Raw genomic sequence first — 115,343 nt, forward strand, 5'->3', positions numbered from 1 at the left:
CAGACATCGAGATCCTCTCGCCGAGCAACCGCTTGCACGGCATCCGCGAGATCTTCGATGTGTGTTCGCTGCCGATGATTTTCGACGGCGACACCGGCGGCAAGGCCGAGCACTTCGCGATCCACGTGAAGATGCTCGACCGGGCCGGGGTCTCGGCGGTGGTGATCGAGGACAAGTGCGGGCTGAAGAAAAACTCGCTGTTCGGCAACGCGGTGAGCCAGCTGCAGGACTCCATCGAGGAGTTCTGCGAGAAGATTCGCGTGGGCTGCAGCAGCCGCAGCCACGAGGACCTGCTGATCATCGCCCGTTGTGAAAGCCTGATCCTCGACAAGGGCATGGACGACGCCCTCGAACGCTGCCTGGCCTATGTCGCGGCCGGCGCCGACGGGATCATGATCCACAGCCGCAAGAAGGACGGCCTGGAGATCCTCGAGTTCGCCCGGCTGTTCCGTCGCCACTGCCCGCGGGTGCCGCTGATCTGCGTGCCCACCAGCTATGCGCACCTGGGTTTCGACGAACTGGAGGGGGCCGGTTTCAACGCGGTGATCTACGCCAACCACATGCTGCGCAGTGCCTATATGGCCATGCGTGATGTGGCGGTGGGGATTCTTGAGCACGGCCGGACTCTGGAGGTGGAGCCTCGGTGCCTGGGCATCGATGAAATCCTCGACCTGGTGCCGGGTACCCGTTAGGCGCTGGCGGCCGGCCCCCGCAGCCGGGGGCTGGGTGCGAGCCTGTTTTATCCGGGGCCAAACCAAGATGTGTATTGGTCTGGATTCAGAATGTTCCTACATACGCTGCTGGAGCCTCTGTCTAGACTCGTTCCCTGTTCGCCCGGCCTGCTACCTCAGGCAACACGCTGAATGACGGTGGCTGGTCAGGGCGGGCTGCAACTCTGCTGTACCTGCCTGCCCGGTCCACGTTTCGCCTACTGCCCTGGCTGACCGGGTTGGTTCTACAGCCTGCAACATTCATTCATTGCCCCACTCGCCGCCCTCCCCGAACACCCCCTCGTCCAACCGCCCGATGCCTGGCCGGAAGGCGCCTGGACGCTCCTGGGCAAAGCTCGCCAGGCGCTCAGGGCTGACTCTGCCCGCGGGCCAGGCTCGGTGTCTCGTCCCAGGCGCCGCCCAGGGCCCGGTACAGGTTGACCTCGGCAATCAGCTGCGCCAGGTGATCGTTGATCAGCCCCTGCTGGGCACTGAACAGCGAGCGCTGGGCGTCGAGGAACACCAGGTTGCTGTCGACGCCGATGCGATAGCGATGCTCCGCCAGGTCGTAGTAGTTTTGGGTCGCCTGCACCAGGTTGCGTTGGGCCGTCAGTTGCTGCTGGTAGGTCTGGCGCGCGGCCAGGCCGTCGGCCACTTCCTGGAAGGCGGTCTGGATGGCCTTCTCGTACTGGGCGACGCCGATGTCCTTCTGCAGCCGGGCATAGTCCAGGCTGGCCCGCAGGTTGCCGGCGTTGAAGATCGGCAGGTTGATCTGTGGCTGGAACAACCAGCCGCCGGAACCGCCCTTGAACAGCCCCGAGAGTTCCTTGCTGGAACTGCCGGCGTTGGCGGTCAGGCTGACGCTGGGGAAGAACGCTGCCCGCGCTGCGCCGATGTTGGCGTTGGCAGCCTGCAACTGGTACTCGGCCTGGAGAATGTCCGGGCGTCGCTGCAGCAGGCTCGATGGCAGCCCGGCGGGCACCTGGGCCAGCATGCCGTCGGCCAGCCCACGCCTCGGCATGTCCGCCGGCAGCGGGGCGCCCACCAGCAGGGTCAGGTTGTTCAGGTCCTGGGCCACCTGGCGCTGGTAGCGGGCCAGGCTGGCGCGAGCGCTGTCGACGCTGGTCCGGGCCTGGGCCACGTCCAGGGCCGAGACCTTGCCGGCGTTGCCGTTGCGTGTGGTCAGGCGCAGGCTCTGCTCGTCCGCCGCCAGGGTCTTGCGGGTCAGCTCCAGCAATTCCAGGTCGGCGCACCAGGTCAGGTAGGCGCTGGCGACGTTGGCCACCAGGCTCAACTGCGCGCTGCGCCGGGCCTGTTCGCTGGACAGGTAGGTCATCAGCGCCTGTTCGCTGAGGCTGCGGATGCGGCCGAAGAAATCCAGTTCGTAGGCGCTGATGCCCAGGTTCGCCGAGTAGCTGGAGCTGATCTGCGCCTTGCCCCCGGTCATTCGCTCGGGCAGGCGCTGGCGTTTTTCCAGGCCGCTGGCCGACACCGCGGGGAACAGGTCGGCCCGCTGGATGCGGTACTGGGCCTGGTAGGCCGCCACGTTCAGCGCGGCCACCCGCAGGTCGCGGTTGTTCTCCAGGGCATCGCGGATCAGCTGTTGCAGCAGCGGGTCCTGGAACAGGCTGTGCCAGTTGGCCCCTGGCGCCCCGCTGGCTGGCGCATAGGCCTCGCCCTCGGGGTAGTGGGCAGCCACCGGTGGCGGCGGGCGCTGGTAGTCCGGGATCAGCGAGCAGCCACCGAGGGCCAGGGCCAGGATCGCCAGGGGGAGGGGGGAGTTACGCATTGATCAGCCTCGTGACAAGGACATCCTGATGGCGGACGGCAGGGGGACGGGAGCAGGTTTCAGGCGCCGACCATCCACTTGGCCAGTCCGTGGCGGCCACTGACCCCGAGCTTGGCGGCGGCACGCTTGAGGTAGGTTTCAACCGAGCTGTTCTTGACGCTCAGGCGCTGGGCCATTTCCGGTACGGTGCCGCCGGTCAGCAGCCCCAGGCAGACTTCCTTTTCCCGGGCCGAAAGGTTGATGTCCCCCAGCGACAGGCGCTCGTCGAATTCCCGTTGCAGCGGCGTCCGCTGCAGGGCATCGAAGGGCCGGGTGCTCCAGCTGCGCAGGTTCTTCAGCACCTGTTGGCGATGGAACTGGGCATGCCGCTCCAGCAGGGGCAGCAGGGTTGCCGAGAGGCTCTTGAGAAACGACAGTTCGGCCAGGGAATAGACCCCCTGGGACGGCTCGCGGTAGAGGCCGATGACACAGCGCCGGTTGGCCTTGCGCGAGACCAGATGGCACTGGTGCGGGGGATTGCGCGAATGGCCGCCCTGGGCATTCATTTGAATCAGCAGCGAGTCGTCCATTTCCAGCATCTTGTGCAGCAGCGGGTCGTGGCGTCGCGGCGGCTCGGGCAGTGGCAGGTCGTCCTGCAACCCGGCGCGGCCCAGCAGGGAAATCTCCAACGGGCTGGTCTGGCGCTCGTCGAGGGTCCATTCACTGAGCACCAGCTGGGTTGCCGGCACCAGCTTGTCCACCAGCTGGAGCATGTTGCTGGCGAATTGCGGGTGCCCGGTGCTGGAGATCAATTGCCCCATCTCGAAGTAGAAATGCGGGGTTTCCATGTTCGCAATACTGCTGGTCAGACTCATATCCTTATCATCCTTGATCGAGACAAATCGCTGATCGAAGCGCGGTGGCCAGGGTGCACCGCAGCAGATTCTTCATGAACCTGAGCCGGTTCCCGGAAGGTAATTTAAGCCTATGCATTTGCCTGGCGTCTGTAGGGGAAAACCGGGACAGCATGCCTCGGCCTGCCGGTGTCGAGGGCTCTGGATCAAGGGGTTGCGAGGGGCTTGTCGAGCCCGTAGGCGTTCGGCGCGAGGCCTGCGCAAGTCGCTGAAATAGCGAAGGGATCAGCCGCTGCCGAAGGCGCTTTTGCAGCCAGGAGCGTCGTTGACGGATAGCCAATCTCCTACAGCCATTTCAGCTGATCCGCAGCGTCCCGGGCGTGGCCCCGGCAGCAGGCGACAGATTGCCTTGCAACGGGCCAGGCCAGGGCCGGTGGCGGCCCGAATTGTCCGGGTTTCGGGTGACATACAGGCCGTGGGGCCGATGCTTAAATCCGCGAACGCCGGTGCCCGGGCCATCACATGAGAAGGATCTTATGACGCTTTTTTCTGCCGTTGTCGTGGGCGACCTCGCCGCACAAACCAGCCCCCTCCCACGCTCGCCTGTCGCACGCTGCGCGGCTCGGGGGCGCCCATGAACCTGGGTCCGATGCAGGGCCCGGGCCGGCCGCTGACCGCCGGGCAACGGGATATCTGGCTCGACCAACTGAGCCGTGGCGATTCGCCGCTGTACAACATCGGCGGCTATGCGGTCCTCCGGGGGCCCTTCCGGCCCGAGCTGATGCAGCGCACGGTGGAACTGCTGGTGGACAAGCACGACGTGCTGCGCACGGTACTGTCCCTGGAGGGCTGCGACGACGGCCTGCCGTTGCAGCACTTCGACCGGCACTGGCCGGTGCAGCTGGTGTTCCATGACCTGTCGGGCCACACCGATCCACTGGCCGCGGCGCAGGCACAGATCGGCCGGCAGATGCAGCAGGCGTTCAAGCTCAACGGCGAGCGCCTGTGCCGCTTCTCGCTGTTTCGCCTGAGCCCCGAGCATCACCTGATGGAAGTCGAGGCCCACCACCTGATTCTCGACGGCTGGGGGTTTGCCCAACTGTCCCAGTCCCTGGGAGGGATCTACAGTGCCCTGGTGCAAGGGCAGGAGCCCCAGGTGTCGGCGCCGTCCTTCATCGACTTCATCGAGGACGACGCGCGCTATCACCAGTCCAGCCGCTACGCCCGTGACCGCGACTACTGGCTGGACAAATACCGCACCTTGCCGGAGCCATTGCTGCGTGCGCGCCACCCTGCCTCCGCGGACGGCCCCACCCCGGGAGCGACCCTGGTGCAGCCCTTTCCGGCGGTCCTGCACGAGCGCATGAAAGCCCTGGGCAAGCAGGCCGGGGCCTCGGCCTTCCATGTGCTGCTGGCGGCGCTGCACGTGTACTTCACCGGCACCGGGCAGCGTGACGAATGGGTGGTCGGCATGCCGGTGCTCAACCGGCCCAACGCGGCCTTCAAGGTGACCCTGGGCTCCTTCACCCAGGTCAGCGCGGTGCGCATGGACTTTGGCCGCGAGCTGAGGTTCGAGGCCCTGGTGGGCGCGGTGCGCGACGTGCTGAAACAGGATTTTCGCCACCAGCGCTTTCCCCTGAGCGAGCTCAACCGTTCCCTCGGCCTGTTGCGCGAGGACCGCGCGCAGCTGTTCGAGCTGTCGCTGTCCTATGAGCTGGAAGACCTCGACTACCGCTATGGCGAGGCGGACGCCTCGTCGGTGAAAGTCTCCAACCGCCACGAGCCGACGCCCCTGGCGATTCACCTGCGCAGCAACAGTTTCGATGACACCGCATGGATGCACTACGTCTACGACAGCGCCTATTTCCAGGCCGAGGAAGTCGAGGCCCTGGCGGCGCGGCTGATCCATGTGCTGGAGCAGGGGCTGGAGGATGTCGACTTGCCGGTCCGGCAATTTTCCCTGCTGACCGCTGCCGAATGCGCGCAGCTGGAGCAATGGAACGCCACGCAGCGACCGCCGGCCGCCGAGCAGCGGATTCACCGGCGGGTCGAGGAATGGGCCCGGCGCACGCCCGAGGCGATTGCCCTGCTGGCCCAGGGGCAGTCCCTGAGTTACGCGCAGCTCGATCAGCGGGCCAATGCCCTGGCGTTGCACCTGCAGGGGCTGGGGGTGCGCCCGGATGACCGGGTGGCGATCGTTGCCCGGCGCAGCCTGGAAACCCTGGTGGGGTTGCTGGCGATTCTCAAGGCCGGCGGCGCCTACGTGCCCCTGGACCCGGCCCATCCTGCGGAGCGCCTGGCCTATCTGCTGACCGACAGTGCCCCCGTGGCGGTGCTGACCCAGCACGCCCTGCGCGAGCAATTGCCGGCCTTGAGCGTGCCGTTGGTCGAGCTGGACAGCCGCCAGTGGCTGCCGGGCTCGCGGGTTGCGCCACAGGTGCCGGGGCTGAGTCCGGAACACCTGGCCTACGTGATCTACACCTCAGGTTCCACCGGCCTGCCCAAGGGCGTGATGGTCGAGCACCGGAGCCTGTCCAGCCTGGTGGACTGGCACTGCCAGGCCTTCGACCTACAGCCTGCCAGCCAAGTCTCGTGCCTGGCCGGGTTCGGTTTTGACGCCATGGCCTGGGAGGTCTGGCCGACCTTGTGCGCCGGTGCCACCCTGCACCTGGCGCCGGTCAGCGACGGCCTCGAAGACCTGCAAGCCTTGCTCGCCTGGTGGCGCCAGCAGCCCCTCGACGTGAGCTTCCTGCCGACCCCGGTGGCCGAGTACGCCTTCAGCCAGGCCCTGGGCCATCCGACCCTGCGCACCCTGCTGATCGGCGGCGACCGCCTGCGGCAGATGCCCCAGGGGCAGGGCTTTGCCGTGGTCAACAACTATGGCCCTACCGAGGCCACGGTGGTCGCCACCTCCGGGGGCATCGAGGCCGGTCAGGCCTTGCATATCGGCCGGCCCATCGCCAATACCCAGGTCCATCTGCTGGATGAGCAGCAACGCCCGGTGCCCATCGGCATCGTCGGCGAACTCTATGTCGGTGGCGCTGGCGTCGCCCGTGGCTACCTCAACCGCGATCAGCTGACGGCCGAGCGTTTTCTGCAGGACCCGTTCAGCGCTCGGCCCGGGGCGCGTCTGTACCGCACCGGCGACCTGGCCCGCTGGCTGGCGGACGGCACCCTGGAATACCTGGGACGCAATGACGACCAGGTGAAGATCCGTGGCCAGCGCATCGAGCTGGGGGAAATCGAAACCCGCCTGGGCGCCCACCCGGCATTGCGCGAGGCGGTGGTCCAGGCCCGCGACGGCCAACTGGTGGCCTGGTTCAGCGCCCGCGAGGAGGTGTCGATCAGCGCGCTGCGGGACTATCTGCGCCAGCATTTGCCGGACTACATGGTGCCCATGGCCTATGTGCAGCTCGACACACTGCCCCTGACCAGCAATGGCAAGCTGGACCGTCAGGCCCTGCCGGCCCCGGGGGCGCAGGCGTTGATCAGCCGTGAATACGAGGCCCCCCGGGGCACCGTGGAAACCACCCTGGCGCAACTCTGGTGCGAGCTGCTGCAGGTGGAGCGGGTAGGGCGCCAGGACCACTTCTTCGAACTGGGCGGCCACTCGCTGCTGGCCCTGCAACTGATCCAGCGCATGGCTCAGGCCGGCATGCAGGCTGACGTGCGAGTGCTGTTCGGCCAGCCGACCCTGGCCAGTCTCGCGGCGGCGGTGCACGCTCAGCCGGCGCTGGAGATCCCGGCCAATCGGGTGCCCCCCGGCTGCCAGCGGATCACCCCGTCGATGCTGGCGCTGGTGGAGCTGGATCAGGACAGCATCGACCGGGTGGTGGCCGGCATCCCCGGAGGCGCCGCCAATGTGCAGGAAATCTACCCCCTGGCGCCGCTGCAGGCAGGGTTGCTCTACCACCACATGACCTACACCGCGCGCGATCCCTATCAGCAGCACGCAACGTTCGCCTTTGCCCATCGGGCAGAGCTTGAGGCCTTCGCCGAGGCCCTGCAGGCGGTGATTGCCCGGCACGACATCCTGCGCACCAGCCTGGTCTGGGAAGTGCTCGAGCAGCCGGTGCAGGTGGTCTGGCGCGAGGCTCGGCTGACGGTGGAGGAGCGGGTGCCGGATCCCGCTGGCGGGGCCGTGCTGGAGCAGTTGTGCCGGCATTACGATCCGCGCCACAACCCGCTGGACATCCGCCAGGCACCGATGCTGGCCCTGGCCTGGGCCGAGGACCGGGCGAACCAGCGCTGGCTCGCTCTGCTGCGTTTCCATCACCTGGTCAACGACGCCACCTCCACCGCCGTGCTGATGGCGGAAATCGCCGCCCACATGGGCGGTCGGCAAGGGCGGCTGGCGCCGGCCTTTGCCTACCGCGATTACGTGGCGCGCACAGGGCTGGGGCTGGAATCCCACGCGGCGTTTTTCCGTGAGGGCCTGTCCCGGGTGGACGAGCCGACCCTGGCCTTCGAACTGCAGGAGCGCCCGGGGCAGGCCCTGGATCTGCAGGAGGCCCGAATCCTGCTGGACTCGGCTCTCGGCGAGCGGCTGCGGGCCCGGGTGCGCCAGTTTGGGGTCAGTGCCGCGAGCCTGTTTCACCTGGCCTGGGCCCTGGTGCTGGGGCGTGCCAGCGGTCGCGAGGACGTGCTGTTCGGCACCGTGTTGCTGGGCCGCTTGCAGGCCGGTGTGGGCGCCGACCAGGCCCTGGGGATGTTCATCAACACCTTGCCGCTGCGCCTGGAACTGGAGGGGCAGAGCGTCGCCGCCGGCCTGCTGCAGACCCAGGAGCGCCTCAGCGCACTGCTGGCCCACGAGCAGGCGCCCCTGTCCCTGGCCCAGCGTTGCAGCGGGGTGGCGGCGCCGACGCCGCTGTTCAACGCCTTGCTCAACTACCGCCATGGGCTGGGCGCCGACGGGCAACAGCTGTTGCCGGGCCAGCCGGGCGTGACCCTGCTCAGCAGCGAAGAAGTGGTCAGCTATCCGCTGATGCTGGCGGTGGATGACCTGGACACGGGCTTTCGCCTGGGCGCCCGGGCGCCGCAGCAGGTCGGCGCGCAGCGCCTGCTGGACCACCTGACGAGCGCTGTCGAGGCGTTGCTGCAGGCCCTGGAACAGGCGCCGCAGACCCCGCTCCAGCGCCTGTCGATCCTGCCGGCGGCGGAGTACCGGGAGCTGGTGCTGGAGCTCAATGCCACTGCGTCCGACTACCCCCTGGAGCAAACCCTGCACGGGCTGTTCGAAGCCCAGGTGCGGCGCACGCCCCAGGCCATCGCCTTGCAGGCCGGCGAGCTGCGACTGAGCTACGAGCACCTCAATCAGCGGGCCAATCAACTGGCTCACCACCTGCGTGAGCTGGGCGTGGGGCCGGACGTGCGCGTCGGTGTGTACATCGAGCGCAGCCCGGAGCTGGTGATCGGCCTGCTGGGGATTCTCAAGGCCGGTGGCGCCTACGTGCCCCTGGATCCGCAGTACCCCCTGGAGCGCCTGCGTTACCTGCTGCAGGACAGCCAGCCACAGGCGGTGCTGGTGCATCAGCCGACCCGGGAGCTGCTGACGACGCTGGCGCTGCCCTTGATCGACCTCGACCGCAGCCACTGGCAACAGCAGCCGCTGGACAATCCGCGGGTGCCGGGGCTGGACGTCTCGCACCTGGCCTATGTGATCTACACCTCCGGCTCCACCGGCACACCCAAGGGGGTGATGGTGGAGCACCGCGGTCTGGGCAACCTGATGCACTGGGGCTCGCAGTTGTGCCCGGACGCCGCCGGCGGCACTTTGCTGCAAAAGGCGCCGTTCAGTTTCGACGGTTCAGTCTGGGAGCTGTTCTGGCCCCTGGTCAGCGGCCTGCGCCTGCTCCTGGCGCGCCCTGATGGCCACCGCGATCCGGCCTACCTGGCGCAACTGGTGCAAGAGCAGCAGGTGACCCTGATCAAGTTCGTGCCCGCCATGCTCCTGCAGTTCCTGCAGCTGGAAGAAGCCGGCCAGTGCCACAGCCTGACCGACGTGCTGTGCGGCGGTGGCGAGTTGACCGAAGCCATCGCCCGGCTGTTCCAGAAGCGCCTGCCCGGGGCTCGCCTGCACAACGTCTACGGCCCCACCGAAGCCACGGTGGACAGCAGCGCCTGGACCCTGGAACCCGGGGCGCCGGTGCCTGCGGTGCAGTTGCCCATCGGCCGGGCCATCAGCAACACCCGGCTGTATGTGCTCGACGCCCACGACCAGCCGGTGCCCCGGGGCGTCAGCGGGCAGTTGCACATTGGCGGGGTCGGGGTCGCCCGGGGCTATCTGGGCCTGCCGCAGTTGCAGGCCGAGCGCTTTATCGCCAGCCCCTTCGTCGCCGGTGACCGCTTGTACCGCACCGGCGACCGGGTGCGCTGCAACGCCGACGGCGACCTGGAATTCCTCGGCCGCAACGACTTCCAGGTCAAGCTGCGCGGCCTGCGCCTGGAACTGGGGGAGATCGAGGCGCGGCTGGCCAGCCATCCGGCCCTGCGCGAGGTGGCGGTGCTGATGCGCGACGAGCGCCTGGTGGCTTATTTCAGCCTGCGCGACGGCGTGCCGGCGCCGGGCATCCAAGCGCTGCGGGCCCATGTACTGGAGCGCCTGCCGGAGTACATGGTGCCGGCGGCCTATGTGCAGCTGGCGGCCTTGCCCCTGAGCGGCAATGGCAAGCTGGACCGCAAGGCGCTGCCGGAACCCGGGGCGGACGCGGTGCTGAGCCGGGCGTTCGAGGCCCCCCAGGGCGAACTGGAAACCACCCTGGCACGGCTCTGGGCCGAAGTGCTGCAGGTCGAGCGGGTAGGGCGCCACGACCACTTCTTCGAGCTGGGCGGGCATTCGCTGCTGGCAGTCAGCCTGGTGGCGCGGATGCGTCAGGAGGGCCTGTACGCCGATGCACGACTGCTGTTCAGCCAGCCGACCCTGGCGGCGCTGGCAGCCAACACCCTGGGTCAGTTGCAGCGCCTGGAAATCCCCGCCACCACTATCCCTCAGCTCAAGCGCCAACGGCGCCTTTAAGCGCCTGCCGAGCCCCACCCGATGCGCCGGCCCCAGGGCCGGCGCGCGGCGTGGTGCAACCCCGGGACAGGGCCGGGACCCTGTCCCGGCTTCCCATGTCAGACACCCCCGTGCGGATGTTTTAGCGTTTCCAGGCTGCCGGGGAGCCCCTGGCGGGTGCGCTGTCCCCGGCGTTCTCGCAGCAGGGGGGCGATGTTCGGCTACAGGTTTCGCGTAAGGCCAGGTTGCATCTGAAACAAGGACGTTCTCTTCAACCGTTACCGAATTCTCAGGCAGGTTACTCATGCAGTTCAGCGAATTGATGGCAGTTCTTTCGACCCTCGCGATCCGTCTTCAACGGGAGGCGCAGGACCTGATCGTCCAGGGGGATGACGAGGCGCTGGATGACGCCCTCTGGGACCGCCTGATCGAGCACAAGGCGCAGCTTCTGGCGCTGGTGACGGAGCAGGGCGGCGCCTGGCTGAGCCCGGCGTTCCGGATCACCCCGGAGATGCTGCCCCTCGTGCAGCTGGACCCGCCGGCCATCGAGCGCATCGTCGCTGGGGTGCCGGGCGGCGCCGCCAACGTGCAGGACATCTACCCCCTAGCGCCGCTGCAGGAGGGCATGCTCTATCACTACCTGTCTGCGCCCGAGGGCGATCCCTACGTGCTGCAGGCGCGCTTCGCGTTTGCCAGCGATGAACACCTGCAGGTCTTTGCCGAGGCCCTGCAATGGGTGGTCGAGCGCCATGACATCCTGCGCACGGCGATTGCCTGGGAAAGCCTCGACGAACCGCTGCAGGTGGTCTGGCGCCACGCTGCGCTGGTGTGTGAAGCGGTGACGCTGGCGCCTGGTGGCGGCGACGTCCTGAGCCAGTTGCAGGCGCGCTACGATGCCCGGCACTGGCGCCTGGATCTGCGCCAGGCACCACTGCTGCGCCTGGTGCATGCCGCGGACCCGGAGAATCGGCGCCAGGTGGCGCTGCTGCTGTTCCACCACATCGCCCTGGACCACTCGGCCCTGGACGTGGTGCGCCAGGAAATCCAGGCCTTCCTGCTGGGGCACCGGGCACAGCTGCCGGCACCCGTGGCCTTTCGCAATCACCTCGCCCAGGCCCGCCTGGGCCAGAGCGCGGCGCAGCACGAAGCCTTTTTTCGCGAGATGCTTGGCGACATCGACGAGCCGACCCTGCCCTGTGGCCTGGGGGACGTGCAGGGCACGGGCGGGCAGATCGAAGAACACCGGGTGACCCTGGACCGCTCCCTGAGCCAGCGCCTGCGCAGCCAGGCCCGGCAACTGGGGGTGAGCACCGCGAGCCTGATGCACCTGGCCCTGGCCCGGGTCCTGGGGCAGTTGTCGGGGCGCGAGGCGGTGGTCTTCGGCACCGTGCTGCTGGGGCGCATGGAGGCTGGCGAAGGCGGCGAGCGGGCCCTGGGCATGTTCATCAACACCTTGCCCTTGCGGGTGGATGTGGGCGCCCAGGGCGTGCGTGCTGGGGTCCTGGCCACGCACCAGCGGCTGACCGCGCTGCTGGCCCATGAGCACGCGTCCCTGGCCCTGGCCCAGCGCTGCAGCGGGGTCAGCGCGCCGACCCCGTTGTTCAGCGCCATGCTCAACTACCGTCACAGCCACGCCGGGGACGGCGCCGAGGTCCAGGAACTGGTTCCGGGCATCCAGGTGCTGGGGGCCGAGGAGCGCACCAACTACCCGCTGACGATCAACATCGACGACCTGGGCGAGGACCTGCGTATTACTGCCCTGGCGGACCTGCGCCTGGGCGCCGAGCGCATCGGCGGTTACCTGCTGACCGCCCTGGAGAGCCTGGCCCTGGCCCTGCAGGCCACGCCCGAGGCGCCTCTGCACAGCCTGGAAATACTCCCGGCCAGCGAGCGGCGCTACCTGCTGCAAGGGCTGAACACGCCCCTGGGGCATTACCCGGAACCCCTGCTGATCCATCAGCAGGTAGAGGCCCAGGCCCGGGTCCAGCCCGAGGCCCCGGCGCTGATCCACCTGCAGCAACGCATGAGCTACGGCGAACTCAACCAGCGTGCCAACCAGGTGGCCCATCGCTTGCTGGCGCTGGGGGTGCGCCCGGACCAGCGAGTGGCGATCTGCGTCGAACGTGGCCCGGAAATGATCATTGGCCTGCTGGGGATCCTCAAGGCCGGCGGCGCCTACGTGCCCATCGACCCGGCCTACCCCCGGGAACGCATCGCCTACACCCTGCAGGACAGTGCCCCGGTGGCGTTGCTGGTACAGGCCCAGACCCAGGCCCTGGTGGCCGAGTTGCAAGTGCCGCTGCTGGACCTCGACAGCCCGACCCTGGCCTACGAGTCCCGGGACAACCCCGAGGTGCCGGGGCTGACCCCGGCGCACCTGGCCTATGTGATCTACACCTCCGGTTCCACCGGCCTGCCCAAAGGGGTGATGGTGGAGCACCGCAACGTCACCCGGCTGTTTGCCGCCACCCGCGACTGGTTCGATTTCAACTGGCGCGATGTGTGGGCGCTGTTCCATTCCTTTGCCTTCGATTTCTCGGTGTGGGAGATCTGGGGCGCGCTGGTTCATGGCGGGCAACTGCTGGTGGTGCCCCAGGCCCTCAGCCGTTCGCCAGAGGCCTGCTACGCGCTGCTCTGCGAAGCCTCGGTGAGCATCCTCAACCAGACCCCTAGCGCCTTCCGCTCGTTGATCGCGGCCCAGGGCCAGAGCTCGCTCAAGCACTCCCTGCGCCAGGTGATCTTTGGTGGCGAAGCCCTGGAGCCGGGAATGCTCAAGCCCTGGTACGCCCGGGTGGAGAATGTCGGCACCCAGCTGGTGAACATGTACGGCATCACCGAAACCACGGTGCACGTGACCTATCGCCCGCTGCAGGCAGCGGATGCCCAACTGGTGGGCAGCAGCCCCATCGGCCGGCGCATTCCCGACCTGCAGCTGTACGTCCTCGATGCCCGGCGCGAGCCGGTGCCCACTGGCGTGGTGGGCGAGCTGTATGTTGGCGGGGCCGGGGTCGCCCGCGGCTACCTCAACCGCGATCAGCTCACCGCCGAGCGCTTCATTGTCGACCCCTTCAGTGCCCAGCCGGGCGCACGCTTGTACAAGACCGGCGACCTGGCCCGCTGGCGCGGCGATGGCAGCCTGGAGTACCTGGGGCGCAATGACGACCAGGTGAAGATCCGCGGTTTCCGCATCGAGCTGGGGGAGATCGAAGCCCGCCTGGCGGACTGCGACGGGGTGCGCGAGGCGGTGGTGATCGCCCGGGAAGACAGCCCGGGGGACAAGCGCCTGGTGGCCTATGTGATTGCCCGGCCAGACGCGACGCCAAGCGCCGCGCACCTGCGCGAGCAACTGCAGCGGACCCTCGCCGACTACATGCTGCCCAGCGCTTTCGTGCGGCTGCAGGCCTGGCCTCTGACCACCAACGGCAAGCTCGACCGCAAGGCCCTGCCGGCCCCGGACGGCGAGTCGCTGGCCCGGCGTGAATACCAGGCGCCCGAGGGTGAGGTGGAGCAGGCCATCGCGCGGATCTGGCAGGAGCTGTTGCACCTGCCGCAGGTGGGCCGCCAGGACAATTTCTTCGAGCTGGGCGGGCATTCGCTGCTGGCGGTCAAGCTGATGGAACGCATGCGCCAGGTGAACCTGTGCGCCGACGTGCGGGTGCTGTTCGGCCAGCCGACCCTGGCCGCCCTGGCAGGGGCGGTGGGTAGCCAGCGCGAGGTGCAGGTGCCGGCCAACCGCATCGAGCCGACGTGCCAGCACATCACCCCGCAGTTGCTGCCCCTGGCGGACCTCGACCAGCCGGGAATCGACCGGGTCCTGGCACAGGTGCCCGGCGGGGTCGCCAACGTCCAGGACATCTATGCCCTGGCGCCCCTGCAGGCGGGGATCCTCTATCACCACCTGAGCAGCGCCGAGGGCGATCCCTACGGGCTCCAGGTGCAGTTCGAATTCGACGGCGAAGACGCCCTGCAGACCTTCACCCTGGCGTTGCAGCAGGTGATCCAGCGCCACGACATCCTGCGCACCAGCGTGGTCTGGGAAGGCCTCGACGAACCGGTGCAGGTGGTCTGGCGTCGGGCCTCGCTGGCGGTGGAAGTGCTGGCGCCGGAGCCGGCCGCGGGCTCGACCCTGGAGCAGTTGCAGGCGCACTTCGATCCCCGGCGCTATCGCCTGGACCTGACCCGGGCGCCCCTGCTGCGCCTGGCCTGTGCCCAGGAGCCGGGGCAGCAACGCTGGTTCGCCAGCCTGTTGTTCCATCACCTGGCCCTGGATCACACCTCCCTGGAAGTGCTGGTGGAGGAAATCAGCAGCGTGCTGCAGGGCCGCGCCGGGCAATTGCCGGCGCCGGCGCCGTACCGCAACTATGTGGCCCAGGCCCGCCTGGGGCTTAGCGAAGCGGACCATCAGGGGTTCTTTCGCGAGATGCTCGGGGACATCGACGAGCCGACCCTGGCGTTCGGTCTGCAGGACGTCAACCGCGACGGCAGTGGCATTCGCGAATCCCAGCGGCACCTGCCACCGGCCTTGTGCCGGCGCCTGCGGGTGCAGGCGCGGCGGCTCGGGGTCAGCGTCGCCAGCCTGATGCACCTGGCCTGGGGCCGGGTGCTCGGGCAATTGTCCGGCCGTGACGAGGTGGTGTTCGGCACCGTGCTGCTGGGCCGCCTGCAGGGCGGTGCCGGGGCCGATCGGGCCCTGGGCATGTTCATCAACACCCTGCCGCTGCGGGTCAGCCTTGGTGCCCAGGGCGTGGCAGCAGCGCTGCGCAGCACCCATGCGCGGCTCTCGCAGTTGCTTGGGCATGAGCACGCGTCCCTGGCCCTGGCCCAGCGTTGCAGCGCTGTGCCGGCGTCGCTGCCGCTGTTCAACAGCCTGCTCAACTACCGCCACAGCGCCGCTGCCAATGGCCAGGGAGCCGCGGCCTGGGAGGGCATTCGCGTGCTCGATTCCGAGGAGCGCAGCAACTACCCGCTGGCCCTGAACATCGACGATGACGCCGAAGGCTTGCGCCTCACCGTGCAAGCCGTGGCGCAGGTGGAGGGGGCGCGGGTCTGCGCTTACCTGGAGTGCACCCTGGAACACCTGGCCCAGGCCCTCGAACAGGCACCGACCCAGGCTCTGGAGCAGATCCCGGTGCTGCCGGACGCCGAGCGTCGGCAACTGCTGCAGGCCTTCAACGCCACCGACCGCGATTACCCCCGTGAGCAGACCCTGCACCAGCAGTTCGAGGCCCTGGCCCTGGCCCATCCGCAGCGGGTGGCAGTGGTGGAGGGCGATGGGCAACTGAGCTACGGCGAACTCAACCGCCGGGCCAACCAGTTGGCCCACCACCTGCTGGAACTGGGGGTGCAACCCGGCGACGCGGTGGCGATCCTGTTGCCGCGCTCCCAGGACCTGCTGGTGAGCCAGCTGGCCATCAGCAAGTGCGCCGCGGCCTATGTGCCCCTGGACATCAACGCCCCGGCCCAGCGCCAGGGCTTCATGGTGCACGACAGCCAGAGCGTGGCCTGGCTGACCCGCAGCGACCAGGTACTGGAGTGCCCGGCGCGGCGCGTCGACCTGGACCGCGTGCGCCTGGACCTGTTGCCCGAGCACAACCCGGCCCTGGCCCAGTCCGCCGAGACCCCGGTGTACGTCATGTACACCTCCGGCTCCACCGGCCAGCCCAAGGGCGTGCAGGTGCCGCACCGGGCCGTGAGCCGGCTGGTGATCAACAACGGCTACGCCGATTTCAATCCCCAGGACCGGGTGGCCTTCGCCTCCAATCCAGCCTTCGATGCCAGCACCATGGACGTCTGGGGCGCCTTGCTCAACGGGGGGCGAGTGGTGGTGATCGATCACCACACCCTGCTCGAACCGGCGCGCTTCGGCCACGCGCTGAGTGCCTCGGGGGCCACCGTGCTGTTCGTCACCACGGCCTTGTTCAACCAGTACGTGCAGCTGATTCCCCAGGCCCTCAAGGGCTTGCGGATCCTCCTCTGCGGTGGTGAACGGGCCGACCCGGCGGCCTTCCGCCGGTTGCTGGCCGAGGCGCCGCAACTGCGCCTGGTGCATTGCTACGGCCCCACCGAAACCACCACCTACGCCACCACCCACGACGTCCACTCCCTGCCCGCGGACGCCGAGCACGTGCCCATTGGCCGGCCGATTTCCAACACCCGGGTGTATGTCCTGGATGCCCGGCAGCAGTTGCTGCCCATCGGCGCCCAGGGCGAGATCGTCATCGGTGGCGACGGCGTGGCCCTGGGCTATCTCAACCGCCCTGAACTGAACGCCGAGAAGTTCATCCGCGACCCCTTCAGCGAGCGCCCCGGTGCCTTGCTGTATCGCACTGGGGACATTGGCCGCTGGCTGCAGAGCGGGCTGCTGGAATGCCTGGGGCGCAACGACGACCAGGTGAAGATCCGCGGCCTGCGCATCGAGCTGGGAGAAATCGAGGCCCGCCTGACGGCCTGCCCCGGAGTCAAGGACGGCGTGGTCCTGGCCCGCGAGGATGAACCGGGGGACAAGCGCCTGGTGGCCTATTACACGGTGCCGGCCGGCACCCCTGCGCCGTCCGGCGAAGCCTTGCGCGAGCACCTGCAACAGCAGTTGCCGGACTACATGGTGCCCCTGGCCTATGTGCGCCTCGACGCGCTGCCCCTGACCAACAACGGCAAGCTCGACCGCAAGGCCTTGCCGGCACCGGACCCTTCGGCCCTGCTCAGTCGCGCCTTCGTGGCCCCCGAGGGCGAAGTGGAGACGGCCCTGGCGCGGATCTGGAGCGAGTTGCTGAAGGTCGAGCAGGTCGGCCGCCACGATCATTTCTTCGAACTCGGCGGGCACTCGCTGTTGGCAGTGAGCCTGATCGAACGCATGCGCCAGATCGGCCTCAACGCCGATGTGCGGGTGCTGTTCAGCCAGCCGACCCTGGCGGCCCTGGCAGGCGCCGTGGGCAGCGGCCGCGAGGTGCAGGTGCCGGGCAACCGCATCACCGTCGATTGCCCGCGCATCACCCCCGACCTGCTGCCCCTGGTGACCCTGGACCAGGCGGCCATCGACCGGGTGGTCGCCAGCGTGCCCGGCGGCGTCGCCAATGTGCAGGACATCTACCCCCTGGCGCCGCTGCAGGAGGGCATCGTCTACCACCACCTGAGCGCCGAACAGGGCGACCCCTACCTGCTGCAGTCACGCCTGGCGTTCGACAGCCTGGAGCGCCTGCAACGCTTTGCCGGGGCCTTGCAACAGGTGATCCAGCGCCATGACATCTTGCGCACCGCGGTGCTCTGGGAGGGCTTGCCGCAGCCGCTGCAAGTGGTCTGGCGCGAGGCTCGGCTGCAGGTCCTGGAGCAGTTCCTGGACCCGGCGCAGGGCGATCTGCTGGAGCAACTGCACCAGCGCTTCGACGCCCGGCATTGGCGCCTGGACCTGGCCCAGGCGCCGCTGATCCGCATGGTCTACGCCCAGGACCCGGCGCAGCAGCGGGTGGTGGCGATCCTGCTGTTCCACCACCTGGCCCTGGACCATACCGCGATGGAGGTGGTGGGCGAGGAAATGCGCGCGCTGCTGTTCGACCAGCCCGAGCGCCTCGGCACCCCGGTGCCTTACCGCAACTACGTGGCTCAGGCGCTGCTGGGGGCCGGGCAGGCGGAGCATGAGGCCTTCTTCCGCGAGATGCTCGGTGACATCGACGAGCCGACCCTGCCGTTCGCCGTGGCGGATGTGCAGGGCGATGGCCGCGACATCGAAGAGGCCCATGTGCCCCTGCCGGACCCGCTGAGCCGGCGCCTGCGCGAGCAGGCCCGGCAGCTGGGAGTCAGCGCTGCGGCGCTGATGCACCTGGCCTGGGGGCTGGTGCTGGGCCAGGTGTCCAACCGCCAGCAGGTGGTGTTCGGCACCGTGCTCATGGGGCGCATGCAGGGCGGCGAGGGTGCCGACCGTGCCCTGGGGGTGTTCATCAACACCCTGCCGGTGCGGGTGGATGTGCAGGGCGGGGTGCGGGCCGGGGTCAAGGCCACCCATGCCCGGCTCAGCGCCTTGCTCGGCCACGAACACGCGTCCCTGGCCCTGGCCCAGCGCTGCAGCGCCGTGGCGGCCGGCGCGCCGCTGTTCAGCGCCTTGCTCAACTACCGCCACAGCGCCGCGGATGCCGGAGCCCAGGAGGGCCTGGATATCTGGCAGGGGGTGCAGCTGCTGGGGGGCGAAGAGCGCAGCAACTACCCCCTGAGCCTGAGCGTCGATGACCTGGGCCAAGGCTTCGGCCTGTCGTTGCTGGCCCTGGCCTCGATCGGCGCCCGGCGCCTGGGCGACTACATGCTCGGCACCCTGGAACAATTGGCCGATGCCCTGGAACAGCACCCGGACCTGCCCCTGGCACAGCTGTCGGTATTGCCGGTGGCGGAGCGCGAGCAACTGCTGGAGGGCTTCAATGCCCAGGGCGCCGACTACCCCCGCGGGCAAACCTTGCATGGCCTGTTCGAAGCCCGGGTGCAGCAAGCGCCCGAGGCCCTGGCCGTGGTCCAGGGGCCGTTGCAGCTGAGTTATCGCGAGCTCAACCGGCGGGCCAATCAACTGGCCCGGCACCTGCTGGCGCTCGGGGTGCGCCCTGACGACCGCGTGGCGCTGTGCCTGCCGCGTGGCCCGCAACTGCTGCTGGGGATGCTGGCGATCCTCAAGGCCGGGGCCGGCTACGTGCCCATCGACCCGGGCCAGCCACTGGAGCGCATCGCCTACCTGCTGCAGGACAGCGCACCCCGGGCGGTGCTGGTGCAGGGCGCTACCTGCGAGTTGCCGGGGAACCACGGGGGCGTGCAGATCGATCTCGACGGCTGCGACTGGCAGATGAGCGGGCCGGACAATCCGCAGGTGGCCGGTTTGACCCCGGCGCACCTGGCCTATGTGATCTACACCTCCGGCTCCACCGGGCTGCCCAAGGGCGTGATGGTGGAGCACCAGAGCCTGGAGAATCTGATTCACTGGCACTGCGCAAGCTTTGGCGTGGGCCCCGGCAGCCAGGTCTCCAGCCTTGCCGGCCTGGGGTTTGACGCCATGGCCTGGGAAGTCTGGCCGGCCCTGTGCAGCGGCGCGACCTTGCACCTGCCGCCGAGCGAGGTCGGCAGCCAGGACCTCGACGCACTGCTGGACTGGTGGCGGGCCCAGCCCCTGGACGTGAGCTTCCTGCCGACCCCGGTGGCCGAATACGCCTTCAGCCAGGCGCTCGGGCACCCGAGCCTGCGCACCCTGCTGGTGGGCGGTGATCGCCTGCGCCAGTTCCCCCGGGACCCGGGGTTCGCGGTGATCAACAACTACGGCCCCACCGAAGCCACGGTGGTCGCCACCTCCGGACGGATGAGCGCCGGTGGTGTGCTGCACATCGGCCGGCCCATGGCCAATGCCCGGGTCTACCTGCTGGACGAGGCGCAGCGCCCGGTGCCCCTGGGGGTGTGCGGCGAGCTGTACGTGGCGGGTGCCGGGGTGGCCCGGGGTTATCTCAACCGTCCCGAACTGAGCGCCGAGCGTTTCCTCAATGACCCGTTTCGCGCCGAGCCCGAGGCGCGCATGTACCGCACCGGCGACCTGGGCCGCTACCTGGCGGACGGCAGCATCGAGTACCTGGGGCGCAACGATGATCAGGTGAAGATTCGCGGCATGCGCATCGAGCCCGGGGAAATCGAGGCGGCGCTGCTGACCCATGGGGCCCTCAAGGAGGCCCTGGTGCTGGTGGCGCAAGGGCGCCTGCTGGCCTATTTCACCCTGCACGCCCGCGGCCAGGGGCCGGCGCCCGAGGACCTGCGCGACCATCTGCTGGGCCGCTTGCCGGACGCCATGCTGCCGGTGGCCTATGTGCAACTGGATGCCTTGCCCCTGACCGCCAACGGCAAGCTCGACCGCAAGGCCCTGCCACAGCCGGAGCAGGGCGCCTGGCTGAGCCGGGAATACCAGGCCCCCGAGGGCGAGGTGGAAATTGCCCTGGCGCAGATCTGGAGCGAGTTGCTGCAGGTCGAGCGGGTCGGCCGCCACGATCACTTCTTCGAACTGGGCGGGCATTCGCTGCTGGCGGTGAGCCTGATCGAGCGCATGCGCCAGATGGGCCTGAGTACCGATGTGCGGGCGCTGTTCAGCCAGCCGACCCTGGCCGCCCTGGCGGCTGCCGTGGGCAGCGGCCGCGAAGTGCCGGTGCCGGCCAACCTCATCGCCGCCGATTGCCTGAGCATCACCCCGCAGTTGTTGCCATTGATCGAGCTGGACCAGGCGGCCATCGAGCGTATCGTCGCCACGGTGCCCGGCGGGGTCGGCAACGTGCAGGACATCTACCCCCTGGCGCCGTTGCAGGAAGGCATTCTCTACCACCACCTGAGTGCACGCCAAGGCGACCCCTACCTGCTGCAATCGCAGCTGGCGTTCGACAGTCGGCAGCGCCTGGAGGATTTCGCCGCAGCCCTGCAACGGGTTGTCGAACGCCACGACATCCTGCGCACGGCGGTGCTCTGGGAGGGCTTGAAACAGCCGGTGCAAGTGGTCTGGCGCCAGGCCCGGGTCGAGCTGGAGGAGGTCAGTGTCAGCGCTGGCGATGCGCTGCAGCAGTTGCTCCAGCGCTGCGATCCGCGGCATTCGCGACTGGACCTGAGCCGTGCGCCGCTGATGCGCCTGGTGCATGCCCAGGACCCGGCCCGGCAGCGGACCGTGGCGATCCTGCTGTTCCATCACATGGTCCTGGACCACACCGCCCTGGACGTGGTGCGCGAGGAAATCCAGGCCTGCCTGCTGGGGCAGGAACCGGTGGGCAAGGCGATCCCCTACCGCAACTACGTGGCCCAGGCGCGCCTGGGGGTCAGCCGCGAGGAGCACGAGGCGTTCTTTGGCGACATGCTCGGCGACATCGACGAGCCGACCCTGGCGTTCGGCCTGCAGGACGTGCAGGGCGACGGTGACGCCATCGAGGAGTTCCAGCAGTCCCTGGAGGCCGGGCTGAGCACGCGCCTGCGCGCCCAGGCGCGGTTGCTCGGGGTCAGCGCCGCGAGCCTGTTCCACCTGGCCTGGGCCCGGGTCCTGAGTGTCACTTCGGGCCAGGAGCACGTGGTGTTCGGCACCGTGCTGCTGGGGCGCCTGCAAGCCGGGCAGGGCGCCGACCGGGCCCTGGGCATGTTCATCAACACCCTGCCGTTGCGGGTCGATTTCGACGACCGTGGCACTCGCGCTGCGGTCAAGGCCACCCACGCCCGGCTCAGCGCCTTGCTGGGGCATGAACATGCCTCCCTGGCCCTGGCCCAGCGTTGCAGCGCAGTCGCCGCGCCGTTGCCGCTGTTCAGCGCCATGCTCAACTACCGCCATGGTTCCGACGCGGCCCCGAGCGAGGCGGTGCAACGGGCCTGGCAGGGCATCCAGACCCTGCACAGCGAGGAGCGCACCAACTACCCCCTGAGCCTCAACGTCGATGACCTCGGGCAAGGCTTCCGGCTCACCGCGATGACCCTGGCGCGGATCGGCGCGCAGCGTATCTGCGGCTACATGGAACAGGCCCTGACAGCCCTGGTGGACAACCTCGAACAGGCGCCGCAACGGCCACTGCGCCAGGTGCCGATCCTGCCGCAGCAGGAGCGCCGGCAACTGCTGGAAGGCTTCAACGCCACGGCCCGCGACTACCCTCTGGAACAGACCCTGCACGGGCTGTTCGAGGCCCAGGTGCGGCGCAGCCCCGACGCCCCGGCGGTGCAGGCTGGCGAGCAGTCGCTGAGCTACCGCGAACTCAACCAGCAGGCCAATCAACTGGCCGGGCACCTGCGGCAACTGGGCGTCGGCCCGGACGCCCGGGTGGCAATCTGCGTCGAGCGCGGGCTGGGCATGGTCATCGGCTTGCTGGCGATCCTCAAGGCCGGTGGCGCCTATGTGCCGATCGACCCGGCTTACCCGCCCGAGCGCATCGCCTACATGCTGCAGGACAGTGCGCCCCTGGCGGTGCTCGTCGAAGGTTCGACCCGTGAACTGCTGGGTGAGTTGAGCGTGCCCCGGGTGGACCTCGACCAGCCACGCTGGCGCGGGCAGCCGGTGGCCAACCCGGAGCTTGGCGGCCTGAGCCCGAGCCACCTGGCCTACGTGATCTACACCTCCGGTTCCACCGGCCAGCCCAAGGGGGCGATGAACGAGCACCGGGCGGTGGTCAACCGCCTGCTGTGGATGCAGGAGCAATACAGTCTGGGCGCCGACGACGCGGTGCTGCAGAAGACCCCGTTCAGCTTCGACGTGTCGGTCTGGGAATTCTTCTGGCCGCTGTTCACCGGGGCACGCCTGGTGATGGCCCGTCCCCACGGCCACAAGGACCCCGCCTACCTGCGCCAGGTGATCCGCGAGCAGGGCATCAGCACCTTGCACTTCGTGCCGTCGATGCTCGACGTGTTCCTGGCCCATGGCGACAGTGTGGACAGCCTCGGCCTGCGCCAGGTGATGTGCAGCGGCGAGGCCCTGCCGGGCAGCCTGGTGCGCCGCTTCAAGGCGCAGTTGCCAGAGGTCGGACTGTACAACCTGTACGGTCCTACCGAGGCGGCAGTGGACGTCACCGCCTGGGACTGCGCCGGCCCGCTGGCGCAGACTCCGGACCACACGCCGATCGGCAAGCCGATCGCCAACACCCGGATGTACCTGCTGGATGCCCAGTTGCAGCCGGTGCCCCTGGGGGTGGTGGGCGAACTGTACATCGGCGGGGTGCAGGTGGCCCGGGGCTACCTGAATCGCCCGCAACTCAGCGCCGAGCGCTTCCTCGATGACCCGTTCAGCGCTGAACCCGGGGCGCGGATGTACCGCACCGGCGACCTGGGCCGCTATCAGGCCGACGGCACCCTCGACTACCTGGGGCGCAACGACGACCAGGTGAAGATCCGCGGCCTGCGCATCGAGCTGGGGGAAATCCAGGCCCGCCTGAGCCAGCTGGAGGAGGTCAAGGAAGCGCTGGTCCTGGCCCGTGAAGACGTGCCGGGCGACCAGCGCCTGGTGGCCTACTACACCACCGCCGAGGCGGCCCGGCCACTGCCGGTGGAACAGCTGCGGGCCCGGTTGCTGAAGCAGTTGCCGGACTACATGGTGCCGGCGCAGTTCGTGCACCTGCAGGCCTGGCCCCTGAGCCCCAACGGCAAGCTGGCGCGCAAGGAGCTGCCGGCGCCGGGGCTGGAGGCGGTTCAGGTGCGCGAGTACCAGGCGCCCATCGGCGACACCGAGATCCTCCTGGCCCGGCTCTGGGCCGAACTGCTCAAGGTCGAGCGGGTGGGGCGCGATGATCATTTCTTTGAGCTGGGCGGCCACTCGCTGCTGGCGGTCAGCCTGATCAGCCGGATGCGTGATGAAGGCCTGGAAGCCGATGTCAGGGCGTTGTTCGAACACCCGACCCTGGCGGACTACGCGGCAATTACCGAACGAATGGAGATCGTCCTGTGAGCGTGATCGAACTGTTGGCGACACTGAAGGAAAAGGACGTCCAGCTGGTGCTCAAGGGTGACCAACTGGTGGTCCAGGGCAACAAGCAGGCCCTGAGCGAGCCGGCCTTGCTGGCGCGGCTGCGCGAGTACAAGCCGGAGCTGATCGAACTGATCAGGGCCGGGCAGTACCGGCCGGCCAAGGCCGGTCAGGTGGCCGTGCCGGCCAATGGCATCAGCCTTCACACCACCCGCATCACCCCGGACCTGCTGCCCCTGGCCCAGCTCGACCAGGAGGCCATCGAGCGCATCGTCGCCACGGTGCCGGGCGGGGTCGCCAACGTGCAGGACATCTACCCCCTGGCGCCGTTGCAGGAGGGGATTCTCTATCACCACGTGAGTGCCGTGCAGGGTGATCCCTATGTCATGCAGGCGCAGTTCGCCTTCGCCAGCCTGGCGCGCCTGGAGGCCTTCGCCGAAGCCTTGCGCGGGGTCATCGCGCGTCACGACATCCTGCGCACCGCGGTGCTCTGGGATGGCCTGGAACAACCGATGCAGGTGGTCTGGCGCGAGGCTGGGCTGACCCTGCAGGAGGTCGAGAGCGACCCTGCGGGCGGTGATGTCCTGGCCCAGTTGCACGGGCGTTTCGACGCCCGGCACTACCGCCTGGACATCAGCCAGGCGCCGATGCTGCGCCTGGTCCATGCCCGGGACGAGGCCGGCGGGCGCATCGTCGCCATCCTGCTGTTCCATCACATGGCCCTGGACCACAGCGCCCTGGATGTGGTGCGCCATGAGATGCAGGCCTTCCTCAGCGGCAAGGCCGAACTCCTGGGGCCGGCCCTGCCGTTTCGCAACTACGTGGCCCAGGCCCGGCTGGGCATCAGCGAAGAGGAGCACGAAGCCTTCTTCCGCCAGATGCTCGGGGACATCGACGAGCCGACCCTGCCGTTCGGCCTGCAGGACGTGCAAGGCGATGGCCGTGCCATCGAAGAGCGCAGCCTGGCCCTGCCGGCGCTGTTGAGCCAGCGCCTGCGAACCCAGGCGCGGCAGGCCGGGGTCAGTGCCGCGAGCCTGTTCCACCTGGCCTGGGGCCGGGTGCTGGGGACCCTGGCCGGCAAGCACAAGGTGGTGTTCGGCACCGTGCTGATGGGGCGCCTGCAAGGCGCCGAGGCCACCGAGCGGGCCCTGGGGATTTTCATCAACACCTTGCCGTTTCGCCAGGACCTGGACGGGCAGGGCCTGAGCGACGCGCTCAAGGCCACCCACGGGCGCCTGACCACCTTGCTCCGCCACGAACACGCGGCCCTGGCCCTGGCCCAGCGTTGCAGCGGAGTCAGCGCGCCGACCCCGCTGTTCAGCGCCTTGCTCAACTACCGCCACAGCGCCGCGGGTGCCAGCGCCGAGGCCCAGGCCGCCTGGGCCGGGATCAGCACCCTGCACTCCGAGGAGCGCACCAACTACCCCCTGACCCTGAGCGTCGACGACCTCGGCGAAGGCTTCAGCCTGACCTTGCTGGCCAGCACCCAGGTCGACCCGCAACGCATCCTCGGCTACCTGCTGTGCACCCTGGAGAACCTTGCCCAGGCGCTGGAGCACAGTCCGCAACGGGCCCTGGACCAGTTGTCGATCCTGCCGTCGGCCGAGCGTGAGCTGGTGCTGCAAGGCTTCAACCGCAGCACCGTCGACTACCCCCAGGGCCAGACCGTCCACGGGCGCATCGAGGCCCAGGCGGCGCGTGACCCGGACGCGCTGGCGGCCTGTTGCCAGGGTCGGAGCCTGAGTTATGGCGAACTCGATCGCCAGGCCAACCTGCTGGCCCGCCAGTTGCACGGGCTGGGGATCGGCCCCGACGACCGGGTGGCAATCGTCGCCCGGCGCAGTCTGGAAACCCTGGTGGGCCTGCTGGCGATCCTCAAGGCCGGGGCCTGCTACGTGCCCATCGATCCGGCCCATCCCACCGAGCGCCTGAACTACCTGCTGCAGGACAGCGCGCCCCGGGCCGTGCTGACCCAGGCCGAGCTGCTGGGCCGCCTGCCCCCCCTGGCAGTGCCGCTGATCGAACTCGATTCGCGCCTGTGGCAAGGCCCGGCCAGTGCCCCCCTGCAGGTGCCCGGGCTGACCCCCGCGCACCTGGCCTACGTGATCTACACCTCCGGCTCCACCGGCCTGCCCAAGGGGGTGATGGTGGAGCACCAGAGCCTGTGCAACCTGGTGGACTGGCACGCCCGGGTCTTCGAACTGCGCCCCGGCAGCCAGACCTCCAGCCTCGCCGGTTTCGGTTTCGATGCCATGGCCTGGGAAGTCTGGCCGGCGCTGTGCGTGGGCGCCACCCTGCACCTGGCGCCGGCCCACGACGGCAGCGAGGACGTGGACGCTTTGCTCGCCTGGTGGCGCGCCCAGCCCCTGGACGTGAGCTTCCTGCCGACGCCGGTGGCCGAGTACGCCTTCAGCCAGGCACTCGGACACCCGAGCCTGCGCAGCCTGCTGATCGGTGGCGACCGCCTGCGCCAGTTCAGCCACGACCCGGGGTTTGCCCTGATCAACAACTACGGCCCCACCGAGGCCACGGTGGTCGCCACCTCCGGCCCGATCGAGGCCGGGCAGGGGCTGGACATCGGCCGGCCGATGGACAATGCACGCATCTACCTGCTGGACGAGCGCCAGCAGCCAGTGCCGATTGGCGTGGCCGGTGAACTCTATGTGGGCGGCGCCGGGGTGGCCCGGGGTTACCTCAACCGTCCCGAGCTGACCGCCGAACGCTTTCTCGACGACCCGTTCAGCCCCCAGCCTGCGGCGCGCATGTACCGCACCGGCGACCTGGCCCGCTGGCTGGCGGACGGGCGCATCGAGTACCTGGGGCGCAACGACGACCAGGTGAAGATCCGTGGCGTGCGCATCGAACTGGGGGAAATCGAGACTCGCCTCAATCAGTATCCGGGGGTCCAGGAAGCAGTACTCCTGGCCCGTGAAGACCAGCCCGGCAACCCGCGGCTGGTGGCCTATTTCACCGTGCAGGACAGTGCCGGCGAAGTGCTGCCCGGCGAATTGCGCGCCCACCTGCTGGCGCAACTGCCGGACTACATGGTGCCGGTGGCCTACGTGAAGCTCGACGCCTTGCCCCTGACCGCCAACGGCAAGCTCGACCGCAAGGCCTTGCCGGCGCCGGATCAGGCCGCGCTGTTCAGCCGTGAATACCAGGCCCCTGCCGGCCCCACGGAAATCGCCCTGGCGGCCATCTGGGCCGAAGTCCTGCACCTGCAGCGGGTGGGCCGGCATGACCACTTCTTCGAGCTGGGCGGCCACTCGTTGCTGGCCATGCGCATGGTGTCCCAGGTGCGCCAGCGCCTGGGGCTGGAGCTGGCCCTGGGCGAGCTGTTCGCCAATGCCGAATTGAGCGCCGTGGCCGCGGTGCTCGACCGCGCCGGGCGCAGCCAGTTGCCGGAGATCTTCCCGGCGACCCAGGACCAGGACCTGCCGCTGTCCTTTGCCCAGCAGCGCCTGTGGTTCCTGGCACAGATGGACGGCGCCGCCAGCGCCTACAACATTCCCGTGGGCCTGGGCCTGCGCGGCCAGCTGGATCGCCAGGCGCTGCAGCAGGCCCTGTCGACCATCGTTGCCCGGCACGCCACCCTGCGCAGCCGCTTCGTCTGCCTCGACGAGCAACCCCAGGTGCTGGTGGGCCCGGTGGACGCCGCCCTGGAACTGGTGTTCGAGGACCTGCGCGAAGCGCCCCTGACCCTGGCCGAGCGGGTGCGCCAGGAAGCTGCCATGCCTTTCGATCTGGAGCAGGGGCCGGTGATCCGCGGGCGCCTGCTGGCCCTGGCGGACGATCACCACGTGCTGCTGCTGACCCTGCACCACATCGTCACCGACGGCTGGTCCATGGGCGTGCTGACCCGTGAACTGGTGGCCCTGTACGAGGCCTTCAGCCAGGGCCGGCCGGACCCGCTGCCACCGCTGCCGGTGCAGTACAGCGACTTTGCCCTGTGGCAGCGGCGCTGGCTCAGCGGCGAGGTGCTGCAGCAGCAGGGCGACTACTGGCGCCAGACCCTGGCCGATGCCCCGACCCTGCTGATGCTGCCCACTGACCGGCCGCGGCCGTTGCAGCAGGATTATCGCGGGGGCAGTGTGCCGATCCTGCTCGATCCGCAACTGAGCACCCAGCTCAAGGCCCTGGGCCAGCGCCATGGCTGCACCTTGTACATGACCCTGCTGGCGGGCTGGGGCTTGCTGCTGGGGCGGCTGTCGGCCCAGAGCGACCTGGTGATCGGCACGCCGGTGGCCAACCGCATGCGCGCCGAGGTCGAGGGCCTGATCGGCCTGTTCGTCAACACCCTGGCCCTGCGCCTGGAGGTGAGCGGCGAACAGAGCGTGGCCGAACTGCTGGCCCAGGTCCGCGCCCGCAGCCTGGCGGCCCAGGCCCACCAGGACCTGCCGTTCGAGCAGGTGGTGGAAATCGTCCGGCCCCAGCGCAGCCTGTCCCACAGCCCGTTGTTCCAGGCGGTGCTGACCTGGGTCGACAACTTCGCCCAGGACCTGGTGCTGGGCGAGCTGAAGCTCGAAGGCGTGGCCGGCGCCAGCCAGGTGGCCAAGTTCGACCTGACCCTGAGCCTGGGGGAGAGCCAGGGGCAGATCCTCGGTTCCCTGGACTACGCCACGGCGCTGTTCGATGCCGAGACCGTGCAGCGCTATGCCGGCTATCTGGTGCAGGTGCTGCGGGCGATGGTGGCGGACGACCGGCAAGCCCTGGCCCAGGTGCCGTTGCTGGAACAGGCCGGGCGCCGGCAATTGCTAGAGGATTTCAACGCCAGCAGCGCCGACTACCCACGGGGCCGGACCCTGCACCAGCGTTTTCAAGCCTGGGTTGCCGAGCAGCCCGAGGCCATCGCGGTGCAGGCCGGCGAGCAGCAGCTGAGCTACGCCGAGCTCAATGGCCGGGCCAATCAACTGGCCCATCACCTGCGCCAACTCGGGGTTGGCCCGGACGTGCGGGTGGCGATCTGTGTCGAGCGCGGCCTGGAGATGCTGGTCGGCCTGCTGGCGATTCTCAAGGCCGGCGGCGCCTATGTACCCATCGACCCCAGCCACCCGCAGGAGCGTATTGCCTACCTGCTGCAGGACAGTGCGCCGCTGGTGCTGCTGGTGCAGGGCGCGACCCGGGCCCTGGTCGGTGCCCCGGCACTGCCGGTGCTCGACCTCGACCGGCCGGACTGGGGCTCGCAGCCTTTGAGCAACCCCCAGGTGCCGGGGCTGAACACTCGCCACCTGGCCTATGTGATCTACACCTCCGGCTCCACCGGCGAGCCCAAGGGCGTGATGGTGGAGCACGACAGCCTGGAAAACCTGCTGGACTGGCATTGCCAGGCGTTCGACCTGGGGCCGGGCCGGCACACCTCCAGCGTCGCCGGCTTCGGCTTCGACGCCATGGCCTGGGAACTCTGGCCAGCCCTCTGCGGCGGCGCGACCTTGCACCTGGCGCCGGCCAGCATCGGCCACCAGGACATCGACCAACTGCTGCACTGGTGGCGTGCCCAGCCGCTGGATGTGAGTTTCCTGCCGACCCCGGTGGCCGAATACGCCTTCAGCCAGGACCTCGGCCATCCGCGCCTGCGCAGCCTGCTGGTGGGCGGTGACCGCCTGCGCCAGTTCAGCCGCGAGCAGGGTTATGCCCTGGTCAACAACTACGGCCCCACCGAGGCCACGGTGGTCGCCACCTCCGGCCTGATCGAAGCCGGCGGCAGCCTGGACATCGGTCGGCCGATCGCCAACGCGCGCATCTACCTGCTGGATGAACAGCAGCGGCCGGTGCCCATCGGTGTGCCGGGCGAGCTTTACGTGGGCGGTGCCGGGGTGGCCCGGGGTTACCTCAATCGCCCTGAACTGACCGCCGAGCGCTTCCTTGACGACCCGTTCAGTCCCCAGCCTGCGGCGCGCATGTACCGCACCGGCGACCTGGCCCGCTGGCGTGCCGACGGGCGCATCGAGTACCTGGGGCGCAACGACGACCAGGTGAAGATCCGCGGTGTGCGCATCGAACTGGGGGAGATCGAGACCTGCCTCAACCAGCTCCCGGGGATCCAGGAGGCGGTGCTGCTGGCCCGGGAAGACCAGCCGGGGCAGACCCGCCTGGTGGCCTATTTCACCGCGTCCGGCAACCGGGCGCCGACCCCGGGTGAACTGCGCGCGCAACTGCTCGGGCAATTGCCCGAGTACATGGTGCCGGCGGCCTATGTGCGCCTGGATGCCTTGCCCCTGACCGCCAACGGCAAGCTGGATCGCCGGGCGCTGCCGCTGCCGCCCCTGGATGCGCTGCTGTCCCGGGACTATGTGGCGCCCCAGGGCGCCAGCGAGCAGGCCCTGGCCGAGATCTGGAGCGAGTTGCTGCAGGTGCCGCGGGTCGGGCGTCACGATCACTTCTTCGAGCTGGGCGGCCACTCGCTGCTGGCCATGCGCATGCTGTCCCAGGTGCGCCAGCGCCTGGGCCGGGAGCTGGCCCTGGGCGAGCTGTTCGCCAATGCCGAGCTGAGCGCGGTGGCCGAGGCCCTGGCCCGGTCCGCGCACAGCAGCCTGCCGGACCTGTTGCCGGCCCCGCGGGACCAGCCGTTGCCGCTGTCCTTCGCCCAGCAGCGGCTGTGGTTCCTGGCGCAGATGGAGGGCGCCAACACCGCCTACAACATTCCCATCGGCCTGCGCTTGCGCGGGCAACTGGACGGTGAGGCGCTGCAGCGGGCCCTGGAGCGCATCGTCGCGCGCCACGAAACCCTGCGCAGTCGCTTCGCCCAGTACGCGGATGAAGCCGAGGTGCTGATCGCGCCGCTGGAAGCCGGGCTGGACCTGCAAGTGGAAAACCTGCGGGGCCATCCCCAGGCCCAGGAGGCCTTGCAGGCCCTGGTCCAAGGCGAGGCCTCGGCGCCGTTCGACCTGGAACGCGGGCCGTTGATCCGCGGGCGCCTGATCCGCTTGGCGGACGAGCACCATGTACTGTTGCTGACCCTGCACCACATCGTCAGCGACGGCTGGTCCATGGGCGTGCTGACCCGCGAGCTGGTGGCGCTGTACGCCGCCTTCAGCCGTGGCCTGCCCGACCCGTTGCCGCCGCTGGCGGTGCAGTACAGCGATTTCGCCCACTGGCAGCGGCAATGGCTCAGCGGCGCGGTGCTGGAGCAGCAGGCGCAGTACTGGCGTCAGGCCCTGGACGGGGCCCCGGCCTTACTCATGTTGCCCACCGACCGGCCGCGGCCGGCCCAGCAGGACTATGCCGGCAGCAGCGTCGAGGTGCGCCTGGACAGCCAGCTGACCGCCGGCCTGCGGGCCTTGAGCCAGCGCCACGGTACGACCTTGTACATGACCCTGATGGGCGCCTGGGCGCTGTTGCTCGGGCGCTTGTCGGGCCAGGCCGAGGTGGTGATCGGCACCCCGGTGGCCAACCGCATGCGCGCCGAGGTCGAAGGGTTGATCGGCCTGTTCGTCAACACCCTGGCCCTGCGCCTGGACCTGGGGGCCGCGCCCCGGGTGGAGGCCTTGCTGGCCCAGGTCAAGGCCCGCACCCTGGAGGCCCAGGCCCATCAGCACCTGCCGTTCGAGCAGGTGGTGGAAATCCTTCGGCCGCTGCGCAGCCTGTCCCACAGCCCGCTGTTCCAGACCCTGCTGACCTGGCAGAACGGCGACGGCCCGCAACTTGTGCTGGGGGACCTGCAACTGGAGGGCATCCACGAGGCCAGCCACTTCGCCAAGTTCGACCTGTCCCTGAGCCTGGGGGAGGTCCAGGACCACATCGAAGGCACCCTGGAATACGCCACGGCGCTGTTCGACGAGGCGACCATGCAGCGTTATGTCGGTTACCTACAGCGGGTGCTGCAGGCCATGGTGGCGGACGACCAGCAGTTGCTGGAAGCGCTGCCGCTGATCGATGCCCAGGAGCGCCAGCAACTGCTGGAAGGCTTCAACGCCACGGCCCGCGCCTACCCCCTGGAACAGACCCTGCAAGGGCTGTTCGAGGCGCAGGTGCAACGCAGCCCCGAGGCCCTGGCGGTGCAGGCCGGCGAGCAGTCGCTGAGCTACCGCGAGCTCAACCAGCAGGCCAACCAGCTGGCCGGGCACCTGCTGCAACTGGGCGTGGGCCCGGATGCGCGGGTGGCGATCTGCGTCGAGCGCGGGCTGGGCATGGTGGTCGGCCTGCTGGCGATCCTCAAGGCCGGCGGCGCCTATGTGCCGATCGACCCGGCCTATCCCCGTGAGCGCATCGCCTACATGCTGCAGGACAGCGCGCCCCTGGCGGTGCTCGCCGAAGGCTCGACCCGCGAATTGCTGGGTGAGTTGAACCTGCCCCTGGTGGACCTCGACCAGCCGCTGTGGCAGCGCCAGCCACGGGTCAACCCGCGGGTGAGCGGGTTGACCCCGGGGCACCTGGCTTACGTGATCTACACCTCCGGTTCCACCGGCCAGCCCAAGGGGGCGATGAACGAGCACCGGGCGGTGGTCAACCGCCTGCTGTGGATGCAGGAGCAGTACCGCCTGACGGCGGACGATGCGGTGTTGCAGAAGACCCCGTTCAGTTTCGACGTGTCGGTCTGGGAGTTCTTCTGGCCGTTGTTCACTGGCGCACGGCTGGTGATGGCGCGCCCCGAGGGGCACAAGGACCCGGCCTACCTGCGGCAACTGATCCGCGAGCAGGGCATCACTACCTTGCACTTCGTGCCCTCGATGCTCGACGTGTTCCTGGCCTATGGCGATACCCAGGACTGCAGTGGCCTGCGCCAGGTGATGTGCAGCGGCGAGGCCCTGCCGGGCAGCCTGGTGCGGCGCTTCAAACAGCAGTTGCCGGCCACCGCGCTGCACAACCTGTACGGCCCCACCGAGGCGGCGGTGGACGTCACCGCCTGGGATTGCGCCGGCCCGCTGGCGCAGACCCCGGACAACACGCCGATCGGCAAGCCGATCGCCAACACCCGGATGTACCTGCTGGACCCGCAGCGCCAGCCGGTGCCACGGGGCGTGGTGGGCGAGCTGTACATCGGCGGGGTGCAAGTGGCGCGGGGCTACCTGAATCGCCCGCAACTCAGCGCCGAGCGGTTCCTCGATGACCCGTTCAGTGCTGAACCCGGGGCGCGGATGTACCGCACCGGCGACCTGGGCCGCTACCTGGCGGACGGCAATATCGAGTACCTGGGGCGCAACGATGATCAAGTCAAGATCCGTGGCCTGCGCATCGAACTGGGGGAAATCCAGGCCCGCCTGACCCAGCAGCCAGGGGTCAAGGAAGCGGTGGTCCTGGCCCGCGAAGACGTGCCCGGCGACCAGCGCCTGGTGGCCTACTACACCACCGCCGAGGGGCAGTCGGCGTTGCCGCTGGAGCCGTTGCGTCGAGCGTTGCTGGAGCAGTTGCCGGAGTACATGGTGCCGGCGCTGTTCGTGCACCTGGAAGCGTTGCCCCTGAGCCCCAACGGCAAGCTGGCGCGCAAGGAACTGCCGGCGCCGGGGCTGGAGGCGGTTCAGGTGCGCGAGTACCAGGCGCCCATCGGCGACACCGAGATCCTCCTGGCCCGGCTCTGGGCCGAGCTGCTCAAGGTCGAGCGGGTGGGGCGCCACGACCACTTCTTCGAACTGGGCGGCCACTCGCTGCTGGCGGTGAGCCTGATCGGGCGCATGCGCCGCGCCGGGCTGTCGGCGGATGTGCGGGTGCTGTTCGGCCAGCCGACCCTGGCGGCCCTGGCCGCCGCCGTGGGCCGGGGCCGGGAAGTGCAGGTGCCGGCCAACCTGATCTACCGCGATTGTCCGCGCATCACCCCGCAGTTGCTGCCGTTGCTGACCCTGGACCAGGCCGCCATCGACCGAGTGGTGGCCACGGTTCCCGGTGGCACCGCCAACGTCCAGGACATCTACCCGCTGGCGCCATTGCAGGCCGGCATTCTCTATCACCACCTGGCTGCCGGCCAGGGCGATCCCTATGTGCTGCAGGCGCAGTTCGCCTTCGACCGGGTCGAGCGCCTGCAAACCTTTGCCCGGGCCTTGCAGGGGGTGATCGAGCGCAATGACATCCTGCGCAGCGCGGTGCTCTGGGAAGGGCTCGAAGAGCCGCTGCAAGTGGTCTGGCGCCAGGCGCCGCTGAGTAGCGAGGAGATCGTTCTGGAGCCTGGCCAGGGCGCGGTGCTGGAGCAGTTGCAGGCGCGTTTCGACAGCCGTCGCTATCGCCTGGACATCGCCCAGGCGCCGCTGCTGCGCCTGGTGTATGCCCAGGACCCAGCCAACCGGCGGGTGGTGGCGCTGTTGCTGTTCCATCACCTGGTGATGGACCACGTGGCCCTGGAAGTACTGCAGCACGAACTGCAAGCCTTCCTGCTCGGCCAGCAGGCGCGGCTGGGCGAAGCGGTGCCGTATCGCAACTACGTGGCCCAGGCTCGCCTGGGCATCGGTGAAGAGGAACATGCGGCGTTCTTCCGTGAAATGCTCGGTGATATCGACCAGCCGACCCTGCCCCTGGGCCTGCAGGAAGTGCAGGGCACCCAGGCCGTGGTCAACGAGGCGCGCCAGGCCGTGGACCGCCTGCTGGGCCGGCGCCTGCGGTTGCAGGCGCGGCAGTTGGGGGTCAGCGCTGCGAGCCTGATGCACCTGGCCTGGGCTCGGGTCCTGGGCAGCCTGTCGGCGCAGCAGCGGGTGGTGTTCGGCACCGTGCTGCTGGGAAGGATGCAGGGCGGCGAGGGCGCCGAACGGGCCCTGGGGGTGTTCATCAACACCTTGCCGCTGCGGGTGGACCTGGGGGAGATAACGGTGCGCGAGGCGCTGCTGGCCACCCATGAACGCCTGGCGCAATTGCTCGGCCATGAACAGGCGCCCCTGGCCCTGGTGCAGCGTTGCAGCGCCGTGGAGCCGGGCACGCCGCTGTTCAGCAGCCTGCTCAACTACCGCCACAGCGCAGCCGCGGCGGCAGGAGCCTCGGACAGTGCCTGGGAAGGTGTGCAACTGCTCAATGCCCAGGAGCGCAGCAACTACCCGCTGACCCTGAGCATCGACGACCTGGGGGACGGCTTCATGCTCACGGCGGTGGCGGCCGGGATCGATGCCCGGCGGCTGTGCGACTACCTGCAGTGCACCCTGGAGAACCTGCTGCAGGCCCTGGAGCAGGACCCGCAACAGGCCATTGGCACGGTGGCGGTACTGCCGCCGGCCGAACGCCGGCAGGTGCTGGAGGGCTTCAACGCGACGCTGCGCGACTACCCGCGCCGGCAGACCCTGCACCAGCGTTTCGAGGAGCAGGTGCTGGCCCATCCGCACGCCGTGGCGGCGGTCCATGGCGCAGAGCAATTGAGCTACCTGCAGCTCAATGCCCGGGCCAACCAGTTGGCCCACCACCTGCTGGGGCTGGGCGTGCAACCTGGGGACCATGTGGCCTTGCTGTTGCCGCGCTGCCTGGACCTGCTGGTGAGCCAGTTGGCCGTCAGCAAGTGCGCCGCGGCCTATGTGCCCCTGGATATCAAGGCCCCGCCAGAGCGCCTGCGCTTTTTGCTCGAGGACAGTCAGGCGACGATGATTCTGGGGCACAGTGGCGAGGCGCTGGCCAGCGCTACGCCGCAGGTCGACCTGGACCGGCTGCGCTTCGATCGCCTGCCCGGTCACAACCCGAGCCTTGTGCAGTCGTCCGAGACGGTGGCCTACCTCATGTACACCTCGGGCTCCACCGGCACGCCCAAGGGGGTGCTGGTGCCCCATCGGGCCATTACCCGGTTGGTGATCAACAACGGCTATGCCGACTTCAACCCCGAGGACCGGGTGGCGTTCGCCTCCAACCCGGCCTTCGACGCCAGCACCATGGACGTCTGGGGGCCACTGCTCAATGGCGGGCGGGTTGTGGTGGTGGACCCAGCAACCCTGCTCGACCCGGCAGCCTTCGGCCAGTTGCTGGCGAGCTCCGGGGCCACGCTGCTGTTCCTCACCACCAGCCTGTTCAACCAGTACGTGCAGTTGATTCCCCAGGCCTTCAAGGGCCTGCGGATGCTCCTGTGCGGCGGCGAGCGGGCCGACCCCACGGCGTTCCGGCGGATGCGGGCCGAGGCGCCGCAGCTGCGCCTGGTCAATGGCTACGGGCCAACCGAAACCACCACCTTCGCCGTGACCCACGAGCCCGGCGAACTGCCTGCCGATGCCGACAGCGTGCCCATCGGCCGGCCATTGTCCAACACCCGGGTGTACGTTCTGGACGCCCTGGGCCAGCCCGTGCCCATCGGTGTGGTGGGGGAGCTGTACATCGGTGGCCAGGGCGTGGCGCTGGGCTACTTCAACCGTCCCGAACTCAGCGCCGAGAAGTTTCTCGCCGACCCCTTCAGCCCCGAGCCCGCGGCCTTGATGTACCGCACCGGCGATCTGGGCCGCTGGCTGGAGAACGGCCTGCTGGAGTGCATCGGACGCAATGACGAGCAAGTGAAGATCCGCGGCTTTCGCATCGAACCGGGGGAAATCGAAGTGCACCTGGCCAGCTTCCCCGGCCTGCGCGACGGAGTGCTGCAGGTACGTGAAGACACCCCCGGGGACAAGCGCCTGGTGGCCTACTACACCTTGCAGCAACAGGTAGCGGAGCCGGCCCTTGAGGACTTGCGCACGCACCTGCAGGAGCGCTTGCCGGAGTACATGGTGCCCCTGGCCTATGTCCGCCTCGACGCCTTGCCCCTGACCAACAACGGCAAGCTGGACCGCAAGGCCCTGCCGGCACCGACGGCGCAGGCCCAGGTCAGCGTGGCCGACGAGGCTGCGCAAACGCCTTTGGAACAGAGCCTGGCGCCACTCTGGGCCGAGGTCCTGAAACTGCCCGAGGTGGGCCGCCACACTCATTTCTTCGAGCAGGGCGGGCATTCGCTGCTGGCGATCCAACTGGTCAACCGGCTGCAACAGACCGGGTTCGACGTGACCCTGGCGGAGCTGTTCCAGCACCCCAGTGTGGCGGCCATGGCTCGTCTGTTGAGTGAGCGTGCGGCCGCGCCGGAACGCCCGGAGCAATGGATTGCGGTACGCAGCGGCGGCGCCGGGCCGGCGTTGTTCCTGGTGCACGAGTTCACCGGCCTGGATGTGTATTTCCCGGCGCTGGGGCAGCACCTGGCAGGCGACTTCCCGATCTACGGCCTGCCGGGCGTGGCGGTCGGGCAGCCGCAGTTGCGCACCCTGGAATGCCTGGCCACACGCTTGCTCCAGGTGATGCGCGAGCTGCAGCCACAAGGGCCGTACCGCCTGGCCGGCTGGTCCTTCGGTGGCGTGCTGGCCTACGAGATCGCCCAGCAATTGCTGGGGCTGGATGAGCAGGTGGAGTTCCTTGGCCTGATCGACAGCTACGTGCCACGCCTGACCGACCAGGGCAAGGCGCGCTGGTCCGGGGAGCATGCCCTCCAGCAGCACCTGCTGTTGCAGTGCCAGGCGTTCTGGAGTGCCCAGGGCGCCGCCGGCGTTGAGCGCCTGGCGGCCCTGGAACAGCTGCAGCAGGACCTCGACCACCTGGACTTCCACGGCCTGCTGCAACGCTGCCGTGAACAGGGCCTTTTGTTCGAGCAACTGGCGAGCGCAGCCCCCGATCAGCTCTGGCATTACCTGGACCGCGAGGTGGCCCACGGGCATGCCCTGGCCCATTACTGCCTGCATCCGCTCGAGATGCCGGTGCATCTGTTCTGCGCCGCGCAGCGGCCTACCGAGCTGTCCCGGCGCAGCCCGACCCTGGGTTGGGGCGAGGTGCTGCCGGGGCACAACCTGCACTGCATCAGCGTGCCCGGGGACCACCTGAGCATGATGAAGGCGCCCCATATCCAGGCGTTGGGCGAGGCCATGAGCCAGGCCCTGGAGCACGCTCGCAGCGCCTGCGCGGTGCGTGCGCCGCGGCATCAGCCGTTGCTGCGGATCCAGACCGGGCGCAGCGGGCAGACCCCGATCTTCTGCGTGCCCGGGGCCGGTGACAGCATCACCGGCTTCATCGGCCTGACCGAGGCCCTGGGGGCCGAGTGGCCGATCCTCGGGCTGCAGGCCCGGGGCCTGGACGGCAGCGGCGTGCCCCACGGCCAGGTCGAGGTCGCCGCCCGGCATTACCTGCAGGCGCTGGAAGAGGAATACCCGGCCGGGCCCTTGCACCTGATCGGTCATTCCTTCGGCGGCTGGGTGGCGTTCGAGATGGCCGGGCTGCTGCAGGCCGCCGGCCGCGAGGTGGCGTCCCTGACCCTGATCGACAGCGAAGCCCCCGGCGGCAACGGGGTGGTGGGGCGGCCCTACACCACCACCCAGGCCCTGCAGCGCTTGATCGAGTCGATGCAACTGGCCGCAGGGCAGAGCCTGGGCATCGACCCCGAGCAGTTCGCGGCGCAGGACGATGCCCTGCAGATGCACCTGCTGCACGCCGGCATGGTGCGGGTCGGCTTGCTCTCCCAGCGTGCCGATCCTCGGGCCATGCACGGCCCGGCGCGGACCTTTGCCACCGCCTTGCGCACCCGCTACCAGCCCCGGGATGGCTACCGGGGCAAGGTGCGCCTGGTGCTGGCGGACGACCCGAGCCTGGACGCTGCCGGCAACCGCCGCGAACAGCAGGGGATGATCCACGGTTGGCGCCGGCAGGCCACGGAGCTGCAGGTCTGGTATGGCCCGGGCAACCATTTCAGCCTGCTCAAGGCGCCCAACGTCTATCACTTGGCGGCCTGGTGGCACGACGGTCTGTCGCTGCCCCAGGGGGAGGTCGTGTCATGAGTCCCGGGGTGTCGGGGACGGTGGCGGGCGAGGTGCCCGCCACCGGCTGAGGCAGCCGTTTCATTCATCTGGAACACCGCTCACAACGGCAGCACGGTGTTTCGCAAGGGGCTTGCCGCTGGCCGGTGGAGCCCACCCTCAACGCACTTGTGGTCATCTATGGAAAAGTCGAAGTTTCGCAAAATCGGTATGGGGCTGTTGCTGGTGGTTGTGGCCGGGTTGATTTTCTATACGGTGCAGGCCCCGGCGCAGGCGCCGCAGTACCTGACGGCCAAGGTCGAGCGGGGGGATATCGAGAACGCGGTCCTGGCCTCCGGCCTGCTGGAGGGCATCAAGCAGGTGGATGTCGGGGCCCAGGTCTCGGGGCAGTTGAAGTCCCTCAAGGTCAAGGTCGGCGACAAGGTGAAGAAGGGCCAGTGGCTGGCGGAAATCGATCCGCTGGTGTTGCAGAACACCTTGCGCCAGGCCCAGGTCGACGAGGAGAACCTGCAGGCCAAGCGCCGCGCCACCGCGGCCCAGCTCAAGGAGACCAAGGCGATCTACGAGCGTTACCGTGACCTGCAGTCGGACGCCTCGATTTCCCAGCAGGATTACGAGACCGCCGAGTCCAACTACGAGGTGCAGCGGGCCAACCTGCTGTCCCTGGATGCGCAGATCAAGAGTGCCCATATCCAGATCGACACGGCCAAGGTCAACCTGGCCTACACCCGTATCATCGCGCCCATCGACGGCGACGTGGTGGGGGTGGTGACCCAGGAAGGCCAGACGGTGATCGCCAACCAGCTGGCGCCGGTGCTGCTGAAGCTGGCGGACCTGGACACCATGACCGTCAAGGCCCAGGTCTCGGAAGCCGACGTGATCCACATCGCCCCGGGCCAGCAGGTGTATTTCACCATCCTCGGCGAGGCCGAGAAGCGTTACTACGCCAAGCTGCGGGGCACTGAACCGGCGCCGCAGAACTTTCTCGAGACCCAGACCACCGGCACCCCCAAGCAGAACACCGCGGTGTTCTACAACGCCTTGTTCGATGTGCCCAACCCGGACCACCGGCTGCGCATCTCCATGACCGCCCAGGTGCGCATCGTCCTCGACACCGCCAAGGACGTGCTGATGGTGCCCGTGGCCGCCCTGGGCCCGCGCAACGCCGACGGCAGCTTCGCGGTGCGGGTGCTGGACGCCAAGGGCCATGCCCAGGCGCGCAACGTCAGCACCGGGATCAACAACAACGTCAAGGTGCAGATCAAGGACGGCCTGGCCGAGGGTGACAAGGTGGTGATCGGTGATCCGGTGCCCGGCACGGCAGGGGCCTGAGCATGACCCAGCCACTGTTGGAACTCATTGGCATCAGCCGCAGTTTCATTGCCGGGGAGCGAGAGTTCCTGGCCCTGAAGAACATCAACCTGAGCATCCAGGCCGGGGAAATGGTGGCGATCACCGGGGCCTCGGGGTCCGGCAAGTCGACCCTGATGAACATCCTCGGTTGCCTGGACTACGCCACCGCCGGTAGCTACAAGGTCAACGGCCGGGAAACCCGCGACCTCGATGACCAGGCCCTGGCGGAGCTGCGCCGCGACTACTTCGGCTTCATCTTCCAGCGCTACCACCTGTTGCCGCACCTGAGCGCGATGCACAACGTCGAGATGCCGGCGATCTATGCCGGCACCCCGCAAGTCAGGCGCCATGGCCGGGCCCGGGAACTGCTGGCACGCCTGGGCCTGTCCGGGCACCTGAGCCACCGGCCCAACCAGCTGTCGGGGGGCCAGCAGCAGCGGGTGAGCATCGCCCGGGCGCTGATGAATGGCGGCGAGGTGATCCTCGCCGACGAACCCACCGGGGCCCTGGACACCAGCAGCGGCAAGGAGGTGATGCGCATCCTCCAGGAACTGCACGCCGCCGGGCACACAGTGATCATCGTCACCCACGACCCCAAGGTGGCGGCCAACGCCCAGCGCATCATCGAGGTGCGCGACGGCGAGATCGTCAGCGACCAGGCCAACCAGCGTCCGGCCGACGAGGCGCCGAGCGAGCCGCCGGTGACCGCGCGGCCGGCCGGTGCGCGACGCCTGGTGGCCAGCCTGGGGCTGTTCAAGGAAGCCTTCGTGATGGCCTGGGTGGCACTGGTCTCGCACCGCATGCGCACCTTGCTGACCATGCTCGGGATCGTCATCGGCATCACCTCGGTGGTGTCCATCGTGGCCATCGGCGAGGGCGCCAAGCGCTACGTGCTCAAGGACATCCAGGCCATCGGCAGCAACACCATCGACATCTTTCCCGGGACCAGCTTCGGCGACAGCCGGGCGGCGGCGATCCAGACCCTGATGCCCGCCGACGTGGCGGCCCTGAACCAGCTGTACTACGTCGACAGTGCCACGCCGATGGTCGGCCGCAGCCTGTTGCTGCGCTACGGCAACATCGACCTCAACGCCACGGTCAACGGCGTCAGCCACCTGTACTTCCAGGTGCGCGACATCAAGCTGGCGAGCGGCATTTCCTTCAGCGAGAACGATGCCCGGCGCCAGGCCCAGGTGGTGGTCATCGACCACAACACCCGCAACCGCCTGTTCGGCGCCGACGTGGACCCCCTGGGCCAGGTGATCCTGGTGGGCAACCTGCCGTGCACGGTGATCGGCGTGACCCGGGAGAACAAGAACATGTTCGCCGCCAGCAACCTGCTCAACGTCTGGGTGCCCTACGAGACCGCGGCCGGGCGGGTGCTCGGCCAGCGCCACCTGGACAGCATCAGCGTGCGGATCAAGGACGGCCAGCCGAGCAAGGTGGTGGAAGAACATGTGAAAAAGCTGATGGAGCAGCGCCACGGCACCAAGGACTTCTTCACCAACAACCTCGACAGCATCATGCAGACGGTGCAGCGCACCAGCCGTTCCCTGGCCCTGCTGCTGTCGTTGATCGCGGTGATTTCCCTGGTGGTGGGCGGCATCGGGGTGATGAACATCATGTTGGTGTCGGTCACCGAGCGAACCCGGGAGATCGGCATCCGCATGGCGGTGGGGGCGCGGCAATCGGACATCCGCCAGCAGTTCCTGGTGGAGGCGGTGATGGTCTGCCTGATCGGCGGGGCCATCGGCATCGCCTTGTCCTTCGCCATCGGCTACCTGTTCACCCTGTTCATCAAGGAATGGGAGATGGTGTTTTCCATGGGCTCGATCATTACCGCGTTCGCCTGTTCGACCCTGATCGGCATCGTCTTCGGCTTCGTGCCGGCGCGCAACGCCGCGCGGCTGGACCCGATCGAGGCCCTGGCCCGGGACTGAGAGCCTGGCCGCGGGGGGCGGACCGGCTTGGCGCGGATCGCTTTGCGTCCTTGGCCATGTCGCTGGTGCCGGGCATCGCCCGTGAAGGGTGAGCCGGTGCTGGACGGGGCAAAAGGCCCCGCCGGCTTTCAGGGCCGGCGGGGCTGGGGATGGAACGGGCGCAGGATCAGGCCGGCGAGCTGTCGACCGGGGTGTCCTCGGGGGAGTACATCCAGCGCAGCAGGGAATGCCGGCCGCTGATGCCCAGCTTGATGGCTGCACGCTTGAGGTAGCTCTCCACCGTATTGACCTTGAGCTGGAACTGCTCGGCCAATTGCGGCGCGGTGCGCCCGGCCAGCAGCCCGACACAGACCTCCATCTCACGGTTGGACAGGCGCAAGCCGGTTTGTGCCAGGCGCTCGGCAAAGCGCTGGCGCAGGGTTTCCAGGCCCTCGATGGCGGCGCTGTCCTGCTCCGGCGAGGTGCCGCGCGGTTGCAGGGCGCTGATGTGTTTTTCCACCATGGGCAGCAACAGCGGCGAGATGTCCTCGAGCAGCAGGCGTTCCTGCTGGGAAAAGCGTTCGGCCTGGCCGCTGCGATACACCGAAAGCACGTAGTGGTACGAGTCTTTGCGGCCGGTCAGGTGCAGCTGCGCCGGGGCGTCCTGGTCGCGGCGGTGCTGAGGGGGCGCGACGATGATGGACTCCAGGGGCTGCTCGGGGAATCCGGCCTGTAGCAGCGGGTCGTCAACGTCGATGAGGTCGCTGTACAACGGATGCCGGGCCGGCACGCCGGCCTGCTCGGTTCGGGCGGCGGGGTGCTCCGGGTCGGCCCGCAACTGGGTGATATGGGTGGCGTCCACAGCCAGTTGGGTGAGTATCAGGTCGTGCAGCATGCGCGGAAAACTGCGGCTACCGGTGCTGGCGATGACCTTGCCAATGTGTGGAAACAGTACTTGTGAGTTCATCATTTCATCCATGAATGTGAAGTTTTTCTAGGCAGGTTGCCTTATAGCAACGAGTTTGGCGGGTGGTTGATTTACCTCCTGTTCAAGCGGATCGACAAAGGGTCGCCTCGTATCCTAGTACAGGGTTTTGGTGGCCGTTTGATGAACTGCGCAAAATCTGCCCACTGCGTCATCTGCGCTTGCTTGGGCAGAGCTGGAAAACGCTCGGGAGAGCCCCTGGTCCGGCAGGCTTGTGCTTGTCCCGAATGCGGCATTGTGGCGCCAGAGGCAAGGCGTTGCCAGTCTCGGCAAGGGCCTGCCACAACGCTGCCCGCGCGGTACTTCCCGGGCCTTGCTCGGCCTGCCTGGAACCTGTTGGCCCGGCTTTTGCTCTGCCGAGCTGACCAACCAGGGAGTAACGACATGATAGGAAGCACTTTTTCTTCACAGCCTTACGGTGTGGCCCTCAGACAGTCTCTGGAGAGCGGCACCCTGACCTCGGCGAAGATCCAGGTCGCCAACGCCACGCCGCAGATCCAGGCGCAGCTCGACGCGACCTTTGCCGAATCGGAGCGCAGCCTGGCCAACATGACCGCCTACCACCGGGCCAACCCCAGCTGGGCAAGCTTCGACACGGAAAACAACAGCGTCGCACTGCCCGATGTGCAGGGCCTGAACAAGAGCGACGCGGCCCATGTGCTCAAGGGCCTGCAGTACCTGATGGCGAGCGGACGGCTGGACGGACAGAGCGTCAGCGCAAAAAACGGCAGCCAGGCCACCGACAGTGTCGCGGCCTACCAGGATTGGCTGCAGGCGCGCATCGGGGTCGATGTGCACGCCTAGGCCGCGACGCCCGCCGCGATCTTCCAGGGCTTGCTCAGGGAGGCCATTGCACCGCTGCGGTTCCGCGCATCGCCGTGCATTGGCGTACCCGCTCCCGGTTGTGGCCGACTCGGCGCAACGCCGGGCAGCGGTCGTGGGGTTACTGGCTCTTCTCGCAGTTGACCATCCACGGCACGCCGAAACGGTCCACCAGCATGCCGAAGCGCTCGGCCCAGAAGGTCGCCTCCAGGGGCATCTGCACGGTGCCCTGGTGTGCCAGGGCGGCGAACACCCGTTCGGCTTCGCTGGCGCTGTCGATGTTGAGGGAAATCGAGCAGCCGTGGATGCCCTGGTAGGGCAGTTCGGGGGTGGTGTCCGAGCCCATCAGCAGCTGGCCGCCGACACTCAGTCGGGTGTGCATGATGCGTTCGTGACAGTCGGCCGAGAGATGCTCGCGAGCCGGGCTTTCGCCGAAGGTCATCATCATTTCCAGGGTGCCGTTCAGGCATTGGGCATAGAAGGTGAAGGCGGCCCGGCAGTCGCCGTTGAAGACCAGGTAGGGGTTGATTTTCATCTGCTGCTCCCGCTCGCAGGCGTCAGTCAGGGCAATGCCCCGGAGGAACCGACGGGCGCCAGGGCCTGCCGGAAGACCTTCCATAGCAAAGCCCCAATCGGCCGTGCACGGGAAGTTTTTTTAGACGTTTTTTCCATGACATGCACAGGGCTTAGCACCAGCCGCACCGACTCCGGTGCGGCTGGGGACAAGGCCGGGCTACAGGCGCGGCTGTTCCTGGGGCAGGCCGAGCAACTGGTGCAGGGTATTGATCAGCGCCTGCTGGCGCAGTCGGTCTTCCTGGTGCCGGGCCTCGGCCTCGGCGACATCGGCGTTGCAGTGGGGGCAAGTGCTCTCATGGGCATGGATGTACTGCAGGCACCCGCGACACAGGGCCAGGCGCGGCGGGATCCGGCCTTCCTCGGGAGAGGCCTGGCCCTGGTTGATCCAGGCCAGCTTGATCACCTGGCCGCTGTCGCTGACGCTGGACACCGCTTCGCCGGTGTCGATGCGTTCGGTGATCAGGTCGAAGCGTCCCACGGAAAAGGATGCCGGGCCGGCTTCTTCAAGCTTGACGATGCGTTCGCGTAGGCCTTTCTTCTGCAACTCCAGGGTCCGGTAGTGGCAGTAGGGGTTGTTGCCCGGCTTGCCCAGCAGCGAGTGCGAGGTCCAGGTGCAGCCGCCGCGGCAGACATCGTTGTAGTAGCAGCTGCGGCAGTAGCCCCAGAGGTCGTCCACCGAGCGCAGGCGGCCGAAATGGATGCCTTCGCTGTAGTGCCAGATATCGTGCAGGCTCATGCTGCGCACGTTGCCGCCGGAGAAGCCCACGGTGGCCAGGGACGGGCAGCCCTTGACTGTGCCATCGGCCTCCAGGGCCAGCACCGTCTGCCCGGCGGCGCAGCCGCTCCAGTGCACGCGGTCGTCGCCGAAGCCGCGCCACATGTGTTCGTAGGGGCCGTAGTAGCCGATGTTGTTGCCCACATTCATCAGCAGCCCGCGCTCGCTGCCTTCGCGGTACAGGCGTGCCAGCAGCGGCATCACCTCCAGCAGCTGGTAGGGCTGCAACAGCAGCTCGGGATGATCCACGGCGTTGCCCATGGCCACCGTCAACTGGATCTGCCAGTGACTGGCGCCGGCGTCGATGATCAGCTCCATCAGGGCCGGCAGGTCGGGCAGGGTGGCGGCGCCGATCTGCGTGTTGACGCTGACCTTGAGCCCGGCCTGCTTGGCCCGGCGCAGGGTGTCCAGGGCCTTGTCGAAGGAGCCGGGCACGTTGCGCACCGCGTCATGCAGCGGCGCCAGGCCGTCCAGGGACACGCCGACGCCGTTGAGCCCGGCGTCCACCGCGGCCTGCATCTTGGCCGGGGTCAGGTTGCGCCCGCCGGTCTGGATCGCCACGTACATGCCGTGGTCGTGAATGGCCTGGATCAGCCGCGTCCAGTCCTTGCGCAAATAGGCTTCGCCACCGATCAGGGTCACCTCCCGGGTGCCCAGGGCGGCGATCGAGTCGATCACCGACAGGCATTCCTGGGTGTTCAGCTCGCCGGGGCGCCGATGGCCCGCGCGCGAGCCGCAATGCAGGCATTTCAGGTCGCAGGCGAGGGTGATTTCCCAGACCACGTGCACCGGTACATAGCGCTTGAGGTCGGTTTCGCTGAGGAAGCGGGCGGGGAGACTGTCTGACATGAAAGATCCTTGCGTACCCAGCGGTACGCGGCACCAACCCATCGAAATAGGCGCGCCTTCCTTGTGTGGCAATGGCGCGATCGGTTTAGCGCAACCCGGGGCCGCCCGTTGTCGGCCGGCCCCGGGTGCCTTTACTCAGCGACGTTCCAGGCGGCTGATTTCCGCCTGCAACTGCTGCACCGCCTGGCTCAGGTTGTCACTGTTGGCCAGCTGCTGCTCGCCCTGGGCCACCAGCGCCTTGAGCCGCGCCAGATCGCCGCTGCTCTGGGCCTGCTGCAGCGCCACGGCATACAGCGGCTGCGGATACAGGTGCCGCTGATTGTCCTTGGGCGCCAGCTCGGCGTTGGCCGCTTGATCCACGGGCGCCTGGCTCACGGCGGCATGCTGGACCACATGCCAATGGCCCTGGTACTGGTAGCGATAACTGGCGAAACCGCTGGCCCAGTCGAGGCCGAGAATGCCCTGCAGATGGAAAGTCTCGGCGATCTGGCTGGTGGGCCCGCTGGGGTTGCCGGCCAGGTTGAGGATGATATGGCCCTCACTGGAGGGGTCCAGTTTGACCTGGGAGTAGTCGCCCCAGACATCCGCGAGAAAGTGCACCGGTGGCGAGGTGCTCTGAGTCACCCGGGCCACGCCGCTGACTTTCTTCTGCGGCGTGTTGACCAGCAGATCGAGGGTCAGCACCGGCCCCCCGATCACAGGGTTGGCGACGATGATGCGGGTATGGAACAGTCCGATTGTCATGCTGCAACTCCTTATCTCGATAGAAGACATCAGGTTCGCGGGACTGCCGCAGTCAGCGCCGCTCGTGCTTGCCGATCTCGGCCTTGGCCGCATCCAGCGCCGTGCGGATCAGCGGCAACTGTTCCAGCTGCTGCGTGGCCACTCGGTGCAGGCTTTTCATCTGCGCCAGGTCGCCGCTGGCGATGGCGCCGTGGATCGGTGCCGCGTACAGCGCCGAGATCGGTGGCAGCGGGCGGTTGTGCTGGCCATGCTGGGGGGCCGAGAGGGTGCTCGACTGCACGGATTCCTGCAGATGGGCGGGGACCTGATTGACCGTTACCCAGCTGTGCCCGTTGTAGTACTGGTAGTTGGCCACGCCTTCCTTCCAGTCATCGCTGACCACCAGGTGCAGCTTGAAGTTGATCACCGAGTTGGAGCCCGGGCCGCCCTGATTGCCCTGGGCGGTGATGAGGATCTTGCTGGTGCTCGGTGACATGACTGTCAGGTAGGTGTACTGACCCCAGACATCGCTGTGCAGGTCCAGAGGCGGATTGACCGCCTGAGTGATGGACGACGTGCCGCGCACGCTGTGCTCGGGGGTGTACACCAGCAGGTTGAGGATCAGGGTCTGAGCCCCGGGTTGCGAGGTACCGATGCGGTAGCTCAGGGGGAACAGGCCTTCTTGGGGGATAGAACCAGACATATGCTTTGCCTCCATTCAATGACGGGGAAACAGCGACTAGTGCTGTTCCAGGCGGGCGACTTCCTTGGCTAGCTGTTCGTAGGCGCTGTGCAGATCCTTGGGTTCGGACTCTTTCGGACCGCGCTTGGCCAACAGGGCTTTCATCTGCGGCAGTTTGCCTTCGGAGATCGCCGATTGAATGGCCACCCCGTAGGGTGGAATCACATGTTGAGATGCATTGCTCATGGCGTGTGCCTTCCGTGGGTGTGGATGGGTGCTGCGGTACTCGGCAGCTTTTGCAGTTAAGCAGCGCGGATGGAATTGGCAGGGTAATGGCACATTGATTTTGTGGCTTTCCGACAGGTGGATTCACAGCAGGTAAAAGGTTGATTTTGTGGACATTCCAAAGGGCGATATGCAGGAGGGAGGTGATTGCGGATGGCGATAGAGGGGGGATTTTTTCGCCGCGGGGAGGGGGCCTGAAGAGCAAGCTTCTTCAGGCGCTGTGCGCAGGAGCCGGCTTGCCGGCGAAGAGGCGCGCAAGTGATGCCGCGCCTGGACGGGCGCCTTCGCTGGCAAGCCAGCTCCTACGGGGGAGGCGCCCCTTTCAAACCAGCCCCAGCTCCTGCAGCTGGCGCCGGGTCTCACTCGCCGCCACATGATGAATCGCCCGCCAGCCCAGGGCTCTGGCCGCGACGATATTCGGCGTATGGTCATCGATGAACACCAGCTCCTCGGGCGCTATCCCCGGCAAATGCGCGCGAATCCGCCCCAGGGTGGTGTGGTAGATCTCGGCATCCGGCTTGATCTGCCGCTCCTGCCCCGACACCACGATGTCGCGGAACCGCTGCAGGAACGGATAGTGCTCCCAGGCATAGGGAAAGGTTTCCTGGGACCAGTTGGTCAACCCGAACAGCGGCACCTGTGCCTGGTGCAGTTCCTCCAGCAAGGCCACCCCCGCATCCAGCGGGCCCTTGAGCATCTCCGGCCAGCGCCCGTAATAGGCCTCGATCAACGGCGCATGTTCGGGGTGCTCGGCCACCAGGCTGCGGGTGGCTTCGGCCAGGGGCCGGCCAGCGTCCTGCAGGGTGTTCCAGGCCTGGGTGCAGACGGTGTCGAGGAACCACTGGCGACGCTCGTCGTCAGGGATCAGTTGGCGGTACAGGTGGTGCGGGCTCCAGTCGAACAGCACCCCACCAAAATCGAAAACCACAGCACGAATCGTCATCAACACTTCCTTTTCAGCGGTTGTGGGTCAGGGCGTCATCCTGCGACGCTGCGCAGCGCAATGCAATTTTCCGCTGGCCATTGGTCCGCTTGCCGGCACCCTCGCAACGGATCGCGATCCAACCCCTGTATCCGGCCTTTTCCAGGCTGGCACAGGAGCTGCCCATGACTGCCAAGAATCCCACGGGGCCGCGCTCGTCCGAGCATGCCTCGAATCATCATGACCCGGGTTTCGACCCCGATTCGCCAGACCTGGCCGACCCCCAGGTAGACCCGGTAGGCCCGGCCAGGGCACCCCTGGACCGCCCTGAACCCGAGCACCGGCGCAAACGCTCGCGGGCCTACGATCCCCTGGCCAACCTGAGGAAATGACCGCGGCACGCCGACATGCGGCCGTCGCCGGGCCGTTCTGCGGGTGTAAGGTAAAACGGCCAAGCCCCAGGCACGCTGACAAAAAAGGAGGTCTCCATGAGTACGCCGCTGCTGAACAAACTGCAGATCAACGGTTATCAGGTATTGAGCGTCAACCACGGCCCCTGGAAGGTCTGCACAGCGGGTGACCGGCTCGCCACTTTCGGCACCCGGGAAGAAGCCCTGGCCTTTGCTGCCGCCTTGCCGGTGCGCAGGGCGGCACCGACCACCCAGCATCGATAGCGCCCGGCAGAAAAAAAAGCCCCGATCGGTTCGGGGCTTTTTTGTGTCCGGGCTGCTGCCAGCGGCGGCTCAGTCGACAATCACCGGCTCGTTCGGATCATCGCTCAGGCACACGGTCAATTGCTCCCCGGCCTTGTTGAACGCGCAGCGGGGCAGGGATTGCTGCTTGATGAAGCTCAGCGGTGGCAGGATGAACGCCGCCGCCAGGACCAGCGCCCACAGGGTTTGCAGAAACAGCACATCGGCGCTGGTGGCGGCGGGCCGTGAGACGAGGCGTCGGCGCCAGTAGAAGTACAGGCCGCTGATAACGAACAGGCACACGATGCCCATCATGTAGTCCAGTTCCCAGTCCTGGGGGCTGAAGGAGCGGCTGCCATCTTCATCATCCGGGTAGGTGAGCCGCCACCAGGCCCCCAGCAGCAAGGGCACGAGCCCGGCCATCAGCCAGGCCATGCGCGCGCCGGGCATACGAGTCAGCAGGGCCAGGACCAGGCCGATCAGGCACAGCACCCAGGCAAACAGGTACAGCTGAAAACCCATGGCGCCGCCGAACAACGTGCCGCTGACATCCCGCGGTTGCATCATTTGCACGTCGCACACCAGCATCACCGACAGCGGGATGGCGACGACGATCCAGCACAGGGGGCGGTACAGCCACAACCACAGGGTAAACAGGCGAGACATGGGCACACTCATCAAGGTCGAGAAAAGGAGGAATGAAGTCAGGGGGCCGTTCAGTCGACAATCACCCGGGTGCCCGGGCCTAGGCATAGGCTCAACTGATTGCCGGCCCGGTCGAAGGCGCAATAGGGCAGTGGCTTGCGGGTGATGGCCTGCAGCGGTGGCAGGATGAAGGCCGCCCCGAGCACCAGGGCCCACAGGGTGCGCAGCAACAGCAGTTTGCCAGTGGCGGGTGGACGCGGCTTGAGCCGCTGCTGGCGCAACAGGTAGACGCCGCTGTAGACCAGGGCAAAGCCGAAGACCATCACATAGTCCAGCTCCCGGGCCTGGATGCTGAAGATCAGGTTGCCGTCGAAATCATCCGGGTAGTTGATCCGCCACCACAGGCCCAGCAGCAACTGCACCAGCCCGGCGACGATCCAGGCCAGGCGCGCGCCGGGCACCCGGGTCAGCAGCGCCAGCACCAGGCCCAGGACGCTGAGAGCCCAGCCGCCCAGGTACATCAGAAAACCCATGGAACCGCCGAACAGGGTGCCGCCGACTTCCCGGGGGACGATCAGCTTCAGGTTGCAATGGATCATGGTGGCCGTGGGCGCGGCGACGGCGATCCAGCACAGCGGGTAGTAGAGCCGGGACCAGAGGGTGTACAGGCGGGACATGGGCAAACTCGAAGTGGGTGATTTGCCCCGGGCCATGGCCGGGGGCTGTGGGACTCATGGATGTCGGGCAGGGCCAGGGCTGCTGCGCAATGGGTGTCAGTCAGCTGAAAAGCAGCAGGGTGCCGGCACTGAACAGCACCAGCGCGAGGCTGATGCCCGCCAGGGGAATGCGAAACCAGTAACGGATGGCCAGCACCCACAGGCTGGCGAGAAACCCCTGGCCGATCAGCAGCAAGCCACGGGCCTCCAGCAGCAGCGCCGGGTGCAGCCAGGCCAGGTAGCCGTAAATCAGGCCAAACAGCATGGCCCCCAGGCTGTGGCTGGCATTGAAGCCGACCCAGGCCCGCCACAGGCTGGTCTGGCGGCTGATCACCGGCGACACCTGGCGCATGCGTTCGGCCAGGGCCGGATCACGGGGCTGGAACTTGTCGCTGGCGAAGGTGTAGAGCAGGTGCAGGCTGCCGAGCAGCAGCACGATGGCTGAGCTGGCGATGATCAGGGCGGGGGCCAACACGTTTCTTCCTTGGGCGGTGTCCGGGTGCGCGGAGTATGCCGCGCCGCCCGGGGTTTTGCACCTGCGGGCGGTGGTTTTTTAGCGCCCTGGGGCAGGGCGCCGGCGGCCCGGCCCAGGGGCTCAGAACTGCTCGGCCTCAAGGCCGAACAACGACGAACTGCCAGCGCGGATGCTCTGCTCCAGGCTGAGGATGCGCGGCAGCAGGCGGCTGAAATAGAAGCGTGCGGTGGCCAGCTTGGCGCCGTAGAAGCCGTGGTCCTCGGAACGCTTGTGCTCGGCCACCTGGGCCATGCGCGCCCACAGGTAGGCGTAGGCCACGTAACCGAACAGCTGCAGGTATTCGACGCAAGCACTGCCCACCGCATAGGGGTTGTGCACCGCCTGCTCGCGCAGCCAGTCGCTGAGGTCTTCCAGGCGCTGCACCGCATCCAGCAGCTCGGCGGCGTAGGCGGCGCCGGGCAGGTAGGCGTAGTCGCGGATCTCGCCGGTGAACAGGCGCAGGGCCACGCCGCCGTTGCCCACCACCTTGCGCCCCAGCAAGTCCAGGGCCTGGATGCCGTTGGTGCCCTCGTAGATCTGGGCGATGCGCACGTCGCGCACCAGCTGCTCCTGGCCCCATTCGCGGATGTAGCCGTGGCCGCCGAAGACCTGCTGGCCGAGCACGCAGCTGTCCAGGCCGGTGTCGGTGAAGAACGCCTTGGCCACCGGGGTCAGCAGCGCCACCAGGGCCTCGGCGTTGTGCCGCTCGTGGGGCTGGTCGGCGAACTTGGCCAGGTCCAGCTGCTGGCCGACGTAGCTGGCAAACGCCCGGCCGCCTTCGGTCATGGCCTTCATGCTCAGCAGCATGCGCCGCACATCGGGGTGGACGATGATCGGGTCGGCGACCTGGTCCTTGGCCACCGGGCCTGCCGGGGAGCGGCTCTGGATCCGTTCCCGGGCGTAGGTGCGGGCGTTCTGGTAGGAGTTTTCGGCGCAGCCGATGCCCTGGATGCCGATGGACAGGCGCTCGTAGTTCATCATGGTGAACATCGCCGCCAGGCCCTTGTTGGCCTCGCCGATCAGCCAGCCGCTGGCGCCGTCGAAGTTCAGCACGCAGGTGGCCGAGGCCTTGATGCCCATCTTGTGTTCGATGGAACCGCAGCTCACCGCGTTGGCCGCGCCGAGCACGCCGTTGGCGTCGACATGGATCTTCGGCACCAGGAACAGCGAGATGCCCTTGGGGCCGGCGGGGGCGTCCGGCAGCTTGGCCAGCACCAGGTGGATGATGTTCTCGGTCAGGTCCTGCTCGCCGCCGGTGATGAAGATCTTGCTGCCGCTGATGCGGTAGCTGCCGTCGGCCTGGGGCTCGGCGCGGGTGCGGATGATCCCCAGGTCGGTGCCGGCATGGGCTTCGGTGAGGCACATGGAACCGGCCCAGCGGCCTTCGTACATCGGCGGCAGGTACAGCTGTTTCAGCGTTTCGCTGGCGTGGGCATCGATGGCCAGGCAGGCGCCGGAGCTCAGGGCCGAATACAGGGCGAAGCTTGAGTTGGCGGCGTAGAGCATTTCCTCGAACTGCACCGCGAGCATCTTCGGCATGCCCATGCCGCCGTAGGCTGGGTTGCCGCTGAGGCCGACCCAGCCGCCCTGGATATAGGTCTGGTAGGCGGCCTTGAAACCGGCCGGGGTGGTCACCTGGCCGTTGTGCCAGGTGGCGCCTTCCTCGTCGCCGCTGCGGTTGAGCGGGGCGATCAGGTTGCCGGTGACCTTGGCCGCCTCTTCGAGAATGGCGTCGGCGGTGTCGCCGTCCACGGTGTCGGCCAGGGCCGGCAGACGGGCCCAGAGCTTGGGCGCGTTGAACACTTCATGCAGGACAAAGCGCATGTCGCGCAGCGGAGCGTTGAATTCGGGCATTGCAGGAACCTCGGGCAAAAGGGGAGGTTGAACGGCCGTGGCCGCATGAATCAATAACGAAAACCCCACCCCCCTGTAGGAGCCGGCTTGCCGGCGAAGGGGCCCGAGAGCCTGGCGCCGCATGGCAGGCCAGCCCCTACGGGCGATGGCGCTGGTGAGGGCGCTTTCGCTGGCAAGCCAGCTCCTACGGGGGATGGGCTGGTGAGGGCGCCTTCGCTGGCAAGCGGAGCGCCGCCCGGCCAGCTCCTACAAGGGCTGGGTAGGTGTAGTCAGGCTAGAGGTTTTTCGCCATGTCGCGCAGGACGAACTTCTGGATCTTGCCGGTGGAGGTCTTGGGCAACAGGCTGAAGACCACGGTACGCGGCACCTTGAAGCCCGCCAGGTGCTCGCGACAGAAGGCGATGATCTCGGCTTCGCGCACCTCCTGATGGTCGGCCTTGAGGGTGATGAAGGCGCAGGGCGTCTCGCCCCATTTTTCGTCGGGCCGGGCCACCACCGCCGCTTCCAGCACCGCCGGGTGGCGATAGAGCACGCCTTCGAGCTCGATGGTGGAGATGTTCTCGCCGCCGGAAATGATGATGTCCTTGAGCCGGTCGCGGATCTCCACGTAGCCGTCCGGGTGGGTCACCCCCAGGTCGCCGGTGTGGAACCAGCCACCCTCGAAGGCTTCGGCGGTGGCCGTGGGGTTCTTCAGGTAGCCCTTCATCACGGTGTTGCCGCGCATGAAGATCTCGCCGATGGTCTGGCCGTCCCGGGGCGTGGGTTCGAGGGTTTTCGGGTCGGCCACCATCACCCCTTCCAGGGTCGGGTAGCGCACCCCCTGGCGCGACTTGATCTGCGCCCGCTGCTCCAGGGGCAACTCATCCCAGGCGGCGTGCCAGGCGCACAGGGTTACCGGGCCGTAGACCTCGGTCAGGCCGTAGACGTGGGTTACCTGGATGCCCATTTGCTCCACCGCGCCGATCACCTTGGCCGGCGGCGCGGCCCCGGCCACCATGGCGTTGACCGGGTGGTCGATGGCCGCCTTGGCCGACTCCGGCATGTTCACCAGGGCATTGAGCACGATCGGCGCGCCGCACAGGTGGGTGACCTGATGCTCGCGGATCAGGGTGAGGATCTTCTGCGGGTCGACCCGGCGCAGGAACACATGGACCCCGGCCAGGGCGGTCACGGTCCAGGGGTAGCACCAGCCGTTGCAGTGGAACATCGGCAGGGTCCACAGGTACACCGGGTGGTTGCCCATGGCCCAGGTCATCTGGTTGCCCAGGGCATTGAGGTAGGCGCCGCGGTGGTGATAGACCACGCCCTTGGGGTTGCCGGTGGTGCCCGAGGTGTAGTTCAGGGCGATGGCCTGCCACTCGTCATCGGGCCACTGCCAGGCGAACTCGGGGTCGCCCTCGGCGAGGAACGCCTCGTAGTCCAGGTCGCTGACCGGCTGGCCTTCGCCGTATTCCGGGTCGTCCAGATCGATCACCAGCGGCGGGTGGTCGAGCATGGCCACGGCGGCGTGGATCACCTCATGGAATTCGCGGTCGGCGATCAGCACCTTGGCTTCGCCGTGGGCCAGCATGAAGGCGATGGCCTCGGCGTCCAGGCGCACGTTGAGGGCATTGAGCACGGCGCCGATCATCGGCACGCCGAAGTGTGCTTCGAGCATCGCCGGGATGTTCGGCAGCATCACCGCCACCGTGTCGTTCTTGCCGATGCCGCGCCCGGCCAGGGCCGAAGCCAGGCGCCGGCAGCGGCTGTAGGTCTGGGCCCAGGTGCGACGGATCGAACCGTGGATCACCGCTGGGTAATCGGGGTAAACGGCGGCGGTGCGCTCGATGAAGCTCAAGGGGGAGAGGGCGATATGGTTGACGGCAGTCGGCGCCAGGCCTTGCTCGTAGATGGACATGGTTCGGGTACCCGGTGGCTGATTATTAGCTCTATTGGCCGAGGCTTGGGTGGCGTGTGCTGTGTACCTGGGGCCCCCACTGCAGGAGCCGGCCTACCGGCGCAGGCGCTCTCAAGAACACCTGCGCCTGTAGGAGCCGGCTTGCCGGCGAAGGCGCTCTCACGGGCCCCTTCGCTGGCAAGCCAGCTCCTACGCTCAGGTACGCAGCACACCCAGCGAAAGCTCGGTGACTTATCCGGGGTCTTTTATATACTGTTTGTCGATTGATATGGAAGTACTACCTGAGTTGTATAGTAGTTGTACTATAAGAAGAATTCGCCACTCCGGCCCCGAGATTGATCGACCATGCCCGACTCCACCCACTTGAGCCACTGGCTGCGCCTGCAGCGCCAAGGCCGCTTGCCGGACTCGCCCTGGCTCGGCCATGACCCCCAGCCCAGCCTGCTGCTGGACGCCGAGGCCCGGCCCCTGGACCTGAATCCGGCGCTGCGGCAATGGCTGGAAGGCCAGCCCGAAGGCGAGGCGGCGGCGCTGCTGCCGGTCAATCACCCGGCCCTGGTGCGGGCTTGCCTGGAGCAGCAGCGGGCCATCGAGCACGTGGAGGCGCAATGGGGCGAACGCATCCTGCTCTGGACCTTCATCCCCGACCCGCTGCGGCAACGGGTATTGGCCCGCTGCCAGGAGGCCACCGGGCAAATCCTCGCCGAACGCGAGTCGGCCAAGGCCCGGCGCCTGTACCGGCTGATCACCGAAAACACCACCGACCTGATTTCCCGGCACACCCCGGACGGCAGTTTCCTCGATGCCTCGCCGGCTTCCTGGACCCTGCTCGGCTACTGGCCCGAACAACTGCGCGGGTGCCTGGCCCGCAGCCTGTTCCACCGGCGGAACCTGGCCGGGCTGATGCAGCGCACCCAGGACGCCCTGGAGCAGGACGGCTACCACACCATGACCTACCGCATCCGCCACCGCGACGGCCACTACCTGTGGTTCGAGACCGCCTGCCGGGCGATTCGCGACACCTACACCGGCATGGTGGTGGAGGTGGTGGCGGTGTCCCGGGACATCACCGCGCGGATCGAGGCCGAAGAAAACAAGCGGCGGCTGGCGGACGTGGTGGAAGCCAACCCCGACCCGGTGCTGTTCGTCCAGCCCGGCGGAGCGGTGACCTACCTCAACCCGGCGGCCCGGCGCACCCTGGGCCTGCAGGTGGGGCAGGGGATGCCGCCACTGGCGGCGTTTCTCACCGAAGAGGTGCTGCACAGCCTGCAGCACGAGGGCTGGAACCGCGCCGAAAGCAGCGGCCGCTGGAGTCTGGAGGCGCGCCTGCAACCCCTGGACGGCGCGGCCTCGGTGCCGGTGTCGCTGATGCTCCTGGCCCATCGTGCGGCCAGCGGTGAGCGCTTCTATTCCCTGGTGGCCCACGACCAGAGCGAGCGTGAATTGCGCGAGGCCCAGCAGCGCCACCACCAGGACGAACTGGCCCACACCGCGCGCCTGGTGACCCTGGGGGAACTGGCCTCCGGGATCGCCCACGAGATCAACCAGCCGTTGGCGGCGGTGGTCAATTACGCCAACGCCAGCCTGCGCTACTTGCAGGCCCTGGACACTCAGCCGGAGGCCGCCCGCAAGGTCGCCCAGGGCCTGGAGCGGATCGCCGAGCAGGCGACCCACGCCGCCGAGGTGATCAAGCGCCTGCGGGCCTTCCTGCGCAAGGGCGGGCGCCGGGTCCAGGCCTTGGATATCGCCGAAGTGGCCCGGGAGACCGTGCGCCTGTGTGCCTGGGAAGCCCAGGCCAGCCAGGTGGCGATCCAGCTGCATCTCGCGGATAATCTGCCGCCGGTGTACGCCGACCGGGTGCTGCTGGAACAGGTGCTGCTGAACCTGCTGCGCAACGCCATCGAAGCCAACCGCGAAGTGCACCCGCAGCAGCCTTCGCAGATCGTCCTCGACGCTGCGGCGGCCAGCGAAGGCGGGGTGCGGATCAGTGTCAGCGACCAGGGCCCCGGGGTGTCGGCGGAGCAGTTGCCGCAGTTGTTCACCCCGTTCTACACCAGCAAGGCCAACGGCCTGGGCCTGGGGCTGTCCATGAGCCGCAGCATCGTCGAGGGCTTCGGCGGCGACCTGCAGGCCGAGCCCCAGGCGCAAGGCTTGAGGATGTGCTGCCGACTGCCGGCCAGCGCCCCGGTTGATCCCGATTCAGTCTCCCATTCACAGACAGGAACCCGAGCATGACGAGTGTGGCGCAGCAGTTGGTGTACGTGGTCGACGACGACCCGGGCATGCTCGATTCCACGGTCTGGCTGCTGGAGTCGGTGGGCCTCAAGGCCATGCCTTTCACCAGTGGCCGCGAGTTCCTTGAACAGGTCGATCCGCGCCTGGATGCCTGCGTGCTGCTGGATGTGCGGATGCCCGGCATGGGCGGGCTGAATGTCCAGGAAGAGTTGCGCCAGCGGGATATCCAACTGCCGGTGATCTTCGTCAGCGGCCACGCCGATGTGCCCATCGTGGTGCGGGCGTTCAAGGCCGGGGCCCAGGATTTCATCGAGAAGCCCTACAACGAGCAACTGCTGCTGGACAGCGTGCAACAGGCCCTGAGCCGCGCCGGCCGGCAGCAGAGCCAGAGCGCCGGACAGGCCCAGGTGACGGCGCGGCTGGCCAGCCTGACCCCACGGGAAAGGGACGTGCTATTGCCCCTGGTGCAGGGTTATGCCAACCGTGAGATTGCCCAGCAGCTCGGGGTCAGCATCAAGACCATCGACCTCTACCGTTCCCGGGTGATGAAGCGCATGCAGGCCGAGCACCTGCCGCAACTGGTGGGCATGGCCATCGCCGCGGGCCTGGTCGACCCTCTGCAGCTGCGTTGAGCCTCAGGCCACCGCGCTCTGGGGCGGCGCGGTGCCGATCAGGCGTTCGATGGCGCCGCTCAACAGGTTCTCCAGCAACGTCTCGCGTTCGCCGTCACTCAAGGCCTGTTCACTGAGCCAGCTGGGGGCATTGTTCAGCAGGTTGGCCACGGCGTGGGCGGTGGCCTGCTGCAGGCTGGCACTGAGGCCGGGCGGGGTGCCCAGCAGTTGCAGCAACTGCTGTTCGTAGCCTTGGCGCAGCTGGTGCACGCGCTGTTGCTGGTCGGCATTCAGGCAGCCGCTGTCGCGCTCCACCAGGCGAAAGTGCCGCGGCAGCTCCCGGTGCAGCTTGAGGTGGGCCCGGATCAGCGCCGGCAGGCAACTGCCCTGGGCCTTGCGTCGCTGCAGGCGCTTGAGGGTGCCGTGCAGCTCGTCGAAGAACTCCTCGATCAGGTCCAGCAGCAGGTGCTGCTTGCTCGGGTAGTGGTGGTACAGCGAGCCCGGGGTCAAGCCCAGATGGCTCGCCAGCTCGCGCATGCCGACCTGGCCGAAGCCCTTGCTGGCGAACAGCTCCAGGGCCTTGTCGCGGCTTTCGGCAAAGCGCGAGCAACGCTCAGCCATAGAGATGGAAACCCCGTCCGCTCTTGCGCCCCAGGTAGCCGGCGGCGACCATTTCCTTGAGCAGCGGCGCTGGCCGGTACTTGCTGTCGTTGAAGCCGTCGTAGAACGCTTCGAGGATCGCCAGCAGGGTGTCCAGGCCGATCAGGTCGGCCAGGGCCAGGGGGCCGATCGGCTGGTTGCAGCCCAGGCGCATGCCGGCGTCGATGTCCTCGGCGCTGGCCAGGCCTTCCTGGAACACCAGGATCGCCTCGTTGATCATCGGCACCAGGATGCGGTTGACCACAAAACCCGGGCGGTTGCCGGCGGTGATCGCGGTCTTGCCCAGGCGCTGGGCCATCTCCATGGCCAGGGCGTGGGTCGCGTCGCTGGTCTGCAGGCCGCGGATCACCTCGATCAGGCCCATCACCGGCACCGGGTTGAAAAAATGCAGGCCGATGAAGCGCTGCGGAACGCTGACGCTGGCGGCCAACTGGGTGATCGACAGCGACGAGGTGTTGGAGGCAATCACGCACCCGGGGCCAACCTGGTCGGCAATCTGCTGCAGCACCCGCAGCTTGAGGTCGAGGTTCTCGGTGGCCGCTTCGATCACCAACTGGGCGTCCTTGAGTGCGCTGTAGTCGGTGCTGATGCGGATCCGCCCCAGGGCGGCGAGCTTCTGCTCCTCGTTCAGGCTGCCCTTGGCGATCAGGCGGTCGAGGTTCTTGCCGATGGTGGCCAGGGCCTTTTCCAGGGCCAGCTGGGCGATGTCCAGCAGGGTCACCTCCAAGCCCGCCTGGGCGCAGACCTGGGCGATACCGTTGCCCATGGTGCCGGCGCCGATCACACCGATGTTTGCAAGATTCATCTTCAGCTCTTCCTTTGTTCGTGGCCTTCGCGGAGCATGGCGTGCACGCCTTGCTCCGCGCATTATCCAGCGAGAGTCTAGAGCCCCGCACCGCGGCCGGCCTATGCCGAAAGCGGTCAAGGGGGCTGGCGTTTTTTGCCATAGGTCCAGCTACGGGAGCACAGCCTCTACATGCGTGAAACGGATTCGGTCGCGGTCTACTTTGTCCGGGTGATGACCCATGCCCTGCGCGAGCAGCCGGCGCGCCTGGCGGCGGTGCTGGAGGAGGCGGGGATTGACCCGGCGCTGCTCGACCAGCCCCGGGCGCGAGTGCCCGGCAGTGCCTTCGCCGCGCTGTGGCTGATACAGATCCGCGAACTGCAGGACGAGTTCTTCCAGCTCGACGCCCACGGCATGCCACCGGGAGCCTTTGCCCTGATCTGCCGCGGGCTGATCCAGGAGCCCAACCTGGAAAAGGCCCTGCGCCAGTGCCTGGGCAACTTCAACCTGTTCCTGCGGGACTTTCGCGGCAGCCTCAGCCTGCGGGGCAAGCGTGCGGTGATCAGCCTGGACAACCACAGCGCCGACTCGGAGCGCCGCCGTTATGGCGAAGAGACCTTGCTGGTGCTGGTGATCAGCCTGCTGTGCTGGCTCGGCGGGCGACGCATTCCCATCGACCGCGCGGACTTTCGCCATGCACGGCTGAGTCTCAGCGACGACCCGCTGCTGTGGGGCAGCAACCTGAGCTGGAACGCTGGGCGCACCGAGATCGAATTTGCCAGCCGCTGGCTGCGCCTGCCGGTGGTCCAGGACCTGGCCTCGCTCAAGGTGTTCCTGCGCAGCGCGCCGCAATGGCTGGTGATCCGTTTTCGCAACCAGCACGGCCTGATCACCCAGGTGCACCAGCGCCTGCGGGCCAGCCACTACAGCCAGTGGCCGACCCTGGAAGCCTTCGCCAATGAGTTGCAGATGAGCCCCAGCACCTTGCGCCGGCGCCTGGAGCGCGAGGGCGGCTCCTACCAGGAGATCAAGGACGAAGTGCGCCGTGGCGTGGCGGTCGAGCTGCTGCGGCGCTCGGCGGCCAGCATCAGCGAGATTGCCGAACTGACCGGCTTCCAGGAGCCCAGCGCCTTCCACCGCGCGTTCAAGAAATGGACCGGCGAAAGCCCCGGGCGCTACCGCGCGCGTTTCCAGCCCGGCCCAGCCTGACCCCACGACCTCACGGTTCCTGCGGATCTCGCCACGGCGCGCAGCCTTGTGTAGGAGCTGGCTTGCCAGCGAAGGCGCCCGCAAGATCACCGCACAATCCGAAGGCCTCTTCGCCGGCAAGCCGGCTCCTACAGGGAGCTGCACGGTCTATCTGCCTGCTGTAGGAGCTGGCTTGCCAGCGAAGGCGTCCGCAAGATCACTGCACAATCCGAAGGCCTCTTCGCCGGCAAGCCGGCTCCTACGGGGAACTGCACGGTCTATCTGCCTGCTGTAGGAGCTGGCTTGCCAGCGAAGGCGTCCGCAAGATCAGCGCCCCATCCGAAGGCCCCTTCGCCGGCAAGCCGGCTCCTACAGGGAACTGCACGGTCTATCTGCCTGCTGTAGGAGCTGGCTTGCCAGCGAAGGCGTCCGCAAGATCGCCGCCCCATCCGAAGGCCTCTTCGCCGGCAAGCCGGCTCCTACAGGGAGCTGCACGGTCCATCTGCCTGCTGTAGGAGCTGGCTTGCCAGCGAAGGCGTCCGCAAGATCACCGCCCCATTCAAGGGCCTGTTCGCCGGCAAGCCGGCTCCTACGGTCGCTGGGTGTGGCTCAGGCCGGGCTGCGGCCGGGCATCTGGATGCCGTGCTGCTGCACCCGCCGATACAGGGTCGCCCGGGAAATACCCAGGGCCTTGGCCGCCGCCAGCGGTTTCCAGCGATGGCGCACCAAGGCATCCAGCAGCACCTGGCGTTCCGGGCTGGTGCTGCCCTGGAGCACCGGCTGGGCCTCAGGCCCATCGCTGCCGCGCAACTGCTCGGGCAGATCCTGCAGCTGGATCAGCGGCCCTTCGCACACCGCGCAGGCATAGCGCAGGACATGCCGCAGCTGGCGCACGTTGCCCGGCCAGCGATAACCCAGCAGGCACTCCAGCGCCCGATCGCCCAGTTGCACCGGGGCCCCGCAGCGCTTGGATTCTTCCTCGACGATCTGCCGGATCAGCCCCAGGCGATCGCTGCGTTCACGCAGGGGCGGCAACTGGAAGCACGCGCCGCCGAGGCGAAAATACAGGTCCTCGCGAAAGCTGCCCTCAGCCACCAGGGCTTGCAGGTCGCGGTGGGTGGCGCAGATCACCTGGATATCCACGGTCTTGCGTTGCGCAGCCCCCAGCGGCGCCACTTCGCCCTCGGCTAGCACCCGTAGCAGACGGGTCTGCAAGGCCAGGGGCATGTCGCCGATTTCATCGAGGAACAGGGTGCCGCCGTCGGCCTGTTGCAGCAGGCCCTGCATGCCCTTGCTGGAGGCCCCGGTAAAGGCGCCGGCGGCGTAGCCGAACAGCTCGCTCTCGATCAGGCTCTCCGGGATTGCCGCGCAGTTCAGTGCGACGAAGGGCCGGTCGCGGCGCTGGCTGGCCTGGTGCAGCTGACGGGCGAAGACTTCCTTGCCGGAACCGGTCTCGCCTTGCACCAGCACCGGCAGGTGGCGGTCCTTGACCCGCACCGCCAGGCGCAGGCTTTGCTCCACGCGCGGGTCCAGGGGGGCGGCAGCCAGCGTCAGGCGTGCTCGGCTGGGCGCCCGCCGCGGTGCCCGCAGGCGACCGTGCAGGGCATGGGGCGCGGCGGGGCTGTGCAAGGAGCACAGGCTTTCGTCGCTGGCGCGGTGCAGCAGCTGCGGGTCGAACACCTGGGCGATGTGCCGGGGCAATGTTCCATGGCGCCGCAGCAGGTAGTCCCGGGCCGCCGGGTTCAGCGCTTGCAGCACGCCGTCGTCGTCCCAGGCCAGCAGGTAGTCGGGCTGGCTGTCGACATACCCCGGGCTGCCGTGGGCCCGCAGCACCCAGCAGCCCTGGGCACTGCTCATGAAGAACGCCTGTTCGATCTCCCGGGCGCTCTGCACCACCATCTGCCGGATCAGGTGCTGGGAGCGGCGGTCGTCCGGGGAGCGCACCGCCGACACATCGAGCACCCCGAGCAACTCACCCTGGGGGTCGAACACCGGGGCGGCGGAGCAGGTCAGGCCGATGAAGGCCGCTCGGAAGTGGTCGCGCTTATGCACCGTCACCGGGGCCCGCGCGGTCAGCACTGCGGCCACGCCGCAGGTGCCTTCCTCGCCCTCGGACCAGCAGGTGCCCAGGTACAGCCCGGCCTTGCGGCAGTCGTTACGCAGGGTCGACTCCACACGGTAGTCGATGGTCCGGCCCTGGGCATCGGTGAGCAGCACGCAGTAGTCGGCGTCGCGCACCCGGCCATGCAGGCGCGCCACTTCTTCGCTGGCGATGTGCAGGAACAGCTCGGAGCGCTCGCGGCATTCCTTGAGCAGGTCCTGGGACAGGATGCGCGGCCCTTGCAGGGAGCCGGGGTCCAGGTGGTGCTGCTCCATGGAGCGGCGCCAGGAGTCGAGGATCAGGCTTGGGACGGGGGCCTGGGGCAGGTGCGCGGCGTTCTTCAGCACCCGGCTGACACAGTCCACGTGGGCTCTTGAATGTGCGGAAAGCATGGGGGCCTCCGGTTGCAGCTTCTTATCGTTGTGGGCGCATTAAGCGCCGATCCGCGCCCCTCGACAAGCACCGAACGCCGCCGGGACGACAGTGAGACGCAACGTCTCAAGGTCTCGCCAGAGCCCTGTGCAGCCTGACATGCAACGTCTCACGGAGCGCTTTCTTCAACGCTCTGCAAAAGATGCAGCAGCCGCTCTGGAACGGCCATCTTCAGAGGTTTTTCGACAACTGGCACCGGCCTTGCTCTAGCCCTTGGCAACCAGCCCTTGGCAACCCGCGCCGACTGGCCCATCGAAGAATAAGAACGAGGTGCCCGATGTTTTCTCCTGCCTGTGCTCCGCCCGCGGTGAGCCCATGAGCCGCCGCCCCCTCACCGTCGGCATCATCGCCAACCCGGCCTCGGGCCGCGATGTGCGCCGCCTGACCGCCAACGCCGGGCTGTTCTCCAGCACCGACAAGGTCTCGGTGATCCAGCGCCTGCTGGCGGCCTTCGGTGCCACCGGCATCACCCAGGTGCTGATGCCCACCGACATGACCGGGATCGCCGCCGCGGTGCACAAGAACAGCCGCAGCCGCCAGGCCCGGGAGCAGCACTGGCCGGCCCTGGAGTTTCTCGACCTGACCCTGCGCCAGAGCGTCGAGGACACCCGCCAGGCCGCACGTTGGATGGCCGAGCGCGGAGTGGCGCTGATCGCCGTGCTCGGCGGCGACGGCACCCACAAGGCGGTGGCCGCCGAGGTCGGTGATATCCCGCTGCTGACCCTGTCCACCGGCACCAACAATGCTTTCCCGGAACTGCGCGAAGCCACCAGCGCCGGCCTCGCCGGTGGGCTCTACGCCAGCGGCCGGGTGCCCGCCGAGATCGCCCTGCGGCGCAACAAGCGCCTGCTGGTGCGCGAGCCGGCCCGGGGCCTGTGCGAAGTGGCCCTGGTGGATGTGGCGGTATCGCCCCTGGCCTTTGTCGGCGCCCGGGCCATCAGCCGCGCCAGCGACCTGGCGCAGGTCTTCGTGACCTTTGCCGAACCCCAGTCCATCGGCATTTCCGCCCTCTGCGGGCTGTGGCTGCCGGTGACCCGCCAGGAGCCCCACGGCGCCTGGATGCGCCTGGACCCGCAATCCCCCGAAGCGCTGCTGGTGCCCCTGGCCCCGGGCCTGTTGCAGGGCTGCGGGGTGCTGGACGCCGGCTACCTGCAACCCGAGGTGCCCCAACCGCTGTGCCTGAACGCCGGCACCCTGGCCCTGGATGGCGAGCGCGAGATCGAATTCAACCCCCACGACCGGCCCACGGTCACCCTGGATGCCAGCGGCCCGCTGAGCATCGACGTCAACGCGGTCCTGGAACACGCGGCGCGCCAGCGCCTGCTGGCCATCGATCGCGAGCACCGGCAACACCCCTTGAACCTTCAGTCCCAAGACACCCTGGAGAATAAAAATGTCGACACCCTTGACCACTGACCAGTTGCTCCACGCCTACCGGGTGATGCGTACCATCCGCGCATTCGAAGAACGCCTGCACGTGGAATTCGCCACCGGCGAGATCCCCGGTTTCGTCCACCTCTACGCCGGCGAAGAAGCCTCGGCGGCCGGGGTCATGGCCCACCTGCGGGACGATGACTGCATCGCCTCCAACCACCGTGGCCACGGCCATTGCATCGCCAAGGGCGTGGACGTCTACGGGATGATGGCGGAGATCTACGGCAAGAAGACCGGGGTCTGCCAGGGCAAGGGCGGCTCCATGCACATCGCCGATTTCGAGAAGGGCATGCTCGGCGCCAATGGCATCGTCGGTGCCGGTGCGCCGCTGGTGGTGGGCGCGGCCCTGGCCGCCCGGCTGCAAGGCACCGACGGCGTGTCGGTGGTGTTCTTCGGCGACGGCGGCTCCAACGAAGGCGCGGTGTTCGAGGCCATGAACATGGCCTCGGTGTGGAACCTGCCGTGCCTGTTCATCGCCGAGAACAACGGCTACGCCGAGGCCACGGCGTCCAACTGGTCGGTGGCCTGCGATCACATCGCCGACCGCGCCGCCGGCTTCGGCATGCCCGGGGTGACGGTGGACGGATTTGATTTCTTCGCCGTGCACGAAGCTGCCGGTGCCGCCGTGGAGCGGGCCCGGGCCGGGGAGGGGCCGTCGCTGATCGAGGTCAAGCTGACCCGCTACTACGGCCACTTCGAGGGCGACGCCCAGACCTACCGCGCCCCCGACGAGGTCAAGCATTACCGCGAGCACAACGACTGCCTGATGCAGTTCCGCCAGAGCACCACTCGTTCCGGACTGCTGCAGGCCAGCCAGCTGGAGCAGATCGATGCAGAGGTGGACGCGCTGATCGAGGACGCGGTGCGCAAGGCCAAGTCGGACCCCAAGCCGAGCCCGGCCGATCTGCTTAGCGATGTGTACGTCGCTTACCCATAACGCCCCACAGAACAACAAGAGACCACCATCATGGCGAGAAAAATCAGTTACCAGCAGGCCATCAATGAAGCCCTGGCCCAGGAAATGCGGCGCGACCCCAGCGTGTTCATCATGGGGGAAGACGTGGCGGGCGGTGCCGGCGCCCCCGGCGACAACGACGCCTGGGGCGGCGTGCTCGGGGTAACCAAGGGCCTCTACCATCAGTTCCCCGGGCGGGTGCTGGACACCCCGTTGTCGGAGATCGGCTACGTCGGCGCCGCAGTCGGCGCCGCCACCCGTGGCGTGCGCCCGGTGTGCGAGCTGATGTTCGTCGACTTCGCCGGCTGCTGCCTGGACCAGATCCTCAACCAGGCGGCGAAGTTTCGCTACATGTTCGGCGGCAAGGCCCAGACCCCGCTGGTGATCCGCACCATGGTCGGCGCCGGCCTGCGCGCCGCGGCCCAGCACTCGCAGATGCTCACCTCGCTGTGGACCCACATCCCCGGGCTGAAAGTGGTTTGCCCGTCGTCGCCCTACGACGCCAAGGGCCTGCTGATCCAGGCGATCCGCGACAACGACCCGGTGATCTTCTGCGAGCACAAGCTGCTCTACAGCCTGCAGGGCGAAGTGCCGGAAGAGTCCTACGCGATTCCCTTCGGCGAGGCCAACTTCCTGCGCGACGGCAAGGACGTGACCCTGGTGTCCTACGGGCGCACGGTGAACACCGCCCTGGAAGCAGCCCGCAGCTTGGCTGGGCGCGGCATCGACTGCGAGGTGATCGACCTGCGCACCACCAGCCCCCTGGACGAAGACAGCATCCTGGAAAGCGTGGAGAAAACCGGGCGCCTGGTGGTGATCGACGAAGCCAACCCGCGCTGCTCCATGGCCACCGACATCTCGGCCCTGGTAGCGCAGAAAGCCTTCGCCGCCCTCAAGGCGCCGATCGAAATGGTCACCGCGCCCCATACGCCAGTGCCGTTCTCCGACGCCCTGGAAGACCTGTACATCCCCGACGCGGCGAAGATCGAGAAAGCCGTGCTCAACGTGATCGAGTGGAGCCGCTGATGAGCCAGATCCATACCCTGACCATGCCCAAGTGGGGCCTGTCGATGACCGAGGGCCGGGTCGATGCCTGGCTCAAGGAAGAAGGCCAGAGCATCAGCAAGGGCGATGAAGTGCTGGACGTGGAGACCGACAAGATCTCCAGCAGCGTCGAGGCGCCGTTCTCCGGCATCCTGCGCCGGCAGATCGCCCGCCAGGACGAGACCCTGGCGGTGGGCGCGCTGCTGGGCATCGTGGTCGATGGCGAGGCCAGCGACGCCGAGATCGACGCGGTGATCGAGCAGTTCCAGGCCAGCTTCGTGCCCGGCGACAGCGCCGACGAAGACAGCGGCCCGGCGCCGCAGAAGGTGGAAATCGGCGGCCGGCTGATCCGTTATTTCGAGCGCGGTGAAGGCGCCACGCCAGTGCTGCTGGTGCACGGCTTTGGCGGCGACCTCAACAACTGGCTGTTCAACCACGAGGCCCTGGCCGCCGGGCGCCGGGTGATTGCCCTGGACCTGCCGGGCCACGGCGAATCGGCCAAGGCCCTGCAACGGGGCGACCTCGACGAATTGAGTGAAGTGCTGCTGGCGCTGCTGGATCACCTGGAGATTCCCGCGGCCCATCTGGTGGGCCACTCCATGGGCGGCGCGGTGTCCCTCAACACCGCGCGGCTGGCGCCAGACCGCGTGCGTTCCCTGACCCTGATCGGCAGCGCCGGGCTGGGCCGCGAGATCAACGGCGACTACCTGCAAGGCTTTGTCGAGGCCAGCAACCGCAATGCCCTCAAGCCGCAGCTGGTGCAGCTGTTCTCCAATGCCGAGCTGGTGAACCGGCAGATGCTCGACGACATGCTCAAGTACAAGCGCCTGGAAGGGGTGCAGGCGGCCCTCGGGCAGCTTGCTAGCAGCCTGTTCGCCGACGGCCGCCAGCAGGCCGACCTGCGCCCGCTGGTGCAGGACGGGCCGCAGCCGGTGCTGGTGATCTGGGGCAGCGACGACCGGATCATTCCAGTGAGCCATAGCGCCGATCTCAAGGCGCAGATCGAGGTGCTGCCGGGGCAGGGGCACATGCTGCAGATGGAAGCGGCGGAGCAGGTCAACCGCCTGATCCTCGACTTTATCCAGCAGCACTGAGGTGTTCTGCGGCGGCCAGGGGGCCGTCGCAGCTCGATAACAATAAGGAGAAGCCAAGATGAGTGTTTCCCTCAAGCCGGTTCCCAGCATGCGTGCCGCGGTCTGGCACGGCCGCCATGATATCCGCGTCGAAGACGTGCCACTGCCCGACGCGCCGCCTGCCGGCTGGGTGCAGATCCGCGTCGACTGGTGCGGCATCTGCGGCTCTGACCTGCACGAATACATGGCCGGGCCGGTGTTCATTCCGGTGGACGCACCGCACCCGCTGACCGGGATCAAGGGCCAGTGCATCCTCGGCCACGAGTTCTGCGGCGAGATAGTCGCCCTGGGCGAAGGGGTCCAGGGTTTCAGCGTCGGCCAGCCAGTGGCCGCCGACGCCTGCCAGCACTGCGGCACCTGCTACTACTGCACCCACGGCCTGTACAACATCTGTGAAAACCTGGCCTTTACCGGGCTGATGAACAACGGCGCCTTCGCCGAATTGGTCAACGTCCCGGCCAACCTGCTGTACGCCTTGCCGGCCAACTTTCCCGTCGAGGCCGGAGCGCTGATCGAGCCGCTGGCGGTGGGCATGCACGCGGTGAAAAAGGCCGGCAGCCTGCTGGGGCAGAACGTGGTGGTGGTCGGTGCCGGCACCATCGGCCTGTGCACCATCATGTGCGCCAAGGCCGCCGGTGCGGCCCAGGTGATCGCCCTGGAAATGTCCGGTGCACGCAAGGCCAAGGCCCTGGAAGTCGGCGCGACCCACGTGCTCGACCCCAAGGAATGCGACGCCCTGGCCGAGGTCAAGCGCCTGACCGGCGGGTTGGGGGCCGATGTCAGCTTTGAATGCATCGGCAACAAGCACACCGCCAAGCTGGCCATCGACCTGATCCGCAAGGCCGGCAAGTGCGTGCTGGTGGGAATCTTCGAAGAGCCCAGCGAGTTCAACTTCTTCGAGCTGGTGGCCACCGAGAAACAGGTGCTGGGGGCCCTGGCCTACAACGGTGAGTTCGCCGATGTGATCGCCTTTATCGCCGATGGCCGCCTGGATATCTCACCCCTGGTGACCGGGCGGATTCAGCTGGAAGAGATCGTTGGCCAGGGCTTCGAAGAGCTGGTCAACAACAAGGAGCACAACGTCAAGATCATTGTTTCCCCCGGTCAGTTGCGACGCTCGTAAACGAGCGATTTGGCGATGGCCGCCAGCGGTCATCGCACTTTTTTACAGTTTTGCGTTCTATCACCAGGCCTGGCCGCGCCGATCCCCGCCGCAGCCCGTGAATCCTGACCCGGTGCCGATGGCCTACGCTCCCTCTTCTTGCATGATGCAAACCCGCTTTCAGCGCCTGCTGCTGGCCGGGCTGCTGATACTCAGCGCCAGCGCCTGCACCCAGCAGCAAGGGCGCGACATCGCCAAACAGTTTCGTGAAGGCAAGCCTGACGAATTCTTCCAGACCAGCGTCGACCGCATGGCCACCATCGGCATGCGCGACAACCTGCAGAGCCTGTACCTGCTGATGGGCAAGCTCTACCTGCGCAACCCCAGCCAGTGGCGCAAGTCGGGCTATCCCGATGGCACCACGGCCCAGCGGCAGATCCGCAATGCCATTGAACAGCGCCAGCCGCTACCGGCCCTGGGGGATCGCCGCGACCTGGCGGCCTTGAGTTATTCCCTGAGCCCGGAGTTCCAGGGCGATCGGGTCGGAGCCTTCATCTATGCCATTGGCAGCATGCTGGTGACGGCCCATGGCGGGCGGACCGAGTTCTACATGACCGACAGCATCGACCCGCAATTTGTCAGCAACGCCGCGCGCAACATCGAAAAGGCCACCTGGCTGCTGAGCCAACGCCAGGATGCCAACGGCGTACTGTTGCTGTTCTCCAACGAGATTTCCGAAGAGGGCAGCAACCTGAGTTTTGCCGTGGAGTTCGGCAAGATCGTCGCGCGCCTGGATCTACTGACGCAGATGCTCGACGAGCGCTACCGTCGGGTGGGGCTCAATTATGCGCAGAGCTTGTTGCTGATGAATTTCTTGCCGGTCCAGTAGGAGCTGGCTTGCCAGCGAAGGCGCCCGCACGGGCGATGCAAGGCTCAAGGGCCTCTTCGCCGGCAAGCCGGCTCCTACAGGAAACTGCACGCTCTATCTGCCTGCTGTAGGAGCTGGCTTGCCAGCGAAGGCACCCACCCAGACGCTGCAAGTCCCAAGGGCCTGTTCGCCCAGACGCTGCAAGACTCAAGGACCTCTTCGCCGGCAAGCCGGCTCCTACAAGGATCTGCACGGACTATCTGCCTGCTGTAGGAGCTGGCTTGCCAGCGAAGGCGTCCGCCCAGACACTGCAAGGCTCAAGGGCCTGTTCGCCGGCAAGCCGGCTCCTACGGGGAACGGCACGGACTATCTGCCTGCTGTAGGAGCTGGCTTGCCAGCGAAGGCGCCCACCCAGACACTGCAAGGCCCAAGGGCCTGTTCGCCGGCAAGCCGGCTCCTACAGGGAACTGCACGGACTATCTGACTGCTGTAGGAGCTGGCTTGCCAGCGAAGGCGCCCGCCCAGACGCTGCAAGGCCCAAGGGCCTGTTCGCCGGCAAGCCGGCTCCTACAGGGATCTGCACGGACTATCTGCCTGCTGTAGGAGCTGGCTTGCCAGCGAAGGCGTCCGCCCAGACGCTGCAAGGCCCAAGGGTCTGTTCGCCGGCAAGCCGGCTCCTACACGGCGTTTGGCTAGGCCTCTCTCAGGTCATTCCGAGTTTTTTGCGCGCCATCAACAGGGCTGCGACGCTCAACGCTGCCGCCAGCATCAGGTAGAAACTCGGCGCCAGTTGCGAGCCGCTCAGAGCAATCAGTCCGGTGGCGATCACCGGGGCAAAACCACCGAAGATCGTGACGCCGAGGTTGTAGCTCAGGGACATGCCGGTGACCCGGGTGCGCACCGGGAAGATGTCCGCCATCAGTGACGGCAACGGGGCGAAGTACACCGCCTTGATCAGGGCCATCATCGCCACCACCAACAGCAGGGAGCTGGCGCTGGGGCGGCTGTTGAGCCAGAAGAACGCCGGCAGGATCGCCACGGCGTAGACCACCGCGGCTGCCAGCATGATTTTCAGGCGCCCGATATGGCCGGACAGGTAGCCGACGATGGGCGTGACTAGGGTCAGGATCAGGCCGCCGGTGAGGGTCGCCAGAAAGCCCGAGGACTGGGCGATGTTCAGGCTGGTGGCAGCGTAGGACGGCATGTACTGGATCATGTAGTTCGAGGCGGTGGACACCACCAGGGTGCCCATGGCGATCAACAGCAGGGTCTTCTGGGTCACCAGCACTTCGCGCAATGGGCGCTCCCCTGGTTCGCTGGCCTTGAAGTCCGGCGACTCGTCCACCGTGCGGCGGATGTACAGGCCCACCGGGCCCAGCAGCAGGCCGAAGAAGAACGGTACGCGCCAGCCCCAGTCGAGCATCTGCTGGGGATCGAGGTGCTTGGTCAGGAAGTAGCCGAAGGTCGAGGCGATGACCACGCCAAAACCCTGGCTGGCGAACTGCAGGCTGGCGACAAAGTGCCGGGTGCGCGGCGGCGCGTGTTCGAGCATGAAGGCGGTGGAGGTGCCGAACTCGCCACCGGCGGAGAAGCCCTGCAGCAGCCGGGCCACAAGAATGCCGATCGGCGCGGCGATGCCCAGGGTGGCGTAGCTGGGCATGATGGCGATCAGCAGGGTGCCCGCCAGCATGATCAGGATCGACAGGGTCAGGGCCTTCTTGCGGCCCCGGCGGTCGGCGTAGGAGCCCAGCACTGCCGCGCCCAGGGGGCGGATCAGGAACGAGATGCCGAAGGTGGCAAAGGCCAGCAGCAGGGAAAAGGTCGGGTCGGCCGTGGGAAAGAACACCTGGCTGATGGTCAGGGCGAAGTAGGCGTAGATCGACAGGTCGAACCACTCCAGGGTGTTGCCGATCAGGGCGGCGCCTATGGGTTTCCACAGGGCCTTGGGTTCGACCCGGATCGCGGTCGAGGTGGCGGCTAACTCTGTCATACGAGACGCTCCTGCTTATTGTTGGATTTTGAGCGACAGGTGCTCGACCAGAGTCGAGCGGGGTAAGCGATGGCCTCAGGACCGGGGCAGGTCCCCCAGGTCCCAGAACAGGGCCGTCATGATCTCCAGGCCTTCACGAATCACCGGCAGCAGCAGGTGTTCGTCCGGGGCGTGCTGCGAGCAGCCGGGGTAGGAGTGGGGAATCCACAGGGTCGGCAGCCCCAGCACTTCGGCAAAGATGTCGTTGGGCAGGGTGCCCGCCAGGTTCGGCAACAGCGCCAGGCGCTGCGCACTGCTGCCTGCAATCGAGGTTTTGGCGAACCGGACCCAGGGGTTGTCCGGGTCCAGGCGGGTGGCCGGAGAGCAGCGCTCCATGATGATCTCGACCTGGTGGAAACCTTCGCGGTCCAGGTGCGCCCGCAGCAGGCTTTCCAGCTGCTGCCAGGGGGTGCCGAGAACAAAGCGCAGTTGGCAGAAGGCCACGGCCCGGGGTGGGATCGCGTTCACCGGTTTCTGCGGGTTGCCGGTGCTGAAGGCGAGAATCTCCAGGGTGTTCCAGGCGAACAGGCGCTCGCCCAGGGTCAGCCCCGGTTCGCCCCAATCTTCGTCCAGGGGTCGGCCCAGGGAGTCGCGATCAATCTCCAGGTCGGCAATGGCGGCGCGCACATTGTCGGGAATGTGCGCCGGCAGCAGTTCGCGGCAGCGGATGCGGCCGTTGCGGTCCACCAGGCTGGCCAGGGCGTTGGCCAGCACCACGCCGGGGTTGCTCATGACCCCGCCCCAGTTGCCTGAGTGCAGGCCCTTGTCCCGAGTGTTGAGCTCCAGGCGGAACTGCGCCGAGCCCCGGGAGCCGAGGAACAGCGTCGGCCGCGCCTGATTCAGCCGTGGGCCGTCGGAGGCGATGAACACATCGGCCCGCAGCAGTTCGCGCTGCTCCTGGCACAGTTGGCGCAGCCCCGGGGAGCCGGCTTCCTCGCCCATTTCGAACAGCAGCTTGAGGTTGAAACCCAGGCGCCCGTTGCGGGCCTTGAGCACCTGCTCCAGGGCCGCCAGGTTGATGCTGTGCTGGCCCTTGTTGTCGGCGGTGCCACGGCCGTACCAGCGCTCGCCCTCCAGGGTCAGTTGCCAGGGATTCAGGCCGGCGCGCCACTGTTCGGCGTAACCCGGCACCACGTCGCCGTGGCCGTAGCTGAGCACCGTGTGCAGCGCCGGGTCTTCCAGGCGCGTGGCAATCAGGAACGGCCCACCGGCCTCGGGGTTGGCCAGCAGTTGGCAGTCGAAGCCCAGGCGCTGCAGCAGCGGCTGGATTTCTTCCAGCAAATAGCGCGGCAGCTCGCTGGCGTGGGCCGGGTCCTGGCTGTCACTGCGAAACGCCACCCGGCGCCGCAGGTCCTGTTCAAAGTGGCCATCGTCCAGGTACTGGCGCACGCCAGTCAGGGCAGCTTGCTTGGTCATTGCAACTCCGGTCGGGCAAGGGGAACGGGCCCATGGTGGAGTTGGCCAAGGCATCTGTATATTGCTGTTTTTTGAAGGCGTCATTCTAAAAATTGGATGCCTGCAAGGAGACGCAGATGGACTATCGGTACTTTCTGGCGGTGATCGATGCCGGCTCCCTGGCCGCCGCAGGGGAGCGTTTGCATATCGCCCCCAGCGCGGTGAGCCGGCAGATCGCCCTGCTGGAAGAGAGCGTTGGCGTGGCGCTGTTCGAGCGGCGTCCGCGGGGCATGCAACTCACCGCCGCCGGCGAAGCCCTGGCCGAACACGCCCGGCGTACCTGGCTGGAGCAGGAGAACATCCTGGCCGAACTGCGCGGCGAGGGTTACCCGGGGGCCAAGGTGATCCGCCTGGTATCCACCGAGGGCCTGTCGCGGTATTTCCTGCCGCGGGTGCTGCTGGAGCATTACCGCCTGCGGCCTGGAGCCGAGTACCGCCTGGATGTGATCTCGCCCCACGAGTGCGTGCAGCGCATTCGTCGCGGCGAGGCGGATGTCGGGCTGACCTTCAGCACCGAACCGGTGGAGGGGGTGAATGTGTGCTACTCGATCCGCTCGCCGATTCGCGCCCTGATGCGGGCGGGGCATCCGCTGGCCAACGCAGGGGTGCTGTCGTTGGAGCAGGTACAGGCGTTTCCCGTGGCCTTGACGCCCAAGGGCACCACCCAGCGGCAACTGCTGGACCTGGTGTGCCAGCTGGACGGCCTGAGCTTCGATCAGGTGATGACCTGCAACTTTTCCGGGGCCCTGCATGAGTTTGTGCGCCAGTCGGATACGGTGGCCTTTGCCAGCGCCATCAGTGGCGAAGGGCAGGGCATGGATGGGCTGGTGTCGGTGCCGCTGTCCAACCCGCGCCTGGGCGATCGGGACATCCAGGTGCTGACCATGCCCAAGCGGGTGCTGCCGCAGAGCCTGGGGTTTTTTATCGAGACTTTGATTGCAGGGTTGCAGAAGTCGGCTGAGGCGCCGCCGGGCGAGACGGCCGGCAGCACAGGATTGAACCGCCCCCGGCGTCCGGTCGCCGCCCGCTGAACAGCTCGGCCAGGGGGCAGGGCGGCCCTTGAATCGGGCGCCTCAGGCCTTATTGGCTGGCGGCGAAGGATTCCGCGTAGTGCACCGTGCCTGCAGGCAAGGCACCGCCGAAGGACAACGTCTGGAAATACCCTTGAGGCACGCCGGGCAACTGCAAACCGTCATAGGCTTGGAAGCCGAAGCGTTGGTAGTAGCCAGGGTCGCCCAGCACCACGCAGCCCTGGGCCCCAAGGTTCTGCAAATCGGCCAGCGCGGCTCGCATCAGGCTTGAGCCGATGCCCTGGCCTTGTCGGTCCGGCCGTACGGATATGGGCCCGAGCCCGTACCAGCCGACTTCCCCGCCCGACAGGGTGACCGGCGAAATCGCCACATGCCCAACCAGGGTGTCCTGCTCTTCGGCCACCAGGGACAGGGTCAATTGCCCGGCACGGCGCAGTGCGTTGACGATGAAGTGCTCGGTGTGGCTGGAGTGGGCTTGCTGGGCGAACGCCGCGGCAGTCAGTTCAGTGATGGTCTCGATGTCTTCGGTGCTTTCGTTGCGGATGGTCAGGTTCATCTCGATGACTCCTTCATGGGGATGGATCAGGCCGCGCCAAGTGAGAAACAGCGCGGTGGCTTTTTACGGTATGGCGCGCGGCCTCTCAGGCCGAAGGCCCAAGCCGCGTCAGGTGGCTGTCGCGCCGTGGTTCGGGGGTGTGCAATGGGTTGCCGGCCAAGGCAGCGCTAGGCGGGGTTTTTCTGCAGGACGAAAAACTGATAGCCGTAGTCGCCCAGGAAGCGCTGGTGAATCTCCAGCTCCTCCTGGATGTCTGCCAGGGCCCTGGAGCCCATGCCTTGAGCGGACAGTGCGACGACCTTCGCACGCAGGGGCACCAGGTAGTTGTCCCAGGCTTGGCGGCTCAATGGAAAACTGTGCAGCAACTGATAGCCCTGCGAGTGGATGTCCGCCACTCGGCGCTCCAGTGTGGCCATGTCCGGGTAGTTGCTGTGCCAGAACGCCAAGGCTTGCGGCGCGGGCTGCCGGGTCAGCCAGATCAGGTCGCTGATCACCAGGAATCCCTGCGGCCTGATAAACCGCCTCCAGTCTTGCAAGGCGTTGGCAAAGCCGATGATGTAGGCGCTGCCCTCGGCCCAGATGGCATCGAACGAAGCCGGTGCAAAGGGCAGCTCGCTCATGCTCGCGCACAGGGGCTGGACCTGCTGCGCCAAGGCCTCGGCGGTGGCGGCGGCCTGCAGTTGGGCCAGGCTGTATTGGTCGTTGTCCAGGGCGGTGACCTGCCCCTGGCTGTGCCTGGCCAGCAGCAAGCTGCTGGGGCCACGGCCGCAGCCGATGTCCAGCAGGCTCTGTGGCAGCACGGGCAGGCTGTGCAGGGCCTGCAACGTGTCTTCGGCAGACCCCGGCCCGAGGCGCTCCAGGCCCTCGACGATGCGCTCGAAATCGGCCATGTAATGGTCGTGCTCATTCATGTCTTTGGATAACCATTTCAGGCGCAATGCCTGCTTTTCGTTGAACCCCTGCTTCAGCAGCCAGGCCAGGTGCGCGCCCGGGGCCTGGTGCTCCAGGGCTTGATGCCAGCCGCGCAGGGACGCTTGCCCCAGCATGGCGGCGAGCAGGTCCCGGGCTTGCTGCTTGTGTGCAATCTCCTGGTCCAGGGCCTGCAAGCGTTGAAGCAGCAATGAGCGGTCTATGCAGGTGTCCAGGCATGCCTGGCACTCCTTCAAGGTCAGCCCGCCGGCCTGAAGCTGTTGCAGCAACTTCAGCTGTTGCAGGTCATGCTCGGCATAGACGCGGTAGCCATTGGCCTGGCGCCGGGATGCAATCAGCCCCAGCTTTTCGTAATAGAGCAGGGTAGAACGGCTTAGACCGACCTTTTGCGCCAGCTCGGAAATGCGATACATGACCTTTCCCTCGTTGTAGGGCGTAGCACCCTAAACTATGAAGTTGTAGACAGGTAAAGCAGCAAAAGCACAGGAGAAGATTTTTTTCATCGCCTGGATGTGCGCACCCGAGGGGCTGCCGCGGGCAACCCGGGGGCACCTTGAGCAAGAGCGGCTAGGCGTGCTCATGCCGGGATAGCCGATCCTTTGCCTACCGTAATTCCCGGAGTCTTTGCCCAGTGCCTGACATGTCGATCAACGCCGCCTATGCGAAACGCTTCAACGCGGTACTCGCCTATATCGATGGGAACCTCGAAGGCGATCTGTCGGTGAGAACCTTGAGCCGTGTGGCGAACTTCTCGGAGTTTCATTTCCATCGGCAGTTCACGGCGTTCGTGGGTGTGCCTGTGTCCCGTTATGTGCAGTTGATGCGGTTACGGGATGCGGCGCATCGCCTGGCCTCTCAGGCAGATTACTCGGTGCTGGAGGCCGCACTGGGTGCGGGTTTCGAAAGTCCCGAGGCATTCTCCAGGGCGTTCAGGCGCGGGTTCGGCATGACGCCGAGCGTGTTCAGGAAGCAGCCGAGCTGGCAGGTCTGGAATGCGGTGTTCGCTATCCCTCATTTTTCCAGGAGCATCATCATGCAAGTACGAATCGTGGACTTTGCCCAAACCCGGGTCGCAGCGCTGGAGCACTGTGGGCCTGCGGGGCTGGTCGGTGAAAGCGTGCGCCGATTCCTCGACTGGCGCATGCAGAGCGGGCAGTCGCCGGTGGCGTCGAGTCGCAGCTTTGGAGTGCCCTTTGGCAATCCCGATACCACGCCGCCGCAGGAGTTTCGCTTTGCCATCTGCGGGGAGATTCATCAAGCCGTGGCGGCCAATGAGTCGGATGTTCGGGAGATGGTCATTGCCGGGGGCCGCTGCGCGGTGGTGCGGCATGTGGGGTCGCCGGATCATATCGGTGAATCCATCTATCCGATCTATCGCGATTGGCTGCCGGGCAGTGGCGAGGAGTTGCGGGATCAGCCGTTGTTTTTTGAGTATCTGAGTGTTTATCCGCAGACGCCGCTGGAGCAGTGGTTGACGGATATTTATGTGCCGTTGCGGTAGCGGGCGCAGTGTTGGCTTTGGGGGCGTAGCCGATGCTGCGGTCATGGCTGCTTGGGGCGGTGCTCTTGCTGGGAGGTCGGGGTAAATCTCCAGCGCTTCGGTAACGGCCTTCTATGGGTTGGCGCTGACCGCGAGTCACTTTGGAAGCACTGGAATGTCGCCCAGCCCAACGTAACCACAGGCTTCTGCCCCTCCACTTGGTGCCTCGCATCGCGGGGCATGCCCTCACTCCGGCTTTGATCCCTGGGCTGCCGCCACCGGCCATTCATGGTCGGTGGCGGCTAACCTGGCATCCCGGCCGGGTTAGCCACGGTTCAATCCCTGCGTTCGCCATCGTGGTTAACGGGGCCAGCAGATCAAGATCACGACGGCGGCCTTGGACGATCAGGGGGAGGGGGCTCTTCGCAAGTTGTGAGCGGGGGGCTTTGAGGCGTCTCTCGCTTAGATGGCGAAGTACAGGAGGGGCGAATAAAGACAGCGGGTCTCCTGCGCAGGCTTGGCAGTTGCTATAAGGCAAGTTTATTCATTAGTCCCGCAGGAGATACTTGCAAGCAATAACGTCTCAAAGGAGAATGGCGGGCTTCTAACGATCTCCATTAGTGGGTGTTAGTTTAAAAAAACAGTTGACGGCAGCTGTGTGAAGCAAAGATTTAAAATAAAACTCCGTTTGGGCTGAAGTCCATCTCTCGCGAAGTGAACTCATTGCTGATGAACAGTCTCGGTGCTGGTGTTATCGAGTTAGTGGGGAACTGTACTAATTCGGCGCGTTTGATGATGGCTCTATATAACAAGGATGTATGGAAAGTGAAAACAAGAATATTGCTCATCGCTGCGCTGGGGCTGTTATCGCTGGCTCAAGCAACACTGTCCTTCGCGGATAATGCCAATGGCAAGAATCTCTATGTACAGAGGTGTGCCGTGTGCCATGGAGCCGATATCAAGGCAAGCGGACCACTGGCTCATAAGAGCAATCCTCCTACCCCGGACCTGACAACAGCCGCTTTCAAGAAACGGCTGAATGATTATCCAGGGGTAATCGTCTCATCGGTCATACTGCGCCCTAACGGGGACTTGATTCCAAGAACGCTGCGCGAGAACGGGGTAAAGATTGCGCCGCACGCCTGGAGCGTTCAGGACTTTCGCGATTTGAATCAATACATGAGTGGCTTGATTTCAAGAAGTCGATGATGGGCGGCGAGGAGCAATCGCCAGGGAGCAATCTCGAATAGCTCCGCCCTGAACTTGCCGGCCGATTTGGGCGGTGGCTTTCGAGCAGAGGCAGGCACTCGGGCCCCGAGCAGGTATTGGTCAAATCCTGCCTGTGGTCTCGATGCAGAAGCGACTGACCAGTGCAGGAATTCAACCTTTGAGCACGCTGAAAAAATTTACCCTTCATGGAACCGCCGTCGGCAGCGAGCAGAGCATCCAGCTGGATGAGATTTCAATTCTCGCCGAGCCGGACACGCTCAGGAAGCTGGGTGTGTTCCTGATCAACGCGGCACACGAGATGTCGGCGAACGGGCTGGAGCATGTGCACCTGCAGGACCTGATCGAGAACTTCTCACCTCAGGAACATGTGGACGTGATTGCCCTCAACCAGACGCTGCTCAAGCCGGCATGAGGCACCCTGACGCTGTGCTCGGTCGGCAACCGCCCAGCTCATGCGCTACAGGCTGCGAATGCTTTCATCGGCCTTGAGCTCAAACTCGAAGCCAATGCCCACTTCATTGAGGGTCTCTGTAACCCGGCCCATGAAACACTCGGCCTGCTCGGGGAGTTCATACAGCCCCAGGACACGGATGATCGGGTACTTGCCGTAGGCGCCGGGGATTTCACTGTAGATCTCGCCACTTTCGATGAAGGCGATGTAGGTGTTGATTTTCTCTTGCAGCATGAGCAGGTGTTTGCCTTGCTCCGCCTTGCCGCCCCATTCGAGGTGGTCGGTAATGATCAGGATTACGCTGTCGGGCTCGCGTTTTGGGGTTGCCCAGATATCGATGACCCTTGGGTTGGTGATGGACATGGCTGATCCTTCAGGCAACGGGGTTGGGGAGTACAGGATGCGGCCCTCGGGTTATGAGGGGCGCAGTGCAAAGTGTCTGTTCTGAGGCGCTTGTGAACCCCAGCCCTTCACTGCAGAAAGAAATCCTCCTTGATCGAATCCAGCAGCAGTGACTTGACGATCTGCAGCGCGCTGTCGTGCTTGCTGCCCACGCGCATGCCGATCTCCAGCTCGTAGGAAGGCATGGGCACGGGGCAGGGGAAGGTTTGCAGTGAACTGATCCGTTGCATGGCGCGTGCGGCATGGGTGGGCACGGTGGTGATCAGTTTCGAGCCCACCAGCAGGAAGGGAACGGCGGCGAAGTGCGAGGTCGAAGCCTTGATCGTGCGGGTCAGGCCGACGTTGTTCAGCCCTTCGTCGACGATGCCGACATAACCTGCGGACGACACCAGCAAGTGCGGGCGCTGAGCGTAGTCTTCTGCGGTCAGCGGGATGGAGTTCTGGGCGTCGGCGATGCCCAGGTAGTTGCCGCGGCCGAGCCTGATGCGGGTAATCAGGTGCGAGGACAGGCCTCCGGCGGAGATGGCGATGTCGATCTTCTGGCCCATCAGCATGTCTTGCACGACGCCGCTGTGGGTTTGCCGGAAGAGGATGCGCAGGCCGGGCAGGCGCTCCTCCACCATCGAAAGAATCTTCTGCCCCAGGGCTATTTCACTGTCATCGGACAGGCCGATGGTGAGGGTGCGGCCCTTCACTTGCTGGCCGTCGGAGGCCATGGCCAGGGCCAGCCTGCAGCGGTTGATGGCTTCTTCCACCAGGGGGTACAGCTGGTTTGCGCGCATGGTCGGGCGCAGGCCGCGCCCCGTGCGTTCAAACAAGGGGTCGCCATAGAGCTCCCTCAAGCGTGCGAGGGATGCACTCACCGCCGGCTGCGTAACCCCCAGCCGCAGCGCCGCCCGGCTGGCACCGCCTTCTTCGACCAGGGCGACAAAAACCCTGAGCAGGTTCAGGTCGATGTTTTCGATATCAATAGGGTTCATATCAGATAGCTTGAATTGCGCATTGATCTATATTGTATCAGCCATAAAATGGCCTGCCTAAACAAACTGCGGCTCGAATTGCAGGGCCGTTGCTGATGTTGCCAATACTTGGCGAGTGCCAGTCAGTTCGGTCTTTTCTGCGCCGGCACAAGCCTTGGCTGTGGGATCAAAGGTTTAAGCCAGAGGTTGAAGTATGGCGCGCCACGTTAAATATCTTGCGGTCATGGTGCTCTTTGCCTGGGCGTTTGAACTTTCTGCCTGCCTGTTTGAAACCGCCACGGCTTGCCCTTTGGCCGAAGAAGTTGTGGGCAAGTTACAGCAGGCCTTGGCAGAGCGAAATTATTATCAGGGAACAATAGATGGTGTGGTGGGGGAGAAAACCGCCGAGGCCATCTTTCTGTTCCAGTTGGACCGCGAACTTCCGTTAACCGGCAGTCTCAACTCACAGGTCCTGCAGCGGCTGGATATAAGGCCACCCACGTGGTTATCGGAATAAGTTCATGGCTGGCAGGGCCAGCGCAGGGAAACATCATTGTTTCGCTATCAAAGGTCAGTGGCTGGAAAGTGGTTTTACTCTTATGGCTTTAACCCATGGCCCGGCGTCGGGTTCTCCATGGCGCTTCAGGCTGGCTGTTGGTCTGGTGGGGGTGATGGCCGCCATTGTGTGCGGCCGGATCATTCAACTGCAGATCGCCGACAAGGCGTTTCTGATCAGGCAGGGCGATGCCCGTAGCCTGCGCTCTGTGGCTATCCCGGCCTATCGAGGCTTGATCACCGATCGCCATGGGCAGCCGTTGTCCGTCAGCACGCCGGTGACCACGGTCTGGCTCAATCCCCGGGAGTTGATGGGCCAGCAAGGCCACTGGGCTGCATTGGCCCAGGCCCTTGAGGTGCCACAGAGCCGCTTGAGTTCGATCATTCTGCGCAACCCGCAGAAAGAGTTTGCCTACCTGCATCGGCGCGTTGCTCCCCAGGTGGCGGAGCAGATGATGCAGGCGGTGCAGGCGCTCAAGGCCACGGGTGTCTACACGCTGCAAGAGTCCCGCAGGTTTTATCCGGCGGGCGCAACCACGGCGCATATCATCGGCTTTACCGATATCGACAACCGCGGCAGCGAAGGGCTCGAACTGGCTTATGAGAATGTGCTGCGCGGGCGCGATGGCAAGCAGCTGGTACTGAAGGATCGGCGCGGCCACTTGATCGAGGACCTGGGGGTTGCACGCCTGGCCAGGCCCGGGCAGACGCTTGAGCTGTCTGTGGATCTGCGTCTGCAATACGTGGCCGATCGAGAGCTGCGCGAGGGCATTGCCAGCAACGGTGCGGATGCCGGCAGCGTGGTGATCATGGATGTGCGCACCGGCGAGATCCTGGCCCTGGCCAATCAGCCCAGCTACAACCCGAACAACCGCTCCCGGCTGACGCCGTCGATGATGCGCAATCGGGCGGTGGTCGATGTATTCGAGCCGGCTTCAACCCTCAAGCCATTCTCGGTGGCCGCCGCGCTGGAAAGCCGGCGCTGGAAGCCGACGGATACGGTGCATGTGGCAACCGGCACCTTGCAGATTGGCCAATACACCATTCGCGATGCCTCCAGGACCGCGGGCGAAACCCTGGACCTGACCGGCATCCTGGTGCGTTCGAGCAACGTCGCCATCAGCCAGGTGGCCTTCGATATCGGCGGGCCGCGGATTCATGACCTGCTGCAGCGGGTGGGCCTGGGCCAGGACACGGGCATCGGGTTCCCCGGTGAACAGAGCGGGGTGCTGCCCCTGCGCCGGGAGTGGCGGCCCACCGAAACCGCAACCCTGGCCTACGGCTATGGGGTGTCCGTTACCGCGGTACAGCTGGCCAGGGCGTACGCCACCCTGGTCAACGGCGGTGTCCGGGTGCCCGCTTCGCTGCTGCGGGTTTCTGCCGCGCCCAAGGGCGTCCAGGTGATGCCGTCCAGCGTCGCCAATACCGTGAAAGACATGCTGGTGCAGGTGGTTGAAGGCCCCCGGGGCATCTATCGGGCCAAGGTTCCGGGCTATCACGTGGGTGGAAAAAGCGGCACCGCGAGAAAGACCAGCCAGGGGGCCAAGGGTTATCTGGCCCACTCCTACCGCGCCATGTTTGCCGGCTTTGCCCCGGCGGCAAACCCCAGGTTGGTGATCGTGGTGGTGGTGGACAACCCCAGGAACCACGGCTTTTTTGGCGGGCTGGTATCCGCCCCGTTGTTCAGCAAGATCATGTCGCAGGCTCTGCGTCTCACTAATGTGGCTCCCGATGATATTTGAAGCCTATGCAGCAAGAGTTGCCCATGCCGCAAATCAGTAACTTCAATCACCAGCAAACAGAAGATGCCATCGTCTCCAAACGCATAATGGCCAGTGCCGTGCTGGTGATCCTGCTGACAGGGGCACTGGTGGTCAGGCTTTATTTCCTGCAAGTGACGCAACATGACTACCAGGTGGCGGTGGCGGAGAAGAACCGCGTGCACTTAAGGCTCATCCCGCCAGAGCGGGGGCTTATCTATGACCGCAACCACGTGGTTCTGGCCGATAACGTACCCAGTTTCAACTTGACCCTGACCCGCGAACGCGCCGGGGATGTCAGTGCCGTCATGGGCCATCTGCTGCGGATTCTGCAATTGCCCGAGGCCGAACGCAGCAGGATCGAGAAAGAACTGCGCCGCGCAAGAAGAGCCTTCGAGCCCGTGACGCTGATGCTGGACCTGACGGAAAAACAGATCGCGCAGGTGGCGGTCAATCAGTTCCTGCTGCCCGGTGTCGAGGTCCAGGCGCAGTTTCTCAGGCAGTACCCCCAGGGCGAGCATTTTGCCCACTCGGTGGGCTATGTCGGGCGGATCAATGAGCAGGAATACAAGCGCCTCGACCCGGCCCGATACCTGCGCAGCCAACTGATCGGCAAGACCGGGATCGAGCGTTTCTACGAAGACGCCCTGCATGGCCAGATGGGCTTTGAAGAGGTCGAGACCAACGCCCAGGGCCGGGTGATGCGGGTGTTGCGCCGGCACAATCCGATTGCCGGGCAGGACATCGTCCTGACCCTGGATGTGCGGCTGCAAGGTGCGGCAGAGGAGGCCCTGGGGGACCGGCGCGGCGCCGTGGTGGCCCTGGACCCGGCCACCGGCCAGGTGCTGGCCATGGTCAGCCGGCCGAGCTTCGACCCCAACCCCTTCGTCAAGGGCATCTCTGCGCCCGGTTACGCCGCCCTGCGCGACTCGGAGGACATGCCGCTGTTCAACCGGGTGCTGCGCGGGCTCTATCCGCCGGGCTCGACCATCAAGCCCATGGTGGTGGTGGCCGGCCTGGACAGCGGCGTGATCACCCCCACCAGCCAGGTGTTCGACCGGGGTTACTTCGAGCTGCCCAACTACAAGCACAAGTACCGCAATTGGAACCGCGGCGGCGAAGGCTGGGTGGACATGTACGACGCGATCATGCGCTCCAATGACACCTACTTCTATGACCTGGCCCACAAGCTGGGGGTCAGAAGGCTGCACAGCTACCTCAGCGAGTTCGGCCTGGGGCAAAAGGTGTCCATCGACCTGTTCGAAGAGGCGGCGGGGTTGATGCCGTCGCCGGAATGGAAGCGCGCCACTCGCCGGCAGCAGTGGTACCCCGGGGAAACCCTGATCCTGGGCATCGGCCAGGGCTACATGCAGGTCACGCCCCTGCAGCTGGCCCAGGCCACCAGCCTGATCGCCAACCGCGGCGTCTGGCACCGGCCGCACCTGGCGCTGGCGGTGGGCGGCCAGGCGCCGGTGGACCCCAAGCCGATGCCCAACATCGTGTTGAAACAGGCGCGAACCTGGGATCAGGTGATCCAGGGCATGCAAATGGTCATGCACAACCCCCGTGGCGTCGGCCGCGCTGCCGCCCGGGGCGCGCAGTACCGCATCGCCGGCAAGAGCGGCACGGCGCAGGTGGTGGCGATCAAGCAGGGCGAACGCTACAACCGCAACAAGACCCATGAACGCCACCGGGACAACGCGCTGTTTGTCGGCTTCGCCCCGGCCGAGCATCCGGCCATCGTGGTGGCGGTGATGATCGAGAACGGCGAGGCCGGGGCCCGGGTCGCCGGTCCGGTGGTGCGCAAGGTCATGGATGCCTGGCTGCTGGATAGCCGTGGCCAGCTGAAAGCGCAGTTCGCGGCACCGGCGGCCCTGGAGCCCAACCCCAGCCCGCTGACGGTGAATGCCAGCTAGCCGCGCAGGCGTTGTCCATGTGGGGCTGACGCGGCAGGCACGAGGCTGCAGCCTGTAGCGCGCAAGACACCGGCCAGGGCTTCAGGGCCCGCCGCGTTCGAATTCAAAAACGTTCAATGAGGAAACTACGGGTGCGAGTCATTCACTATCTGGGCTGGAGCCTGCTGGCGCTGATCAGCGTGCTGCTGCTCGCCGCCAGCGGCACCTACCTTTATCTGCAACCCCAACTGCCCGATGTCGAGGCTCTCAAGGACGTGCACCTGCAGGAGCCGCTGCAGGTCTTCACCCGGGATGGCAAGCTGATCGCCGAGTTCGGTGAAGTGCGGCGCATACCCCTTGCCAGCGCGGACATTCCGCCGGATTTTCGCTCGGCCTTGATGGCCGCCGAGGACGGCAACTTCTATCAGCATGCCGGGGTCGACCCGGTCGGCCTGCTGCGGGCTGCGCTGCAACTGCTCAAGAGCGGCCACGTGCGCTCCGGGGGCAGCACCATCACCATGCAAGTGGCGAAGAACTTCTTCCTCAGCCGCGAGCGAACCCTGTCGCGCAAGCTGACCGAGATCCTCCTGGCCCTGCAGATCGAGCGCAGCCTGAGCAAGGAGGAAATCTTCAACCTGTATGTGAACAAGATCTACCTGGGCAAGCGCGCCTACGGCATCGCGGCGGCGGCCAACATCTACTACGGCAAACCGGTAGCGCAGCTGAGCCTGGCCCAGGTGGCGATGATTGCCGGGCTGCCCAAGGCGCCATCGCGCTACAACCCGATCAATAACCCGGCCCGGGCCCAGCAGCGTCGCGACTGGATCCTGGGGCGCATGTACGAGCTGGGCAGCATTGATCGGCAGCGTTACCAAGCCGCGTTGGCGGAAGGCGTCGATGCCAGTTACCACGCTCCGGAGCCGGAGGTCGATGCCCCCTATATCGCCGAAATGGCCAGGGCGGACATGCTCCGGCGCTTTGGCGATGAGGCCTATACCCTGGGCTTGCGGGTGGTGACCACGGTGCCCAGCCAGTTGCAGGCGTCGGCCACCTCGGCGTTGCGCAACGGCTTGAAGACCTACGACAAGCGCCACGGCTACCGCGGCCCCGAAGGCCATTTTGCCGGCAAGGTCAGCGATCAATGGCCCGAGCAACTCAAGCGTTATCCGGCCTATGGCGGCTTGCAGGCGATGGCGGTGACCCAGGTCTTCGAACAGAGCATCAGCCTGGTGGACGCCAGCGGCCAGCAACACTCCGTGCCCTGGAGCAGCATGAAATGGGCGCGTCCCTACCTCGGCCACAGCGCCCTGGGGCGCGTGCCGGCGCGGCCGGCCGATGTGGTCAAGGTCGGGGATGTGGTGCGCGTCGACCGGCAAAACGAGCCGCTGCTGAGCTTCAGCCAGGTGCCCAGGGCCCAGGGCGCGCTGGTGTCGGTTGCGCCGGAAGACGGGGCGATCCAGGCGCTGGTGGGGGGCTTTGATTTTCAGCAAAGCAGCTTCAACCGCGTGCTGCAGGCCAAGCGTCAACCCGGGTCGAGCTTCAAGCCCTTCATCTACTGCGCGGCCCTCGACAGCGGCTACACCCCGGCGAGCCTGGTCAACGATGCGCCCATTGTGGTGGGCGGCGGCGACGCCGGCCCGGTGTGGCGCCCGCAAAATGAGAACCGCACCTTCCTCGGGCCGATTCGCCTGCGCGAAGCCCTCAACCGTTCACGCAACATGGTCTCCATCCGCCTGCTGCAAGCCATGGGAGTGGAGCGGACCATCGACTACATCGCGCGCTTCGGCTTCAACCGCGAGGACCTGCCCCACAACCTGTCCCTGGCCCTGGGTACCGCTTCGGTCACGCCCATGGAGGTGGTGGCCGGCTGGAGTACCTTCGCCAACGGCGGCTACAAGATCAGCCCGTACTTCATCGAACGGATCGAAGACCGCAAGGGCGCGATCCTGTTCCAGGCCCGTCCGCCAGCGGCGCCCACCCCGCAGCAGCCGGCCCCCGAGATACCGGCGGAACAGATCGTCGACAGCCGCACCACCTACCTGCTCACCAGCCTGCTGCAGGGCGTGGTCCAGCGCGGCACCGGCCGCGCCGCCGCAGCCATGCATCGCCCGGACATCGGCGGCAAGACCGGCACCACCAACGAGGCCAAGGACTCCTGGTTCACCGGCTACAACGGCCACAACGTCACCAGCGTCTGGGCCGGCTTCGATCAACCGCAGAGCCTGGGTCGACGTGAATGGGGCGTGACCATCGCGCTGCCGATCTGGATGGAGTTCATGACCGCGGCGCTTGAGGGCACGGCGCCTTATTCCCAGCCGCAGCCGGCCGGCATCGTGACCCGGCGCATCAACCTGGAGGATGGCTCGGCGGCCAGTGCGGATTCTTCCCGCACGGCGATGGAGGTGTTCAGGAGTGACAATCTGCCGTCGGTGGGCGAGGGAGAGGGGGCATCCGTCGACGGCGCCGCGGACATGCAGCGCACGCTGCAGGAACTGTTCTAGTGGCCGGGCAGGGCCCTGATGGCGAGAACCGAACCAGCGATTTTCCAGCAACCGTTGCGTAATGGATATTTGGCCATAGGATGTGCGCGTTGCCGATGATGATCGGGCCCCATCGTCATGATCCTTTACTCAGTTTCAAGGTTGATGCATGAATCCGGATGACTTCAAGAAATTCAATATCGGTTCAATTATTCGGGCCACTGAAAGCTCTGCTGCGCTCAAACACCAGCTCGGCTTCCTGATCAAGGTTCTGCAAGAACTGGATATCCAGTTCTCCGACTGCGAGCAGGATCCTTTGCGTCTGGCGAAAGCCTATGTCGCCGGGGAAATTCCTATTGAGCGCTGCAAGGCGCAGGCTGCGGTCTGGTGGGCAAAAATTGATGAGCAAGGAGCAGTACGGGAGCTCAAGGATCGGGAGGTATTGAAGGCACGACTGGCCATTTGTCTGCTGGCGAATGATGAGGACGATCTTTCCGTGTTGGGAGATAACCTCTCGTGGTTTCTTGAGGTGTTGGGTTTCTTGAATGTGGAACCGATGAAGCCCATTGCAATGATGAGAGAGTATTTCGAGTTCAAATAGAATTTCATTCGCGCCCGGCTCACTCTCAGTGCCCTGGCCGGCCGCCTGACAACAGGCAAGGGCCCATGGGGTTTGCTGGCTCCAGCCGTCACGCGGGCGGGGTGCTCGAAGCGTTTTCGAACTGCACTGATTGCGCGGTTGCGGAAGGAGGGGGAGGGCGCACTGATGACGGTGGCGCGAGCCTGTTCCGAGCGCCCGCACCGGCAAGAGGAGATCGAGGTTTTTCCATGAGCAGCATGTGGATTGCATGGCGCTTGATCGGGCGCTGATCCGGCCGGCATGAGGTATTGCTGCGCGCTGCTCGATCGGGGAGCGCGCAGGGGGCGAGCTACAGGCTGGGAGCTTCTGCGTTCACTTTGAGCTCGAAATCGAAGCCGATGCCGCGCTCGTTGAGGATCTCGGTAATGCGTTTGAAAAACCAATCGACCTGCTCTGGCAGTTCGTGCAAACCCAGCACTCGGATAATCAGGTGCTTGCCGCAGGCATCGGGGATTTCGCTGTAGATCTCGTCACTTTCGATAAAGGTGATGTAGGTGTTGATCTTCTCTTGCAGCATGAGCAGGTGTTCGCTGTGTGCCGCTTCGTCACCCCATTCGAGGGGGTCGACCATGATCAACAACAGGCTGTCGGGCGCGGAATTGGGGATTGCCCAGATATCGATGACTGCTGGATTGGTGATGGACATTGCTGATCCTTCAGAACGTGGGGGGGCGGCATTGTATGCCATAGCGACTGGTTTCTTCAGGGGGCAGTCGGTGGTCGCCGTTCTGGCGCGTGGGCGAAGCCAGGGTGGGTTTGCCGGGTCTTGCCTCGTTCAGGCGCAACCTTGTCGAGCGGGCGGCGAGGGGTTTTTAACCGCGATCGGATCGACGGTAGTGACAAAATGCCATCATCTGCTATGGCTTGTTAGGCCCCCCGGTGGATACACACCGGGCTCCAGGTGCCATTGCCCAGAACAATCGAGACGGCGCGGGCCGCGTTATTCGACTTAACTGATGCTCACCCGCCCAGGGGGTGGTTCATGGGCGCAGAAGGACGGAGTGGGGCCTGCGATCCCGACAGGCCTGGATTGACCCGAGTGAGTATCGACGTTGCCGTGCCGGGTGGGCCGCTGACCCAGTCGTCGGCTTGTTTGCCGCTCTCTGACACTCAGTCGATAGCGTGGAACGACAGCAGGGAAGTACCGACCATTCTATTAGAGAGATAAAACATGAACGTCAGGACAATGAATCTTGCACCCAGGTCTGCCGCCTTTTTCTCGCTCATTGTCCTGGTGGTGTTCGCCCTGGGCATTGTCGCGGTGCTGCAAATGGGCAAGCTGCGAGACTCCGAGCAGGATGTCGAAACCAACTGGATGACCAGCATCCGCGAGATCGGCAAGATGAAGACCGGCGTCTTGCGCCTGCGTCTGGAAAGCATCCGCATCACCGTGACCACCGACGAACAGCAGCGCCAGACCCGCATCGCCTCGTTGAGCGGTTATCGATCCACCCTGCAGAACACCATCAGCCAGTACGAACCCCTGATCACCGGGCCGGCGGAGCGTGAGCTGTACCAGGCGGTAGCGACCGATGTGCAGGGCTATTTCAAGCTGCTGGACGAGCTGGAGCCGCTGCTGCGCAGTGGCGACAACGCCGCGGCCATTGCCTTGATCAATACCCGCATCAGCCCCATGACCAATGCCATGCAAGAGAAGATGGACAAACTCTCGGACTTCAATGACGAGGGCGCGAGGCAGGCGGGGATTACTGCCGCGTCGGTCTACAGCGGCGGCCTGACCCTGGTGCTGGTGTTGATGGGGGTGACCGTGGTGCTCACCGTGGTGCTGGCCACCGTGCTGACCCGCAGCATCACCTCACCCATCAGCGACGCCCTGGCCGTGGCCGAACGCATTGCCGGCAGCGACCTGTCCCGGGAGATCGGCGTCAGTGGCCGCGATGAAGCCGGCCGCCTGCTGGCCGCTCTGGCGCAGATGCAGAGCAACCTGCGGGAAACCATCGCCCACATCGCCGATTCCTCCACCCAGCTGGCCTCGGCCTCGGAAGAAATGACCGCCGTGACCGAAGACGCCAGCCGCGGGCTGGTGCGGCAGAACGACGAAGTCAGCCAGGCGGCCACCGCCGTGACCGAAATGAGCGCGGCGGTGGACGAGGTGGCGCGCAATGCCGAAGCTGCCGCCCAGTCTTCCCGCGAGTCCATGGAATTCACCCGCTCCGGCATCGACAACGTGGCCCAGACCCTGAAAGCCATCGAAGGCCTGGCCGGCAACGTCGCCAGCACTGGCGAGCAGGTCAAGGCCCTGTCCAGCCGCGCCCAGGACATCAGCAAAGTGGTGGAAGTGATTCGCGCCATTGCCGAACAGACCAACCTGCTGGCCCTCAACGCCGCCATCGAAGCGGCGCGGGCCGGCGAGCAGGGCCGCGGCTTTGCGGTGGTGGCCGATGAAGTGCGGGCGCTGGCCCACCGCACCCAGCAGTCGACCCAGGAAATCGAACAGATGATCACCGCGATCCAGGCCGACTCGACCCACGCGGTGAGCGCCATGAACGTCAGTGCCGAGATGGCCAACAGCTCGATTGCCGTGGCGCAGAACGCCGACCAGTCCCTCAAGCAGATTGCCCAGGCGATTACCCAGATCAACGAACGCAACCTGCTGATCGCCACCGCCTCGGAAGAACAGGCCCAGGTGGCGCGTGAAGCGGACCAGAACCTGACCAGCATTCGCGAGCTATCGATCCAGAGCTCGGCGGGGGCCAGCCAGACGGCCAGCGCCTGCGGGGAGATGGCCAATCTGGCGATCGAGTTGAACCGATTGGTGGCGCGGTTCAAGGTTTGAGCGCGTTTTTTTTGCCCTACGATGGCCTGTCCCCTCCGTAGGCGCTGGCTTGCCAGCGAAGGCGCCGGCCCAGGCGCTGCATGGCTTACGGACCTCTTCGCCGGCAAGCCGGCTCCTACAGAAATGCGTGCTGGTCGGGCCACCGTAGGAGCTGGCTTGCCAGCGAAGGCACCCGTCCAGGCCCTGCATGGCTTACGGACCTCTTCGCCGGCAAGCCGGCTCCTACAGAGATGCGTGCTGGTTGGGCCCCCGTAGGAGCTGGCTTGCCAGCGAAGGCGCCGGCCCAGGCGCTGCATGGCTTACGGGCCTCTTCGCCGGCAAGCCGGCTCCTACAGAGATATGTGCTGGTCGGGCCCCCGTAGGAGCTGGCTTGCCAGCGAAGGCGCCCGTCCAGGCGCTGCATGGCTTACGGACCTCTTCGCCGGCAAGCCGGCTCCTACAGAAATGCGTGTTGGTTGGGCCACCGTAGGAGCTGGCTTGCCAGCGAAGGCGCCCGTCCAGGCGCTGCATGGCTTACGGGCCTCTTCGCCGGCAAGCCGGCTCCTACAGAGATATGTGCTGGTTGGGCCACCGTAGGAGCTGGCTTGCCAGCGAAGGCGCCCGTCCAGGCAACGCATGGCCTACCGGCCCTGAGGCATGGCCCTCTGCAACCGACCGCTAAGCCGCAAACCATCGCGTACGTTCAACCCCATCAAGGTGAGGTTGGTGGCCCCAGCGATCAGTTCGATGATCTGCACCAGGTAAAACCCCGTGTCGAAGCTGCCTGCCGACGCCCATTGGTTGAGCGCAATTGCGCAGGGCACGAGCAGCAACAGGCCGTTGGCGGCAATCAAGGGCATGCGCTTTTTCTTCGAGGCGATCAGGCGTCCCTGTCGTGCCCGGCTCAGCCCCATGCCGCTGGCTCCCGCCAGGGCCATCGCCGGGATCAGCACCCAGAGCCCGGGGCTGACGATCAGGTGCTTGAGCTGAGCGATGGAATGCCGGCTTCCCATGCTTTCCACCAGCAGGGTCGAGACAAAGAACGTGGCGATGCACAGCAGGGCCAGCAGGCTGGCGCTCAGGTGGAGTCGTTTGAGCATGGGGCGCTTCCCGTCAGTCGATTGGGCTGTGTTCACACTGTGCAGATATTCGGCACGGCGACCTTGGTGAACAGATGGGGCATGGCCAGGGCACTGGAGGGGTAGCGGCCCAGGGCGTTGGCGAAATCCGGGTGGCTGAAGGCTTCGCGAAAGCGCTCCACCGACTCCCATACCGCGTAGTTCAAGAACATGCAGCTGCCACCTATGGCCTGATGGAGCTGGGTGGAAATGTACCCGGCACGCTGCTTCATCCAGTTGGCATCCAGCTCCCAGGCACGCAGCAGGTCGGGGATATCGTCCTGGTCGACGGTGAACAGGTTGACCAGCACCACCGGCGATTCGCTGCACTGGAGTTGCTGGTGAATGGGAACCACGGGATCGAGCGGGCGGATGGACAACATGACGGTCTCCATAATGTAAACATGATGACAAAGTGGTGCGATGGGCAAAACTAGCTCGATTGACATCATCATGTCAATATGGAAAAGTTCGCGGCATGAAAAAACCAAACCACACCCCCGCTGGACGCGCCATGACCGATCTGGTCCTCGAACTCTTTCGAGCCAGTGCGCGCATGCTCACCGCAGGCGACCGCCTGGTGGCCGAGATCGGCCTGACCAGCGCCCGCTGGCAACTGCTTGGCACGATCGTGGCTGCCGAGCGGGCGCAGCCGGTGTCATGGATTGCCCGCGACATGGGCGCCAACCGGCAGAATGTTCAACGCATCGTCAATGACCTGGTGAAGGATGGCCTGCTGGAATTCCAGCCGAATCCGCACCACCGCCGGGCGCAGCTGGTGCTGCTGACGGCGGCGGGAAAGGCCGCATTCGATCAGGCATTGAAGCTGCAAGCGCCCTGGATCAACGAGCTGGCGCAAGGGCTGGAGGTTGAGGAGATCCAGACCACCCAGCGTGTTCTGAACCAGCTGCGCAGCAGACTTGAGCAGGATCAGGATCAGGCGGACTGAGGGCTCGGCAGCGGTTACCAGCAGCCAGTGCTGATAATGCATTGAGGCTGTTATGCAGCGTTCGCCAGCGGCACGGGCCTCGACCGGCAGGCAGCAAATCGCTGCAAGGTGGCGATGATTGCAGGGCTGCACAAGCCGCGGGGAGGGAACAGCTACCCGTTGTGGTTAACGGGAACTGGAAGGTCATAGGATATTGTGCGCCGGGTGCTTGTGAAGCCTCCGGCGCAAGGGTGTCTTGCAGGTGTTATTTGTACGAGTACTTCAAGTAAATATCGGTGTCCTGGCTGCCCCTGGCTTTGCTGTTGAGGACGTATTTGGCCATGGAGCCGATGTCGTCAAGCTCGAAGCCGTGAAGGGTCCTGCCAAGCAAAAAGGATACGGTGTAGTCCTCCCAGCCTGCTCCAAGCCGGCTGGCGGTCTCGGCAGATTCGTGGATAAAGGCCCAGGTTTCCTGTTCTGTCAGATACCCCGCCCAGTAACACCATCTGGCCAACGACACCGCTCTCATGGTGTCCCAGGCAAAGGTGGATTGGGTATTTTCTACCGTCGCCAGTGAGATGCCCAATTCTTTGGCGATGCTCTTCTGAACGGCTTTGACCTCGGGAAGCGGGGCCTCGATATGTTGATCGAGATCTTTGCTCCTGGAGAGGTTGGCCAGCTCGCTCAAGGTTTCCTTCGCGCTGTCGGAGTTGTCGATCTGCCATTCGCTCCTGAGTCCTGAGATGTATTTATCCAGGTTGTCTTCTGGAAGGATGGTCAGGATCTTTTCAAATCGATTGCTAAATAGAATTCCACCAAATGCCAATGCTCTTTTTTGCTTTTCGTCGAGTGGGGCATTGGAGTGCCGCGATTTGAAGTGTGTGAGCTGGCTGGATTTCTTGCGTTTCATGAACAGGTAAAGTACGGCCAGGTATACACAGAAAATACCGGCAACCAAGATGACTATATTCATTGTTGTGGTTCTACAGGAATACTGCTGATGACGTGAAGTGGCACGTACAGCGGGTATACGTGTCTATTGAATTACTTCTTGGCCGGCATATTGGTCATGGCCTGCTTCATCATCTCGGAAGCTTGCTTGCACGCCTGTTCTTGAGCTGTGCTCGGCATCGACATCATTTGTGTTTTTGCTGCTTCATATTGCGCCTTCATTGCTTCACCTTGAGGGCTGGCTGCCACCAACTCATCAATTTGCTTGAAGTATTCGTTACAGGCGGGGCCGAGATCGGCGGCCATGGTCAGGCTCGACAGGCTGAGTGCAGTTACTGAGACGATTGAAACGAGAGTTTTTTTCATGGAGTACTCCTCGAAAATATAATTATTTAAGAGGGAATCCTGATGGTGAACGTCAGTATTAGATATAAGAAAAGTCTCAGTGCTTAGTAGTACTTTACGCAGGTTTGTTTTCAGCTAGTTGTTGAAGCGCTCATTGGCGGAGCGGGGATGGGAGGGCGCTGGCTTGCCAGCGAAGGCGCCGGCCCAGGCGCTGCATGGCTTACGGGCCTCTTCGCCGGCAAGCCGGCTCCTACAGAGATGTGTGCTGGTCGGGGCCCCGTAGGAGCTGGCTTGCCAGCGAAGGCACCGGCCCAGGCGATGCATAGCTTACGGACCTCTTCGCCGGCAAGCCGGCTCCTACAGAAATGTGTGCTGGTTGGGCCCCCGTAGGAGCTGACTTGCCAGCGAAGGCGCCGGCCCAGGCGATGCATGGCTTACGGACCTCTTCGCCGGCAAGCCGGCTCCTACCCAACGGCGTTCTGCGTTCGTGCTGTGCGCTCTTGAATCTGTGCTTAGCGCCCGAGCTTTTCCAGCGCCGCATCGGCCAGAAAGGACGAGCGGCTCTTGATGTTGTGCGCTCGGACAAAACGGTCGATCTGCTGAATCACATAACCGGGCAAGGTCACGTTGACCTTCTCGGTCTTGCCCAGGTAAGGCGTGATGTCGATCTCCAGCAGGCCCCAGCCCATCCCCTGGTAATCAGGATGGGCGCGGTGCGTTTGGGTGGCAGAGGGCAGGGGAATGGCCTGCCCGGCGCGGGCCAGCTCTTCGAGCATGAGGTGGGCAATCTCGACGGCGGCGCTGTAGGCGGCCTCGAAGGTGTCGCCGGCGGTGACTGCGCCGGGAATGTCGGGAATCTGGATGCCAGTGGCCGTGTGCTCGTCGCCCCACTCGATGCAGATGGGATATTGCACGGGGATCTCCTCAAAACAGATGCGAAGGGTGATGGGCGCTAGAGCAGCCCGGCCAGTTTCCTGATGGCCCGGACCGTTCCCCGTGGCAGATCCTTCTTCGGATGCGGCACGGGAACGGTGTTGGGCCGGTAGGGATGCTGGAACAGATGATGGCTGCCGGTGACTCGCTCCAGCACCCAGCCTGCGGCTTCAAGCTCCTTGATCAACAGTCTGCTTTGCACCTCCATCTCCTGGTCGGGGTGAGAGGCGCTTTATAACTCCAGGCGCATAGTAGCGCAGGTTCAATTGTGTGTCTGGAGTTATGTATCTTGCTTTTGCTAGGCAGGCTTCTCCTTCAGGCTGCGAAGGGGTCTTTGCACCCCTTCAGATTGAACGCTGGTTGACCCGGGCCATCAGTTGCTCGGCGCTTTCCTTGCGCTCGGAATAGCGGTCCACCAGAAACGCCTGGCGGTCGCGCAGCAGCAGGGTGAACTTCACCAGCTCCTCCATCACATCCACCACCCGGTCGTAGAACGGCGAAGGCTTCATCCGCCCGGCGTCGTCGAATTCCATGTAGGCCTTGGGCACCGAGGATTGGTTGGGGATGGTGAACATGCGCATCCAGCGTCCGAGCACCCGCAGTTGATTGACCACGTTGAACGACTGGGAGCCGCCGCAGACCTGCATCACTGCCAGGGTCTTGCCCTGGGTCGGACGCACCGCGCCGAGCTCCAGCGGAACCCAGTCGATCTGCGCCTTGAACACTGCCGACATCGCCCCGTGGCGCTCTGGCGAACACCAGACCTGGCCTTCCGACCACAGCACCAGCTCCCGCAGTTCCTGGACCTTGGGATGGTCCGCCGGGGCATCGTCGGGCAAGGGCAAACCGGAGGGGTTGAAGATCCGCGTCTGGGCACCGAAATGCTCCAGCAGGCGCGCGGCCTCTTCGACCAGCAGCCGGCTGAAGGAGCGCTCGCGGGTGGAGCCGTAGAGCAGCAGGATGCGCGGCTGGTGCGCGTCCGGCGTCGATGCGGGCGTGCCGTCGAACAGGTTCAAGTCCAGGTTGGGCAGGTGCTCGGACATAGGTCCTCCTTAGAGCGTACCGATGCGATCGAGCTCGGTCTTGAGCTGATCGCGGCTGAGGTGGTTGAAGGGCAGTGCGAAGAAGGCCGTGCAGCGCTGCTCGATCTGCGCCAGGGTGGCGCGGAATGCAGCGTCGATCGCTGCCTCTTCACCGCGCACATCGGACGGGTCCGCCAGCCCCCAATGGGCCTTCAGCGCCGGGCCGAAATACACCGGGCAGCTTTCACCGGCCGCCTTGTCGCAGACGGTAATGACAATATCCGGCGGGTTGTCGGCGAAGGCGTCATTGCCCTTGCTGTACAGGCCGTCGGTGGCGATGCCGGCTTGCTGCAAGGTCGACAGACTACGTGGCAGCACCTGGCCCTTGGGGAAGCTGCCGGCGCTGACCGCCGCGAACCCCTCGGGCGCCAGGTGGTTGAACAGGGCTTCGCAAAGAATGCTGCGGCAACTGTTGGCCGTGCACATGAACAGGACTCGCATGGGAAGGCTCCTCCGCTTGGGGCGGACGTCAGAGGCTCAGGCGCAGGGCCAGGGCCGAAAGGGTCAGCAGCAGGCGGCTTCGCGAACGGGGCGGCCATCCATGTTCTGCAGGCGCGCGGCGTTGTCCTTGAGCCAGGCGGTGTTGGCCTTGGCCGTCACCTGCAGAATCTCCTGGACCCAACCCGGCAACTCGGGGTTGAGGCGGTAATACACCCACTGGCCCTGACGGCGATCGAGCAGCAAGCCACTGCTGCGCAATTGCGCCAGGTGGCGGCTGATTTTCGGCTGGCTGTCGTCGAGTGCACACATCAGCTCGCAGACGCACAGCTCACCCTGATCGGCGATCAGCAGGGTGGCGCGCACGCGGGTTTCGTCGGCCAGGCTTTTGAAGACTTCGGGAGGCGTGATCATGCTCGCTCCTTGTATGTGGAAAATCGAATATACGGATATCCATATGTATAGAGCAAGCCAGAAATTGTCGAGCCGCGACTCTGGCTCGGCAGGAGGGGCTTTTCATGGACGTGCACTGCCGCCCAATGCACTATTGCGACGGATTTTTCAGCCAGCCATTACCCGCTCGTCGAAGACAGCGCCCTCGACGGGCCCCATGCCAAGGAAGTCATCAGATCCATGACCGTCAGCGAACTGCTTGCCGCCATTCGTAAACCCTATGTCGAGACCCTGGCGCGTATCGCCGCAGAGGGGGCCGCGCATGTTGAGCCGGCCTACCGGAACAGCGACGGCTCGCTGGCGGTTGAAGGAGCCATGGCCACACCTTGCCGGGTGGACGTGATTGCAGCCGAGAGTGGGGAACCGGTGCAGGTCGACTCCGAAGCCGAGCTGGGCTTTGAGCCAGTGCGTTTTGCGATTGAGCAGATGGCAGTGGGGATCTCGCCCTTTGGCTGGGACTGGTTGCCCCTGGAAGTGCAAGGCTTGAGCCTTGAGCAGGCCTCTGAAGTGATTCGCACGTGGTTCTTTGCGTGGTTCGATGGCGAAGATGAAAACCCGCCAACCGAAGAAGGGCTGCAAGGGGTGCTGCACTTTGTGTCGGACCCGGAGGCTACGGAGGAGGGGTACCGGTTCAAGATTGACTTGGGATCGGTTCCAGCAGAAGTGCTGGAAGAACTGCTGTTTGCATTGGCCGATGCCGGCGCCACCGGAGCTTTCCTCGGATAAAGAGGGGCGCCAAACGGCGCCCCCTCGACCGACTGATATCGCCCACCTGCAACCGATCCCCTGTAGGAGCTGGCTTGCCAGCGAAGCTCACCAACGATGACGCGCAGGCACCTGCCTACCGCGTGCACCTGGAGGCGGGTGGCGGCCAACCCGGCACCCTGCCGGGTTACCCACGGCTCAATGCCTGCCTTCGACCATCCTCTCTACAGGGGCCGGAAGCCCCAAAGCCAACACTGTCAACGGCGACCTCACTCTCAGAGCTTCATACCCACCGCCAGCCGGTTAAAGGCGTTCATCAAAGACACGGCCAAGGTCAGGTCGGAAATCTCAACCTCGCTAAAGTGCGCTTTCAGCGGTTCGTACAGCTTGTCCGGCGCGCCCTTGTCGTGGACGTAGGTGAGGGTTTCGGTCCAGGCCAGGGCCGCGCGCTCGCGTTCGCTGAACAGTTCGCTGACCCGCCAGCCGGCCAGGCAATCCAGCTTGTCTTGCGCCACTCCACACTCGCGCAGGGTCTGCGAGTGCTTGCCCAGGCAGAACGAGCAGCCGTTGATCTGCGACACACGCAAATACACCAGTTCCAGCAAGGGCAAGCCCAGGTGGCTGGCGGCCAGGGCGCTGTTGGTGGCGAGCAGGCCTTGATAGGCGGCCGGCGACAGAGTGGCAAAGGGCAGTCTGAGTTGGCTCATGGTGAAACTCCGATAGGGGAAAAAGTGATCAAGCACAAACGAGAGGGTTGAACAGTGGCTGCAAGGACAGTGCGCTGCGGGCCTCTTCGAGGGTTGCACCCACGGCCTCGTCACCGAACACCAACCCCTGCAGATAAGTGAACTGCAGGTCGAACAGGCCGAGGGTGTTCAGCACCTGGCGCAGGTAAGGCGTCAGAAAATCCGGTTGGGCTGCCCGTTCGCCCTGGTGAAAGCCGCCGGAACTCACCAGCACATGCACCGGGCGGTCCTTGAGCAGGCCAACCTTGCCCTCTGGGCCGGAGCTGAAGGTACGGTGAATGCGCAGCACATAGTCGATCCACAGTTTGAGCGCCGCCGGCAGGGTGAAGTTGTGCATGGGCGTGGCGATGAGCAGGGCATCGCAACGCTCCAACTCACGAATCAAGCCTTCGGACACCTCGAACAGCGGCGCGTCGAAGGGCGTGGCGGTGGTCAGGGCGTGGGCGTAGTCCAGGCCCAATGGTGGCAACGGCTGCGCACCCAGATCGCGCTCGACCAGTTCAAGGTGCGGATAGCGTTGGCGCAGGGAGCTCACCAGTTCCAGTGCCAGCTGGTTGCCACGGGAAACTTGCCCACGGGGGCTGGCGTTGATCAGCAGCAGGTTGTTCATGCCGGCTCCCCACCCTGAAGTCGCTGGGTGAAGTGCATGCCCCGGGCCAGCAACCCCTGACGAAAATAGAAGCGCTGGGCCAGGGGCATATGCAGGCCGGTATCCAGCACGAAGTGCTCGCATTGATGCTGCACGGCCTCATCCCGCACCGCGCTCAACAGCCGCGCGCCCAAGCCGCTGCGCTGAAGGTCTGGGCTCACGACCAGGTCGTCGACGTAGATGAAACGCCCGTAGAGCAGGTTTTCCAGCTCGCGGTAACCCGCCAGGCCAACGATGCGCTCTGCGTCCCACGCGCCGAGCAAACGGTAGCCCTGCTCGGTTTGCCGGGCCAATTGGGCGACATAGGCCGCCGGGCTGGTGAGGTGGGGGCGCAAGACACGCATCAAGTCAAAACTGGCCGCCAGGGCCGCTTCGCTTTCGAGGTGTTGAAGGGTGTAGGGCATGTCCGTCATCCGCTGAAAAGAGATGACCCACTTTAGAAGGTCGATGGCTTAAGCTACAGAGCCAAAAAATGCATAAATGACTAGGCCATGATCCTTCCTTTCGAATTGGACCGCAGCCAGACGGCGCCGATCTATCGCCAGCTTTATCAGCGGTTTCGCGAGTCCATCGCCGATGGCCGCCTGCGCCCGGGGGACCGCGTGCCGGCGGTTCGCGCCTTGGCGGCTCAGCTGAACCTGGCGCGAGGCACTGTGGAAGCGGCCTACCAGTTGCTGATAGGCGAGGGCTACCTGATTGCTCGCGGGGCCGCCGGGACCATGGTCACACCGCAACTGGCGCCGGTTGCCGCGTCCATAGAACACGCCCCGGTGATTCCAACCACCTACCAGGCCACCCATGCCGGCACGCTGCCGTTGCCGCTGCAAATGGGCCTTCCGGCACTGGATGCCTTTCCGCGCAAACTCTGGACCCGCCTGGCGGGCCGGCAACTGCGACAGACGGGCCTCGAAGGCCTGATCTACCCGGACTCGCGCGGCTACGCCCCGTTGCGCGCGGCCATTGCCACCTACCTGGGGATTTCCCGGGGCATCAACTGCCAGCCGGAGCAGATTTTCGTCTGCGCCGGCTACCGCGCCTGCCTCGACCTGATCAGCCACACACTGATGGGCCCGGGCGCCACCTGCTGGCTGGAAGAGCCCGGCTACTTCATGGCCAGGAGCGCACTGCTGGAAGCCGGCGCACAGCTGGTGCCGGTGCCCGTGGACGATCAAGGCCTGGACGTCGCCCAAGGCATCGCTCGCGCCCCAGAGGCCGGCTTTGCCGTGGTCACCCCGACCCACCAGAGCCCGCTGGGCGTGTCGCTGTCGCTGCCGCGGCGCCTGGCCTTGCTGGACTGGGCCAACCGTCAGGGCAGCTGGATCATCGAGGACGATTACGACAGCGAATACCGCTACCAGGGCAAGCCCTTGCCGGCCCTCAAGAGCCTCGACCAGCAGGGCCGCGTGCTCTACACCGGCACCTTCAGCAAAGTGCTGTTTCCAGGGCTGCGCCTGGCCTACCTGGTGGTGCCCGCCGAACAGACCCCAGCGTTCGCCCGCCAGGCGGATCGTTTGCACAACCACTGCCCGCACCTGCTGCAGGCGACGGTCGCGGCCTTTCTCAACGAGGGGCACTTTGCCCGGCACCTGAACAAAATGCGCGGCCTGTATGCGCATCGGCGGCAGTGGCTGGTGGAGGCGTTGCACCACGAGTTGGGTGGGCGTTTGCAGATAGATCCGCAGGCGGGGGGCATGCATGTGGTGGCTGGGCTGGGGGAGGGGGACGACGTGCAGATTGCCCAGCGGGCTCGGGAGGAGGGGATTGCGGTGGAGCCGCTGTCGCAGTGGTATCTGGGGGAAGGGGGGCGGCAGGGGTTGGTGATGGGGTTTACCAATGTGGTCAGTGCGGAGCAGGCGGCGAGCGTGGCGCTGCGGTTGGGGCGGGTTGTTGGGTGAAAAGGAGGAAGCTGGCGATTTCGCAGCGAGTCCTGTAGGAGCTGGCTTGCCAGCGAAGCTCGCCAACGATGACGCGCAGGCACCTTCTTTCCGCGTGTGCTTGGGTACGGGGGGGGGGTAGATATCCGTTGCTGCGGTCACGGCCGCTTAGGGTTCCGCTCTTACAGCGGGTCACTTTTGAAAATCCGCAATATTGGCCAACCCAAAGTAACCAAAGGCCTCCTGCCCCCGTATCCGGCCCCTCGCCTAGGCTCGGTGTTCCCTCACTCCGGCATTGCTCCGGGGGCACGCCGCCACAGGCCATCCCTGGCCTGATGGCGGCTAGCTCGGCATTCATGCCGAGCTGCCCCCTGCTCAGGGCTAAGGCGGCATACGTGCGTCGGCCAGTATTTTCAAGCCGACCCCCGATTCAACGTTGCCAGCAGGCCGTGAAACGCTTGCACACCTCAAAGCGCTGATCCAGATCGGCCATGCGTGCCTGATGTGCGCTCAGTGTTTCCTTCAGCAGTGCTTGCTGGGTTCGGTAGTAGTACTCGAGCATTTCATTATTGGTCGACATTGCCTTGCTACGGTCGGCCGCTTCGCTGTCGGGCAGCAGTTCCTTGATCGCAGGGGTGTCGAGCAGACCCAGACGGTTGCCGTAGTAATCCTTGTACAACTGCAATGAACGGGCCTTGGTGCCCCTCATCTCATTGGCGAACTGCTCCAGGTTCTGCTGATACTCAGTCCAATAGGCATCGGGCAGGCTGAAGGCGAGGCGCTGTTTGCGTTCCGCTATGGATTTGTCGAGCAGTGATTTCTGGTCCGAAGGGGAGTCCTCGGCGTCGGGCTTCATTTTCGCGACGACACTCGCGTCGACGATCTGCGCGATCAGCGCTGCACGTTCCGCTGACTGCGGTTGTGCTTCGGCGGGCTTGGGGAAAATAGGGTTGTGGCCGACGCAGGCGGGCAGGCCTTTGTTGGTCAGCACGATCGGCGAGCGCACAGTCTTGCCATCGATCTGGCGCAGACGGCTAAGGGTGACCTGGCAAGTGCGACCTACTTGGCGGAAGTCCGCTTCGTACTCGCCGCCGCTCTGCGGGGTGAAGTTGAACCCCACGGTGCACACGCTGCCGGTGCTCAAGGTATTGGCTCGCGCGAATAGCTCATGGCCCGGTTGCAGCCGCACTTCCAAGTAGGCCTTGGCATCCTCGGGTGCAGCGGCACTCATGGCTGCCCGTCGCCGGGTATTGGCGCTGAACAGGTTATTGAGCAGCCCTGTGGTTTGGCCGCCGCAGTGTTCGGCATCGAACAAGTCGAGCGTCGAGCTGTCACTGCTGCTGATAAAGCGCAGCTTCGCCGCATCGGGGGCACTGGCGTCCGGGTAGGTGCCATTGAAACTGCACCCGCCAAGTACCAGCGCGGCAATGCTTACAGCGCCACGCACGCGCCATTGGGAAAAACAGAACATGTTGATAGATCGTCCTTGATGCACGGATGGGCGAAAGGCCATCATGCTAAAGAAGGCAGTCGCTACCGTCCAGCGCGCCTGTCGTCCCTGAATTTCTCTGGGTTTTTTCTTTGTCTCCCACCGAGGTAGCGGAATGTTTGGCTCGCGCAACATCTTTGCAATTGGCCTGATTGGATTACTGGCCGGTTGTTCGTCAATGCCATCTGAAATGGCGTTGAATTCGCCTGTTTACAACGCGCAAAACGCGGGTCTAGTGGTCGGCACGCTGCTGGAAGGCGGCCCCTACGGAACCTACCTTGAATTTCGCGATATCAAGAGCGACAAGACTTATGGCTGGGGACCCAAGGATGATTACTCGGCATGGCTACCTGCCGGTGACTATGAAGTGAGCCGCCTGGGTCACCGTCGCGGGGTCATGGGGGCTTACTCCAAACCGCTGCGTTTCACCGTCACCCAAGGGCAGCTCAATTACCTTGGCGAGATGGTCTACGGCTGCTCGGCCGTCGCGCAACCGGCTGCGGTGTACGGCGTATTGAACTGCGGGTTCCTCGCGCTTGGCGAATGCACCGTCCCTAGCCCTAGCGTGAACGTATGCGTGGTGGACCGCCAGGATCAAGCGATCAGGCATTTTTTGCAGCAACACCCCGAGCAAGCCCCTTTGCCCGTGCGTAACGCGGTCATGTCGGCAGCAGCCTCTGGATCGAGCGTCCGCTTTCCCTAGGTTTTGTGCGAAAAGTCGGTGTGGGTGGAATTACCGCCATGATTGGCTGGAGGCCCACATGACAAGGCGCTACGAACTCCCCGACGCATCGTGGGAATTGATCAAGATCTGGTTTCTCCAGAGCAGAAACTGGGTCGTCCACGTAGCGATGATCGTCTAGTACTCCACTGTGGGTTCGTGCTCGGGCGCTACTTGGCGCGACGACGGTACGTTTGACCGGATACTGGAGCGCTTGCACATCCAATTGAACCGTGAAGGGCTGATCGATCTGGACACCTGGATGATCGACTCCACTGCGGTACGTGCAACCCGAGCCTCTTCAGCAACCGGAAAAAAAGGGGGCTGAAGAACCACTGGATCATGCGTTGGGCCTAGTCGAGGTGGCCTTACTACCAAGATGCACATGATCTGTGACGCCAATGGCGTGTCGTTACGTTTCATGCTTTCTTCGGCCAAGCCAGCGATATCGCCCATGCACAACCGCTGCTGGATCAGGTACGAATTCCCGGTAAGCCGGGGCGACCACGCAAGTGCAGTCGCTGGTTACTGGCTGATAAAGGCACTGCTCTCAACGGCCCAAGGATGGCTTTGCAAATTTCGACGCCGCTCGCAGCCGGGTGCGAGATTTTATCCGCTGGTACAACCATGAGCTCCGCCACAACCGCATCCACTTCGTAACCCCTTGCGCAGCGTCATCGCGGCGAAGATCAAGAGGTGCTGGCCATGTAGCAGCAAGTCCCTTATCAACCTACGCATCGCTGGTCAGGTGCGACGCGTAATTGGCAGTCCATCGGCGCCGTCACACTCAATCCAGAACGAAAGTAACAGGCCCTGAAAACAGTGACATAACAATACGACTGACGTAATAACGAATTTGCCAAGAGCTGGTGTCGAGTGTAGAAGGTGGAAAAACTTCAGGAAGTGCCGAAGTATATTTAAAAAATAAATAGTAGATGGAGATGATGATGGCTGAAGGGAATCAGGCTATTGGGGAAGTGTGGGCGTTAGTTGCTGGTGGTAGTGGCAAGCGCGAAACTAATGATCGTCTTGTTTGCCCCCGTTTACTTGACGATCAGCACGGCATGAGTGCTCTATGTTACGCCAGTGTGTACAGGGTGGCGTATGCGTGAGTTCATGACATTCGATGCAGCGGAACCTGCTTTAGTTGCCCGTAGGCGCACCGCCCGTGCTTTGTGTTCCTCCATCAGCAATAACCCTGATGGTCGGGAGGCGCTTTATAAACTCCTGTTCGGATCAGTGGGTGAGGGGTTTGAACAGTGGGGCAATTTCTTTTGTGAGTTTGGTTCGAACATAAACATTGGTGACGGTGTTTTTATTAACGCCAATGGGGTGTTCCTCGATGCGTTTGAAATAAACATCGGGAACCGTGTGTTTATCGGACCTCATGTCGGTATTTATACCTCTAACCATGCCAAGGATCTTGAGCAGCGGCGTCGTTATATAGAATCGGGTGCACCTGTAGTCATTGAAGATGATGTATGGATTGGCGGCGGCGCAACAATCTTGCCGGGCGTCACAGTGGGTAAGGGGTCAATTATCGGTGCGGGTGCTGTCGTGGCAAAGTCGGTTCCGCCACACAGTAAAGTGCTGGGCGCTGGTTCTCAGGTTTATCCGATCTAATCAATAGAGGGCATAAAGGGATGTTTGTCTATCAGTCACGCGTGAAAGACCAAATTGTTGGCTCTGTTAAAGATGTCAGTGTTCATGCAGAGGGTGGCATCTACACGGATGCGATTTCGGGCATGTTTAACGTACCGTTCGGGTATTCGTGCGACCCCATCAAGCAGCATATTTCCAAAACGTTGACGGATCTGCCTTTCCACCCCAAGGATCATTTCTATTCGTCCGAGCTGTTTGAAACTTCAGAGCTGCTGCTCAAACGCGCCAAGATGGAAGATGGCGGCTTGTTGTATGTCAACAGCGGCTCGGAAGCCATCGAGTCGTCGATTGCCATGGCCTTGGAATATCACCAGCGCAAAGGCAATACGTTCAAGAAGAAAGTGATCTGCCGCAAGCACTCCTATCACGGCGCCACCTTGGGGGCCCACAGTATTACCGGCAGGAACGATTTCAAGGACCTGCGTTGCAGCGGTTACGACACGATTCGGATCAACCCGCCATTCCCTGTCGTTCACGAAGGTCAGGCTTTGGAAATGCACAGTGTGGCGGATGTGGAGAATATTATTCTTCATTATGGTGCGGAGCAGATCGCTTGCATTATTTTCGAGCCGGTCAACCATTTGAAAGGGATGCGGCAAACTCCCCGCGAGTACCTGATCGGTATTCGTGAACTGTGTGACCGTTACGATATTGTGATGATTACCGATGAAATCGTGACCGGCGCCTCTCGAACCGGAGAGTTCTTGAATACCCATCAGTTTGGGGTTTCTGCCGATATCGTCGCGCTCGGGAAAGGCATCAGCGGTGGTTATTACCCGGCATCCGCTATGGCGACATCCCATAAAATCGCCTCGGTGTTTGACAAGCCAGAGCCGTGGATCCCGTTTTCCTATTCGCATACCTATGCAAGCAACCCGGTTTCGATCGCGGCCATCAATGCGTCGATGCGCGTGCTGGAACAGATAGAGGCCGCAGGGCAGCTACAAAAACTCATTACAAAGACTCAGGCGCTGTGTCAGGAAATCGCCGGGAATGAGCGGATCGCCCGAATTGAATCCCACGGCTTGCTGATCGGCATAACCCTGGACTCAAGCCTTGGGGAGCAGGCAGGCAAGAAATTGGGTGGGCTGTGCTTTGAGAGGAAGTTGATTATCCGAGGTGAGGAAGATTGGGCTTGCCTGGCGCCCGCCTACATCATGTCAGAAGAAACGCTAAGTGACGTGTTCGAGGTGTTGAATGAATCAATTAGTCAGTTATGACCTCGAGCCAGTTGCCAGCCTGTTGACGCCGTTATATGGCATTCGTCAAAGCGTGCATAAACGGAAGGCGTACCTGACGGCCGATGAGTATGTGCGTGCCAATGAGGAAATTGAAGTCGGTATTGCCGAGTCGTCGAAGTGCCAGACGATCAACGAACTGTCGGTAGCCATCGCCAGACAATTTACGCCGTTCTATTCAGACGTAAGGGTCTGCCTGGAGCGGATTCATGAAATTGCCGGTTACGGAACCCTGGCATCTTGCCTGTCGTCACTGAACATTGCCGAAGCACTGTTTGCATTGGAACTCTGCAATGCGGCAGGGGTGGCCAATCAGGATCTGGTGATTGGCAGGGGGCATATTGCGCCATTGTTTTATGCTTATCGTCATGTGCTCAATGGTATGCCTTTGGCTTTTTTGGCTGCGGTTCACGACAAGATTCCGGCTGTTGTCAATAAACACTACGGTTTTGCCTACAGCATGCGGCATAGCCTGGGCGAGGGAGTGGGCATTGCGTTGGGGCGGGCGAATACCAATCGTGATGCACGTGTTATCTGTGTGGCGGGTGACGGTGAGTTGAACGAAGGGGTGTCTTTCGAGGCGATTCGCCTGATTGGCGAACTTGAGGTCAAGAACCTGACGTTGATAGTGGACAACAATGGCAGAGGGATTGACCCACTTCCCGGGAAGTTGAGGCCGGAGTATTTGGCCGCCTACTTCTCTGATGTTTATGAAGTGGATGGACACGACACCCAGGCGATCAGTGAACACATTCGCCAGGCAGAGAAGGACCATCGCTCGGCCGCGATCATCTGTCATACCGAAAAAGGCGTTCACTCCTTCAAACGTGCCAGCCATCAGAGTTTGATGACGTCAACGGACGATCAGCAGAAGAATGATCTGAGGAAAGCTTCCAGTTGCAGTCGAACGGCCGACATTATCGAAGAAGTTCGCTCAGGGGCACCTGTCCATGTATTCACTGCGGATCTGGCCGCTCGGTTTGGCCTTAAGTCATTGTCCGGTTATTGCAACACCGGCCTGGCCGAGTCAGCGTTGCTGACCTGCGCGATGGGGTGCCCGGATGATGAGCTGAAGTTTGTCCTGACCGATGACAAGTATTACCTCAACGCGATAGATGTACTGCACTCTGCTTTGATTGCCTGTCGTAATTTGCATGTCATTGGCGCTCGGAAGAACGGTGTGTGGGGCGGAGCTACATACGCCTCAACCGTATTCAGCTTGCTGACGGAAGAAACCGTATACGAACTGACAGACCCTCTCGATCTGTTGGCCTGTATTCATCGGCAGAAAGCACAGGGTGGAAACGGCCTGTACTTAATGTACGACCAGCCCATGGAAAGAGTGTGCGCCCTGAGAGAGAAGTACCGGAAGCTGTCTGAAGATATCTATATTTTTCAGCCCGAGTTTGCCGCCGGTTCATTGATAGTGTCAGCGGAGTCGATGGCGTACGAAGCCTTTCAGGTCGCCACGACAAAAAGATGCACACATATCCGGTTCCTGTCCGTTCGGCCGGATCTTGAGCTGGTTAAAGAGATGCTGAGCCAATGTGCCGAAATTATTGTCGTAGAACATAACAGTGGTCGCTTCAACCTGGCTGAATACATTGAGTCCCGGTTGCTGGTCCGAGTTCGCAAGGTTTCCGGTGATGCCTATGAGTGGCCAACAATCGAGACTTTCCAGGAAAATGTTGCACCTCGAGCACTGGGTGCATTGTTGGCTGATCCGCCGTACGCATTAGTTAATTAGACTTCACACGTTTAAATGCAGTTTCAACTACTTATTGGTTTTCTGAGCCCTGTATAGGGTTCGGCGGGCTTTCTATGGATTCAGGAGCAGTGGTTTATGACGCAGGGAAATAAAGCGCAAGGCAAGTTGTCCGGTAAAACCATGATCGTCGTGGGCGGTGCCAGAGGCATCGGCTCCGCGATTGTTGAAGTACTGGCCAAAGAAGGTGTTCATGTCTACATCTTTGATACCGACCGGACACCCAATGCAATCAACCACTATCAAACTCAGGATGTCAGTGGTTATCAGGCGGCTCGCACGCTGGCGGCGGATCTTGTGGAGCAAGGGCTTTCGGTAAAGGCCATTGCGGTCGACGCAACGTCTGAAGCCCAGGTCATAGAAGCCGTAGCGGGCGTTGTCCATGAGTCAGAGCACTTTTACGGCCTGGTCAACGCCATTGGCAGCAGCCACCTGATCAACACGGTTGAATCATCGCTGAGCGAGTTTGACGCGATCGTGCAAACCAACCTTACAGCACCTTACTTGACGTCGCGTGAAGCTGCCCGCGCACTGATCCAGAGAGGCAAGGGCGGCGCGATCCTGAACATCAGCTCCATTGCCGCAAAAGTCGCCTTTCCTGGAATATCTTCCTACTGCGCCGCGAAAGCCGGGTTGCAGGGCTTCTCTGGCGCCTTGGCGCTGGAGTTGGCCACTCACAATATCCGGGTCAACTGCGTTTGCCCCGGCATCGTCAAAACCAATATGTGGAAGTACCTGGAGAACCGCCTCATCGAGCCCAACGAGTCTCTGGATGACTTGTGGGCTCGCATGGAGGGCCTGATCCCGTTGGGTCGTACACAGATCCCGGAAAACATTGCCCGGTTCTGTCTGGCGGTGCTTGAGAACGAAGACATCACGGCTCAATCCCTGTCGGTCGATGGCGGAATGAACCTGTATGGATGACACCGTTGGCACTACGCCTCTTTTGCGCGAAGACCCGAACACCGTACTGAGGATTAGTGATCGTGTGTTCGGTGCCGAGCATTGCGCACAGCTGCGTTATGTAGCGCCGGTTCTGAAAATGCGAAGCGAACCCGGTAGCGATTCGTTCAATATTCCAGGGCTTCATACGGTGGACAGCTTGGGCACTTTGCTCACGTCGGTGACGGGAGAGTTTGCCCTTGGCGCTGACATCAAGTTATTCAGCCTGGCCAAGTTTGATGCTGCTGGGCTCTTTCTTGAAGTCGGGCTGCACAAGCTGAAGTTCGGTGTTGAAGAGTACGGCAGCAACAAGAAGATCGTATCGGTGCATTCATCGCCCTATAGCGATGAAGTCAATGGCATCGAGGTAAACGATGAGCCTGTGCGGCTGTTCATTTCGCGAAGTGGGGATGTGTTCTCGTGTTATCTGAGTGGCTCTGAGGGTGCCGTGGTTTTTCATCGGGCGTTCTATGTGAGCAACTGCCCGGATGAAGTGCGCGTCGGGTTTAGTGTGCAGTCGCCCTTTTCCGAGGGAGCGGCCGGGGAGTTTTCCCGGATTGAAATATCCTCACAGTCCATGGGACTCATCAGAGAGTGAGCAGGTATGACGAGCAAAGACACCTGGTTGATAGTTTCTGATTTTGACGAGACGTTCATGCCGGTCTTGTCATCTCGAGAGGCGGATGCCGGGATAGACAAACTGGAAAGCTGTTTGAATCAACTGAAACGCAAGCACCACCTGTTGTTTGGCTGGGCTACGGGAAACAGTCAAGCGGTGGTCCTGGACAAGATGAAGAGATACCCCGAATTTCCCTGGGACTTTGCACTGACCAGTCTGGGAACCGAGTTGTACTGGAATCACCCGGACAGTGTTCTGGAGGATGAGGGTTGGCCGTTACAAGGCGCAGGAACCTTTCCAGAGCGGGTCATAAGGCTGAGCGCCCTGTTCGAGCAAAAGGGTATTGAGTTGACGTTGCAGTCGGAGGCTTTCCAGCAAAAACGCATTCGGGGTTATTACTTGAATGCCGATGGCAATGAAGCGATCGCCATCGAGCAGATCCATAGACTCTGTTTGCAGGTTGGTCTTGAGGCCTCGATTACCTACGCCAGTGCCGCCGCCGGCGACCCTGAGAATGTCTACGATGTAGCCATCATGCACCCGGGGTGCGGAAAGAAGCAGGGGGTCGATTTCATCGTCAAGAAACATGAGATTTCCCCCGCCAGGGTCATCTCGTTCGGGGACAGTTGTAATGACATCGAGATGTTGAAGGCCTGTTCATATGGTTACCTGGTGGGCAACGCTTCGCACGAGGCCAGGCAGGCGTTTGATCGTGTTGTTGAGGGTTTCTATTGTCACGGCATCGTTGATGGTCTTCAACGGCATTTTTGAAATGGGATATGCATCTACATGGACAGTACAGTGCACACGGAGCATCACAGTGATAAACAGATATTTGATATCTACTTCGGGTTTATCAATACCTACACCTTGTTTTTTGCGGATGAAGTAAAACTGTTTGATCTGCTTGAAGGCAAAGCGCTGAGGCTGGGTGAAATCGGCTCGGCATTGGAACTGGCACCTCGGGCCGCTCAGGCGCTTGTGGCTATGTGCACCAGTCAGGGGCTGCTTGAGAAGAGTGGGGAGTGCTATGGCCTGACGTCTTTGGCGCAAGCGTTTCTGACCCGAAAGTCGGAGACCTCGTTCAGTGGTGTCCTGCAATCCGCACGCCACAAAGAAGATGCGTTCTCTTATGCATTCTTCAAAGAGTCGATGCTCAGTGGAGAGTCCGGGTTGTTCGGTGAGACTGATCTGTTTGAGAACAATGCCCAGGACCAGTTACACAGCGAAATTTTCACCAAGGCGATGCACAGTAAAAGCAAAGGACCGGCTCGGGCCTGGTCGGGTCGGATTGATCTGTCCGGGTATCGCTGTCTTCTGGATGTGGGCGGTGGTTCGGGTGTTCACTCTATTTGTGCGCTGGAGAAATGGCCTGAACTGAATGCCGTGATCTTTGATCTTCCCTATGTCTGCGATATTGCCGATACCTACGTCGAGCAGTACCGAATGGCGGGGCGCATCACAACCCATAAAGGAGACATCTGGGCGTCTGAGTATCCAGCCGCCGATGTGCATCTTTACAGTGATATCTTTCATGATTGGCCGCTGGACAAGTGTCTGTTTCTGGCCAAAAAGAGTTTTGATGCACTGCCCAGCGGCGGCCGTATCATTCTTCATGAGATGTTTTTTAATAAAGACAAGACTGGCCCACATAATGTCGCGGCTTATAACGCGAACATGTTGCTTTGGACCCAGGGTCAGCAATTGTCAGAGACCGAGATAAGGGAGCTGCTGACGATCGCCGGTTTTCGCGATATTACAGTTTCCCGCACGCAATACGGTGACTGGAGCCTGGCAACCGGAATCAAGTATTAAGGTTGCTGACAACCAATGCCCTATGAGGGCGTTTTGATTGCACAGTGTGAACTCAAGGTCCGGCGCATTCGCCCCGGACTTCACTTGTGTCTTCTTGCGGGAGATTAAAGTGATCCCAGTACGTTACCGTATTCTTTGTATTTACTCCGGCATGCTGGCGTTGACCCAGTATGAGTGGATGCGCTTTGCGCCTATCACGGATCAGGTGTCCACCCAGTACGGTATTACTTATGGGGAAGTCGGTTCATTGTCTTTGGCTGTGACGGCACTTGCATTACCGCTGGCACTTCCCAGCGGTGGCCTGATTGACCGGATATCGGTACAAACAGCCTTGCGTATCACCGCCATTGCCATGTTGTTGGCGGCCTTGATCCGGGTGTTACAACCCCATTATGAATACCTGCTTGCCGGCCAACTGTTGTTCGGGTTTGTTCAACCCTTGACCATGTCGCTGCTCGTCAAGTTGATGATCACCTGGTTTTCTGAAGACGAACATGTGCGGGTCACGACGCTGTTCAGTACGGTGATTTTCCTGGGTATAGGCTCCGCGTTCATGATTGTCCCGTTGACGGAGGAGGGGAACGTCAGCAGTTCGTTGTTGATTGACGTCGCGATCCTGGGGCTGATTGCGCTATTGACCTTCATTTATGTCCCGCGAGATGGCCCTCTTGTGCAAACAACGTCCGCCCCGACCAAGTCCGGCGGCCATTTACTGGCGGAGGGTATCGATTTATTGCGCACGGCTCCGTTCACGGCTGTTTTGCTGATGATTTTTTTAACCAACGGCTATTTCTCCGCCATTACGACATGGCTGGAGCCGATCCTGTTGCGTCAGGGGATCGATGCCCAGGTTTCAGGATTTATCGTTGTTCTGATGTTGGCCGGTGGTATCGCGGGTATGACGTTCATGCCTTTACTGGTGCGTAGCGGTGCAAGCGTGGGGGGCATTCTGTCCGGGGTTTCATTGTTGGCAGGGGGAGGTACGGTACTGCTTTTCACCTCGGGTTCCCCTTGGATATTGAGCCTGGCAGGGATCGTGATCGGTGCCGCGCTGTTATCTCCGCTGCCTCTTCTGCTGCAACTGATAGCCGACACTGCCGGACTCTCCAGGTCTGGGACGGCGACCTCAATTTTCTGGTTAGTCGGCAATATTGGTGCCACGATAATGATCGCGACGTTGGGGGTTATTGCCGACCACGGTGACTGGGGAATGGCAGCGGTATTGCTGTGCCTGGTTCTGGTCGTCCAGATAACGATTTCGCTCATGGGCTTTCGAATGGTAGGCGCTCGCACCACCTGACTTCATACGGCTCTATGTAGATATCCGTTGCTGCGGTCACGGCCGTTTATGGTTTCGCTCTTACAGCGATTCACTTTGGAAAAGCCGGAATGCCGGCCCAGCCCAAAGTAAGCAAAGGGTTCCTGCCCCCGCATCCGGCGCCTCGCCTAGGCTCGGCGTTCCCTCACTCCGGCATTGCTCCGGGGGCACGCCGCCCCAGGCCATCCATGGCCTGGGGCGGCCAGCTCGGCATCCATGCCGAGCTGCCCCCTACGCAATGCCTGCGTTCGGCCTCCTGAAGGGGCAGGCAGATCAAAAGCCAGATCAAGAGCCAAGGCAAAGCCAAGCGCGTTATACGCGCTGTCGTAGGAGCCGGCTTGCCGGCGAATTGGCCCGTAAGTCATACATCGCCCTTGCTGACGCTTGCGCAATGCCTGCACTCGGCTTCCTGAAGAGGCAGGAAGATCAAAAGCCGGAGAAAACCCATGCGCGTTTTACGCGCTTATTGAATTCAGTGGCCTTCAGGGCTCCTGCCCAGTTCGCCACTGAATCACCTCCAGCACCGCGCAACCCTCCCGGGTGAGCAGATGCACCCCTCGGGTGACCCGCGTCAGGTCGCAGTCGGCAATGTCTTTCAGGTTAAGCGTGGACAGCGTGTCCATCAGATCCCGCACCACGGTGAAACGATGGGCCGCACTGCTGGCCAGATCGCTCAGGGAGGCTTGGGTGTCGAGGTAGAAAACGGCTTGGTTGGCGTCGTGGGTGTCGACGGGGGAGAAGCGGGAAATCGATTGATCGTCCATGGTCGTTACTCGTTGTAGAGCTTCCACCGTTTGCGGCCAAGCAAATTGAGGGTGGCAGCTGTGTGAGGGTTGGCCGACCGGCTACAACGACACCGGCACACCTGAAGGTGTCCCGCACACAGCCGCCATAACACAGAATCGCAGGCACAAAAAAAGCGTCTGCAATGGTGTTTTGGACGCTGATGCGTCGTTGTAATTCGACCGGCCAAGGTCGTTCGCGGATTTTGCCGCGAGGGCGAACTATAGGGCGCGCGCGAGTAAGGTGCAACCGTGTGTTGGTGGGGATGTTTGAAGCGGTGTTTCGTGGGGGCAGTGGTTACGGCAGTTATGTGATGAGGTTTGAATCGCCATCTTGTTTTACAAAACTCTATACGCCAGAAGCCACTGGCAGAGTTTGGCCAGAAGCGGTCATTAATGCCTAGGAAATCCAAGCGATCTAGTGTCCCCGGCTAGGTCTCTCCGAGCTCAGACGTTGAAGACGATGGTGTCCAGGTGTTTACTGGTGGACACCGTCGTTCTTGGTTAGGGTTGGGGTGAAACCGTTGTAGCTTATGATCGTTCGGGTTCCCAGTCCCAAAGCGTTATCGCCACTGGGCTACGACCAGATCTGACAGGGATCTCCGTAGAGATTCATCGCCAAGGCTCGAGAGGGATCACCACTAATCTCCCTGTTGGCATCGTGGCAGGCCTGAATCGCGGTCTTGCCTGACCTCCAGTGCTTGAGGAACTTTGGCGCCCAGCTGGCTGCGACCATTGCTTCCATCGGCCAAGGCGAGGCGATGACTGTCGAGCACCCATTAGAAAGAAGCTCCTTTGCCAAACCACTCGTAGTGTTAGCATCCGGCACCTTATCCGAGCGGCCACCGCTGCATACAAACAACACCGCAACACGTGAGTCGCGAACAGCTGTCGCGACCACATCAGCAGGAACCTTTAGCGACCCCTCGTCATTTAAGGTATGGAAGTAATTGCCTTCGGGGGAGACCCGTCCATGTGCCGCTATAAATACTAAGTCCGAGCCCGCAAGTGTTGCGGGCGGATGGTTGCTTGTATCCAGTGCCACTCCGTATTCCTGAAACTCTCCCTCCAGATAACCGAGTAGAACGTTGAGGGTCTGGGTCGGATCACCTGCATTGGATATCCAGGCGTTCAGTCGCGGCTCGTCAGCAGGGCGACGGCTGAACGATTCTGCGAGCCAAGCCATGGAAGGTGCGGCACCAACAGGTTGAGACGCTCCGAAAAAACCATTGCTGGTCCATAGCAGATTGCTCGGCATCGAGCGTAGCTCTGACTCCATTATGACCAGGGTCGCGCTCGCCGGAAGTGTCTGCCATTTGCACTCGGCCAGGGACTTATGCATTGCATGCTCCTTTTCCCAGCTTTGCGTTCCAACGTCTTTGCAGTAGTCATAGGGGTACAACTTCGACCAGCTCTTGAAGCTGTCGTAGCTAAACTCCTTCTCTTCCACGAAAGTGAACTGGCCTCCCTCATATCTGAGGGATAATAACTGACCGAGGTTATCGAACGCGGCCAGCACCAATGCTATCCCGCGTTCACTCAGATGTTCAGCTACTGCCACAATCTGCGAAAGGGACCTAAACCCGGAAGGGGGGCTTGGGTGTCGCGTCCATCCCGGAGCGGCGACGCCTCTGTCGGCTAGAAGCTCAAACGGCAGCAAGAGTTCGGCAGGCTCTATGCTATCGCGTTCAAGAGTCAGCAACGTTCTCGCTGCGACGGTCAACTGCGTTGAGTCATATGCGGCATCGTTGGCGAACTTTGCGGGTTCTACTGATGTGTACTGCGTCCAAAGGTCGCGAATAGGGTTCTCCCCATCCATTAAGGTCTGGACGAACGGCTTTGATGAGAAGGTATGGCTAGCGAGTACCTTCATCGTCTGAGCTGCGCTTGCCGGGACCTCAACGTTGAAAGTCTTGGAAATCTTCATGAGCTGGCCAAGCAGAGCCATGGTTTGAACACCGTCCTGGCCGCGATCAAGCGCCTCTTGACCAGCTTCGGCGGTACGTAGGAGTAGATCCGGGATCTCGCCAGCTCGGGCTGGAAGATCGCGGAGAACCATTTCAAGTTCGATAGTCAGTCTGATATGAAGCTGCTCATGTCGATGCTTGTCATAGCTTCCGCGGGCCTGCAGGGCCTTGTTGGATATCTCCAGAGCTTCCAAGGCATGGTCGAGCAATCCAGACTCCCTAAGCAGCCGTACCCAAAGATTGATCTCATTGAAGCTAGTCAACGGTGTCTGCCCCAGATTGGGACCCGCAATAGCACACGCAAAAGCAACCAAACTGGTGCGACGGTCCTGAAGGCGGCTGTAGACATCGGCCATGCTGAACCACGCGGCCTGGGCCGTAGATCGTGAATCGCCGCATTGAGAAAGCTGCTCTTCGCAGAGGTCTCTGGCCTGCTGCGCGTACCCAGCGTTACCTAGTCGTGTCATTGCTACCCGGAACAATACAGTAGTGAAACCAGGCGAAGACGTATGGGGCGCAATGCCGCATCCAAGAAGTAGCCAGTGCTTCAAGATCTCTACGTCCTGACGTGACTCAAGTGCAACGGCCCCCGAACTCATCATCTCGCAGATGGTTGCCATACAGACGTTTGGGTCGATTGAGATCAGCTCGCGTGGAAGTGTAGTTTTGCCGGGGATGCATGGCTCACGATCCTTAAGCCATTGCGTGCAAATTTCCGGGATTCTGCTCTCTAATAGAGCTTTCATCGAACTAGACGCCGGATATATGTCTGGTCCGAGGATAAGTCCTCCTTCTTCGATAAGATCGAAGACAACTTTCAAGAGGAGCGGAATTCCTGTGTCGCCACTACGATCTACCGACAGCAACTCAATCAGGCGCTGTCGAACGAAGCCATGCTGCGGTCGGACAGCCAGGTACCCAACGATCTCCTTGATGATTCTCGCAACCTTGTCCTCAACCAACGAGAAGTCAATTAAGCCTCTTCTGAGCAGAAATGCGTCGAGAACGGCCAACAATTCCCTGACTT

At 64.7% G+C, this 115,343-nt stretch carries 78 protein-coding genes and 4 pseudogenes (2 of these 82 running past the window's edge); 43 read left to right on the forward strand and 39 right to left on the reverse strand.

The genetic code is table 11. The annotated features are described in order from the left end of the window. Positions 1-692 carry the 3' portion of a phosphoenolpyruvate mutase gene (gene aepX, locus ACZ5BO_RS12720; RefSeq protein WP_464700157.1) on the forward strand. 199 nt of this gene lie to the left of the window's left edge, so only the last 692 of its 891 coding nucleotides appear in the window; the start codon falls outside the window, past its left edge; its stop codon occupies positions 690-692. Between the two features lie 385 nt (positions 693-1,077). On the opposite strand, the gene ACZ5BO_RS12725 is transcribed toward aepX, so the two are convergent. Together ACZ5BO_RS12725 and ACZ5BO_RS12730 are read right to left on the reverse strand one after the other, a co-directional pair. Further along, positions 1,078-2,499 carry an efflux transporter outer membrane subunit gene (locus tag ACZ5BO_RS12725; RefSeq protein ID WP_025130134.1) on the reverse strand — a complete coding sequence of 474 codons (1,422 nt, stop codon included), beginning with the start codon at positions 2,497-2,499 and terminating at the stop codon, positions 1,078-1,080. 59 nt (positions 2,500-2,558) lie between these two features. After that, entirely contained in the window at positions 2,559-3,353 is a 795-nt protein-coding gene (locus ACZ5BO_RS12730; protein WP_025130133.1) for a helix-turn-helix transcriptional regulator, read from the reverse strand. A 613-nt stretch (positions 3,354-3,966) separates the two neighbouring features. On the opposite strand from ACZ5BO_RS12730, the gene ACZ5BO_RS12735 reads away from it, so the two are divergent. The 5 genes from ACZ5BO_RS12735 (at position 3,967) to ACZ5BO_RS12755 (ending at position 41,684) form a co-directional block, all read left to right on the forward strand. Continuing rightward, complete coding sequence (locus ACZ5BO_RS12735) at positions 3,967-10,347, forward strand: amino acid adenylation domain-containing protein (protein WP_464700160.1); 6,381 nt, start codon at positions 3,967-3,969, stop codon at positions 10,345-10,347. A 283-nt stretch (positions 10,348-10,630) separates the two neighbouring features. Next, positions 10,631-23,725 (forward strand): amino acid adenylation domain-containing protein, encoded by a 13,095-nt coding sequence (locus ACZ5BO_RS12740; RefSeq protein ID WP_464700162.1) that lies wholly within the window; start codon positions 10,631-10,633, stop codon positions 23,723-23,725. Continuing rightward, positions 23,722-38,412: an amino acid adenylation domain-containing protein gene (locus ACZ5BO_RS12745; RefSeq protein WP_464700164.1), complete on the forward strand. Its 14,691-nt coding sequence runs from the start codon at positions 23,722-23,724 to the stop codon at positions 38,410-38,412. Before ACZ5BO_RS12740 ends, ACZ5BO_RS12745 begins: the two co-directional genes overlap by 4 nt. Before the next feature lie 159 nt (positions 38,413-38,571). Further along, positions 38,572-39,723, forward strand: a complete 1,152-nt coding sequence (macA, locus tag ACZ5BO_RS12750) for a macrolide transporter subunit MacA (protein ID WP_025130129.1) — start codon at positions 38,572-38,574, stop codon at positions 39,721-39,723. Positions 39,724-39,725: 2 nt separating this feature from the next. After that, positions 39,726-41,684: a MacB family efflux pump subunit gene (locus ACZ5BO_RS12755; protein ID WP_464700166.1), complete on the forward strand. Its 1,959-nt coding sequence runs from the start codon at positions 39,726-39,728 to the stop codon at positions 41,682-41,684. A 166-nt stretch (positions 41,685-41,850) separates the two neighbouring features. Here the strand turns inward: ACZ5BO_RS12755 and ACZ5BO_RS12760 are convergent, their stop codons facing one another. Next, positions 41,851-42,630, reverse strand: a complete 780-nt coding sequence (locus ACZ5BO_RS12760) for a helix-turn-helix transcriptional regulator (protein WP_025130127.1) — start codon at positions 42,628-42,630, stop codon at positions 41,851-41,853. Positions 42,631-43,032: 402 nt separating this feature from the next. Between ACZ5BO_RS12760 and ACZ5BO_RS12765 the strand changes: the two genes are divergently transcribed. Then, entirely contained in the window at positions 43,033-43,452 is a 420-nt protein-coding gene (locus ACZ5BO_RS12765) for a hypothetical protein (protein ID WP_464700168.1), read from the forward strand. A gap of 139 nt (positions 43,453-43,591) precedes the next feature. Here ACZ5BO_RS12765 and ACZ5BO_RS12770 read toward each other — a convergent pair whose 3' ends face one another. The 6 genes from ACZ5BO_RS12770 to ACZ5BO_RS12795 form a co-directional block, all read right to left on the reverse strand. Further along, complete coding sequence (locus ACZ5BO_RS12770) at positions 43,592-44,005, reverse strand: VOC family protein (protein WP_025130125.1); 414 nt, start codon at positions 44,003-44,005, stop codon at positions 43,592-43,594. Positions 44,006-44,203: 198 nt separating this feature from the next. Continuing rightward, on the reverse strand, positions 44,204-45,670 hold the full coding sequence (locus tag ACZ5BO_RS12775) for a GDL motif peptide-associated radical SAM/SPASM maturase (RefSeq protein ID WP_464700170.1): 1,467 nt from the start codon (positions 45,668-45,670) through the stop codon (positions 44,204-44,206). 135 nt (positions 45,671-45,805) lie between these two features. Beyond that, positions 45,806-46,414 (reverse strand): DUF1842 domain-containing protein, encoded by a 609-nt coding sequence (locus ACZ5BO_RS12780; protein WP_025130123.1) that lies wholly within the window; start codon positions 46,412-46,414, stop codon positions 45,806-45,808. A 52-nt stretch (positions 46,415-46,466) separates the two neighbouring features. Continuing rightward, positions 46,467-47,096, reverse strand: coding sequence for a DUF1842 domain-containing protein (locus ACZ5BO_RS12785; protein ID WP_464700173.1), 630 nt, complete (start codon positions 47,094-47,096; stop codon positions 46,467-46,469). A 36-nt stretch (positions 47,097-47,132) separates the two neighbouring features. Then, positions 47,133-47,321, reverse strand: coding sequence for a DUF1843 domain-containing protein (locus ACZ5BO_RS12790; protein WP_025130121.1), 189 nt, complete (start codon positions 47,319-47,321; stop codon positions 47,133-47,135). 361 nt (positions 47,322-47,682) lie between these two features. Continuing rightward, positions 47,683-48,303 (reverse strand): HAD family hydrolase, encoded by a 621-nt coding sequence (locus ACZ5BO_RS12795; protein WP_464700175.1) that lies wholly within the window; start codon positions 48,301-48,303, stop codon positions 47,683-47,685. A 164-nt stretch (positions 48,304-48,467) separates the two neighbouring features. Between ACZ5BO_RS12795 and ACZ5BO_RS12800 the strand changes: the two genes are divergently transcribed. Beyond that, positions 48,468-48,674: a DUF6021 family protein gene (locus ACZ5BO_RS12800; RefSeq protein WP_025130119.1), complete on the forward strand. Its 207-nt coding sequence runs from the start codon at positions 48,468-48,470 to the stop codon at positions 48,672-48,674. A 96-nt stretch (positions 48,675-48,770) separates the two neighbouring features. Then, on the forward strand, positions 48,771-48,956 hold the full coding sequence (locus tag ACZ5BO_RS12805; RefSeq protein WP_464700177.1) for a DUF2188 domain-containing protein: 186 nt from the start codon (positions 48,771-48,773) through the stop codon (positions 48,954-48,956). A 69-nt stretch (positions 48,957-49,025) separates the two neighbouring features. Here ACZ5BO_RS12805 and ACZ5BO_RS12810 read toward each other — a convergent pair whose 3' ends face one another. The 5 genes from ACZ5BO_RS12810 to ACZ5BO_RS12830 all read right to left on the reverse strand — a co-directional run bounded on the left by ACZ5BO_RS12810 (position 49,026) and on the right by ACZ5BO_RS12830 (position 54,600). Further along, on the reverse strand, positions 49,026-49,640 hold the full coding sequence (locus ACZ5BO_RS12810; RefSeq protein WP_025130117.1) for a hypothetical protein: 615 nt from the start codon (positions 49,638-49,640) through the stop codon (positions 49,026-49,028). A gap of 50 nt (positions 49,641-49,690) precedes the next feature. After that, complete coding sequence (locus tag ACZ5BO_RS12815) at positions 49,691-50,296, reverse strand: hypothetical protein (protein ID WP_464700179.1); 606 nt, start codon at positions 50,294-50,296, stop codon at positions 49,691-49,693. A gap of 100 nt (positions 50,297-50,396) precedes the next feature. Further along, entirely contained in the window at positions 50,397-50,810 is a 414-nt protein-coding gene (locus ACZ5BO_RS12820) for an LIC_13387 family protein (RefSeq protein WP_464700181.1), read from the reverse strand. A 120-nt stretch (positions 50,811-50,930) separates the two neighbouring features. Then, entirely contained in the window at positions 50,931-52,703 is a 1,773-nt protein-coding gene (locus ACZ5BO_RS12825) for an acyl-CoA dehydrogenase C-terminal domain-containing protein (protein WP_464700183.1), read from the reverse strand. Between the two features lie 274 nt (positions 52,704-52,977). Next, positions 52,978-54,600 (reverse strand): acyl-CoA synthetase, encoded by a 1,623-nt coding sequence (locus tag ACZ5BO_RS12830; RefSeq protein WP_464700185.1) that lies wholly within the window; start codon positions 54,598-54,600, stop codon positions 52,978-52,980. Between the two features lie 345 nt (positions 54,601-54,945). On the opposite strand from ACZ5BO_RS12830, the gene ACZ5BO_RS12835 reads away from it, so the two are divergent. Both ACZ5BO_RS12835 and ACZ5BO_RS12840 read left to right on the forward strand, forming a co-directional pair. After that, a complete protein-coding gene (locus tag ACZ5BO_RS12835; protein WP_464700187.1) occupies positions 54,946-56,835 on the forward strand; it encodes a PAS domain-containing sensor histidine kinase in 1,890 nt (629 codons plus the stop codon). Continuing rightward, entirely contained in the window at positions 56,832-57,467 is a 636-nt protein-coding gene (locus ACZ5BO_RS12840; protein WP_025130111.1) for a response regulator transcription factor, read from the forward strand. The genes ACZ5BO_RS12835 and ACZ5BO_RS12840 overlap by 4 nt, the downstream gene beginning before the upstream one ends. A 3-nt stretch (positions 57,468-57,470) precedes the next feature. Here ACZ5BO_RS12840 and ACZ5BO_RS12845 read toward each other — a convergent pair whose 3' ends face one another. Both ACZ5BO_RS12845 and ACZ5BO_RS12850 read right to left on the reverse strand, forming a co-directional pair. Continuing rightward, positions 57,471-58,067, reverse strand: a complete 597-nt coding sequence (locus ACZ5BO_RS12845; RefSeq protein ID WP_025130110.1) for a TetR/AcrR family transcriptional regulator — start codon at positions 58,065-58,067, stop codon at positions 57,471-57,473. Then, positions 58,060-58,911 (reverse strand): 3-hydroxybutyryl-CoA dehydrogenase, encoded by an 852-nt coding sequence (locus ACZ5BO_RS12850; RefSeq protein WP_464700189.1) that lies wholly within the window; start codon positions 58,909-58,911, stop codon positions 58,060-58,062. Before ACZ5BO_RS12850 ends, ACZ5BO_RS12845 begins: the two co-directional genes overlap by 8 nt. Before the next feature lie 171 nt (positions 58,912-59,082). Between ACZ5BO_RS12850 and ACZ5BO_RS12855 the strand changes: the two genes are divergently transcribed. After that, positions 59,083-60,099, forward strand: coding sequence for an AraC family transcriptional regulator (locus ACZ5BO_RS12855; RefSeq protein ID WP_464700192.1), 1,017 nt, complete (start codon positions 59,083-59,085; stop codon positions 60,097-60,099). Positions 60,100-60,687: 588 nt separating this feature from the next. On the opposite strand, the gene ACZ5BO_RS12860 is transcribed toward ACZ5BO_RS12855, so the two are convergent. Next, entirely contained in the window at positions 60,688-62,571 is a 1,884-nt protein-coding gene (locus ACZ5BO_RS12860; RefSeq protein WP_464700194.1) for a sigma-54-dependent Fis family transcriptional regulator, read from the reverse strand. Between the two features lie 355 nt (positions 62,572-62,926). On the opposite strand from ACZ5BO_RS12860, the pseudogene ACZ5BO_RS12865 reads away from it, so the two are divergent. From ACZ5BO_RS12865 to ACZ5BO_RS12890, 6 genes and pseudogenes are all read left to right on the forward strand, one after another. Continuing rightward, positions 62,927-64,002 (forward strand): annotated as a pseudogene (locus ACZ5BO_RS12865) (ATP-NAD kinase family protein). A gap of 2 nt (positions 64,003-64,004) precedes the next feature. After that, positions 64,005-64,982: a thiamine pyrophosphate-dependent dehydrogenase E1 component subunit alpha gene (locus ACZ5BO_RS12870; RefSeq protein ID WP_370058879.1), complete on the forward strand. Its 978-nt coding sequence runs from the start codon at positions 64,005-64,007 to the stop codon at positions 64,980-64,982. 30 nt (positions 64,983-65,012) lie between these two features. Next, positions 65,013-66,026, forward strand: coding sequence for an alpha-ketoacid dehydrogenase subunit beta (locus tag ACZ5BO_RS12875; RefSeq protein WP_464700196.1), 1,014 nt, complete (start codon positions 65,013-65,015; stop codon positions 66,024-66,026). Beyond that, complete coding sequence (locus ACZ5BO_RS12880; protein WP_464700198.1) at positions 66,026-67,138, forward strand: acetoin dehydrogenase dihydrolipoyllysine-residue acetyltransferase subunit; 1,113 nt, start codon at positions 66,026-66,028, stop codon at positions 67,136-67,138. The genes ACZ5BO_RS12875 and ACZ5BO_RS12880 overlap by 1 nt, the downstream gene beginning before the upstream one ends. An 88-nt stretch (positions 67,139-67,226) precedes the next feature. After that, positions 67,227-68,300 carry a 2,3-butanediol dehydrogenase gene (locus ACZ5BO_RS12885; protein WP_464701246.1) on the forward strand — a complete coding sequence of 358 codons (1,074 nt, stop codon included), beginning with the start codon at positions 67,227-67,229 and terminating at the stop codon, positions 68,298-68,300. A 142-nt stretch (positions 68,301-68,442) separates the two neighbouring features. Beyond that, positions 68,443-69,168, forward strand: a complete 726-nt coding sequence (locus ACZ5BO_RS12890; protein ID WP_464701248.1) for a hypothetical protein — start codon at positions 68,443-68,445, stop codon at positions 69,166-69,168. Positions 69,169-69,850: 682 nt separating this feature from the next. Here ACZ5BO_RS12890 and ACZ5BO_RS12895 read toward each other — a convergent pair. Continuing rightward, positions 69,851-71,137 carry an MFS transporter gene (locus tag ACZ5BO_RS12895; protein ID WP_025130100.1) on the reverse strand — a complete coding sequence of 429 codons (1,287 nt, stop codon included), beginning with the start codon at positions 71,135-71,137 and terminating at the stop codon, positions 69,851-69,853. A gap of 75 nt (positions 71,138-71,212) precedes the next feature. After that, positions 71,213-72,592 carry a M20 family metallopeptidase gene (locus ACZ5BO_RS12900; protein WP_464700200.1) on the reverse strand — a complete coding sequence of 460 codons (1,380 nt, stop codon included), beginning with the start codon at positions 72,590-72,592 and terminating at the stop codon, positions 71,213-71,215. Positions 72,593-72,708: 116 nt separating this feature from the next. Here ACZ5BO_RS12900 and ACZ5BO_RS12905 point away from each other — a divergent pair, with 116 nt between their 5' ends. Continuing rightward, on the forward strand, positions 72,709-73,662 hold the full coding sequence (locus ACZ5BO_RS12905; protein ID WP_025130098.1) for a LysR family transcriptional regulator: 954 nt from the start codon (positions 72,709-72,711) through the stop codon (positions 73,660-73,662). 49 nt (positions 73,663-73,711) lie between these two features. Here the strand turns inward: ACZ5BO_RS12905 and ACZ5BO_RS12910 are convergent, their stop codons facing one another. Further along, on the reverse strand, positions 73,712-74,218 hold the full coding sequence (locus tag ACZ5BO_RS12910; protein ID WP_464700202.1) for a GNAT family N-acetyltransferase: 507 nt from the start codon (positions 74,216-74,218) through the stop codon (positions 73,712-73,714). A 167-nt stretch (positions 74,219-74,385) separates the two neighbouring features. Next, the gene (locus tag ACZ5BO_RS12915) at positions 74,386-75,561 is read right to left on the reverse strand and encodes a MerR family transcriptional regulator (protein ID WP_464700204.1); all 1,176 of its coding nucleotides are present in this window, start codon (positions 75,559-75,561) and stop codon (positions 74,386-74,388) included. 227 nt (positions 75,562-75,788) lie between these two features. On the opposite strand from ACZ5BO_RS12915, the gene ACZ5BO_RS12920 reads away from it, so the two are divergent. The 3 genes from ACZ5BO_RS12920 to ACZ5BO_RS12930 all read left to right on the forward strand — a co-directional run bounded on the left by ACZ5BO_RS12920 (position 75,789) and on the right by ACZ5BO_RS12930 (position 78,270). After that, a complete protein-coding gene (locus ACZ5BO_RS12920; protein WP_464700206.1) occupies positions 75,789-76,649 on the forward strand; it encodes an AraC family transcriptional regulator in 861 nt (286 codons plus the stop codon). A 774-nt stretch (positions 76,650-77,423) separates the two neighbouring features. After that, positions 77,424-77,837, forward strand: coding sequence for a c-type cytochrome (locus ACZ5BO_RS12925; RefSeq protein WP_464701250.1), 414 nt, complete (start codon positions 77,424-77,426; stop codon positions 77,835-77,837). A gap of 178 nt (positions 77,838-78,015) precedes the next feature. Then, entirely contained in the window at positions 78,016-78,270 is a 255-nt protein-coding gene (locus ACZ5BO_RS12930; protein ID WP_464700208.1) for an Imm32 family immunity protein, read from the forward strand. Between the two features lie 45 nt (positions 78,271-78,315). Here the strand turns inward: ACZ5BO_RS12930 and ACZ5BO_RS12935 are convergent, their stop codons facing one another. Together ACZ5BO_RS12935 and ACZ5BO_RS12940 are read right to left on the reverse strand one after the other, a co-directional pair. Then, a complete protein-coding gene (locus ACZ5BO_RS12935) occupies positions 78,316-78,672 on the reverse strand; it encodes a DUF6572 domain-containing protein (protein ID WP_464700210.1) in 357 nt (118 codons plus the stop codon). Between the two features lie 107 nt (positions 78,673-78,779). After that, entirely contained in the window at positions 78,780-79,691 is a 912-nt protein-coding gene (locus tag ACZ5BO_RS12940; protein WP_464700212.1) for a LysR family transcriptional regulator, read from the reverse strand. 193 nt (positions 79,692-79,884) lie between these two features. Here ACZ5BO_RS12940 and ACZ5BO_RS12945 point away from each other — a divergent pair, with 193 nt between their 5' ends. The 5 genes from ACZ5BO_RS12945 to ACZ5BO_RS12965 all read left to right on the forward strand — a co-directional run bounded on the left by ACZ5BO_RS12945 (position 79,885) and on the right by ACZ5BO_RS12965 (position 86,961). Next, positions 79,885-80,187: a peptidoglycan-binding domain-containing protein gene (locus ACZ5BO_RS12945; RefSeq protein ID WP_464700214.1), complete on the forward strand. Its 303-nt coding sequence runs from the start codon at positions 79,885-79,887 to the stop codon at positions 80,185-80,187. 154 nt (positions 80,188-80,341) lie between these two features. After that, positions 80,342-81,967: a peptidoglycan D,D-transpeptidase FtsI family protein gene (locus ACZ5BO_RS12950; protein ID WP_464700216.1), complete on the forward strand. Its 1,626-nt coding sequence runs from the start codon at positions 80,342-80,344 to the stop codon at positions 81,965-81,967. A gap of 23 nt (positions 81,968-81,990) precedes the next feature. Beyond that, the gene (mrdA, locus tag ACZ5BO_RS12955) at positions 81,991-83,901 is read left to right on the forward strand and encodes a penicillin-binding protein 2 (protein WP_025130090.1); all 1,911 of its coding nucleotides are present in this window, start codon (positions 81,991-81,993) and stop codon (positions 83,899-83,901) included. Between the two features lie 116 nt (positions 83,902-84,017). Continuing rightward, positions 84,018-86,381, forward strand: coding sequence for a penicillin-binding protein 1A (locus tag ACZ5BO_RS12960; RefSeq protein ID WP_464700218.1), 2,364 nt, complete (start codon positions 84,018-84,020; stop codon positions 86,379-86,381). 148 nt (positions 86,382-86,529) lie between these two features. Further along, a complete protein-coding gene (locus ACZ5BO_RS12965) occupies positions 86,530-86,961 on the forward strand; it encodes a hypothetical protein (protein ID WP_464700220.1) in 432 nt (143 codons plus the stop codon). A gap of 328 nt (positions 86,962-87,289) precedes the next feature. On the opposite strand, the gene ACZ5BO_RS12970 is transcribed toward ACZ5BO_RS12965, so the two are convergent. Next, a complete protein-coding gene (locus ACZ5BO_RS12970; RefSeq protein ID WP_464700222.1) occupies positions 87,290-87,646 on the reverse strand; it encodes a DUF6572 domain-containing protein in 357 nt (118 codons plus the stop codon). Positions 87,647-88,186: 540 nt separating this feature from the next. Between ACZ5BO_RS12970 and ACZ5BO_RS12975 the strand changes: the two are divergent. Together ACZ5BO_RS12975 and ACZ5BO_RS12980 are read left to right on the forward strand one after the other, a co-directional pair. Further along, positions 88,187-88,942 (forward strand): annotated as a pseudogene (locus tag ACZ5BO_RS12975) (MCP four helix bundle domain-containing protein); the annotation flags it as partial. A gap of 66 nt (positions 88,943-89,008) precedes the next feature. Further along, positions 89,009-89,797, forward strand: a complete 789-nt coding sequence (locus ACZ5BO_RS12980; RefSeq protein WP_464701252.1) for a methyl-accepting chemotaxis protein — start codon at positions 89,009-89,011, stop codon at positions 89,795-89,797. Between the two features lie 620 nt (positions 89,798-90,417). On the opposite strand, the gene ACZ5BO_RS12985 is transcribed toward ACZ5BO_RS12980, so the two are convergent. Together ACZ5BO_RS12985 and ACZ5BO_RS12990 are read right to left on the reverse strand one after the other, a co-directional pair. Next, on the reverse strand, positions 90,418-90,876 hold the full coding sequence (locus ACZ5BO_RS12985) for a hypothetical protein (protein WP_025130085.1): 459 nt from the start codon (positions 90,874-90,876) through the stop codon (positions 90,418-90,420). Positions 90,877-90,908: 32 nt separating this feature from the next. Next, positions 90,909-91,277: an antibiotic biosynthesis monooxygenase family protein gene (locus ACZ5BO_RS12990; RefSeq protein ID WP_025130084.1), complete on the reverse strand. Its 369-nt coding sequence runs from the start codon at positions 91,275-91,277 to the stop codon at positions 90,909-90,911. Positions 91,278-91,408: 131 nt separating this feature from the next. Here ACZ5BO_RS12990 and ACZ5BO_RS12995 point away from each other — a divergent pair, with 131 nt between their 5' ends. Then, positions 91,409-91,843: a MarR family winged helix-turn-helix transcriptional regulator gene (locus ACZ5BO_RS12995; RefSeq protein ID WP_019094724.1), complete on the forward strand. Its 435-nt coding sequence runs from the start codon at positions 91,409-91,411 to the stop codon at positions 91,841-91,843. 244 nt (positions 91,844-92,087) lie between these two features. Here the strand turns inward: ACZ5BO_RS12995 and ACZ5BO_RS13000 are convergent, their stop codons facing one another. The 7 genes from ACZ5BO_RS13000 to ACZ5BO_RS13030 all read right to left on the reverse strand — a co-directional run bounded on the left by ACZ5BO_RS13000 (position 92,088) and on the right by ACZ5BO_RS13030 (position 95,985). Beyond that, a complete protein-coding gene (locus ACZ5BO_RS13000; RefSeq protein WP_464700225.1) occupies positions 92,088-92,795 on the reverse strand; it encodes a DUF1266 domain-containing protein in 708 nt (235 codons plus the stop codon). Positions 92,796-92,866: 71 nt separating this feature from the next. Next, positions 92,867-93,139 carry a DUF5339 family protein gene (locus ACZ5BO_RS13005; RefSeq protein ID WP_464700227.1) on the reverse strand — a complete coding sequence of 91 codons (273 nt, stop codon included), beginning with the start codon at positions 93,137-93,139 and terminating at the stop codon, positions 92,867-92,869. A 491-nt stretch (positions 93,140-93,630) separates the two neighbouring features. Next, positions 93,631-94,032 carry a type II toxin-antitoxin system HicB family antitoxin gene (locus tag ACZ5BO_RS13010; protein ID WP_464700229.1) on the reverse strand — a complete coding sequence of 134 codons (402 nt, stop codon included), beginning with the start codon at positions 94,030-94,032 and terminating at the stop codon, positions 93,631-93,633. Positions 94,033-94,070: 38 nt separating this feature from the next. Beyond that, complete coding sequence (locus ACZ5BO_RS13015) at positions 94,071-94,253, reverse strand: type II toxin-antitoxin system HicA family toxin (protein WP_077935001.1); 183 nt, start codon at positions 94,251-94,253, stop codon at positions 94,071-94,073. A 142-nt stretch (positions 94,254-94,395) separates the two neighbouring features. Then, positions 94,396-95,094: an arsenical resistance protein ArsH gene (gene arsH, locus ACZ5BO_RS13020; protein ID WP_025130082.1), complete on the reverse strand. Its 699-nt coding sequence runs from the start codon at positions 95,092-95,094 to the stop codon at positions 94,396-94,398. A gap of 9 nt (positions 95,095-95,103) precedes the next feature. Beyond that, positions 95,104-95,574 (reverse strand): arsenate reductase ArsC, encoded by a 471-nt coding sequence (locus tag ACZ5BO_RS13025; RefSeq protein ID WP_025130081.1) that lies wholly within the window; start codon positions 95,572-95,574, stop codon positions 95,104-95,106. A 63-nt stretch (positions 95,575-95,637) separates the two neighbouring features. Next, positions 95,638-95,985, reverse strand: coding sequence for a metalloregulator ArsR/SmtB family transcription factor (locus ACZ5BO_RS13030; protein ID WP_025130080.1), 348 nt, complete (start codon positions 95,983-95,985; stop codon positions 95,638-95,640). Between the two features lie 219 nt (positions 95,986-96,204). Here ACZ5BO_RS13030 and ACZ5BO_RS13035 point away from each other — a divergent pair, with 219 nt between their 5' ends. After that, entirely contained in the window at positions 96,205-96,750 is a 546-nt protein-coding gene (locus tag ACZ5BO_RS13035) for a hypothetical protein (RefSeq protein ID WP_025130079.1), read from the forward strand. Positions 96,751-97,004: 254 nt separating this feature from the next. Here ACZ5BO_RS13035 and ACZ5BO_RS13040 read toward each other — a convergent pair whose 3' ends face one another. The 3 genes from ACZ5BO_RS13040 to ACZ5BO_RS13050 are packed head-to-tail and all read right to left on the reverse strand — an operon-like array spanning position 97,005 to position 98,528. Then, complete coding sequence (locus ACZ5BO_RS13040) at positions 97,005-97,436, reverse strand: carboxymuconolactone decarboxylase family protein (protein WP_025130078.1); 432 nt, start codon at positions 97,434-97,436, stop codon at positions 97,005-97,007. 28 nt (positions 97,437-97,464) lie between these two features. Further along, positions 97,465-98,085, reverse strand: coding sequence for an FMN-dependent NADH-azoreductase (locus ACZ5BO_RS13045; RefSeq protein ID WP_025130077.1), 621 nt, complete (start codon positions 98,083-98,085; stop codon positions 97,465-97,467). Further along, positions 98,082-98,528, reverse strand: coding sequence for a GNAT family N-acetyltransferase (locus tag ACZ5BO_RS13050; protein ID WP_464700234.1), 447 nt, complete (start codon positions 98,526-98,528; stop codon positions 98,082-98,084). The genes ACZ5BO_RS13045 and ACZ5BO_RS13050 overlap by 4 nt, the downstream gene beginning before the upstream one ends. Positions 98,529-98,615: 87 nt before the next feature. Between ACZ5BO_RS13050 and pdxR the strand changes: the two genes are divergently transcribed. Then, entirely contained in the window at positions 98,616-100,019 is a 1,404-nt protein-coding gene (pdxR, locus tag ACZ5BO_RS13055; RefSeq protein ID WP_464700236.1) for a MocR-like pyridoxine biosynthesis transcription factor PdxR, read from the forward strand. A 409-nt stretch (positions 100,020-100,428) separates the two neighbouring features. Here pdxR and ACZ5BO_RS13060 read toward each other — a convergent pair whose 3' ends face one another. Beyond that, entirely contained in the window at positions 100,429-101,622 is a 1,194-nt protein-coding gene (locus tag ACZ5BO_RS13060) for a hypothetical protein (RefSeq protein WP_464700238.1), read from the reverse strand. Between ACZ5BO_RS13060 and ACZ5BO_RS13065 the strand changes: the two genes are divergently transcribed. The 11 genes and pseudogenes from ACZ5BO_RS13065 to ACZ5BO_RS13115 all read left to right on the forward strand — a co-directional run bounded on the left by ACZ5BO_RS13065 (position 101,603) and on the right by ACZ5BO_RS13115 (position 111,549). Then, positions 101,603-102,190, forward strand: coding sequence for a hypothetical protein (locus ACZ5BO_RS13065; RefSeq protein ID WP_169894078.1), 588 nt, complete (start codon positions 101,603-101,605; stop codon positions 102,188-102,190). The two genes, ACZ5BO_RS13060 and ACZ5BO_RS13065, sit on opposite strands and share 20 nt — an antisense overlap. 58 nt (positions 102,191-102,248) lie before the next feature. Further along, positions 102,249-102,751 (forward strand): annotated as a pseudogene (locus ACZ5BO_RS13070) (transposase); the annotation flags it as partial. Beyond that, positions 102,748-103,015 (forward strand): annotated as a pseudogene (locus tag ACZ5BO_RS13075) (IS3 family transposase); the annotation flags it as partial. The pseudogenes ACZ5BO_RS13070 and ACZ5BO_RS13075, both read left to right, overlap by 4 nt. Positions 103,016-103,312: 297 nt before the next feature. Continuing rightward, positions 103,313-103,831 (forward strand): sugar O-acetyltransferase, encoded by a 519-nt coding sequence (locus ACZ5BO_RS13080; protein ID WP_464700241.1) that lies wholly within the window; start codon positions 103,313-103,315, stop codon positions 103,829-103,831. A gap of 20 nt (positions 103,832-103,851) precedes the next feature. Next, on the forward strand, positions 103,852-105,090 hold the full coding sequence (locus ACZ5BO_RS13085) for an aminotransferase class III-fold pyridoxal phosphate-dependent enzyme (protein ID WP_019094712.1): 1,239 nt from the start codon (positions 103,852-103,854) through the stop codon (positions 105,088-105,090). Next, on the forward strand, positions 105,068-106,855 hold the full coding sequence (locus ACZ5BO_RS13090; RefSeq protein WP_464700243.1) for a 1-deoxy-D-xylulose-5-phosphate synthase N-terminal domain-containing protein: 1,788 nt from the start codon (positions 105,068-105,070) through the stop codon (positions 106,853-106,855). Before ACZ5BO_RS13085 ends, ACZ5BO_RS13090 begins: the two co-directional genes overlap by 23 nt. A 96-nt stretch (positions 106,856-106,951) precedes the next feature. Further along, complete coding sequence (locus tag ACZ5BO_RS13095) at positions 106,952-107,797, forward strand: SDR family NAD(P)-dependent oxidoreductase (protein ID WP_015634986.1); 846 nt, start codon at positions 106,952-106,954, stop codon at positions 107,795-107,797. Then, entirely contained in the window at positions 107,790-108,413 is a 624-nt protein-coding gene (locus ACZ5BO_RS13100; RefSeq protein ID WP_464700245.1) for a DUF1349 domain-containing protein, read from the forward strand. Before ACZ5BO_RS13095 ends, ACZ5BO_RS13100 begins: the two co-directional genes overlap by 8 nt. A 6-nt stretch (positions 108,414-108,419) precedes the next feature. Next, positions 108,420-109,205, forward strand: a complete 786-nt coding sequence (locus tag ACZ5BO_RS13105) for an HAD-IIB family hydrolase (RefSeq protein ID WP_464700247.1) — start codon at positions 108,420-108,422, stop codon at positions 109,203-109,205. 18 nt (positions 109,206-109,223) lie between these two features. After that, positions 109,224-110,249, forward strand: a complete 1,026-nt coding sequence (locus ACZ5BO_RS13110) for a methyltransferase (protein ID WP_464700249.1) — start codon at positions 109,224-109,226, stop codon at positions 110,247-110,249. 109 nt (positions 110,250-110,358) lie between these two features. Next, the gene (locus ACZ5BO_RS13115) at positions 110,359-111,549 is read left to right on the forward strand and encodes an MFS transporter (protein WP_464700251.1); all 1,191 of its coding nucleotides are present in this window, start codon (positions 110,359-110,361) and stop codon (positions 111,547-111,549) included. A 500-nt stretch (positions 111,550-112,049) separates the two neighbouring features. On the opposite strand, the gene ACZ5BO_RS13120 is transcribed toward ACZ5BO_RS13115, so the two are convergent. Both ACZ5BO_RS13120 and ACZ5BO_RS13125 read right to left on the reverse strand, forming a co-directional pair. Further along, the gene (locus ACZ5BO_RS13120) at positions 112,050-112,331 is read right to left on the reverse strand and encodes a hypothetical protein (protein WP_232644303.1); all 282 of its coding nucleotides are present in this window, start codon (positions 112,329-112,331) and stop codon (positions 112,050-112,052) included. A gap of 595 nt (positions 112,332-112,926) precedes the next feature. Continuing rightward, positions 112,927-115,343: the 3' portion of a CHAT domain-containing protein gene (locus ACZ5BO_RS13125; RefSeq protein WP_464700253.1), read on the reverse strand. Its footprint extends 724 nt past the window's final position; only the last 2,417 of its 3,141 coding nucleotides appear in the window; the start codon falls outside the window, past its right edge; it ends in the stop codon at positions 112,927-112,929.

Source organism: Pseudomonas sp. FFPRI_1, from assembly GCF_055384485.1.

What these genes read in the sequence shown, in the direction of transcription:
- ACZ5BO_RS12725 (WP_025130134.1), bottom strand. Translation starts at nt 2,499, where the DNA reads ATGCGTAACTCCCCCCTCCCCCTGGCGATCCTGGCCCTGGCCCTCGGT.
- ACZ5BO_RS12730 (WP_025130133.1), bottom strand. Translation starts at nt 3,353, where the DNA reads ATGAGTCTGACCAGCAGTATTGCGAACATGGAAACCCCGCATTTCTAC.
- ACZ5BO_RS12735 (WP_464700160.1), top strand. Translation starts at nt 3,967, where the DNA reads ATGAACCTGGGTCCGATGCAGGGCCCGGGCCGGCCGCTGACCGCCGGG.
- ACZ5BO_RS12740 (WP_464700162.1), top strand. Translation starts at nt 10,631, where the DNA reads ATGCAGTTCAGCGAATTGATGGCAGTTCTTTCGACCCTCGCGATCCGT.
- macA (WP_025130129.1), top strand. Translation starts at nt 38,572, where the DNA reads ATGGAAAAGTCGAAGTTTCGCAAAATCGGTATGGGGCTGTTGCTGGTG.
- ACZ5BO_RS12755 (WP_464700166.1), top strand. Translation starts at nt 39,726, where the DNA reads ATGACCCAGCCACTGTTGGAACTCATTGGCATCAGCCGCAGTTTCATT.
- ACZ5BO_RS12760 (WP_025130127.1), bottom strand. Translation starts at nt 42,630, where the DNA reads ATGAACTCACAAGTACTGTTTCCACACATTGGCAAGGTCATCGCCAGC.
- ACZ5BO_RS12765 (WP_464700168.1), top strand. Translation starts at nt 43,033, where the DNA reads ATGATAGGAAGCACTTTTTCTTCACAGCCTTACGGTGTGGCCCTCAGA.
- ACZ5BO_RS12770 (WP_025130125.1), bottom strand. Translation starts at nt 44,005, where the DNA reads ATGAAAATCAACCCCTACCTGGTCTTCAACGGCGACTGCCGGGCCGCC.
- ACZ5BO_RS12775 (WP_464700170.1), bottom strand. Translation starts at nt 45,670, where the DNA reads ATGTCAGACAGTCTCCCCGCCCGCTTCCTCAGCGAAACCGACCTCAAG.
- ACZ5BO_RS12780 (WP_025130123.1), bottom strand. Translation starts at nt 46,414, where the DNA reads ATGACAATCGGACTGTTCCATACCCGCATCATCGTCGCCAACCCTGTG.
- ACZ5BO_RS12785 (WP_464700173.1), bottom strand. Translation starts at nt 47,096, where the DNA reads ATGTCTGGTTCTATCCCCCAAGAAGGCCTGTTCCCCCTGAGCTACCGC.
- ACZ5BO_RS12790 (WP_025130121.1), bottom strand. Translation starts at nt 47,321, where the DNA reads ATGAGCAATGCATCTCAACATGTGATTCCACCCTACGGGGTGGCCATT.
- ACZ5BO_RS12795 (WP_464700175.1), bottom strand. Translation starts at nt 48,303, where the DNA reads ATGACGATTCGTGCTGTGGTTTTCGATTTTGGTGGGGTGCTGTTCGAC.
- ACZ5BO_RS12800 (WP_025130119.1), top strand. Translation starts at nt 48,468, where the DNA reads ATGACTGCCAAGAATCCCACGGGGCCGCGCTCGTCCGAGCATGCCTCG.
- ACZ5BO_RS12805 (WP_464700177.1), top strand. Translation starts at nt 48,771, where the DNA reads ATGAGTACGCCGCTGCTGAACAAACTGCAGATCAACGGTTATCAGGTA.
- ACZ5BO_RS12810 (WP_025130117.1), bottom strand. Translation starts at nt 49,640, where the DNA reads ATGTCTCGCCTGTTTACCCTGTGGTTGTGGCTGTACCGCCCCCTGTGC.
- ACZ5BO_RS12815 (WP_464700179.1), bottom strand. Translation starts at nt 50,296, where the DNA reads ATGTCCCGCCTGTACACCCTCTGGTCCCGGCTCTACTACCCGCTGTGC.
- ACZ5BO_RS12825 (WP_464700183.1), bottom strand. Translation starts at nt 52,703, where the DNA reads ATGCCCGAATTCAACGCTCCGCTGCGCGACATGCGCTTTGTCCTGCAT.
- ACZ5BO_RS12830 (WP_464700185.1), bottom strand. Translation starts at nt 54,600, where the DNA reads ATGTCCATCTACGAGCAAGGCCTGGCGCCGACTGCCGTCAACCATATC.
- ACZ5BO_RS12835 (WP_464700187.1), top strand. Translation starts at nt 54,946, where the DNA reads ATGCCCGACTCCACCCACTTGAGCCACTGGCTGCGCCTGCAGCGCCAA.
- ACZ5BO_RS12840 (WP_025130111.1), top strand. Translation starts at nt 56,832, where the DNA reads ATGACGAGTGTGGCGCAGCAGTTGGTGTACGTGGTCGACGACGACCCG.
- ACZ5BO_RS12845 (WP_025130110.1), bottom strand. Translation starts at nt 58,067, where the DNA reads ATGGCTGAGCGTTGCTCGCGCTTTGCCGAAAGCCGCGACAAGGCCCTG.
- ACZ5BO_RS12850 (WP_464700189.1), bottom strand. Translation starts at nt 58,911, where the DNA reads ATGAATCTTGCAAACATCGGTGTGATCGGCGCCGGCACCATGGGCAAC.
- ACZ5BO_RS12855 (WP_464700192.1), top strand. Translation starts at nt 59,083, where the DNA reads ATGCGTGAAACGGATTCGGTCGCGGTCTACTTTGTCCGGGTGATGACC.
- ACZ5BO_RS12860 (WP_464700194.1), bottom strand. Translation starts at nt 62,571, where the DNA reads ATGCTTTCCGCACATTCAAGAGCCCACGTGGACTGTGTCAGCCGGGTG.
- ACZ5BO_RS12870 (WP_370058879.1), top strand. Translation starts at nt 64,005, where the DNA reads ATGTCGACACCCTTGACCACTGACCAGTTGCTCCACGCCTACCGGGTG.
- ACZ5BO_RS12875 (WP_464700196.1), top strand. Translation starts at nt 65,013, where the DNA reads ATGGCGAGAAAAATCAGTTACCAGCAGGCCATCAATGAAGCCCTGGCC.
- ACZ5BO_RS12880 (WP_464700198.1), top strand. Translation starts at nt 66,026, where the DNA reads ATGAGCCAGATCCATACCCTGACCATGCCCAAGTGGGGCCTGTCGATG.
- ACZ5BO_RS12885 (WP_464701246.1), top strand. Translation starts at nt 67,227, where the DNA reads ATGCGTGCCGCGGTCTGGCACGGCCGCCATGATATCCGCGTCGAAGAC.
- ACZ5BO_RS12890 (WP_464701248.1), top strand. Translation starts at nt 68,443, where the DNA reads ATGATGCAAACCCGCTTTCAGCGCCTGCTGCTGGCCGGGCTGCTGATA.
- ACZ5BO_RS12895 (WP_025130100.1), bottom strand. Translation starts at nt 71,137, where the DNA reads ATGACAGAGTTAGCCGCCACCTCGACCGCGATCCGGGTCGAACCCAAG.
- ACZ5BO_RS12900 (WP_464700200.1), bottom strand. Translation starts at nt 72,592, where the DNA reads ATGACCAAGCAAGCTGCCCTGACTGGCGTGCGCCAGTACCTGGACGAT.
- ACZ5BO_RS12905 (WP_025130098.1), top strand. Translation starts at nt 72,709, where the DNA reads ATGGACTATCGGTACTTTCTGGCGGTGATCGATGCCGGCTCCCTGGCC.
- ACZ5BO_RS12910 (WP_464700202.1), bottom strand. Translation starts at nt 74,218, where the DNA reads ATGAACCTGACCATCCGCAACGAAAGCACCGAAGACATCGAGACCATC.
- ACZ5BO_RS12915 (WP_464700204.1), bottom strand. Translation starts at nt 75,561, where the DNA reads ATGTATCGCATTTCCGAGCTGGCGCAAAAGGTCGGTCTAAGCCGTTCT.
- ACZ5BO_RS12920 (WP_464700206.1), top strand. Translation starts at nt 75,789, where the DNA reads ATGTCGATCAACGCCGCCTATGCGAAACGCTTCAACGCGGTACTCGCC.
- ACZ5BO_RS12925 (WP_464701250.1), top strand. Translation starts at nt 77,424, where the DNA reads ATGGCTCTATATAACAAGGATGTATGGAAAGTGAAAACAAGAATATTG.
- ACZ5BO_RS12935 (WP_464700210.1), bottom strand. Translation starts at nt 78,672, where the DNA reads ATGTCCATCACCAACCCAAGGGTCATCGATATCTGGGCAACCCCAAAA.
- ACZ5BO_RS12940 (WP_464700212.1), bottom strand. Translation starts at nt 79,691, where the DNA reads ATGAACCCTATTGATATCGAAAACATCGACCTGAACCTGCTCAGGGTT.
- ACZ5BO_RS12945 (WP_464700214.1), top strand. Translation starts at nt 79,885, where the DNA reads ATGGCGCGCCACGTTAAATATCTTGCGGTCATGGTGCTCTTTGCCTGG.
- ACZ5BO_RS12950 (WP_464700216.1), top strand. Translation starts at nt 80,342, where the DNA reads ATGGCCGCCATTGTGTGCGGCCGGATCATTCAACTGCAGATCGCCGAC.
- mrdA (WP_025130090.1), top strand. Translation starts at nt 81,991, where the DNA reads ATGCCGCAAATCAGTAACTTCAATCACCAGCAAACAGAAGATGCCATC.
- ACZ5BO_RS12960 (WP_464700218.1), top strand. Translation starts at nt 84,018, where the DNA reads ATGAGGAAACTACGGGTGCGAGTCATTCACTATCTGGGCTGGAGCCTG.
- ACZ5BO_RS12965 (WP_464700220.1), top strand. Translation starts at nt 86,530, where the DNA reads ATGAATCCGGATGACTTCAAGAAATTCAATATCGGTTCAATTATTCGG.
- ACZ5BO_RS12970 (WP_464700222.1), bottom strand. Translation starts at nt 87,646, where the DNA reads ATGTCCATCACCAATCCAGCAGTCATCGATATCTGGGCAATCCCCAAT.
- ACZ5BO_RS12980 (WP_464701252.1), top strand. Translation starts at nt 89,009, where the DNA reads ATGACCGCCGTGACCGAAGACGCCAGCCGCGGGCTGGTGCGGCAGAAC.
- ACZ5BO_RS12985 (WP_025130085.1), bottom strand. Translation starts at nt 90,876, where the DNA reads ATGCTCAAACGACTCCACCTGAGCGCCAGCCTGCTGGCCCTGCTGTGC.
- ACZ5BO_RS12990 (WP_025130084.1), bottom strand. Translation starts at nt 91,277, where the DNA reads ATGTTGTCCATCCGCCCGCTCGATCCCGTGGTTCCCATTCACCAGCAA.
- ACZ5BO_RS12995 (WP_019094724.1), top strand. Translation starts at nt 91,409, where the DNA reads ATGACCGATCTGGTCCTCGAACTCTTTCGAGCCAGTGCGCGCATGCTC.
- ACZ5BO_RS13000 (WP_464700225.1), bottom strand. Translation starts at nt 92,795, where the DNA reads ATGAATATAGTCATCTTGGTTGCCGGTATTTTCTGTGTATACCTGGCC.
- ACZ5BO_RS13005 (WP_464700227.1), bottom strand. Translation starts at nt 93,139, where the DNA reads ATGAAAAAAACTCTCGTTTCAATCGTCTCAGTAACTGCACTCAGCCTG.
- arsH (WP_025130082.1), bottom strand. Translation starts at nt 95,094, where the DNA reads ATGTCCGAGCACCTGCCCAACCTGGACTTGAACCTGTTCGACGGCACG.
- ACZ5BO_RS13025 (WP_025130081.1), bottom strand. Translation starts at nt 95,574, where the DNA reads ATGCGAGTCCTGTTCATGTGCACGGCCAACAGTTGCCGCAGCATTCTT.
- ACZ5BO_RS13030 (WP_025130080.1), bottom strand. Translation starts at nt 95,985, where the DNA reads ATGATCACGCCTCCCGAAGTCTTCAAAAGCCTGGCCGACGAAACCCGC.
- ACZ5BO_RS13035 (WP_025130079.1), top strand. Translation starts at nt 96,205, where the DNA reads ATGACCGTCAGCGAACTGCTTGCCGCCATTCGTAAACCCTATGTCGAG.
- ACZ5BO_RS13040 (WP_025130078.1), bottom strand. Translation starts at nt 97,436, where the DNA reads ATGAGCCAACTCAGACTGCCCTTTGCCACTCTGTCGCCGGCCGCCTAT.
- ACZ5BO_RS13045 (WP_025130077.1), bottom strand. Translation starts at nt 98,085, where the DNA reads ATGAACAACCTGCTGCTGATCAACGCCAGCCCCCGTGGGCAAGTTTCC.
- ACZ5BO_RS13050 (WP_464700234.1), bottom strand. Translation starts at nt 98,528, where the DNA reads ATGCCCTACACCCTTCAACACCTCGAAAGCGAAGCGGCCCTGGCGGCC.
- pdxR (WP_464700236.1), top strand. Translation starts at nt 98,616, where the DNA reads ATGATCCTTCCTTTCGAATTGGACCGCAGCCAGACGGCGCCGATCTAT.
- ACZ5BO_RS13065 (WP_169894078.1), top strand. Translation starts at nt 101,603, where the DNA reads ATGTTTGGCTCGCGCAACATCTTTGCAATTGGCCTGATTGGATTACTG.
- ACZ5BO_RS13060 (WP_464700238.1), bottom strand. Translation starts at nt 101,622, where the DNA reads ATGTTGCGCGAGCCAAACATTCCGCTACCTCGGTGGGAGACAAAGAAA.
- ACZ5BO_RS13080 (WP_464700241.1), top strand. Translation starts at nt 103,313, where the DNA reads ATGCGTGAGTTCATGACATTCGATGCAGCGGAACCTGCTTTAGTTGCC.
- ACZ5BO_RS13085 (WP_019094712.1), top strand. Translation starts at nt 103,852, where the DNA reads ATGTTTGTCTATCAGTCACGCGTGAAAGACCAAATTGTTGGCTCTGTT.
- ACZ5BO_RS13090 (WP_464700243.1), top strand. Translation starts at nt 105,068, where the DNA reads ATGAATCAATTAGTCAGTTATGACCTCGAGCCAGTTGCCAGCCTGTTG.
- ACZ5BO_RS13095 (WP_015634986.1), top strand. Translation starts at nt 106,952, where the DNA reads ATGACGCAGGGAAATAAAGCGCAAGGCAAGTTGTCCGGTAAAACCATG.
- ACZ5BO_RS13100 (WP_464700245.1), top strand. Translation starts at nt 107,790, where the DNA reads ATGGATGACACCGTTGGCACTACGCCTCTTTTGCGCGAAGACCCGAAC.
- ACZ5BO_RS13105 (WP_464700247.1), top strand. Translation starts at nt 108,420, where the DNA reads ATGACGAGCAAAGACACCTGGTTGATAGTTTCTGATTTTGACGAGACG.
- ACZ5BO_RS13110 (WP_464700249.1), top strand. Translation starts at nt 109,224, where the DNA reads ATGGACAGTACAGTGCACACGGAGCATCACAGTGATAAACAGATATTT.
- ACZ5BO_RS13120 (WP_232644303.1), bottom strand. Translation starts at nt 112,331, where the DNA reads ATGGACGATCAATCGATTTCCCGCTTCTCCCCCGTCGACACCCACGAC.